This is a genomic window from Paenarthrobacter sp. YAF11_1, assembly GCF_052113445.1.
GTDB lineage: Bacteria > Actinomycetota > Actinomycetes > Actinomycetales > Micrococcaceae > Arthrobacter.
The window spans coordinates 572,406-684,855 of record NZ_JBFRDF010000001.1; the positions used below are offsets into that span (position 1 = coordinate 572,406).

The following is a 112,450-nucleotide window of genomic DNA, read 5'->3' on the forward strand; positions in this document are numbered from 1 at the left end:
GTAGTGCTGCCGGGCATGGACTTCCTGGGGACTGTCACCATCGGCAAAGGTGCCCTCGGCCAAGGGAAAGCGGTGATCGTAGTAGTGCAGTTCACCGTCCACCACGGTGAGTTGTTCCAGGTCCTCGTCGCTGCCCAGGACCGGAATGCGGATTTTCCCGCCACCGAAATCCCAATCGACGTCGAAGGCCTCGGCGTACCTGGACCCGCGTCCCTCCTTCAGGAGTTGCCACCACCAGGCGTTCTGCCCGGGAGTAGCGACGCCCATGTGGTTGGGCACGATGTCGGCAAGAATGCCCAGGCCCTGCTCACGGGCCGCCTCCGAAAGCGCAGCGAGCCCCTCGGGACCACCCCGGGCGGGATCCACGGTGGACGGGTCCGTGACGTCGTATCCGTGGTCCGAGCCCTCTTCCGCGGTGAGGATCGGTGACACGTAGACCCAGTCGATTCCGAGGGAGCGCAGATAGCCCGTGAGCTCCGCCGCGTCTTGGAGTGTCAGTTCCGGCCGGATCTGGAGTCGGTAGGTCGAGACGGGCGTTTTCATGAGTCCGCCTTCTTCGCTGCTCCGGACTCCTCGTCTGCCGGGGCGTCTCCCTTGTAGTCGAACGGCAGCGATGTCACGGCCGGTGCCGTAATGGATGCCGTCTCCGGGGTGCTCGTCTGCGTCAGAGCAGCCAGGGAGGCCGCCACCGAGTGATCGGGCTCTACCTCGGGAGTGCTGTGCGCACGAAGCACCACCAGGGACTTTGCCCCGACCATGAGGATCTGATCCGGCTTGACGACGCCTGCTTCAGCGCCTTCACCAGCGGTATCGATCATGATGTCCCACGCCGGCGCGTACTCATCGGAGGGGATTCTGAAGCCTACCTCGTCCTGGTCCGCGTTGAAGTAGAGCAGGAAGTTGACGTCCGTGATACGCCGGCCTTGGTTGTCGCGGCCGTGGATACCATCGCCGTTGAGGAACACTCCAACCGAGCGGCCCAATGCCTCATCCCAGTCCGAGGGACTCATGGTGCTCGCGTCGGCGTCCAACCATACGATGTCCGGCAGGCGTTCACCCTCGCCTCGGAGCACCGGGCGTCCGTCAAAGAACCGGCTTCGCCGAAGGCTGGGGTGCTTGGCCCGCAGGGCGCACACGGCAGCGGTGAACTCGATGAGCGGCTGGTCCACGTTCTCCCAGTTGATCCACGTCAGTTCGGAGTCCTGGCAGTAACCGTTGTTGTTGCCGCGCTGGGTCCTGCCGAGTTCGTCGCCGTGCAGGAGCATGGGGACGCCTTGGGAGAGGAACAAGGTGGCGATGAAGTTGCGCTGTTGGCGTGCCCTCAGGCCAAGGACCGTGGGATCGTCGGTGGGCCCCTCCGCCCCACAGTTCCATGATCGGTTGTGGGACTCGCCGTCGTTGTTGTCTTCGCCGTTCGCCTCGTTGTGTTTTTCGTTGTAGGAAACGAGGTCGGCCAGGGTGAAGCCATCGTGGGCAGTAACGAAGTTGATCGATGCCACCGGACGGCGGCCCGAGTGCTCATAAAGATCTGCAGAGCCGGTCAACCGGGATGCGAATTCACCCAAGGTGGAGGGCTCCCCGCGCCAGAAGTCGCGGACGGTATCGCGGTACTGGCCGTTCCATTCAGTCCACTGCGGCGGGAAGTTACCCACCTGGTAACCGCCGGGACCGACGTCCCACGGCTCGGCAATGAGCTTCACCTGGGAAACCACCGGGTCCTGCTGGATGAGTTCAAAGAACGTTGAGAGTTTGTCGACGTCGTAGAACTCGCGGGCCAGCGTGGAAGCGAGGTCGAAGCGGAAACCGTCCACGTGCATTTCGGTCACCCAGTAGCGCAGGGAGTCCATCAGCAACTGGAGGGAGTGCGGGCTGCGGACGTTCAGCGAGTTTCCGGTGCCGGTGTAGTCCATGTAGTACTTCTGGTCGTCTTCCACCAGGCGGTAGTACGCGGAGTTGTCGATGCCCTTGAAGGACAACGTGGGTCCCAGGTGATTGCCCTCCGCAGTGTGGTTGTAGACCACGTCCAGGATGACTTCGATGCCCGCAGTGTGCAGGGCACGCACCATGGCCTTGAAGTCCTGGACCTGCTGACCGGTATCGCCCTTGGAGCTGTAGCTGTTGTGGGGCGCAAAGAAACCAATGGTGTTGTAGCCCCAGTAGTTATTCAGGCCTTTGTCCTGCAGGATGCCGTCGTTGACGAACTGGTGCACAGGCATCAGTTCAATGGCGGTGATGCCCAGTTTCTGCAGGTGCGAGATGACCGCGGGGTGGGCCACGCCTGCATACGTACCACGTTGCTCTTCCGGCACCTCCGGGTGCATCTGCGTCAGGCCCTTGACGTGGGCCTCGTAGATGACCGATTTGTGGTACGGAATCCGCAGAAGCTTGTCTCCGTCCCAGTCGAAGAACGGGTTGATGACCACGCCCAGCATCATGTGCGGTGCGGAGTCCTCATCATTGCGGGAATCCGGGTCCCCCAGATTGTAGGAGAACAAGGCCGGGTCCCAGTCGATCTGACGGTGGATGGCCTTGGCGTAAGGGTCCAACAGCAACTTGTTGGGGTTGAAGCGTTGGCCGGAATCCGGGTCGTAGGGCCCGTGCACACGGTAACCGTACTTTTGGCCGGGTTGAACCTGCGGAAGGTAGCAGTGCCATACATAACCATCAACCTCGGTGACATCCACGCGGACTTCGCCGCCGTCGTCGTCGAAGAGGCACAACTCAACTTTTTCGGCATTCCCGCTGAACAGCGCGAAGTTGGTGCCGGTGCCGTCAAAAGTGGCTCCCAGCGGATAAGCCGATCCAGGCCAGACTTCCATGCGTTCTCCTCTTGATGATGCGAACAACTGCTGCAAGCCTACTCATGACCCATGACACGGACAGTAACCTTAGGGTCTTGTACGGTCGCATTCCGCGTTGAGCGAACCAATGACCCCCGGAACCGCAGCCATGATCGCCGACGCTGTAATGGGGCCGCCAGCCAATTCCGCGGACGCCGCTGACCCTGCCCGTCCATGGACGCTCGCCGCCAAAGCAGCCAAAGCAGCCCAGCGGTCGGCGACGTCCAGTCCCAAGCCTGCGTAAGCGCCGTCGTCGTCCTTGATCGTTTCCGCACTCTGCGCCAGCAAGGCCCCCAACACTCCGCCCAGGACATCGCCGCTACCCGCGGTCGCCATCCACGCTGTGCCTTCGGCTTGGCTGAAAACAACGCCCGACGGCGACGCCACCAGTGTGGTTGCACCCTTCAGGAGCACGGTGGCGCCCGTTTGTTCGGCGGCCTGCCGAACGAAATGCAGCGGACGGGACTCCACATCATCGCGGGTCAAAGCAACCTCACCCGTGGAGGGAAGGGAGTCCAGCAGGGTGGCCAGTTCTCCAGCGTGTGGCGTCAGGATCCAATGGGGCGGGCAGCGTTCCGGAAGGAGGCTCAGCGCACCGGCGTCCACCACCACCGGTACATCAGCGGCCAGGGCAGCCGCAGCAGCGTCCTTGGCGCGCTCCAACTGTTCTTCCCCATCCACGCCCGATCCCAGCAACCATGCCTGGACCCGGCCGGGTTCATCGGGTTCCCAGAGTGCTTCCGGGGTTTGGGCGAGCACCAACTGTCCCACCGTTTGAGGGCCGGCGTACCGCACCATCCCTGCTCCGGCGAGGGCTGCGGCATGAACACCCAGGACAGCAGCACCGGCAAATCGAACCGAACCGGCAACAACGCCCAGGACACCCCGGGAATATTTATGTGCTCTGCGCCCAGGATGAGGCAGCACGGATCCTGCATCCTGGGAGGTGAGACGGCGGAGCTCCGGTTGCTGGGACTCCAGCGATCCTTCGATGCCGATCTCCACCAAGCGCACCCGCCCGGCACAGCCCTCGCCCGGATCGGTCATGAGCCCCGCTTTGACGCCGCCAAAAGTGACCGTGACGTCTGCTTCGAGCACCGGCCAGTGGACTTCACCGGTGTTGGCGTCCAGGCCGCTGGGGAGATCACAAGCCACGACCAACCGTGGACGCAGTTCCTGGAGGGATGCGACCAGTTCAGCTGACGGGCCACGCAGGCCCCCACGCGCACCCGTACCGAGCAGGGCATCGATGATGACATCGTCGCCGGCGCACAGGACCGCGAGTTCTTCAGCGTTCCCGGGTTCGAGGTACAAGGTCCTCCCGCCGGCCGTTGAAAAAGCAGCCAGCGCCTCCGGGTGGACTTCTGCCGCGGCGAGTACCGCCGTCGTGCGCATTCCCCGGCGGGCCAGCAGGGCCGCAGCGAAGAGACCGTCGCCGCCATTGTTGCCCTTGCCTGCCAAGATAGTCACGCTGGCGCCGGCCAGCTTGCGCCGTGTTTTGACCTCATGCACTACGGCTTGGGCCAGCCCGTAGGCTGCCCGGTGCATAAGAACAGCGCCCTCACCGGCGTCAAGGAGCGGTTGTTCCGCATCCCTGATCTGTTGTCCGGTGAAGGCGCTGATCATTGCTGTTGAGAGTCCGTCTAGCCCTCGGCGAGGACAGTCGCCGTAGCGATGCCGCCGTCGTGGCTCATGGACAGGTGCCAGCGTTTGACGCCCTTGGCCTCGGCCACTGCCAGCACGGTTCCCTTGACCTGGACTGTAGGGCCGTTCTCATCGAGACCGATCCAGCAGTCCTGCCAGTTCATTCCCGCGGGAGCACCCAAGACCTTGGCCACGGCTTCCTTGGCCGCAAAACGAGCAGCCAAGGAACGGGTGTTGAGCTCCCGTTCGGCAGGAACAAACAAGCGGTCCCGGAGTCCGGGCGTCCGTTCCAGTTGCCGTCCGAACCGTTCGATGTCTACGACGTCTACGCCAATGCCAACAATCATGGCGTTATTCTACGGTCACGCTCTTGGCGAGGTTACGCGGTTGATCCACGTCATAGCCCTTGGCTCCGGCCAGTTCAGCAGCAAAGATCTGCAGCGGAACCGTCGTGAGCAGCGGCATCAGCAGCGTAGGCGTCTCAGGTACGTAGAACACGTGCTCTGCGTAGTCCTTGACCGACTCGTCTCCTTCTTCAGCGATCACCAAGGTACGGGCACCACGTGCACGGACTTCCTGGATGTTGCTGACCACCTTGGAGTGCAGGGAGTCACGGCCGCGCGGGGACGGCACCACAACGAAGACCGGCTGGCCGTCGTCGATCAGGGCGATCGGACCGTGCTTGAGCTCACCAGCGGCGAAGCCTTCAGCGTGGATGTACGCGATTTCCTTGAGCTTCAAGGCGCCTTCGAGGGCAACCGGGTAGCCAACGTGGCGGCCCAGGAACAGCACGGACTTTTCGTCCTTCATGCTGCGGGCGAGCTCGCGCAGGGGCCCAGCGTTGTCCAGGATTTTCTGGATCTTGGCCGGGATCTTGTTGAGGTCCGCGAGGACGTCCTTGATCTGGCCGGAGAAGATGTTGCCGCGCAGCTGTGCCAGGTACAGGCCCAGCAGGTAGGCGGCAGTGATCTGCGCCAGGAATGCCTTGGTGGAGGCCACCGCGATTTCCGGGCCGGCGTGCGTGTAGAGCACGGCGTCGGATTCGCGCGGGATGGTTGAACCGTTGGTGTTGCAGATGGAGATCGTCTTGGCGCCCTGTTCACGGGCGTAGCGGACGGCCATCAGCGTGTCCATGGTCTCACCGGACTGGCTGATGGAAACCACCAGCGTGTTGGAGTCGACGATCGGATCGCGGTAGCGGAACTCGTGGGCGAGCTCCACCTCCGTGGGGATGCGGCACCAGTTCTCGATTGCGTACTTGGCAACCAGGCCGGCGTAGGCCGCAGTTCCGCAGGCGAGCACGATGATCTTGTCAACCTGCTTGAGGAGCTCGGGATCGATGCGGACCTCGTCCAGGGTCAGCTTGCCATCGAGGTCCGAGCGGCCCAGGAGGGTCTGCGCAACGGCGTCAGGCTGGTCGTGGATTTCCTTCTCCATGAAGGAGCTGAAGCCACCCTTTTCGGCAGATGCCGGGTCCCAGTCAACGTGGTATTCCTTGCCTTCGGCGGGAGCGCCGAAGAAGTCGGTGATTTCCACGGAGTCCGCGGTGATGGTGACGATCTGGTCCTGGCCCAGTTCCACGGCACGACGGGTGTAGTCGATGAAGCCGGAGACGTCGGATCCGAGGAAGTTCTCGCCGTCGCCCAGGCCAACCACCAGCGGGGAGTTGCGGCGGGCAGCAACGACGACGTCGGGCTGGTCTGCGTGGACTGCGAGAAGGGTGAAAGCGCCTTCGAGTCGCTGGCAGGCCAGGCGCATCGCTTCGGTGAGGTTTCCGCCGTCGCCATTGAGTTGGGTGCGGAAGATGTCGCCAACCAGCGCGGCGGCAACTTCGGTGTCGGTTTCGGACTCGAAGGTAACGCCCTTGGCCAGCAGTTCCTGCTTGAGCTCAGCGAAGTTTTCAATGATGCCGTTGTGAATAAGTGCAAGGCGGCCGCCGTCAGAGAGGTGCGGGTGCGCGTTGCGGTCGGTCGGTCCGCCGTGGGTGGCCCAACGGGTATGGCCGATGCCGGTCAGGGATTCAGGTACTGGATTTGCTTCCAGTTCGCTGATCAGGTTGCTCAGTTTGCCGGACTTTTTACGGGACGAGATTGCCCCGTCAGCCACCACTGCGACGCCTGCGGAGTCATAGCCGCGGTATTCAAGACGACGCAGCCCTTCCACGACGACGTCAAGGGCGCTGTGACCAGCTGCCTTGCGAGACGAATTGCCAACATAGCCTACGATTCCACACATGGGTACAAGCCTAACGGCTAGCGCAAACAACTGACGTGGGACATCCCAGCTCCTCCCCTTGCCAGTATGATGTCCGACCCTCACAATTCACCCTCCCGTCGTCGCGCATTTCCTGATCCGCCGTGCGGAGGGCAGAATCATGAGCGTGACTTTGCAACGCACCGAAGCTAATGGCGACGGCGCTTCCCCGTTTGTAGAGCTGGACCGTCAAACGTGGTCCAGGCTCGCAGCGCAGATGGAGCAGCCCCTCAACGAAGAGGACATCTTCCGTCTCCGCGGCCTCGGCGACCCCCTGGACATGAAGGAAGTCAGAGAGGTTTACCTCCCACTTTCACGGCTTCTGCACCTCTATGTAGAGGCTTCCCACCAGCTTCACGCGGCAACAACGACGTTCCTGGGCGAACAGACCCAGCGCACTCCGTTCGTGATCGGCGTTGCCGGTTCGGTGGCTGTCGGCAAGTCCACCATCGCCCGCGTGCTCCGGGAAATGCTCCGGCGGTGGCCCGGAACCCCCAACGTGGAACTCATCACGACGGATGGCTTCCTCTATCCCTTGGCCGAACTGAAGCGCCGGCACCTTCTTGAACGCAAGGGTTTTCCTGAGTCCTATGACCGGCGGGGGCTCCTCCGCTTTGTGTCGGAAGTCAAAGGTGGCGCCGAAGAAGTCCGCGCACCGTGGTATTCCCACGTAACGTACGACATCGTGCCGGGCAAGGAAGTGGTGGTCCGGCGTCCCGACGTCCTGATCGTGGAAGGGCTCAACGTCCTCGCCCCCGCCAGGCCCCGCATGGACGGCAAACAAGGACTGGCTGTCAGCGACTTCTTCGACTTCTCCATCTACGTGGACGCCAAAACCTCCTATATCGAGGAGTGGTACGTGGACCGTTTCCGGAAACTGCGCACTACAGCCTTCGCACAGCCGGAGTCCTACTTCCACCGCTATGCCACGCTGTCCGATGACGACGCCGAATCCACCGCGCGCGGCATTTGGAAGCGCATCAACGAACCCAACCTTGAAGAAAACGTGCTGCCCACCCGCGGCCGCGCCCAGCTGGTTCTCACCAAGGACGCCGACCACTCCATCCGCCGCATGCTGCTGAGGAAGGTCTAGGGTGGCCGATCCCCAACCGCTGCCCAGCAGGCGCGTTTTTGCGGGCCTGATTGCTGCTGGCGCCGGAATGGCAGCCATGTCCGCGTGCACGCCGGATACTGCCGTTCCCTCCCCCGCAGCCGCCAACGCCGCCAGTGGGGCTGTTACGCCTTCTGTTGCCCCTTCCAGCGCCGCCACCACGGATCCGGCAACGGCAGCGCCTGAGACTGCTGCGCCGTCGCCCAGTGCCGCGCCATCCAGTGCGGTTGCTCCGCAGCATTCGCTGACGGACCCCACCAGCCCCTGGGTGATCGTCAACAAACACCGCCCCCTCAACCCCCAGGACTTTGTCCCGGCCGATCTGGTTCAACCAAACATCCGCCTCGCCGTCAGCGGCGAAGCCTCCTTGCTTAACAGCACGACGGCGGCTGCCGCAGAAAAGCTGTTCGCGGCCGCTGCAACCGAGGGCGTCGTCATGACGTTGGCTTCGGGCTACCGCTCCTACTCAACCCAGGTAGCCACCTACGGCGGCTATGTTGCCAGCACTGGCCAGGCTGCGGCGGACCATGCCTCAGCACGCCCTGGACACTCCGAACACCAGACAGGCTGGTCCTTCGACATTGCCGACGGCGGAGGGGCCTGCAGCTTCCAGCCGTGCTTTGCTGAACAACCTGCAGCGTTGTGGGCGAAGGCCAACGCCCATAAGTTCGGTTTCGTGGTCCGCTATCCATGGATGTTCCATGACATCACCGGGTACTTCTACGAGTCATGGCACCTGCGTTACATTGGCGTGGAGGCGGCAACTGACATGACCGCGCACGGCATCGCGACCCTCGAAGAGTATTTCGGCCTCGAAGCGGCCCCGGATTACCTTTAGCCCTTAAATGGCTTCGGCCCGCTCCCCTGCCAGGCAGAGGTGCGGGCCGAAGTTGGTTGGGGCTTCTTAGACAGCCATTTCGCTGGAAGCGCCCAGACGTTCCTTGACCACAGCGGCAAGACTGTTGCAGATGCGCTCGGCTGTTTCCATGTCAGCGGCTTCCACCATGACACGGACCAGAGCCTCAGTACCCGACGGGCGGAGCAGCACACGGCCGGTCTCGCCCAGTTCACGTTCGGCTGCAGCGACAGCAGCCGCCACGCCTTCGTCGGTACCTGCGCGGGCCTTGTCCACACCCTTGACGTTGATCATCAGCTGCGGGAGCTTGGTCATCGCGGTGGCGAGTTCCTTGAGGCTGCGGCCTGTCAGGGCAACCTGGGCTGCCAGCTGCAGACCGGTCAGGACACCATCACCGGTGGTGGCGTAGTCGGAGAAGATCACGTGGCCGGACTGTTCGCCGCCCAGGTTGTAGCCGCCCTCGCGCATTTCCTCAAGGACGTAACGGTCCCCGACTCCGGTTTCGCGGATGGTGATTCCGGCATTCTTGAGGGCGATCTTGAGGCCGAGGTTGCTCATGACGGTCGCCACAAGGATGCTGTCCTTGAGTTTTCCGGCCTCGTTGAGGGCCAGTGCCAGGATGGCCATGATCTGGTCGCCATCCACTTCGTTGCCTTCGTGGTCCACGGCGAGGCAACGGTCGGCGTCGCCGTCGTGGGCTACGCCAAGGTCTGCGCCGTGCTGGAGAACCGCTTCCTTCAGCGGGCCCAGGTGGGTGGAGCCTACGCCCTCGTTGATGTTCAGTCCGTCCGGCTCTGCGCCGATCACTACGACGTCCGCGCCGGCATCCTTGAACACCTGGGGTGAACAACCGCTCGCTGCGCCGTGGGCGCAGTCCAGGACGACCTTCAGGCCTTCCAGTCGCTTGGGCAGGGTGCCAAGCAGGTGCACGATGTAGCGGTCTTCGGCGTCGGAGAAGCGCTGGATGCGTCCGACGTCGGCACCCACAGGGCGCTGCGGCTCTTTGCCGAGCTGTGCCTCGATGGCGTCTTCGACGTGGTCCGGGAGTTTCTGGCCGCCGCGGGCAAAGAACTTGATGCCGTTGTCCGGCGCGGGGTTGTGGGAGGCCGACAGCATGACGCCGAAATCGGCGTCGAGATCTGCCACCAGGTAAGCGGCCGCAGGGGTGGGAAGCACACCGGCGTCGTAGACGTCGATTCCGGAGCTGGAAAGCCCGGCTTCCACGGCGGCGGCGAGGAACTCGCCGCTCGCTCTGGGGTCCCTGGCGACGACGGCGCGTGGCCGCTTGCCGTTGGTTGTGCGGTCATGGCCGAGTACGACGGCGGCGGCCTGGGCGAGCTGCATAGCCAGCTCGGCGGTGAGCAATCCGTTCGCGAGACCGCGCACGCCATCTGTTCCAAATAATCTAGACATCGGCTCAAGTTTAGACGACGCCGGGACACCATCAGTTCAGGGGCGTGTCGGAGCGTCACATGCGCGACGTGCAACGCCCGTGTTTAACGGCGAAAGCCCGCTCCGCCGAAGTGGCGGAACGGGCTTTCGATACCCCAGCGAAGGGGCGAAGCGAATTAACGCTTGGAGTACTGCTGAGCCTTGCGTGCCTTCTTGAGACCAGCCTTCTTACGCTCGATGACGCGGGCGTCACGGCGCAGGTAACCGGCCTTCTTGAGGGTGGCGCGGTTGTTGTCGACGTCGATCTCGTTCAACGAGCGGGCAACACCGAGACGCAGTGCGCCGGCCTGGCCGGAGATGCCACCGCCGTGGATACGGGCGATGACGTCGTAAGCGCCTTCGAGATCAAGGATCTTGAAGGGCTCGTTGACATCCTGCTGGTGCAGCTTGTTCGGGAAGTAGTTGTCCAGCGTGCGGCCGTTGATGGTCCACTTGCCGGAACCCGGAACAACGCGAACGCGTGCAACGGCTTCCTTGCGGCGGCCAACAGCTGCGCCGGCAACGGTCAGTGCCGGGCGCTCCTTCTTGGGCGCATCTTCAGCAGATGTGCTTTCAGAGGTGTAGCTGGTGAGTGTTTCCTCAGCCTCGACGGCTTCGGCGGTCAGTTCTTCGTTCTGAGCCACGGTTCTCCTTGTAATAAAAAGTTTAGTTGGTGGCCAGGACTACTGGGCGACCTGGGTGATTTCGAAAGTCTTCGGCTGCTGAGCGGCGTGGGGGTGCTCGGGGCCTGCGTAGACCTTGAGCTTGCCCAGCTGCTGAGCGGCGAGGGAGTTCTTGGGGAGCATGCCCTTGATGGCCTTCTCAACAGCGCGAACCGGGTTGGATTCCAACAGCTCGGCGTAGTTGACGGAGGTCAGGCCGCCCGGGTAACCGGAGTGGCGGTATGCGCGCTTCTGCTCCAGCTTGGCGCCGGTGAGGGCAACCTTTTCAGCGTTGATGATGATGACGAAGTCGCCCATGTCCATGTGGGACGCAAAGGTCGGCTTGTGCTTTCCGCGCAGCAGTGTTGCGGTCTGGCTGGCAAGACGACCAAGGACAACGTCGGTGGCGTCAATGACGTGCCACTGGCGGTTGATATCGCCGGGCTTCGGGGTGTACGTACGCACGGTTTTGCCTCGTTCTTGTTCTGGCGTTCATGTTTTAGGCGACACGCAATAAGGCGTGTACCTACTATGTATGCGCTACCGGAGCAGAGGTGAGGGCTCTATGTACCAGTCATCCCAGGATCTCGAAATGCCTCAGGAGTTAGCGATCCTGCAACTGGATCCCCCATAAGGCATGTGTCATCGAGATAGGACACGCACAACGACTCTAAACAATACCTTCAACGGGGCGTCCGGGTCAAAATGGGGTAACCGCCCCTGGGGGCCGCGCACTGATTGAGGGAGAGCACATGACCGACGGGGCCGCCTTTCCACTCATTATCGCCCTCACCGGCTTCCTCCTGAGCCCAGCGGCCGAGTGGCTCATCTCGCTGCGCCTGCCGCGCCTCGGTGGACTCCCGTCCCTCAAGGTCCGGATCACGACGGCGGCTGTCACCTCGCTGCTGTTTGGCTTGCTCGCGTGGCGGTTCGGCGTGTCATGGGAATTGCCGGCATTTCTTTTGTTGGCATTACTTGGCGTGCAGCTTTCGCGGATCGACTTCGCCCTTCACCTGTTGCCCAACACCCTCATTGTGATCCTCCTGGGAGGCGGCCTGCTGCTCCTGGCGGCATCCGCAGCGCTTGCTCCGGGATGGCCGGAGCTGTTGCGCGCCCTCGCCGGCGGTGCCATTTTGTTCGCGGGCTACCTCATTCTTGGACTTATTTCGCCGGGAAGCATCGGAATGGGCGATGTGAAGCTCGCAGCACCCCTGGGACTGTACTTGGGGTACTTGGGTTGGAAGCAAGTACTCTTCGGGGGACTACTGGGATTTGTGGTGGGCGGGGTGCTCACGGTGCTGATGTTGCGCCTGCGACGCGCGGAAAAACCCACAGAATCAGCCCATGGCCCGGCAATGGTCATCGCCGCCCTCAGCGTTGCCCTGTTCACGAATTAGCCGGGCTTAGTACGCCCTTACCTCCCCGGCAACGGGTCACCCAATTAATAAGGCGGCTTTCGAAACCAAGTAGTTTCGACCCCTTTTCCATCGGAAACTGAGTACTTCCTGCCCTCGGCTCGCACCGGCGAGTAGCGCCCACTCCCCCAAGTCGAGTACGGCTACGCATTGTCGCAGCTGCTTCCCAGGGTGAATTCTTATCTCATCGAATTCCGGACCGCTAAAGGAAACATGGGGGTAGTCCGGGAGTCGAAGCAAATTCCGATAATTTGCTGGACCTATAACCCAATTCGCAAATATTTTTTCTGGGAAGGAAATTCCAATGTCTGCTTTTATGTTCACCATTACCTCGTACATTGCCGGCGTCAAGGACCGCTTCACCAAGGATGAGAAGGGAGCGACGATGGTTGAATACGGCCTCATGGTCTCCTTGATCGCAATTGTCGTGATCGCCGGCCTTCTGATTTTGGGCCCCGCCATCCGCGATCTCTTCATCGGCGTTGCCGGCCAACTCTAGGTTGAGCTTTGGCTGCGCTGGCGATCCAGTCGCCGGCGCAGTCAATCCTCCTCTTTAATGCCACATTTGCTTCCGCGATTCTGGGCCTGGGAGACGCTCGTGAAAACGAAAGAGAAAGAACGCGGCGCAGTAGCCGTGGAAATGGCAATCATCTTGCCGCTCCTACTGCTGATCTTGATCGGGGTCATCGAGTTCGGTCGGGCATTGAACGTCCAGGTTTCACTCACTCAAGCTGCTCGTGAGGGTGCCCGCTTCGCAGCCGTTCATTACCAGGACGGAGCATTGGACGTCGCAGGAACGGCCCTCTCGTCCGCACCTTCCCTCGATGGTCTGGGCGTGTCGGTCAGCGACAACGCATCAAGCTGCGCTCCTGGCTCCACGGTCACGGTGACTACCAGTGTCTCGTTGCCCTCCATGTCAGGATTCCTCGACTCAGGTTTCTTTGGCGCTCCAGGTATCTTTCCGCTCAACATGACAGGGGTAGGGGTGATGAGATGCGGTGGTTAGCAGGAATGAGTCGCCGGATCCGGGCAATAACAGCAGCGGAAGATTCAGAGCGTGGCGCAGCCACAATAATGGTCGCCGGCATGATGGTGGTCCTGCTTGGCTTTGCCGCTCTGGCCGTCGACGTCGGAGCCCTCTATGCGGAGAAGGCACAGCTCCAGAACGGGGCTGACGCTGCCGCCCTGGCCATCGCCACTGACTGCGCCGGCGGCAGCTGTGGAAGCAGCACATCTACGGGAAACCAGTTCGCCAACGACAACTCCAACGACAACACCAGCGGTGCTGTCGTAACTTTTCCAGCCGCGGCCACCGTGCGGGTGGTCACCAACGCCCGCGACACAGCGGGGGAAAACAGCTTCTCGTTGTTCTTCGCACGGGCCATGGGCTTCAACACCGCAAATGTTGATGCCGCAGCCGAAGCATCCTGGGGCGCTCCATCCTCTGCGAGTACTCTTCCGTGGACGGTCAGCGAGTGTGTTTTCAAGAAATACCTCTCACCAACACAACTGGCATCGCTGAATTCCACCGGCACTTTCACCGGCGATCCTGTGCCTACTCATATCCTCCTCCGCTATGACGAGAACGCTCCGACCGTGCCGGGGTGCGCGGCCCAAAATGGGTACCAGCCCGGCGGCTTTGGTTGGTTGGTGACCACTTCCGGATGTTCCACAGACATCGATCTTGATATGACAGTCAATGGTCAAACAGGAAACCATTTCCCGAATGCGGCAGGCTGCAATGCAGCCTTGTCCAACATCATGGATGAGCCCGCCCTCATCCCCCTTTTCAACACAGCAACCGGCAATGGAAGCAATGCGAAGTACACCTTGATCGGGTTCGCGGCATTCCAGGTGACCGGTTACAAGTTCAGCGGCTCTGGGGCCGTTGTCGATCCCCTTGCTCCAAGCTGCAACGGAAATTGCCGAGGACTCCAAGGGTATTTCTCCCGCTTCGTCTCGCTCGAAGAGGGCATGCAGGCTACCGAGGGAACCCCGAATTACGGGGCCTCTGTTGTCACGCTCACTGAATAGCCGGCTGAAATGCCGCTGTTCTGGAATCCGAAAGAATCAGAGGAGTAGAAGTGAAAACACGCCTACTGGGAGGCATTGCAGCACTGCTTTTGGCAGTCATAGGCACCGTTTTGCTGGTTACCTATGTACAGGGAGCCGACAAGCGAGCGCAGCAAGGGCTTGATCCCGTCACCGTACTTGTAGTCAAAGAACGCATCCCTGCCGGCACCAAGGCAGAGGAACTGCAGGCCAAGGTCAAGACCGAGACCTTGCCGCAGTCGGCAGTCGCACCCGGCACCATCAGCGCCCTCAATGATCAGAAGGGCAAAGTAACCTCCGCGGATCTACAGCCCGGGGAACAACTACTGGGCGTCAAACTGGTGGATCCCAAAGAGCTCGCGCCAGGCACAGTACCAGTCCCCGAAGGCTTGCAGGAAGCAACATTTGTTCTTGCACCCGAACGAATCCTGGGTGGCCGGATTGAGGCTGGCGACGCCGTCACCGTGTTTGCCTCTTTCAAATTGGATGAAGCTGTTCCTGCAGGAGCAAACCTTCCTGCAGGCTTGACCGGTTGGAAAGATTTCACAGAACTGCTTTATCACGACGTTTTGGTCACTGCCGTCCAGCAAGCGGCACCTGATGCAGAGAAATCAGCAGGAACCGACAAGGGTGTGGCACTTCCCAACGGCTCCGCCTACGTCACTGTCGCCCTCAGCGATGCCGACGCCACAAAGATGGTGTTTGGCGCCGAATTTGGCACCCTATGGCTCTCCAAGCAGACTGACAAGACTGTCAAGAGCGATCCTCCCACCACCACCTTTGGAGGGCTGGTCCAATGAGCCGCTTCGTAGCCATCACCGCCGTCCGTGATTTTGAAGGACGCGTACGGCAAGCCATCAGTGGCGCACTGCACGGAGAGCTGCAAACGCTGTCTCCGACGGTCCTCCAATCCGGCACCGACGAGATCTTCAAGCAGCTCACAGGTGCTCCTCCTGAAGTCATGATCCTTGGCCCAGGCGTCAACCCTGACGATGCTTTCAAGCTGGCCACAGTGATCGACCTCCAATACCCGGAGATCAGCCTCCTGATGGTGGCCGAACCCAGTGCCGACATTGTGCTTAAGGCCATGCACGCCGGGGTCAGGGACGTGGTTGCGCCGGAAGCTGAGGTCAATGAACTCCGCGTCCTCATGGAGCGCGCTTGCTTGGCATCCGCGAGCCGGAGACGAGGGATGCAGCCTGCCGCCGAATCCGGACAGGAACGAGGAAGGGTCATTGCCGTCATGTCACCGAAAGGTGGCGTCGGAAAGACGACGGTGGCCACCAATCTCGCAATTGGGTTGGGAACACTCGCGCCGATGAGCGTAGTGATCGTAGATCTCGATTTGCAGTTCGGCGACGTCGCCTCGGGTCTGCTGTTGGAACCGGAGCATTCAATCACCGAGGCAGTCCACGGGGCTGCAGCTCAGGACTCCATGGTGCTCAAAGCATTCCTAACAGTCCACCCGGCTGGAATCTATGCCCTCTGCGCCCCGCAAAAGCCGTCCGATTCGGACTACATCACCGCCGAACATGTAACCCGGCTCATCAACCAGCTTGCCACCGAGTTCAAGTACGTCGTGGTGGACACTGCACCAGGCCTTGGCGAGCATTGCCTCGCCACCCTGGAGTTGGCCACCGACGGAGTATGGGTGTGTGGGATGGACGTGCCCAGCATAAGGGGTCTGAGAAAGTGCTTCAGCGTTCTGAAGGAACTTCAGCTATTGCCACAAGGCCGGCATACCGTCTTGAATTTCGCGGACCGGAAGAGCGGTCTTTCCGTTCAGGATGTCGAAGCTACCATCGGGGTTCCCATTGACACGGTGATTCCCAGGTCCCGCACGCTCCCCTATTCCACGAACCGGGGAATTCCTGTACTTCAAGGGACTGCCAGGGACGCGGCCATCAAGGGACTACGGAAGCTGGTTCAGCGTTTTGACCCGCGCCTGGAATCCACACCTCAGAACAAACTGCACCGGAGAGTGGTGGTGTCATGAAACTCTCGGAGCGGCTTTCGAAGAACAATCCTTTTGCTGTCAACGAGACCATCGAAGCATCGTCCGGACAAGCGGTGGCGGGTAATTATGAGGCTGCATCGGGTCCTGCAGTGCCAGGGCCCTCCGTTCCGATGCTGGGCGGCGCTCCCTCAGTTCCCGTTGTCGACGCCCTTTCGGGGCTGAAGCAACGCGCTGCTTCGGCACTTTTTACTCGAATGGGGTCAAGGATCGGGGATACGTCTTCCTCCGAAGAGGACCTCCGGTCTTTCGCAGTGGATGAACTGTCAGCGGTCATTGATGATGAACAAGTCCCGCTGTCTCCCGAGGAACGCCGTAGGTTGATCCGTGAGATTTCGGACGAAGTGATGGGCTATGGGCCGCTCCAACGCCTGCTGGAGGACCCCTCAGTCACTGAAGTCATGGTGAATCGCTTTGATCAGATTTATGTGGAGCGTCACGGTCATCTTGCCCTGACCGAACTGCAGTTCAGTTCGGATGATCACCTGAGGAAAGTCATTGAACGGATCGTTTCCAAGGTGGGACGCCGCATCGATGAATCATCTCCCTTGGTGGATGCCCGGCTGGAAGACGGATCCCGTGTCAATGCCATTATTCCTCCCCTGGCAGTCAACGGCCCCTCGCTGACCATTAGGAAATTCAGCCATGTTCCTCTCACTGTGGCGAACCTGATCGAGTGGGGGTCCATGAGCCAGGAAATGGCGGAGTTACTGAGCGCCTGTGTTCGGGCCCGGCTCAACGTCATTGTGTCCGGCGGAACCGGCACAGGCAAAACGACCCTCCTCAACGTTTTGTCCTCCTTCATCCCCGCCTCTGACCGCATCGTCACCATTGAAGATGCGGTAGAACTTCAACTACAGCAAGACCACGTGGTGCGCTTGGAAAGCCGTCCCCCCAATATCGAGGGCAAGGGTGCCATCACCATCCGCGATCTCGTTCGAAACTCACTCCGCATGAGGCCTGACCGGATCATCGTAGGTGAGGTGCGCGGGGGTGAGTCATTGGACATGTTGCAGGCCATGAATACCGGCCATGACGGGTCGCTTTCCACGGTGCACGCCAATTCTCCCCGCGATGCGATCGCTCGTCTGGAGACCCTGGTGCTGATGGCTGGTATGGACCTACCTCTCAGGGCCATTCGCGAGCAGGTTTCCTCTGCTGTGGATCTGATCGTCCAAATCACCCGGCTGCGCGACGGAACACGTCGTGTCACGCATGTTACCGAGGTGCAAGGCATGGAGGGCGACGTCGTGACCCTGCAGGATGCTTTTCTGTTCGACTACTCTGCAGGAATTGATGCTCAAGGCCGTTTTCTGGGTCGCGCTCTTCCGACCGGCATCCGACCACGATTCCTCGACCGCTTCACTGAGTTGGGAATTGCAGTTCCCCCATCAGTTTTCGGCGTAGCTCCTGCACCCCTGGGAAGGCGGTAACCATGGACTCCCCCGTGCTCTTCGTGGTCGCCATAGGGCTGTGTTTTGCCGCTATTGCGGTCTTGGTCTTGATTGTCTTGAAACCGAAAAATGGAGCCATTCCCCTTGAACGCCGCAGGCTTGGTGCCTCAACCGATGACTCTGCAGTCGGAAAAGTCTCGCAATCCGCCGTCCACTTTGTCGACACGGCAATTGGTCGCTCGGGCGGCCCCTTCAACCGGGAGATCCTCTACCAAGCAGGCGTGAAGCAGGCACCAGCTGACTTTACGGTCATGGTGGCCATCGCAACGATCGCAGTAGGTGTCCTCGGATCGCTGCTCGTCTCGGTGATCATCGGAATCCTGATGGCGCTGTCTACTCCGTTCGTGGCAAAACTCGTATTGGTAGTCAAGACAGACAAGCGCCGATCGAAGTTCGATGCACAACTGACGGACACCATCCAGATGCTCATCGGCGGCCTCCGCGTGGGCCACAGTATCATGCGCTCCCTTGAGGCGGCTGCCCAAGAAGCAGAGGCACCCACCTCCGAAGAACTGTCCCGAATTGTCAATGAAGTGAGAATCGGAAAGGATCCACGACAAGCCTTGGAAGAATGTGCCACCCGGATGGATTCCGAGGACTTTCGCTGGATTGGACAGGCCATTCAGATCAACCGGGAAGTGGGTGGCGACCTTGCTGAGGTCCTGGAGCAAGTTGCAGGTACTATCCGGGAACGCAGTGAAATCAAGGCCCACGTCAAGGCACTGAGTGCCGAGGGAAAGATGTCTGCTTACATCCTCATGGCTTTGCCAGTTGGTGTCGGTCTACTCCTGACTTTGATGAACCCCAAGTACATGTCAGTCTTCGTCACCCATCCTGTGGGGATCGCCATGCTGGTTGCCAGCGCAATCCTCTTCGTCATCGGCGGTTTCTGGATGAGCCGCACTGTAAAGATCAGGTTCTAGGAGGACTGTCATGACGCTTATCCCGTGGTTGATCATTGCAGCAATTATCCTTCCCGTCGGCTACTTCGCCTGGTCCCTCGCATCGATCGACCGGAAAGGCATCGTAGCCATTCAAAGCAATTTGGGTTCCGGCTTTGCGCAAGGAACTGGAGTCGACGTCCGACGTCCGCCCCTGCTTCTGGGAGTCGCCCGGAAACTGACCCCTGGAAGCTACGAAGCCAAGCTTGATCACTGGCTCGCTTTGGCCGGTCGCCCCAAATCCATGCCGCTGACAAAACTCATCGCACTGAAGCCAATCCTCGCGGTGTCAGGAGCCGGCGCGGGTGTGCTGCTTATTCTTGCGAATCCCAGCCCGCTCAGCATCGGATTGTGCATTTTCCTCACAGTCTTTCTCTATTTCATCTGCGACCTTCTTGTGTACAACACCGGACTCAAACGTCAGGAGGCCATACAAGTAGAGTTCCCCAACACCTTGGACCAGATGCTGATCTCGGTTGAGGCAGGACTCGGTTTCGAATCTGCCATGGAGCGCGCGTCAGCGCATGGGGACGGCCCGCTGGCGCATGAGCTGATGAGGACGCTTCAAGATATCCAAGTAGGACGCCCTCGGCAGGAAGCCTACGAAGCACTTGCAGAGCGTTCTACTGTTTCCGACGTTCGCAGCTTTGTCCTTGCCGTCATCCAGGCTGACAAGTACGGCATTGGCATAGCCAATGTGCTCCGGGCCCAGGCCAAGCAGGCAAGAGTCAAGCGACGTCAAAACGCTGAAGAGAAAGCGATGAAGTTGCCTGTCAAGGTGCTTTTCCCACTGCTGTTTTCAATCTTCCCAGTGTTGTTCATAGTCCTTCTGGGTCCCGCAGTAATCAAGATAGCCGAGGCGTTCAGCTGATCTTGATCCGCGGGAAATAGACCGGCACTTCGCGGATCCCAGACCACGGAGTGCCACAACGGCCCCCTTCCGGTACCCAGAGCCGGGAGGGGGTCCTCCAACGTTCCGGGAAAGCGCCAAAGCAAGAAAGGATGCTACGCCCGCCGCGCCCGCGTCAGCTCAGCCCGGGCCAGCATCTCGGCATCCGACGGATAGGCAACTTCCTCCAGCACCAAAGGATGCGGTGCAGCGAGCACGGACTTGGCATCCCGCTTTCGTTCCAGGAGGCGTGAGTGCAACCAGCCCGGGGACTCCAACTCCTCCCCCACCCGCAGCGCAGATCCCACCAAGGACCGCACCATGTTGTGGCAGAAGGCATCAGCCTGAACGGTGGCAACAATGACACCGTCGCTTCCCCGGGAAAAGGAGAACTTCTGCAGCTCACGAATGGTGGTGGCACCCTCGCGCGGCTTGCAGTAAGAACGGAAATCCTGCAGCCCCAGCAAGGCCAGGACACCGTGGTTCATGAGCGACACATCCAGGGGCGCTTTGTGCCACAGGGTGATGCCCCGCAGAAGGGGATCCCACCGTTCGGGACCGTCGGCAATGCGGTAGCTGTACCTGCGCCACAACGCTGAAAAGCGGGCGTCGAATCCTTCCGGCGCCAGACCGGCGTCGTGCACTTCCACGGCACCGGTGAGGTCACCGAGGATCCGGCTCAAAGCACCGCGGAGACGTCGCAACAGCGCGACGGCGGGATCGAGTTCGTGTCCGCGCGGCAGTGACAGCCACTCGGCTTCGGTGAGGTCCAGGTGAACAACCTGGCCGCGGGCGTGGACACCGGCGTCAGTCCTGCCGGCCACCGTGACACGCACCGGCCGTTGGAGCAGGAGAGCCAGCGCTTCCTCAAGAGAGCCCTGGACAGTACGAAGCCCGGGCTGCAGCGCCCACCCGTTGAAGGGTCCGCCGTCGTATGAGAGATCAAGCCGCACACGCAAAAACCCGCCGCCCCCCAAAACGGGGGCAGCGGGTTTTCGTTCGTTCATAGACTTAAGTCTACTGCGAAGAATTCAGTGAATTACTTCTTGTCCTCAGCGGCCGGAGCCTCTTCGGTTTCAGCAGCTTCAGCTTCAGCAGCGTCGGCTTCAGCGGCCGGAGCCTCTTCCGTCTCAGCAGCTTCTGCTTCTACAGCTTCGGTCTCAACGACCTCTTCCTCGGCAGCCGGAGCAGCCTTGGCAGCGGCAGAAGTTGCTTCAGCAACAACGGCCTGCTTCGCGGAAACCGGCTCGAGAACGAGCTCGATGACAGCCATGGGAGCGTTGTCGCCCTTGCGGTTGCCGATCTTGGTGATGCGGGTGTAGCCACCATCGCGGTTGGCAACGGCGCCGGCGATGTCGGTGAACAGCTCGTGGACAACGCCCTTGTCGCTGATCAGGCCGAGAACGCGGCGACGGGAAGCGAGGTCGCCACGCTTGGCGAAGGTGACCAGACGCTCTGCGTACGGCTTAAGGCGCTTGGCCTTGGTGACCGTGGTGGTGATGCGCTTGTGCTCAAACAGAGCAGCTGCCAGGTTCGCGAGCATCAGGCGCTCGTGAGCCGGGCCGCCTCCGAGGCGCGGACCCTTAGTGGGGGTAGGCATAGTTATTTCTCCTGTTGTGTAAGCCGGTCAGGTCCATCGCTGGACCCGGCGGCCAAGATCTGCTGTTTAGAGCTCGTCGTCGCTGAACGCGGCGTCGTCCTCTTCGATGGCTGCGGCGCGGGCTGCGAGATCGAAACCGGGAGGGGAGTCCTTGAGGGACAGACCCAGTTCGACGAGCTTTGCCTTGACCTCGTCAATGGACTTCGCACCGAAGTTACGAATGTCCATCAGGTCAGCCTCGGAGCGGGCAACGAGTTCACCCACGGTGTGGATGCCCTCACGCTTGAGGCAGTTGTAGGAACGGACGGTGAGGTCCAGATCCTCGATCGGCAGAGCCATGTCAGCTGCCAGGGCAGCGTCCGTCGGCGACGGGCCAATCTCGATACCTTCAGCTGCGGTGTTCAGCTCACGAGCCAGACCGAACAGTTCCACCAAGGTGGTGCCTGCGGAAGCAACAGCATCGCGCGGGGCGATAGCCTGCTTGGTCTCGACGTCGACAATGAGCTTGTCGAAGTCGGTGCGCTGCTCAACACGGGTAGCTTCCACGCGGAAAGTTACCTTCAAGACCGGCGAGTAGATCGAGTCAACCGGAATACGGCCGATCTCGGAGTCGCCGGACTTGTTCTGAGCTGCCGAAACGTAGCCACGGCCGCGCTCGATGGTCAGTTCGAGTTCGAACTTGCCCTTCGAGTTCAGTGTGGCAATGTGCAGATCCGGGTTGTGGAATTCGACGCCGGCCGGCGGAGCGATGTCCGCGGCCGTGACGACTCCGGGGCCCTGCTTGCGCAGGTAAGCAACAACCGGCTCATCGTGCTCGGAGGAAACCGAAAGGCTCTTGATGTTCAGGATGATCTCGGTGACATCTTCCTTGACACCCGGAACCGTGGTGAACTCGTGCAGCACGCCATCGATCCGGATGCTGGTTACAGCGGCACCGGGGATGGAGGAGAGCAGGGTACGGCGGAGGGAGTTTCCGAGGGTGTAGCCGAAGCCCGGCTCCAGCGGTTCAATGATGAAACGGGAGCGGTTCTCGGATACAACTTCTTCAGACAGGGTGGGGCGCTGTGCAATGAGCACTTAGGTTTCCTTTCGGCGAGCATCCGCTATATGACGCAACACAGGTGGTGGAAATCGGCTTCGGTTTCCAGCCTGACCAGCCGGGCCATGCTTATGGAGGGTCGAAACTCTCCACAGCAGGCCCGGCCAGTCAGGCAGGGAAGACCTAATTAGACGCGGCGGCGCTTCGGCGGGCGGCAACCGTTGTGGGCGCTGGGGGTGACGTCCTGGATGGAGCCAACCTCGAGGCCAGCGGCCTGAAGCGAACGGATTGCGGTTTCGCGTCCGGATCCCGGGCCCTTGACGAATACGTCAACCTTGCGCAGACCGTGCTCCTGAGCGCGCTTTGCAGCGGCTTCAGCAGCCATCTGGGCGGCGAAGGGAGTGGACTTACGGGAGCCCTTGAAGCCAACCTCACCGGCGGAAGCCCATGAGATGACAGCACCGTTCGGGTCCGTGATGGACACGATGGTGTTGTTAAAGGTGCTCTTGATGTGCGCCTGGCCAAGCGCAATATTCTTCTTATCCTTGCGACGCGGCTTACGAACCGCTCCACGAGTCTTCGGGGGCATTGTTTCTCCTACAGAAAGTTATCGGGGGAAAACCGGATCAATCCCGAGGGATTAACGTCCGGCCTTCTTCTTGCCGGCGACGGTGCGCTTCGGGCCCTTACGGGTACGAGCGTTGGTCTTCGTACGCTGTCCGCGTACGGGCAGGCCCTTGCGGTGGCGCAGGCCTTCGTAGCTGCCGATCTCTACCTTGCGGCGGATGTCAGCGGCTACCTCGCGGCGAAGGTCACCCTCAACCTTGTAGTTGCCTTCAATGTAGTCACGCAGCTGAACCAGTTCGGCGTCAGTCAGGTCCTTGACGCGAACGTCGGCGCTGATGCCAGTGGCAGCCAGGGTTTCGTGTGCACGGGTCTTGCCCACGCCGTAGATGTAAGTAAGCGCAATTTCCAACCGCTTTTCGCGGGGAATGTCTACGCCAGCGAGACGAGCCATAGTGGCGGTACTCCTTGAATAAACCGGAGGTCGTAGGCAGTACACCCACACGTTCCGTGTGGCCCCAGCCTCCGACCGGGGGTTCGCTGACCAGGCTCTGTAATGCAGTCCTGGCACAGCTTGTGCTGCCTTTATTTACTTGCGTGGGCTAGCAACCCAGGTTTGCCCTTGCGGGCGCTGATTCCCGGAAGGGGAATTAGCCCTGGCGCTGCTTGTGGCGCGGGTTCTCGCAGATCACCATGACCCGGCCGTTACGGCGGATCACTTTGCACTTGTCGCAGATCTGCTTGACGCTCGGCTTGACCTTCATGGCGTTCCTTTGCGTGTTTTGCAGTTGATCTGCTGGAGCGGCTTAGGCACTGTTGCCAGGCCGCCCAGCAATTTACTTGTAGCGGTAGACGATACGACCACGTGTGAGGTCGTATGGGCTCAGCTCAACCACTACCCGGTCCTCGGGGAGGATTCGAATGTAGTGCTGTCGCATCTTCCCAGAGATGTGTGCGAGAACGACGTGCTTATTGGTGAGCTCAACACGAAACATCGCATTGGGCAGCGCCTCAGTCACAACGCCCTCGATCTCAATGACCCCGTCCTTCTTGGCCATATCCTCCGCTAACTGTTGTTTGCCGCCGTCCTTCAGTTAGGCACCGAAGATCCAGCGGACGTTTTTTGTTTGCTTGGCTCTCTTGAACCACGACACTAAAAAGGGCGTGGCTGCACAGACAACCAACAAATAACTCTACGCCAATCAGGCCGGAAAGTTAAATCCGTCCATGGTAGCGCAAGGGTCCCCCGCCGTCACTCCCCTGCAGGCCCGAAAGCCGGGAATTCACCTGCCGCCGTCGAGACACTTTCCGCAGCCCGTACGCCGTCGAGTATTGCGAGCCGCACCGCTTCTGCCGCGGCACTTTGGAGCGATATCAGCGAGACTTGCCGCGCCTGTTCAGTACTGCGATCAAGCACGACGGCGCCAGTCGCCAAAGAAAACACGGTATCGCCGTCCGCAAGCGTGTGGGACGGATCCAAAGCCCGGGCCAACCCGGCATGCCCGGCACTGGCAGTCCGCTTGCACTCGGCCACATCCAGGGCAGCATTCGTAGCGACCACCACCAACGTCGTGTTGAGTCCCTGCGGCGGTACCAGCGGGTCTGCAGAGGGTCGCGGCCCCGTCGCGCTGAGCACCGGCACACCAAGCGCATTCACCACAGCAATGGCCCCCACCATCACCCCGCCGTCGAGAGGGATGGACGACGTCCCTATCCCACCTTTGTACTGCCCCCGCGCTATGAGCGCACCCGTGCCCGCACCCACGTTTCCACGTTCGACGGCGGCATGGTCACCTGAGGCGAAGGCTGCGGCGGCTGCCTGGTAGCCCATGCCGGCGTCGGGCCGCGCTTTCACGTCACCGCCCCGCCCGAGGTCGAAGATGGCGGCCGCAGGCACAATCGGCACCACGGTCCCGGGAACAGCAAAGCCCCTCCCCTGTTCCTCGCACCACAACTGGGCACCACCCGCCGAGGCCAACCCAAAAGCGCTGCCCCCAGTCAGCACCACTGCATCCACAGTGGATACCAGCGTGGTGGGATCCAGCGCGTCGGTCTCATGAGTCCCGGGCCCCCCACCGCGAACATCCACAGACCCCACAGTCCCCACGGGAGGAAGTACAACAGTCACCCCGGACAGCCATCCACCCCCCACCCTCTGCACATGCCCAACCCGTATGCCGGCAACATCGGTGATCGAATTCATGGCTCCATTCTCCACCTGCCCGCCCCGCGCTTTAAAGGCCAGCCGGGGTGCGACCCGGCAGCGCGCGTCTAAGGTGGGCCCACGACGGCCGGGTTCCCTGGCCGAGCTTGCGAGGTAAGGGGGCCGTTGGGGAGGAACGACCGAGCGCGCCGAGGGTTGGACCCCGGCTGGCCTCGCCAGCCGGGGACGGTGCGGCTTCAAGTGGGAGCCCTGCCTCGAATACGAACAAGCGAGTAACCCCGAGTAAACGGCTTGGGAAGTGTAAGACAACTATCGGTACGCACCACGGATTCGGCCCATTCAGCCGCTGTGCATGTGGTGAGCTAGGCCTGTCTTCGCCGCCCCGGTCCGGGAGCTGGCGCCCCACGTTCGCCCGAAAACGACAGTGACCCATGACTACCCGACAGATTCACAGCAGCACCGCGCCGGCAGGCAGGCCGGACTCCAAGCCACCGTCCCCACCGATTGAGGCAGCCCATCACCCTCCGGTGAGAAGGCGCTGGTCAGGCCGCAGCCGTAAAGATTTCCTGGTTTTCCTTGCCATGGCATTGCCGAACCTGGTGCTGATCGGCACCTTCACGTACTGGCCCCTGATCAACAACATCTATTACTCCACCTTGGATTGGACGCTGGGTTCAGCGTCGGCCACGGTGGTGGGGCTGCAGAACTATGTCACGTTTTTCACCAGCGAGGATGCGTCAAAGGTTCTGGGAACCACGGTTGTCTTTACGTTGGTGACCGTTGGTGGCTCGATGGTTCTGGGGTTGCTGGTTGCCCTGGCCTTGAACTCGAAGGTTCGTGGAACCACGTTTGCAAGGTCCGCGGTGTTTGCCCCTTACGTGCTGTCCGGGGTGGGCGTTGGCTTGGTGTGGCTGTTCATCTTCGATCCCGGCTACGGCGTGCTGGCGTGGATTCTTCGGGGAATGGGCCAGCAGAGCCCCCAGTGGATCAACGATCCCCAGTTGTCGTTGGTGATGGTCATCATCGTCTACGTGTGGAAGAACCTGGGCTATTGCGCCGTGGTGTACCTCGCCGGTTTGCAGTCCCTTCCCCGCGACGTGATGGAAGCTGCAGCGCTTGATGGGGCCAACAGCGTGCGGAGGTTCTTCAACATCTCCATGCCGCTTCTTTCTCCCACGACGTTCTTCCTGCTGATCACCACCATGCTCAGTTCTTTGCAGGCCTTCGATCTCATCCGCATCATGACTCCGCTGGGCAATGGCACCAGCACGTTGATCTACGAGGCGTATTTGCAGGCGTTCGGCGCCTATAACCGGGCCGGCTATTCGGCCGCGATCTCGGTGATCCTCTTCGCCATCCTGCTGATCATCACGGTCCTCCAACTGCGGTTCGTTGAGCGAAAGGTCCACTACTCATGAGCGCACCGTCACCAGCCGCCGTCGTGCCTTCCCCACAAGACGCACGGCAGGACGCCAAGCAGGAGCCGCAGCAAGCTGAGCGGCCGCGGCCCTTCTCCAGCGCCAACCTGCTCCAGACTGTGGCAACGGGGTACGTCCCCTTGATCATTGCCACGCTGGTGGTGTTCCTGCCCTTGCTGTGGATGCTGTTGAGCTCCTTCAAACAGCCGGGCGAGATTGTCACCATGGATCTGAAGATTCTGCCGGAGTCCCTGAACCTGGAGAATTACGCCACGGCGATGACCACCGTCCCGTTTGCGCAGTTCTTCGCCAACAGCCTGATCGTGACTGTGATCGGTTCATCCATCAAGGTCATCCTGGCCATCCTGACCGCCTACGCCTTGGTGTTCGTGCGATTCCCGTTCAAGAACGTGATCTTCGTGCTGATCCTGGTAGCCCTGATGGTCCCGGCCCAAGTGTCCATCCTGCCCAATTACATCCTCATTGCAGGAATGGGCGGAAAGAACACGTTGTGGGGCATCATCCTCCCCGGCCTGGGCACGGCATTTGGCACGTTCCTGCTGCGCCAGCACTTCCTGACGCTGCCGCCGTCCATCCTGGAGGCCGCGGAAATTGACGGAGCCGGACACTGGCGGAGGCTCTGGCAAATCATTGTGCCGGTCTCGGTACCGTCCATCGCCACTGTGGCGTTGGTGACCGTGGTCAGTGAATGGAACGACTACATCTGGCCGCTCATCATCACCGACCGCCCCGAGACCATGACGCTGCCCGTGGGCCTGACGTTGCTGCAGAACTCAGAAGGCAACGGGGCAGGCTGGGGAATCCTCATGGCCGGCGCCGTGCTGGTGATCGTCCCCATCCTGCTGGTGTTCGCAGCACTCCAGCGCTACATCGTGGCCGGCCTGACCCAAGGAAGCGTCACCGGCTGATTTTTCCCTCCGCACCATTCGCATCGAAATACCTAGTGAAGTTATTGAGAGGAAGCACCATGCGTACCAACCTTGACCGCCGACATTTCCTGGGCCTGGCCGGACTTGGCGCCGGAGCAGCGGCACTGGCCGCCTGTGGCGGGCCTTCGACGGCGGGCACGGCAGACGCCGTCGACACCGCAGCGATCGATTTCAGCGGCGTGAAGCCGGCCGCCTCCATCGACTTCTGGACCAACCACCCCGGCAAGTCGCAGGACGTGGAGAAGGCGATCATTGAGAAGTTCCACGCCAAGTTCCCCGACATCAAGGTCAACCTCGTCACGGCCGGGGCCAACTATGAGGAGATCGCCCAGAAGTTCCAGACCTCGCAGGCCGCCAAGACGGGCCTCCCGGCGCTGGTTGTCCTCTCTGATGTGTGGTGGTTCCGCTACTTCTCCAATGGCAGCATCATCCCCATCGATGGACTGGTGAAGCAGCTGGACATCAAGATCGACGACTTCCAGAAGTCGCTGGTGGACGACTACAAGTACGACGACAAGCAATGGGCGCTCCCCTACGGCCGGTCCACGCCGCTGTTCTACTACAACAAGGACCATTTCAAGGCTGCGGGCCTCCCCGATCGCGCACCGGCCACGTGGCAGGAGTTCGCGGAGTGGGCCCCGAAGCTCAAGGCCACGTCCGGGGCACAGTACGCCTACATTTACCCGGCCCTTGCCGGTTACGCGGGCTGGACCTTGCAAAACAACCTGTGGGGTTGGGGCGGCAGCTGGTCCAAGGACTGGGACATCACCTGCGATTCGGCCGAGTCAGTTGCGGCCTTGCAGTGGGCGCAGGATTCCATCTACAAGGACGCGTGGGCTGGCGTTTCCTCCAAGGAAGCCGCAGACGACTTTGCAGCGGGCATCACCTCGTCCACCATTTCCTCCACTGGTTCCTTGCTGGGCGTCCTGAAGGCAGCCAAGTTCAACGTTGGCGTCGGCTTTCTTCCGGGCGGCCCGGAGGTGCCCAGCGGGGTCTGCCCCACCGGCGGTGCGGGCCTCGGCATCCCGAGCGGCATCACCAAGGAGGAGCAGCTTGCTGCGGCCACGTTCCTGAAGTTCATGACCGAACCCGAGAACACCGCCGCTTTCTCCGCCGCAACCGGGTACATGCCCACCCGCCTTTCGGCCGATATGTCCGCTGTTCTCGCCGCGACACCGCAGATCAAGACCGCCATGGACCAGCTCCCCGTGACCAAGGTCCAGGACAACGCACGTGTGTTCCTGCCGGGCGCGGACCAGGAGATGGCCAAGGCCGCTGCAAAGATCCTCACGCAGCAGGGCGACGTCCAGGCAACCATGACCGAACTGAAAAAGACGCTCGAGGGCATCTACACCAAGGACGTGAAGCCAAAGCTGAAGGCTTAATGCCCGGCTCGCATGACAAGAGCCGGGCTGCTTCTGCAGCCCGGCTCTTGTGCTTCGGGGTGTAAGGCCCCAGGTCTTACGGGATGGGTACAGGTATTACGGGATCGGTACAGGCACGACGCCGAGCGGCGCCAACTGCTCGGCGCCTCCATCCGGGGCGGACAGGACCCAGATGCCCTTTTCGTGGACGGCTACAGAATGCTCCCACTGGCAGGAACGCTTGCCGTCAGTGGTGACAACGGTCCAGTCGTCGTCGAGGGTGGCGGTTTCGATGCCACCGCGCACCAGCATGGGTTCGATGGCCAGGCACAGGCCGGGGCGGATCTTCGGGCCGCGGTGGCTGGTCCGGTAGTTCAGCACATCCGGAGCCATGTGCATTTCGGAACCAATGCCGTGCCCAACGTAGTCTTCCAGGATGCCCAAGGGCTTGCCCTGGACCGAGGATACATAGTCATCGATCGCGTTGCCGATGTCTCCAACGAACTTTCCGTTGGCGAGGGCGGCGATGCCACGCCACATGGCAGCCTCAGTAACGTCGGAGAGCCGCTGGTCTTCGGGATCGGCGGTACCCACGATGACCGTACGCGCAGAGTCTGAATGCCAGTCGTCCACGATGCAGCCGCCGTCGATGGAAATGATGTCGCCATCGTTGAGGACCTTGGTCCCAGGGATGCCATGGACCACTTCCTCGTTGACGGAGGTGCAAATTGTGGCCGGGAAGCCGTGATAGCCGAGGAAGTTGGACTTGGCTCCTGCGTCGTTGAGGACTGCGGCAAAAACATCGTCCAGGTCTTTGGTGGTGACGCCCGGCTTGGCCGCCGCAACTGCAGCGTCAAGTGCACGGCTCAGGACCAGCCCGGCTTCCTGCATCTTGCGCATCTGCTCGTTGGTCTTGTATTCAATGCGGGGCTGACCGAACGCCATGTTCTCCTCTGGAAGGTTTGCGGATGGAGCCGATCAGGCTCCGTGCTTGAACCATTTTCCCGCATCCGAGACTGTGGTCGAAATTGGCTCGATTCCCAGCTCGCGCCGGAGGCGTTCCAAGCAGTAGGTTCGCTCCCGCCCGAGTTGGCTGACCGCATAGCGTGTAAGCCGTGGGCTCCGGCCGCCCGCCCGGGAAACCGCCTCCGAAATACCCGCCAAAGCCATGGCCGCGGGCTCGGGAAGGTACCTGATGTCCACGTCGTGAAGTTCAGAGGCGTCAAGAACCTGGCGCAGCACTCCACCCAATTCCACAGGCTCCGCGTCTCCCACGTTGATGGCACCCCGGATTTCCGATCGGCAGGAAGCCAGGACGGCTTGTGCCAGATTATCCACGTGCGTCAATTGATGTTTCACCTGGGCATGTCCGACGCTCAGCAAATGGCCTCGCCTGATGTTGCTGATCAGACGTGGCAGAAGCGTTCGGTCCCCCGGCCCGTAGACACCGTGCGGCCGCAATGCCACGGCATTGCCATGGCGACGCGCTTCGACGTCGGCGAGCGCCTTGCTGCGTCCGTAGGCATTCAGGTGGTGCGTGGCTACCTCGTCCTCAGCCCGGTTGACGCATGCTTCCCACCATGGGTAGACGCTGGAGCTGGAGATGTGGACCAGGCGGGTTCCGGCGAAAGCCTCGGATACGGCCCGGGTGCCCAGGACGTTGGCCCGGTGGAAGAGGGAAGAAGCACCCCAGTCGGCAACGTGTGCTGCCGCGTGCACCACCGCGTCAACGGCGGGAAGCCGCGCTGGGGGCAGTCCGGTCAGGTCCCAGTAAGTCAGGCCGGGTCCGTGCTGCCTTGCGAAGCGGACCACCTCCCATCCTTGGGCCTCCGCGGCGCTGGCCACGGCTCCGCCGATGAATCCCGTGGCTCCCGTGACTGCGATCCTCACTGCGCTCCCGCTGCTTCTGCGTCTGCCTCTGTGCGTGACGCGAACTCCCGCCGCAATGCTGCACGGTCAGGTTTCCGGTGCCGGCCACTGGACGGGATGGACTCCAGGACTTCAATGTGGTCCGGGAGCGCGGATTCGTCGATGAGCCTGGGGAGCTCACGGGCAAGCCGCGACTTCACCAGGGCTGCACTTTCGCCAGCCACAGAGACGACGGCGAGCCACACTGCCTCGTCTCCGACGGCATCCGGGACGCCTATCATCACTGCTTGCCGGACCCCGGGGATCCCGGCAATGACGGGCTCGTAGAGTGCCGGGTAGATGTTGGTTTTGCCTCGGATGATCATGTCCTTCTTACGCCCGATCATCACCAGCCTCGGCGCCCCGTCGCTGCCGTGGTCCACCCGGACCAGATCTCCCGTGGCGTGTTCCACCATAGGGTCTTCGCCCAAATAGCCATGGCACACATTGGGACCGCGGACCAACAGTTCGTGGTCTTCAGCCACCCGGATTTCGACGGCGGGCAGCGGCTCCCCCAGGAAGTCACCTTCGCCTGTACCGTCGGGAGCCTTTACCTCAGCTTCTGCACCTGACGCGAACGCCAATTTCTCGTGTCCGTCGGCAATGGCGATCGGAAGCGCTTCCGTCATGCCGTAAATCAGTTTGAACTCGATGCCCGAGAGCAGCTGCATGGCCCGTTTCAAAAATGGAGCCAGAATCGGCGCCGCTCCAAGCATGACTGTCCTTAGCGAAGGTGGCAGCTTGACCGTTCCTTCCTCGATCGAATCCAGGATGGGCGCCAACTGTGACGGCACCAGGAAAAGGTGAGTGGCGCCGTCGTACGCTGTCTTTTTGCCGGCCACAGGCCCAAGTTCGCCCACAAGCCGGAGAGGATCGATGTGGGCGGAGAATCCGTACGCGGGCATGGTCCAGTGCGCACCGGCGATGAGTGCAGGCAGGCCCATCATGAGTTGCTCCGAGTGGACCCTGTCGCCTTCCCTGAAAGTGCAGCGCGTGGTGAGTTGTTCAAAGCCCGCGGCGAGCGATCCCCGGGTGTGGATCACGCCTTTGGGAGCGCCGGTAGTCCCTGATGTGAAGATAATGACGGCTTCCTGTGAGGATGCGTTCTCCGAGTCGACGGCCTTGTGGCTATCCCACGTTGCCGTCCTTGTCGTCGCCAGGGCCTTCACCGGAGAGGCGCCCCGTGGCACACCAGGCAGCCACGGTCCCGCGTAGTAGTGGCGGACATCCATGGCGCCATAGTCCGGGAGAAGCAGCCCTCGCCGCCGTGCGAGGGGACGGAGCGGGCTCTTGGTGCTGAGCGCATACAGGAGGGACTCGGAAGCCGCCCACTGCGGGGACGCGAGCCCTGCACGGTCCCGAAAGAGTGAAGGACCGATCCCCGGGTCAATAAACACCACCGATCCACCTGCCCGCACGGCCCCCAAGGCCAGGATGAACGCCGCTGGGCTGGGACGTACGGAGAACAACATGCGCTCCCCGAGGCCGAATCCATCCTTCTGGAGGCTGAGCGCCGTCGCCTCAATCCCGTCCACCAGCTCACGGTAGGTAATGGTCTGTCCGGCTTTCACAGCCTCCGCGCCACGCCCGCCCCTGATGCGGCGTGCTTTGCCTGGGGCTGTGATGGCCGGGTGCTCCGGAAACCGCTCCGCTGCCGCGTACACGGCGGCGATGAGGTCGGCAGTGCCCACTGACTGCTCTACTGTCTCCTCAGGCATTCGCAAGCTCCAAACTCTTGTATCCCGGAATGAGAACACCCCTGCTGACGCGGCGGCTCGAGATGGTCCAGGGTTGCTGAAGATACCGGTCCAGCAGTATTTCCAACGCTGCGTTGATCTCGGCCACGGCCAACGGCATGCCGATACAGAAGTGCGCTCCCGCTCCAAACCACAGCTGGCGTGCTTGCGGGGGCATGGCCTCTGCCGGGTCGAAGCCGCGGAGGCTCTTAGCGGCATGGACGGTGGACAGCAGTATCCTGTCGCCGGCCCGGACCGCCGTCCCACCAATGACCCCGGGCGCCACTGTATCCCGCAGCATCATGGACGATGGCACCGTGAAGCGCAGGGCCTCATTGACCGTGGCAGGAAGAGCTGAGCGATCGCTGGCCAGATCCTCAATCCTTCCACTGTCCGAAAGCAGCGCCACCAAGCGCGGAAGGAAAGAGACCAAGGTTTCGGTTCCCACCATCACGAAAGCACTGATGATGCCCATCGCTTCGTCCTCGGTCATTCCGAGTTCCCGGAGCCTGCCGGGAAACGTCCCGGGGTCGCTCTCCCGGTAGGCCACCCTGGCCGGTCCTGCCAGGATTCCGACGGCGGAACGCCCCTTCGCGATCTGCCGCACCGTCAAGGTGGGACGCCCCAACCGGACGAGCGAGGAAATGGAAGAGCCCAGATTGAACAGTTCCTTGTTGGGAAGTCGCCCCGGTGCATCGTCGGGCACTCCCAGCAGCCGGGAAATCACTCCCCCGGCCAGGTCCTTGACGCATTCCACTACGTCCACCGGGCGTCCCGCGTCCAGTTCCCTGGCGATTCGTGTCTCGAAGGCGGATGCCGCTGGCTCCACTATCCCGGCTACCGATCGCGGTGTGAACAGATCACCCAGACGCTGCCTCAATTTCTTGTGCTCTTCGCCATCCATGTTCACCAGGGCCTTGGGACCCACTACAGGAGTCCACAGCGCACCCGAACCCGAGGGGCCATTCTTGATAAACCTCTGCTGATCCATGAGAACCTCACGAACCAGGCCGGCTTCGCTGACCAGCACCCCGAGTCCCGGCAGCTTGACCACTGGACGGAGGCTCCCCAGCCCTCGAATCATGGGATAGAGCAGCGGGTGGGCGCCCAGGTGGATGCGTCGCTCCCAACGCTCAGCTGTGGTCGCGTCCGTCATCAACGGATATCCACGTGCTCAGGACGGTATCGGTGGTCTGCGTACCAAGCCAACGTGTTCTTTAAGCCCCAGGCCTTGACGCGCCGTGAGGAACCGAACACTACAACATCACGCCGCAGGGCATAGTTCCGCGTCAGCTTTCTCACCTGGTTGGACAGGGCCCGGTCCTCATGGAGGTCTTCGATGCTGGAACGGGGGAACCCGCCGGAGCGGTGGTACATATCAGCGGTGATGGCCATGTTGCACCCCGGGAGCATCTGGTACGGACCCAGGTATCCCTCGCCCTTATTGCCTGGACGAATACGGCCAAAGAATGAGGCCACCTCCACCGCGAGCAACATCATCCGCCGTTCGCCGGCGCTGATCCCCTCATCCAGCCTGGGATTAAGCTGACCAGCGATCAGTTCCAGCCCGTCATCGAACGCAGCCATGATCCTGGCAGTCCAGTCCGGGGCTGCGAGGCAATCGGAATCGGTGCGGGCAAGCCATACTGCTCCGTGCTCCACACCGAAGCGCATCCCCGTGTCCGCAGCCGCCCCGGTACCCTTCTGCCCTTCGACCAGCAGCCGGATGTCCATTCCGGGATGTTCCGCGGCGAATTCCGCCACAATGCCACAGCTGTTATCAGTGGAACCGTTGTCCACCACCACCACTGTGAAGTCCTGGTGCTCTTGGGCCGCCAGGGACACCAGTGTCTGACGTACCAGTTTCTCCTCGTTCAGCATCGGAACGGCGATGCACAGCGGCTTGGTGGGAGCGCTGCTCGCCAGCCCTGTGCTGACCGACTCCGGCTGTGTGTTCATGGCCGTCACAGCCGCACCACGGCCATGCCCAGGCTCACGCCGCCGGCCAGGCCCACCAAGGCCACAAGGTCTCCAGGTCCACACCGCCCGCTGTCCATGGCGATTTTCAGTTGCAGAGGAAGGCTGACCGACGCCAGGTTGCCGAAATCCTCCACGGAAGGGACCAGCAATTCGATCGGGACCCCTGCACGCTCAGCGAAGATCCCGCGGTACGGAGCACTGACCTGGTGTACGCACACCACGGCGAAGTCCGTCCATGACAGATCAAGCCGCTCCAGAGTCTGGTCAAGAATCTCAGAACCAAGGTCCAGGAATGCGTCCTTCAGCTTTTCACCGTCCATGCTGAAATAGCTGGCCTCCGGATCACGGGGAAACGCGGAACCGCCAGCTGAGAGCGTACCCACAGACCAGTGGCTGCTCCGCGCGGTGAAAGCCATGGACAGGATCCCGGCCGCCCCTTCGGAACCTGACAGCTCCCGGTCTGCCGCTTCAAGCAGAACTGCGGCACCGCCGTCGCTCATGGTGTATCCGGGAAAACTGGACGCAAAGGTCTCAAAGTCCGGAACCTTCCACCGAACCGCCCTCGACGGCGATTCACCGGTAGCCACCAGGACGCGGGCATAGCGTCCGGTGGCGATCAGGGAGTCCGCTACTTCGACACCATTGAGGAAACTGTTGCAGGCATTCTTGACGTCCATCACCGGACATGCCAGCCCCAACTTTGCCGCAACCATGTGGCCAGTGGCCGGCTCCACCATGTCCTGGCTGGCCGAAGCAAAGATCAAGAGGTCTACTTCCGGAGCCTGCAGTCCACACTCAGCCATAACCTTGGCCGCAGCGTTGGCCGCCAGGTCCGACGCTTGTTCGGTATCAGCCATCACACTGCGGGAACGGATTCCCGTGACGCGCCCGATCAGGCCCTTCGGCACCCGGAACCCAGGACTGCTCTCACCAATTCGGCGCTCGACGGCGGACGTGTCCAGCCGGGCAGGCGGCAAGTAAACTTCAAGCCCCGAAATCCGGCTGTGTCCAGATAAAGCAGTTTGCATGCGGTTCCCCCAAAAGTCTGCCGCGAAACGAAAATGGGTGTGTCCCGCACCAATGGTACGGGACACACCCTTCGCTCCAGAGCCGGTCGAACCGGCTATGTGGAAAACACGCTAGACAGCCTTCGCCGACTCAATCGCAGTGAGGACACGATCGGTAACTTCATCGATACCGCCAATGCCATCAACCTGCGTGAGGATGCCACGCTCGGCATACTTGGCCACAACGGCTTCGGTTTGCTCGTGGTACAGATCAAGACGGTGACGGATCACGGCCTCGTTGTCATCGGAACGTCCGGTTTCCTTGGCACGGCCAAGGAGACGGGTCACCAGTTCTTCGTCATCGGCAGTCAACTGGAGCACGACGTCGAGCTCCTGCTGGCCTTCGGCGAGGATCTGGTCCAGGTAATCAACCTGCGCAGTGGTGCGCGGGTAGCCGTCCAGGAGGAAGCCATTTTCCACATCGCTCTGGCTCAGGCGATCGCGAACCATGTCGTTCGTGACGCTGTCCGGAACGAAGTCGCCCGCGTCCATGTACTTCTTGGCTTCAATGCCCAAGGGTGTTTCGCCCTTGACGTTGGCACGGAAGATATCGCCGGTGGAAATGGCGACTACGCCGAGGCGCTCGGAAATCCGCTCAGCCTGCGTACCCTTGCCCGAACCGGGAGGTCCAATGATCAGCATTCTCGTCATCGCAAAAGCCCTTCGTAGTGACGTTGTTGTAGCTGCGCATCAATCTGCTTGACGGTTTCCAGGCCGACACCCACCATGATCAGGATTGAAGTGCCACCGAACGGGAAGTTCTGGTTGGCGTTGATCAGGACGAGTGCAACCAGCGGAATCAACGCCACGAAGCCCAGGTAGAGGGCTCCAGGCAGGGTGATCCTGGAAAGCACGTACTGCAGGTAGTCCGCGGTCGGTTTACCCGCCCGGATGCCCGGAATGAACCCGCCGTACTTCTTCATGTTGTCCGACACTTCTTCAGGGTTGAAGGTGATGGCCACGTAGAAGTACGTAAAGAACACAATCATGGCGAAGTAGAGCGCCATGTAGATGGGGTGGTCGCCACGGGTGAGGTTGTTGTTGATCCACTCAACCCACGGGGCCATCTGCTCCCCTGGCGCCGGCTGGTTGAACTGCGAAATCAGCCCGGGCAGGTAGAGCATGGAGGATGCGAAGATGACGGGCACGACGCCGGCCATGTTCACCTTGATGGGAATGTAGGTGCTGGTACCGCCCACTGTGCGGCGGCCAATCATGCGCTTCGCATACTGGACCGGAACACGGCGCTGGGACTGCTCCACGAACACAACCAGGGCCACAGTCAGAAGTCCAACAGCCAGCACGGTGAAGAAGGTGCCGGGACCCTTGCTCTCCCAGATGGAACCCAGCGAGCCCGGGAAGCTCGCAGCAATGGAGGTAAAGATGAGCAGCGACATACCGTTGCCCACACCCTTCTCCGTAACCAGCTCGCCCATCCACATGATGAGGCCGGTACCGGCCGTCAAAGTGATGATGATGAGGATCGTGGTCATGATGCTCTCATCAGGGATGATGGGCAGGTTGCAGCCCGGAAGCAGCTGACCGGAACGGGCCAGCGACACCAGGGTGGTGGCGTTCAGAAGGCCGAGGGCGATCGTGAGGTACCGGGTGTACTGGGTCAACTTTGACTGTCCCGAGGAACCCTCTTCGTAGAGCTGCTGGAACCGGGGAATGACCACCCGGAGCAGCTGCACGATGATGCTCGCCGTGATGTAGGGCATGATGCCCAAGGCAAAGACTGAAACCTGCAGCAACGCGCCGCCGCTGAACAAGTTCACCAGCTGGTAGATGCCCTGCGAGGTGTCACCGGTGTTCAAGCATTGCTGGACATTCTGGTAGTTCACACCAGGCGAGGGGATAAAAGCTCCCAAGCGGAAGATTGTGATGATTCCCAGCGTGAACAACAACTTGCGTCGCAAATCAGGCGTCCGAAACGCCCGGCCGAATGCGCTTAGCAAGCGTCCTCCTGAGTAGAAAGTACAAGGATGTGATCGGGCTCAATGAAACCCAACAACCGAGTCTAACTGCTTGTGACGCCGTCGTAATAATCGAGAGTCCACAACCACCAAAAAATCCCGGTACGCAGGGCCGAAGCCCCGCGTACCGGGATCCTTTATACAACGGGCATCTGCCCCACTGGCTCTTAGAGAGCAGTGGTGCTTCCGCCTGCTGCAGCAATCTTTTCCGTAGCACTGGCGGAGAATGCGTGCACCGTAACATCGACCTTGACGGTGATGTCGCCGGTGCCAAGCACCTTCACGGGCTGGTTCTTGCGAACGGCACCCTTTTCAACCAGGGACTCAACGGTGACAGCGCCACCTTCCGGGAACAGCTCGTTGAGCTTCTCCAGGTTAACAACCTGGAACTCAACCCGGAACGGGTTCTTGAAGCCGCGCAGCTTCGGCAGGCGCATGTGCAGCGGCAGCTGGCCGCCGGCAAAGCCAGCCTTTACCTGGTAGCGGGCCTTCGTACCCTTGGTACCGCGACCAGCGGTCTTACCCTTGGAGCCTTCACCACGACCAACACGGGTCTTGGCGGTCTTGGCACCCGGGGCGGGACGCAGGTGGTGGACCTTCAGAGCGTTCTGCTTCTCAGCAGTCTCTGCGGCGGTCTTGTTCTCTGCCATTACTTCGCCTCCTCTACATTCACGAGGTGCGGAACCGTGTTCAGCATTCCGACGGTCACGGCATCAGCGGAGCGGACAACAGTGTGTCCGATGCGCTTGAGTCCGAGGGACCGAAGGGTGGCGATCTGGTTCTGCTTGGCGCCAATGACGCCCTTGATCTGGGTGATTTCCAACTTGGCGTCGGAAGGAGTCAGGTTCTTAGCCATGACTAAACACCTGCCTTCTGGTTCTGGAGCGCGCGCACCAGAGCAGCAGGAGCAACCTCGTCCAGCGGCAGGCCACGGCGGGCAGCCACGGAAGCGGGCTCTTCGAGCTGCTTCAGAGCGGCAACGGTCGCGTGAACGATGTTGATCGCGTTGGAAGAACCGAGCGACTTGGAGAGGATGTCGTGGATACCCACGCACTCCAATACCGCGCGGACCGGACCACCGGCGATAACACCGGTACCGGCGGAAGCCGGACGCAGCAGGACTACGCCTGCAGCAGCCTCACCCTGCACACGGTGCGGGATGGTGTTGCCAACGCGGGGAACGCGGAAGAAGGACTTCTTGGCCTCTTCAACGCCCTTGGCGATAGCAGCGGGAACTTCCTTGGCCTTGCCGTAGCCGACGCCGACCATACCGTTGCCGTCACCGACGACGACGAGAGCGGTGAAGCTGAAGCGACGACCACCCTTGACGACCTTGGCAACGCGGTTGATGGTGACAACGCGCTCTACGAACTGGCTCTTCTCAGCCTCACGACCGCCGTCGCGGCCACCACGGCCACCACGGTCGCCGCGGCCTTGGCCACGGTCGCCGCGCTCGCCACGACGTCCGCCGCGGCGGTCATCGGTAGCGGGTGCGGTCTCAGTTGCTTCAGCAGCTACAGCTTCAGTCACCTGAACGTCCTTTTCGTTATTTTCAACGGTCACAGTGCCAGCCCACCTTCGCGAGCACCGTCAGCGACGGCGGCGATACGGCCGTGGTACTTGTTACCGCCACGGTCGAAGACAACAGCTTCGACGCCTGCAGCCTTGGCACGCTCGGCAACGAGCTCGCCGACGCGCTTGGCCTTGGCAGTCTTGTCACCGTCGAATGCACGAAGGTCCGCTTCCAAAGTGGAAGCGAAAGCCACGGTTACACCCTTGCTGTCATCGACAACCTGGACGAACATGTGACGTGCAGAGCGGTTAACAACCATACGAGGACGTACAGCCGTACCAGTGATGCGCTTGCGGATACGAAGCTGGCGACGGCTGCGTGCAGCCGACTTGCTCTTGTTCGTACGCTTCTTGTTAATTGCGATGGCCATGGTTTACTTACCAGCCTTTCCGACCTTGCGGCGGATGACTTCGCCGGCGTAACGGACACCCTTGCCCTTGTAGGGGTCAGGCTTGCGCAGCTTGCGAATGTTGGCAGCAACCTCGCCGACCTGCTGCTTGTTGATACCCGCAACAGAGAGCTTGGTCGGACCCTCCACTACGAAGGTGATGCCTTCGGGTGCAGAGACGTTAACCGGGTGGCTGTAGCCCAGAGCGAACTCCAGGTCAGAACCCTTTGCCTGAACGCGGTAACCAGTACCAACGATTTCAAGCTTCTTCTCGTAGCCCTCGGTAACGCCCTGGATCATGTTGGCGATCAGGGTGCGGGTCAGGCCGTGCAGCGAACGCGAGTTGCGCTCGTCGTTCGGGCGGGTGACCGTGAGAGTGTTCTCTTCCTGGGTAACCTCGATCGGGCTGGCCACAGTGTGGCTCAGCTCGCCTTTGGCACCTTTGACGCTGATGACGGAGCCATCGAGCTTGACCTCAACTCCGGCAGGAACGGTGATGGGGAGACGTCCAATACGTGACATTATTCTCTTCCTTTCCCGTTACCAGACGTACGCGAGGACTTCGCCGCCCACGCCCTTCTTGCCGGCCTGCTTGTCAGTCAGGAGGCCGGAAGAGGTGGACAGGATTGCGATACCCAGGCCACCCAGCACGTGCGGCAGGTTGGTGGACTTCGCGTAAACGCGGAGGCCCGGCTTGGAGATGCGGCGGACGCCAGCGATGGAACGCTCGCGGTTCGGACCGAACTTCAGGTCGAGAGTCAGCTTCTTGCCAACCTCGGCGTCTTCTTCCTTCCAGCCGGCAATGTAGCCTTCTGCCTTCAGGATGTCAGCAACGCGTGCCTTCAGTTTGCTGTACGGCATGGACACGGTGTCGTGGTATGCCGAGTTTGCATTGCGCAGACGCGTGAGCATGTCTGCGACAGGATCTGTCATAGTCATTTGGGCTATAGCCCTTCCTCGTGCCGGTTTCCGCTGCGCTCGCTCCTAGGAGCCTGCGAAGACGGACCTGTCACGTAGTTAGTTTTCGGTCTTGAACGGGAAGCCAAGCGCCTTGAGCAGCGCGCGGCCTTCGTCATCGGTCTTGGCGGTGGTGACGACCGTGATGTCCATACCGCGAACGCGGTCGATGGAGTCCTGGTCGATTTCGTGGAACATAACCTGCTCGGTCAGACCGAAGGTGTAGTTGCCGTTGCCGTCAAACTGCTTGCCGTTGAGGCCGCGGAAGTCGCGGATACGCGGCAGGGCCAGCGAAACCAGACGGTCCACGAATTCCCACATGCGGTCTCCACGCAGAGTTGCGTGTGCACCGATGGGCATGCCTTCGCGCAGCTTGAACTGTGCGATCGACTTGCGGGCCTTGGTTACCTGCGGCTTCTGGCCTGTGATCAGGGTGAGGTCGCGGACAGCGCCGTCGATCAACTTGGAGTCCTTTGCGGCATCTCCAACACCCATGTTCACTACAACCTTCACCAGGCGGGGAACCTGGTTCACGTTTGCGTAGCTGAATTCGTCCTGCAGGGACTTCTTGATGGTCTCTGCATACTTCGTCTTCAGACGCGGAACGATCTTTACCGGAGTCTCGAGAGTCTCAGTCATTAGATGTCCTTCCCGGTGGCCTTGGACACGCGGATACGGACGGTCTTGGTAGCGCCATCCTTCTCAACGGTGTCGAGACGGAAACCAACACGGGTCGGCTTCTTGGTGGACGGGTCAACCAAAGCAACGTTGGAAACGTGGATCGGGGCTTCAACAACCTCGATGCCACCGGTCTTGGTGCCGCGCTGCGACTGACCGACCTTGCTGTGCTTGGTGACGCGGTTGATTCCCTCTACCAGCACGCGGTTGGTGTCGGTGAATACGCGCAGGACCTTGCCCTGCTTGCCGCGGTCGCCGCCACGTTCCTGCTTGGCGCCGGTGATGACCTGAACGAGGTCACCCTTCTTGATTTTCTTAGCCATGGACTAAAGCACCTCCGGGGCCAGCGAAACGATCTTCATGAACTTCTTGTCGCGAAGTTCACGACCAACCGGGCCGAAGATACGGGTACCGCGGGGGTCACCGTCGTTCTTCAAGATCACAGCTGCGTTTTCGTCAAACTTGATATAGGAACCATCCGCGCGGCGGCGTTCCTTCTTGGTACGGACGATGACCGCCTTAACGACGTCGCCCTTCTTTACGTTACCGCCGGGAATAGCGTCCTTGACGGTAGCGACGATCACGTCGCCAATGCCTGCGTAGCGACGACCAGATCCACCGAGAACGCGAATGGTAAGGATTTCCTTAGCACCCGTGTTGTCGGCGATCTTGAGTCGCGACTCCTGCTGAATCAATTTTTACTCCTTGCGTCGCGCTGGTTCTCAGACCGAAATCATGCATACGGAATGAGCCTTGCGGAACGGTTGATCGGGGTGTCTCTTGACCTGCCTGGATTTTGCCAGTACAGGCCTAAACGCCCGTGCCACAAGCATCAGCTTCCCTTGCAGAAAACTCTGCGCGGGGCAGTATGCAGCGGCACGATTGTTTACGAGGTAGTTGATGACGCACAAGTGGCGCCATACAAACTCAATATCCTAGCACGTTTACGGCCTGAAGCCGAAACGGCCGGAATGCGGAAAGGCCCGCATTCCCTAGGGAACACGGACCTTTCCAGTGAATCACTGCCAGGCATGCCTGGCGTCGGATTTACTTGGCCTTTTCGAGGATCTCCACCAGACGCCACCGCTTGGTAGCGGAGAGCGGGCGGGTCTCAGAGATGAGAACGAGGTCGCCGATGCCGGCGGTGTTCTCTTCGTCGTGAGCCTTGATCTTCGAGGTGCGGCGAATAACCTTGCCGTACAGAGCGTGCTTCACGCGGTCTTCAACCTGAACAACGATGGTCTTTTCCATCTTGTCAGAGACAACGTAGCCGCGACGCGTCTTACGGTAACCGCGCTGTTCAGCGCTGGCTGCTGCTTCCGTCACAGTTTCCTTCTCGCTCACTTGGCGTCCTCTCCAGCTTCAACCTCGGCCTTTTCAGCCTTGGCAGCCTTTTTGGACTTCTTTTCTTCCTTGGCTTCCACAACCGGTGCGGCAACCTCGGCACGAATGCCCAGCTCGCGCTCACGGAGAACGGTGTAGATGCGTGCGATGTCCTTCTTTACCGCGCGCAGGCGACCGTGGTTCTCCAGCTGTCCGGTGGCGGACTGGAAACGCAGGTTGAACAGCTCTTCCTTGGACTTGCGGAGTTCTTCAACGAGACGCTCGTTGTCGAAACCGTCCAGCTGTGCGGGTGCGAGATCCTTCGACCCTACTGCCATTTCTATTCACCACCTTCGCGACGCACAATGCGTGCCTTCAACGGGAGCTTGTGGATTGCCAGGCGCAGGGCCTCGCGAGCTACCTCTTCATTGACACCGGAGAGTTCGAAGAGAACCCGGCCCGGCTTGACGTTTGCGACCCACCATTCCGGAGAACCCTTACCGGAACCCATACGGGTTTCAGCAGGCTTCTTCGTCAGCGGACGGTCCGGGTAGATGTTGATCCAGACCTTGCCGCCACGCTTGATGTGGCGGGTCATCGCGATACGAGCGGACTCGATCTGACGGTTGGTGACGTATGCCGGGCTCAGGGCCTGGATGCCGTACTCACCGAAGCTGACCTTGGTGCCGCCCGTAGCAGCGCCGGAACGACCCGGGTGGTGCTGCTTACGGTGCTTGACTCGACGTGGGATAAGCATTTAAGCCTGTCCTCCTTCTGCTGCCGGAGCAGCAGCTTCAGCGGCCGGTGCTTCAACGGCAGCGGGTGCTGCCTCAGCTGCCGGACGGTCGTTACGACGACGGCGGTCGCCACCCGGGCGGCCCGGACGGTCTCCTGCACGGCCACGGGACGGAGCAGCAGCTGCCTGCTGAGCCAGTTCCTTGGCAGTTACGTCACCCTTGTAGATCCAAACCTTCACACCGATACGGCCGAAGGTGGTCTTGGCTTCGTAGAAGCCGTAGTCGATGTTCGCGCGGAGGGTGTGCAGGGGCACACGGCCTTCGCGGTAGAACTCCGAGCGGGACATTTCTGCGCCACCCAGACGGCCCGAGCAAGCAACACGGATGCCCTTGGCACCCGCACGCTGTGCGGACTGCATTGCCTTCTTCATCGCACGGCGGAAAGCCACGCGGGAAGTGAGCTGCTCAGCGATGCCCTGGGCAACAAGCTGTGCTTCCATCTCGGGGTTCTTGACCTCGAGGATGTTCAGCTGAACCTGCTTGCCGGTGAGCTTTTCGAGCTCGCCGCGGATGCGGTCTGCTTCAGCGCCGCGGCGGCCGATAACGATACCCGGGCGTGCCGTGTGGATGTCCACGCGGACACGGTCACGGGTGCGCTCGATCTCGACCTTGGCGATGCCGGCGCGCTCCATGCCGGTGGACATGAGCTGACGGATCTTGATGTCCTCGCGGACGAAATCCTTGTAGCGCTGTCCGGGCTTGGTGCTGTCAGCGAACCAGTGCGAAACGTGGTCGGTGGTGATGCCGAGTCGGAACCCGTGCGGGTTTACTTTCTGTCCCACTTAGCGAGCCTCCTCTTTCTCCGGGGTTGCGACAACCAGCGTGATGTGGCTGGTCCGCTTCCTAATGCGGTAGGCGCGGCCCTGGGCACGCGGCTGGAACCGCTTCATGGTCGGGCCTTCATCAACAAATGCTTCGGTGATGAAGAGGTCGCTGTCGTCGAATGCAACGCCGTCACGGTCCGCGAGGACACGTGCGTTGGCCATTGCCGACTGAAGTACCTTGAATACCGGCTCCGAAGCTGCCTGGGGGGCAAACTTCAGAATTGCCAGAGCCTCATTCGCTTGCTTACCACGAACAAGGTTGACGACGCGCCGGGCCTTCATAGGCGTTACGCGGATGTGACGCGCAATAGCCTTGGCTTCCATTGCTTTCCTTCTCTCGTCTAAGACGTAAAGTCAGGCGCCTAGCGGCGCTTGCCCTTACGGTCGTCCTTAACATGGCCGCGGAATGTCCGCGTGGGAGCGAATTCGCCGAGCTTGTGCCCGACCATCGACTCTGTGACAAACACCGGAATGTGCTTGCGTCCGTCGTGTACGGCGATCGTGTGCCCGAGCATGTCGGGGATGATCATCGAACGGCGGGACCAGGTCTTGATGACGTTCTTGGTGCCCTTATCGTTTTCCCGTGCGACCTTCACAAAGAGGTGCTGGTCAACGAAAGGACCTTTTTTCAGGCTGCGTGGCATGTGTCCAGGCTCCTATCGCTTGTTCTTGCCAGTACGGCGGCGACGAACAATAAGCTTGTCGCTCTCTTTGTTCGGACGGCGGGTACGGCCCTCGGGCTTGCCGTTCGGGTTAACCGGGTGACGTCCACCGGAAGTCTTACCTTCACCACCACCGTGCGGGTGGTCAACCGGGTTCATGGCTACACCACGGACGGTCGGGCGAACGCCCTTCCAGCGCATGCGGCCGGCCTTGCCCCAGTTGATGTTCGACTGCTCGGCGTTGCCGACCTCGCCGACAGTTGCGCGGCAGCGCACGTCAACGTTGCGGATTTCACCGGAGGGCAGACGCAGCTGGGCGAAACGGCCTTCCTTGGCGACGAGCTGTACCGAAGCACCTGCGGAACGAGCCATCTTGGCGCCGCCACCCGGACGCAGTTCAACTGCGTGGATTACGGTACCAACCGGGATGTTGCGCAGCGGCAGGTTGTTGCCCGGCTTGATGTCAGCGTCGGGACCAGCCTCGACGAAGTCACCCTGGGACAGCTTGTTAGGAGCGATGATGTAACGCTTGGTGCCATCAACGTAGTGCAGGAGTGCGATGCGAGCCGTGCGGTTCGGGTCGTACTCGATTTCGGCAACGCGGGCGTTGATGCCGTCCTTGTCGTGACGACGGAAGTCGATCAGACGGTACTGGCGCTTGTGCCCACCACCCTTGTGACGGGTGGTGATCTTACCGGAGTTGTTACGGCCGCCAGTCTTGTGCAGCGGACGCAGCAACGACTTTTCCGGAGTCGATCGCGTGATTTCAGCAAAGTCGGCTACGCTCGAGCCACGACGGCCCGGGGTAGTCGGCTTGTATTTACGGATTCCCATAATTTATTTCCTCGTTAAAGTGGTCTCCGCTACGCGAGCGGACCGCCGAAGATGTCGATTGTGCCTTCTTTGAGGGTGACAATTGCACGCTTGGTGCTCTTGCGCTGACCCCAGCCGAATTTGGTGCGCTTGCGCTTACCGGCACGGTTGATGGTGTTGATCGAGTCAACCTTGACCGAGAAGATCTTCTCAACGGCCAATTTGATCTCGGTCTTGTTCGAGCGAGGGTCCACCAGGAAGGTGTACTTGCCTTCGTCGATCAGACCGTAGCTCTTTTCCGAAACGACGGGTGCAAGCACGACGTCGCGCGGGTCCTTGATGGTGGTTACGCTCACTTGGAGGCCTCCTCGTTCTTTGCCTTGTCAGCGACGAACGCCTCGAAAGCAGCCTTGGTGAAGACCACGTCGTCGGAGACAAGCACGTCGTAGGTGTTCAGCTGGTCTGCGTACAGAACGTGAACATCCTGGAGGTTGCGCACGGAAAGTGCTGCAACATCGTTGGCGCGCTCGATTACGACGAGCAGGTTCTTGCGCTCAGTGACGGAGCGCAGCGAAGCCAGTGCGTCCTTGGCGGACGGCTTGGTGCCGGCTACCAGTTCAGCGATGACGTGGATGCGGCCGTTGCGGGCGCGGTCAGACAGGGCGCCGCGGAGTGCAGCAGCCTTCATCTTCTTGGGGGTGCGCTGGCTGTAGTCACGAGGGGTCGGACCGTGGACAACGCCACCGCCGGTCATGTGAGGAGCACGGATTGAACCCTGACGGGCGCGGCCGGTGCCCTTCTGCTTGAACGGCTTGCGACCTGCACCGGAAACCTCGGCGCGGGTCTTCGTCTTGTGGGTACCCTGGCGTGCAGCAGCGAGCTGTGCGACGACGACCTGGTGCAGCAGCGGCACGTTGGTCTGGACGTCGAAGATCTCTGCAGGCAGGTCTACCTTGACAGTGCTAGTCATTGAACTAGGCTCCCTTCACGGCGGTGCGTACGAGTACGACCTGGCCGCGGGCGCCGGGAACGGCACCCTTGATAAGGAGCAGCGACTTCTCAACGTCAACAGCGTGAACCGTGAGGTTCAGCGTGGTGTGACGCTCGGCGCCCATGCGGCCGGCCATTTTCAGGCCCTTGAAGACGCGGCTCGGGGTGGATGCGCCACCGATGGAGCCAGGCTTACGGTGGTTCTTGTGGGCACCGTGGGAAGCGCCAACGCCGTGGAAGCCGTGACGCTTCATAACACCGGCGAAGCCCTTACCCTTTGAGGTGCCGACGACGTCGATCTTCTGGCCGGCTTCGAAGATCTCAACAGAGAGCTCCTGGCCCAGCTCGTAGGATGCGGCGTCTGCGGTACGCAGTTCGACGACGTGGCGGCGAGGGGTGACGCCAGCCTTTTCAAAGTGACCAGCCAGCGGCTTGGTGACCTTGCGGGGGTCGATCTGGCCGTAGCCGATCTGTACGGCGACGTAGCCATCTACCTCTGCGTTGCGCAGCTGGGTGATGACGTTGGAGTCAGCCTGGACAACAGTTACCGGGATGAGCTTGTTGTTCTCGTCCCAGACCTGGGTCATGCCGAGCTTCGTGCCCAGCAGGCCCTTTACGTTACGGGTTGCGGTCATAGTCTCTCAGCACCTCCCTAGAGCTTGATTTCGATGTTCACGTCTGCAGGCAGATCGAGACGCATAAGCGAGTCGACGGCCTTCGGCGTGGGGTCGATGATGTCGATCAGACGCTTGTGAGTACGCATTTCGAAGTGCTCACGGCTGTCCTTGTACTTGTGAGGAGAGCGAATTACGCAGTAAACGTTCTTCTCTGTGGGCAGCGGCACCGGGCCGACTACCGTTGCGCCTGCGCGCGTGACCGTCTCAACGATCTTCCGCGCTGAAACATCAATGACCTCGTGGTCATATGACTTCAGCCGGATGCGGATTTTTTGTCCCGCCATGTCGCCTGACTCTCTTTCAGCTAGTGCTGCTCTAGTTAGGGCTGCTCTGTTTACTTACCTGTTGATGTGGCCGCCGAAGCGTTTGAGGATTTACCACCACACGCCGCACAAGCTGAATCCGGATATTCCGGGTTCCTCAACCTGCCGGCGCACCGACCCCCGCGGTCGGGCGTGTCGCGATTTCCACGCAGACTCGACCGCATTCCATGGGGTTCAGGGTTATGTTTGGGCTTCCACCTGGACCCTGACATCCGGCATTATCCGGATCGGGACACGAAGAAGCGCTTGAACAACTCATCCAGTATGGCGGAAATATGAGGCAAAGGCCAATCGACGGTATAAGGGCCCCGCAGGACCATTGCCCGGGCGCCTGCGCCTGAGGAAGATGGGTGGCATGACCGTCCAGGATTCAGGCTCCGTGGAAGATCTTGCCGCGCGCCTGCGTCCAGGTTTCACTCTGGGGGTGGCGTCGGCAGCTTTCCAGATTGAAGGATCCCTGACCGCTGATGGCCGCGGTCCTTCGGGCTGGGATGCCTTCGCGGAAAAGCCAGGAGCAATAGTCGACGGCGACTCCCCCACCGTTGCGTGCGACCATTACAACCGCTCCGATGAAGATATCGCATTGATGCAGGAGCTTGGCGTGGACTCCTACCGCTTCTCGTTGTCCTGGCCGCGGATCCAACCCGGCGGCAAGGGCTCCATCAACCAACGCGGCCTGGACTTCTACGATCGCCTCATCGACAAACTCCTGGCCGCCGGCATCTCCCCCATGGCCACGCTGTTCCACTGGGACACACCATTGGAACTGGAGCATGCCGGAGGGTGGATGAACCGGGACACTGCCGAGCGCTTCGCCGTCTACTGCGCCGCAGCGGCAGACCGCTTCGGTGACCGCGTTGACCACTGGGTCACTATGAACGAGCCCGTGTCAGTCACCGTGCAGGGGTACTCCTTGGGTGTGCACGCCCCGGGCCGGCAGCTGCTGTTTGATTCGCTGCCTGCCGCACATCATCAATTACTCGGACACGGAATGGCCGTTCGGGCCCTCCGGGACGCCGGCGTCAAAGGGCAGATCGGGGTGTCCAACATGCACTGCCCCGTCGAGTCCGCCAGCAACAGTCTTGGCGACCGGCTGATGACGCAGGCGCTGGACCTGATCCTCAACCGCATCTATGCCGATGCGATACTGCTTGGCCAATACCCCAAGCCACCCTGGCCCATGAAGCCGTGGTTCCGTTCACTCGGCACCATTCACGACGGCGATCTTGACTTGATCAGCCAACCCTTGGACTTCTACGGGCTCAACTACTACTACCCCGTGAAGGTGGCAGCAGGCCCTGGGCCGGCGGAGATCCCCACCGGAAGGTCGCCGGAAATGAGCGAAGTTCCTTTCCACTTGGCCGCCTACCAGGAGTATGAAACCACAGGGTTCGGCTGGCCCGTTGCACCGGATTACCTGGCGCTGCTGCTGCGCCAAATGAAGGACCGGTACGGAGACGCCCTTCCCCCGGTGTACATCACCGAAGGCGGGGCAAGTTTTCCGGAACCGGCCCACGTTGACGGCCCCCTTCAGGACACCAACCGCATTTCCTACCTGGCTGAGCACCTCGGCCACGCCCTGACAGCAACAGGCCCCGGCGGTATTGCCGAGGATGTGGATCTGCGCGGCTACTACGTCTGGACGCTGCTGGACAATTTCGAATGGGCAGCCGGCTACTCACAGCGTTTCGGTTTGGTCCATGTAGACTTCCACACCCAGGAACGGACTCCCAAGGAGTCCTACTACTGGCTACGTGCGTTGGAGCGGGCCCGCTCCCACGAACCCTAAAGCCCCTGAATAGCCCAGTCCCGCTAAAACGTCGGGTTACTTGTTCTTGTTGGCACGCCTGATGCGCTTTGCGCGTTCAATCTCGCTCCGGAAGTTCTTGCGGCCCCACAGCACGCCGCCACCGATGGCGGCAATAACTGCCAGGAAAATCAGGAATTCCATACTGCGCTCCTCTTCGTAGACTGCCAGATTATCTGATTCCGTCCCTGCCCTGTCCCCACGGGACATTGCCGGTCGCCGCATTGCCAGGGTTGAGGCCGTCGGGTTGTGCATTGTCCGGTGAAGCATTGCTCCGGTTGAAGCTGTCGGGGCTTGCGTTGCCCGGCGCGAAGTCCTGCGGGGGCACAACACCCGGGGTAAAATTCTGCGGCGGCACACCACCCGGGGCAAAGTTCTGCGGCGGCACACCACCCGGGGCAAAGTTCTGCGGCGGCACACCCCCCGGCGCCTGCGGCTTTCGGTTCAAGCGCCACACTGCCAGGACAATCAACGCCAGGGCAACCAGCGCGAGCATGGCGAACGCGTACGAGCGCAGGGCCCACATGACGCTGAGGGCAACGCCCACGGCACCCCACCACACCATGACTCTTTCGGCCAGCAGCAATCCGGCGACCAGAAGCACCGCATGGCCCACCAGCACGTACAACTGCTGGGGGGCAGTTCCTCCAAAGATGGTCCCCAAGGATGTCGAAGACAGGACGCCCGCGGCAATGGCGAGCCGAAGCAGGCCTTCGCTCCGCTGCCTTCTTATGTAGCGCAGCCCTGCTAAAACGGCCCCAGCCAGGACGTACCACTGCACAGTCCAGAACCAGTCCGGCCCGGAGTCGCCCACAAACAACGCCGCCCGCTGGAGGGCGGCCAAAGAAGCCAGCGCCGCAATTTCTGCAGCAAGCCACTTGCTGTACGGCATCTCAACGACTACCAGCGCACCGGTCGCGACTACCAGGACAAAACCGACCCATGATGTCTCATCGCGGATCAATCCAACGGCGGCCGACGACCCCAGCGCCACGGCTGCCGTTCCCGTCAGGGCGTTTCGCCTCAAGGGCTGCCCACCGATTGCCGCTCCTCCGAGCCGCTTCACCGCGTAAAGAAGGACCGCGGTTCCAACGCCACCCACCAGCCAAGGCGCGTAGTGGCTCCACACTCCAGGCGCCATGCCCCTGAGTAAACCTTCGACGGCGGGAACGGCACCTACCAGCACGGACGGGGCGGCGCCGAGGTAGAGGGCAGGCAAGTGTTCAACGTGCGAGGCAGCGAAAAGCACTGACGCGAGGACCAGCACCGTCAACCCAGTCAGGGGGTATGACACGCCAAGGGTCAACAAACCACCACTAACTACGAACGCAAGCGCTGCAATGAACCAGAACCAGCGCTCCGCAACGTGACCGGCGGCACCTTGTCCGGGACGGACCGTGGCACGCGCAACCCGGATAACCACGAGCACGGCGGCGAGCCCCAAAAGCACCACCGGTACCTGGGCCCTATCCAGCAGTGGTTGGTACAACCAAGTGCCCGACGGGAACGTCAAGGACGGACCGGCAGCTATCACACCGCCGGCTAGGGCAGGGATGCCGAAGTATTGGGTTCCATGGATACCCAGAAGACGCCAAGCGATCAGCGCAGAGGCTGCGGAGAGTCCCAGCTCGACAAGGACCACCCAACGGCCGCCGCCGTCGTAGCTCCCTGCCACGAGGTAAGCCACGGGTAGCAGGAGCTGGGCAGCCAGAGTAGCCCACACCACGGCCTGCTGGAAGGCGATGTCCACGCCCCGGCTTCTCTGGATCCAGGTCACAGCATGCTGCAGCACAAGGACCACAGCCATGGTCATGGAGACGGTGGTGGTCGACTCTGAGAGGTCCCCCACCAGCACACCGATGAAGGCCAAAGACAAAACACGGAGTCCCAGCATGTAGGCGCCGCGTACCAAACGGCCCTTCGCCACGGCCACCATGAAACCGCTGTAGGCTGCGAAAAGTCCCAACAGGATTTCCACATCCCGCACACTTCCAAGCCGCAAAGCCAGAAGCAGCACCAAGGCTGCCGGCGCAAATAGCCACGCTGCCGGATGCCGGCGCAGGACAACCCCGCAGAGAATTGCCGCAAGTGCCGTCGCAATCGCCGCAAACCCAGGCTGCCAGCTTCCACGCAGGAACTGCTCCCCTGCTGCCATGGAAATCGTCAGGACCGCGGCCGCTCCTGCCATCACTGCTACCACAGCTCCGGCGTCCACCACCGAAGCGTGGGGGAAGCGCCTGCGGCCGCTTTGCTGCAGGGGAAGGACCAATTGCAGGGCCCCCGCCGCAACTATGACCAGTGCCACCGAGGGAAGCTCGCCAGCCACGCTGACGCTCCAACCATTCCGTATCGCGTCGAAATAGGCCGAACCGGCCAAGACGGTACCTGCAGCCCGTGCCAGCCACCAATAGGACTGGCGGTGGAAGGAAACAGGAATTCGCAAAGCAGTCGCCGTAAAGTAGGCGACCGCTGCCAGCAGGACCACGTTGCCCAATGCCATCGACACCGTGGCCGATGCCACCACGCCGGCAACGACGGCAGTGGCGGGGGCAAGTACCTCACCCAAGGTAGGACGCCAGGACTCGACGCCGGCCTCGCTTTGCCGGGTGGGCGGGTAAATCAGAGCACCCGAGGCTACGCCGGAGAACAACACCAACAGCACTGCGGCTGCTACGAGTGGATGCCCCGCAGCGTGGTCCGCGATCGGCAGGACGAGCAAGCCCGCCACTGCGAGCCCGCCGAATCCAGCAGTAGTCGCCAGTGGAACAAGCAGGTGGATGCCTGAACGTTGAAGCCAGGCGCTGACCAATTGCTGCACTCCAGCCGCAGCCACGAGCGCCACCAAAGATATGGCGATCCTGTCCGGGCTGTCCACAAAGACGCCAGCAGCCGCAGTAGGCACGGCCGCCGTCACGGCAATTCGTGCTGCAAGCATCAAGGGCTGACGGAACGCAACCGGATGAGCAGCCGCGCGCACTGACCAGTACAGGGCGGCGGACGCCAGGAGCCCCGACACCGGCCACGCGCCCAGCAGGCCCATGAACGGCAGGGAAACCGCGAGAACGACGCCGGGCGCGAACTCCGTGCCGTGGCCCAACTTCCAGCCCACCACCATGGCGGTCACCATGGTCACGGTGAGTGGAACGTAGGAGGGCAACTCGTAAGCCCCGAGGGCCACAACCACTGTCAGGATGGCTGACGTCGCCAATTGAAGGCCCAGGCAGGAGAGGGCGTCGTTCCACCAATAACGCAGCTTCAGCCCCTCTCCCCCGAGCGCAACTCCCAGGGACTGGACTCCACAGCAAATGACTGCTGCAAGAATCACTGCACTGACATCCGAGGTGGCGTCCCAGACCACTCCCAGCAGCGCCAGCGTCAGCGTTGCCCGCGCTCCGTAGGCGTGCTGCAGCCTGTATCTGGCGCGTGGAATGAAGGCCACTACGGCGAAGTACATGCCGCACATCAGCATGACAAGCGGGTATTCACCCTTGGCAAGGAGGTGCGGCGTGAACGTGACCGCAAGCGCTACCAAGGGGACCACATAGGGATGGAGCAGCATCAGCGGACGAACATAAAGTGGCGGCAACCACCGCGGACGAATCAGCGCACCCAGGGTCAGGACAATGGCTACTCCGATCAGCGCCGTGAAATACCAGACCAATGCGCCACCCAGCACGGATACTCCGGACCACGCGGTAGAGACCACAAAGCTGAGGGAAAGAAAAGCCAGGACCTTGTTGTCCAGGCGAACCGCGGTATAGGCATACACAGCTGTTCCCAGCAGTGAGGTGACCAGCCACGCGGCAGGACCGTTGGGCAGGACGAAGTTGTACATGGCAAGGCCCGTCACGGGAATGAGCGCCAAACCCGTGCCGACGAAGGCAACTGCGGCTGGACGCAACCGTGGCATTTTGGCATGGATGACCAAACCGGCAACGTAGAACAGGGTGGTGATGAAGCAGATACCTGCAAAGCGGAAGAGCTCAGGGAGGCTTGTCCCCACAAAGAGGGCACCCGCGGCGACCAAAAGAAGACTGGCCACGTAGAGCGTGACGTTGATGTTCTGTTGGTCGCGCTTAGCCTTGCGCGCTGCGGTTGCCTCGGGAGTTTCCCGCAGTATCGGCGCCTGCTGGCTCGCTGCCGACTGCTGCTGTGCCGCCGCGACGGGGCGCTGCGGAGATACGGGACGTTGAACGCCCGACGGCGGCATGCGGGCCTGCGTGGGGAACGGCGCGGGGGCCTGCGTGGCGAACGGCGCGGGGGCCTGCGCGGGGAACGGCGCGCCCACGTGCGTTGGTGGATGCATCGTGGGCGGCATGGGCGCCTGCGTGGGGAACGGCGCGGCCACGTGCGTTGGCGGATGCTGTGGTGCTGATGCAGGTGACACGGTCGGGCCTGCACCGGAGGTCTCGGGAACCGGAGCGGCGGGTGACTGGGGCGTCGATACCTCCGCAACCCGCATCTTGGCCTCGGCGTCGCGCCAGCCGGCCATGTGACCTGCCAGATAACCTGCCTGAAAGGCGCGCTGCTCAGATATTCCTGTGATGGCTGCGGCATCTTTTCGGCCACTGCGTCGACCGATGGCACCGCTCACCGCCCCTGTCACAGCAAGGAGTATCAGTACTAGCAGGACTTCCATGGCTACTCCTTGATGTCACGGGAATCTGGCATTTCGCCCGCGTTTATCCAATCGATAGAGTAACTATACCAAAAAGAACCCCACCGCCGAAACGGTGGGGTTCTTCTTGAATGACTACCGGCTGGGCCGGAAGGTCACCGATCTACAAGTAGTGACTACTTGATGATGCTGGTGACACGTCCCGAACCAACGGTGCGGCCGCCTTCGCGGATAGCGAAGCCGAGGCCCTCTTCCATAGCGATCGGCTGGATGAGCGCAACGGTCATCTCAGTGTTGTCGCCAGGCATAACCATTTCCGTGCCTTCCGGCAGGGTGATAACGCCGGTTACGTCCGTGGTACGGAAGTAGAACTGCGGGCGGTAGTTGGAGTAGAACGGGTTGTGACGTCCGCCTTCGTCCTTGGAAAGGATGTAGACGTTAGCCTCGAAGTCGGTGTGCGGGGTGATGGAACCCGGCTTGACGACAACCTGGCCACGCTCGACATCGTCGCGCTTCAGACCGCGGAGCAGGAGGCCACAGTTCTCGCCGGCCCATGCTTCGTCGAGCTGCTTGTGGAACATCTCGATACCGGTAACCGTGGTCTTCTGGATCGGGCGGATGCCAACGATCTCGACCTCGGAGTTGATGGCGAGGGTTCCACGCTCGGCGCGGCCCGTAACAACGGTGCCACGACCGGTGATCGTGAAGACGTCTTCGATCGGCATCAGGAACGGCTTGTCGCGGTCACGTACGGGGTCCGGAACGGACTCGTCGACAGCTGCCATCAGGTCCTGGACGGACTTGACCCAAACCGGGTCGCCTTCCAGAGCCTTGAGGCCGGAAACGCGAACAACCGGAGCCTCATCGCCATCGAAGCCCTGCGAGCTCAAGAGCTCACGAACTTCCATTTCGACGAGGTCGAGGAGTTCTTCGTCATCAACCATGTCGGACTTGTTCAGTGCGACCAGCAGGTAGGGAACACCAACCTGGCGGGCGAGCAGAACGTGCTCACGGGTCTGAGCCATCGGACCATCGGTTGCAGCAACCACGAGGATTGCGCCGTCCATCTGGGCAGCACCGGTGATCATGTTCTTGATGTAGTCAGCGTGACCCGGGGCGTCTACGTGTGCGTAGTGGCGCTTCTCGGTCTGGTACTCCACGTGGGAGATGTTGATCGTAATACCGCGCTGGCGCTCTTCCGGAGCAGAGTCAATCGACGCGAAGTCGCGCTGCTCGTTGAGATCCGGGTACTGGTCGTACAGCACCTTGGAAATGGCGGCAGTCAGCGTCGTCTTACCGTGGTCAACGTGACCAATGGTGCCGATGTTGACGTGCGGCTTAGTCCGCTCGAACTTTGCCTTTGCCACAGGTTCCTCCTAGAACGATTTCAAGTGAAGTGCTCCTCGGCCGCGCTTTTCGCGGCAGAAACTTTAGCAAGTCTACTTGGGGGCTTGGTTTTGGTGAAATTGCAGATTCAGGAACCAATAGTAGTTCCTCGAGCCTGTTTGCGCAGGGGCCGGGCCGCGGCTGTCGCCGCAGCCCCGCCTCACGCGCTTAGATGCCTTCCCGATACCGGAATTGCATCCGTTACCGGGAGATTACTCGCCGCGGGTTTTCTGGATGATCTCGTCGGCAACTGCCTTCGGGACCTCCGCGTAGCTGTTGAACGTCATGGAGTACACAGCGCGACCCTGGGTCTTGGACCGGAGGTCACCGATGTAGCCGAACATGCCGGACAGCGGAACGTGTGCACGGATAACCTTCACACCTGCTGCGTCTTCCATGGACTGCATCTGGCCACGGCGGGCGTTCAGGTCACCAATAACATCACCCATGTATTCCTCAGGTGTGCGGACCTCAACATCCATCAGCGGTTCAAGCAGAACAGGGTTCGCCTTACGTGCAGCTTCCTTGAAAGCCATACGTCCGGCGATCTTGAACGCCATTTCCGAAGAGTCAACATCGTGGGACGCGCCATCAATCAGCGTGGCCTTGATGCCGACAACCGGGTACCCGGCCAGGACGCCGTCGTTCAGTGCATCCTGGATACCAGCGTCAACGGACGGGATGTATTCGCGCGGAACGCGGCCACCAGTGACCTTGTTCACGAACTCGTACAGCTCGCCGGAAGCGGTGTCCATGGGCTCGATCGCGATCTGGATCTTTGCGAACTGACCCGAACCACCGGTCTGCTTCTTGTGCGTGTAGTCATGACGCTCGACTGCGCGCTTGATGGTTTCGCGGTAAGCAACCTGCGGCTTGCCGACGTTTGCCTCGACCTTGAATTCGCGGCGCATGCGGTCCACCAGGATGTCCAGGTGGAGCTCGCCCATGCCGGCGATGATGGTCTGGCCCGTGTCTTCGTTGAGGGAGACCTGGAAGGTCGGGTCCTCAGCGGAGAGCTTCTGGATAGCCGTGGAGAGCTTCTCCTGGTCACCCTTGGTGTTGGGCTCGATGGCAACCGAGATCACGGGCTCCGGGAAGCTCATGGACTCGAGGACGATCTGGTTGTTGGAATCACACAGGGTGTCACCCGTGGTGGTGTCCTTCAGACCGATAGCTGCGTAGATGTGGCCGGCGGTAGCGCCCTCAACGGGCATTTCCTTGTTGGCGTGCATCTGGAACAGCTTGCCGATGCGTTCCTTCTTGCCCTTGGTGGAGTTAACCACCTGGGCGCCTGCCTCAACGTGACCTGAGTACACGCGGACGAAGGTCAGCTGGCCGAAGAACGGGTGCGCAGCAATCTTGAAGGCGAGGGCCGAGAACGGCTCGTCTGCAGACGGCTTGCGGGTGAGTTCCTTCTCTTCGTCGCGAGGATCGTGACCGATCATCGGCGGGACGTCGAGCGGGTTCGGCAGGAAGTCAACAACAGCGTCAAGCATCGGCTGGACACCGCGGTTCTTGAAGGCAGAACCACAGAACACCGGGTAGAGCTCGGAGTTGATGGTCATCTTGCGGATGCCGGCCTTCAGTTCCTCAAGGGTGAGTTCTTCACCTTCGAGGTACTTCTCCATGAGCTCTTCGGAAGCCTCGGCCACAGTCTCTACGAGCTGTGCACGGTACTCTTCAGCCTTGGCCTGGAGGTCCGCCGGGATTTCCTGCACTTCGTAGGAAGCGCCCATGGTGACGTCACCCTTTGCGTCGCCAGGCCAAACCAGGGCGCGCATTTCGAGGAGGTCAACGACACCGATGAAGTCGTTCTCAGCGCCGATGGGCAGCTGCATAACCAGCGGCTTGGCACCAAGGCGGGAGATGATGGTGTCTACGGTGAAGTAGAAGTCAGCGCCCAGCTTGTCCATCTTGTTGACGAAGCAGATACGCGGAACGTTGTACTTGTCAGCCTGGCGCCAAACAGTCTCGGACTGCGGCTCCACGCCTTCCTTGCCGTCGAACACTGCAACTGCACCGTCGAGGACGCGCAGGGAGCGCTCAACCTCAACCGTGAAGTCCACGTGGCCCGGGGTATCGATGATGTTGATCTGGTTCTTGTCCCAGAAGCAAGTCACGGCGGCAGACGTGATGGTGATGCCGCGTTCCTTTTCCTGTTCCATCCAGTCAGTCGTCGAAGCGCCGTCGTGCGTCTCGCCGATCTTGTGGTTCACACCCGTGTAGAACAGGATGCGCTCGGTAGTGGTGGTCTTGCCGGCATCGATGTGGGCCATGATGCCGATATTGCGGACCTTATTAAGGTCGGTAAGCACGTCCTGTGCCACGGGGTCTCCCTTTCGGATGGACTACACGTTCGCCGCCGGCTCAGTGAGCCGGCGGCGTCCGGAAAGTTTTTACCAGCGGTAGTGTGCGAAGGCCTTGTTGGACTCGGCCATCTTGTGGGTATCTTCGCGACGCTTCACAGCGGCACCAAGACCATTGGAGGCATCCAGGATTTCGTTCTGGAGGCGCTCGGTCATGGTCTTCTCGCGGCGGGCCTTGGAGTAGCCCACGAGCCAACGCAGAGCGAGGGCGGTGGAGCGACCCGGCTTGACCTCAACCGGAACCTGGTAGGTAGCGCCACCAACACGGCGTGAACGTACCTCGAGGGAAGGCTTGACGTTGTCCATGGCCTTCTTGAGAGCGGCAACGGGGTCGCCGCCGGACTTGGCACGTGCACCTTCAAGTGCACCGTAAACGATGCGCTCTGCGGTGGACTTCTTGCCGTCGACAAGAACCTTGTTGATCAGCTGCGTGACCAACGGGGAGCCGTAAACGGGATCGGAAACTAGCGGCCGCTTCGGGGCCGGACCCTTGCGAGGCATATTACTTCTTCTCCATCTTTGCGCCGTAACGGCTGCGAGCCTGCTTGCGGTTCTTGACACCCTGGGTGTCGAGTGCGCCGCGGACGATCTTGTAGCGGACACCCGGAAGGTCCTTCACACGACCACCACGGACGAGCACGATGGAGTGCTCCTGGAGGTTGTGGCCAACACCGGGGATGTAGGCGGTTACTTCTACGCCACCGTTGAGACGCACACGTGCCACCTTACGGAGAGCCGAGTTCGGCTTCTTGGGGGTGGTGGTGTAAACGCGGGTGCAAACACCGCGGCGCATCGGGCTGCCCTTCAGCGCGGGAGCCTTGGTCTTGGAGACCTTCGGCGTGCGGCCCTTGCGGACCAGCTGGTTAATCGTAGGCACTTTCGTGTTCTCCGTTGTTTGATCTCTGCCCCCACACACCGGCGCCAGCCGGTGTAAACGTGGGAACTTTGGCGTTGCTCGTGCAGCCGGCCGAAACTCCGGTAGGCGTGCAAAAGTGCGGCATTCGTTGCGCATGTTGCCCGCAACCCGGAAACAGGCTCCACCCAGCACCATGAGAACAAAACCAAAATGATGCTGCGGCGGCCTTCATCCACTGCCACACAGAACAATTACCAAAAGTCTAGCACGGCTTGATCTAAGGCCTTAATCGGGTGTATGGAGGACGACGGCGCAACCCGGCTGCCGCCGTCGTCCTCCACTCCCCCGCCTGACTGCGCGAAAAGCTGCCGCCGTTAACGGGTCCGGCCCCGCACTCATGGAGTACGGGGCCGGACCTTTACGGCGTCAACTCAGCCATGACGGCGGGAGGACAACGGATCAGCGGAAGTCGTTACCGAGGTCGTAGTCATCCAGCGGGATGGCGTGGAACTCGGGAGCTCCGTCGCCGCCCAGGGCGTCATAGGAGAAGTCGGTGAAAGCGCTGGGGCCCGTGAACAGGCTTGCCTTTGCTTCTTCCGTCGGCTCCACAGTGACCTCTGTGTAGCGGGGCAGACCCGTACCAGCCGGGATGAGCTTACCGATGATGACGTTTTCCTTGAGGCCGAGCAGAGGATCGCTCTTGCCTTCCATGGCCGCCTGCGTCAGGACGCGGGTGGTTTCCTGGAAGGAAGCAGCCGACAGCCAGGACTCAGTAGCCAAGGAAGCCTTGGTGATACCCATGAGTTCCGGACGACCCGAAGCCGGGGACTTGCCCTCGGACACGACGCGGCGGTTCTCGTCCTCGAAGCGGGCGCGCTCTGCAAGCTCACCGGGGAGCAGGTCGGAGTCGCCGGATTCGATGACGGTCACGCGACGCAGCATCTGGCGGACGATAACCTCGACGTGCTTGTCGTGGATACCAATACCCTGGCTGCGGTAAACGCCCTGTACTTCGTCCACAAGGAACTTCTGTGCAGCGCGCGGACCCATGATGCGCAGAACCTGCTTCGGGTCCACCGGACCGTTGATCAGCTTCTGGCCGACGCTGACGTGCTCGCCATCTTCGATGAGGAGACGTGAACGGCGCAGTACCGGGTAGGCAATCTCTTCGGAACCATCGTCCGGAGTGATGACAAGACGCATCTGGCGCTCGGACTCTTCAATGGTGATGCGGCCGGCTGCTTCAGCAATCGGTGCGACACCCTTCGGAGTACGGGCTTCGAAGAGCTCCTGGATACGGGGCAGACCCTGGGTGATGTCGTCGCCACCGCCGGCCGAAACAGCACCACCGGTGTGGAACGTACGCATGGTCAGCTGGGTACCGGGCTCACCGATGGACTGCGCGGCAATAATGCCCACGGCCTCGCCGATGTCAACGGTCTTGCCAGTGGCCAGCGAACGACCGTAGCAGAGTGCACAGGTACCGACCTTGGACTCACAGGTGAGTACAGAGCGGACCTTGACCTCGGTGATGCCTGCAGCCAGCAGCTGGTCGATGACGACGTCGCCGCAGTCGGTGCCGCCGGCAGCCAGGACGTTGCCCTGGGCATCGACGACGTCGACAGCCAGCGTACGTGCGTAGGCGCTGTTCTCGACGTTCTCGTCCAGGACGAGCTCACCGTTGGAATCCGGCACGGCGATCGGCGTGAGCAGACCGCGCTCGGTGCCGCAGTCCTCTTCGCGGACGATGACGTCCTGCGATACGTCCACCAGACGACGGGTCAGGTAACCCGAGTTGGCGGTACGGAGAGCGGTATCGGCCAGACCCTTACGGGCACCGTGCGTGGCGATGAAGTATTCCAGCACCGACAGGCCCTCGCGGTAGGAGGACTTGATCGGGCGAGGAATGATCTCACCCTTCGGGTTGGCCACAAGACCACGGATACCCGCGATCTGGCGGACCTGCATCCAGTTACCACGTGCACCGGAGGACACCATGCGGTTGATGGTGTTCATCGGGGACAGGCTGTCACGCATCGCCTGGGCGATTTCGTTGGTGGCCTTGTTCCAGATTTCGATCAGTTCCTGGCGACGCTCGTCGTCGTCGATCAGGCCCTTGTCGTACTGGCCCTGGATCTTGGCAGCCATGGCCTCGTAGCCGGCCAGGATGGCAGGCTTGGAGGTAGGCACCTCGATGTCGGAGATGGCAACCGTGACGCCCGAACGGGTGGCCCAGTAGAAGCCGGCGTCCTTCAGGTTGTCCAGCGTTGCCGCCGTAACTACCTTCGGGTAGCGCTCTGCGAGGTCGTTGACGATCCGGGACAGTTCGCCCTTATCAGCAACAGCCTCAACCCAGGGGTAGTCCTCAGGCAGCGTCTGGTTGAAGATGACCTGGCCCAGGGAGGTTTCAACGAGAGCCGGCTGACCGGCCTCCCAACCTTCCGGAGCTTCCCAGCCTGCGTAAGGCACAAAGTCATCCAAGCGGATCTTGACCTGGGAGTTCAGGTGCAGATCACGGGCGTCGTACGCCATGATGGCTTCCGAAACCGAGGAGAAGATGCGGCCTTCGCCGGCAGAACCGACGCGCTTGGTGGTCAGGTGGTACAGACCGATGATCATATCCTGCGAAGGCAGGGTCACCGGACGGCCATCGGACGGCTTCAGGATGTTGTTCGAGGACAGCATCAGGATGCGGGCTTCGGCCTGGGCTTCCGGGCTCAGCGGCAGGTGGACTGCCATCTGGTCGCCGTCGAAGTCAGCGTTGAAGGCGCCACAAACCAGCGGGTGAAGCTGGATTGCCTTGCCTTCCACAAGCTGTGGTTCGAAGGCCTGGATGCCGAGGCGGTGCAGGGTAGGTGCACGGTTGAGCAGCACCGGGTGTTCGGTGATGATCTCTTCCAGTACGTCCCAGACCTGCGGACGGTAACGCTCAACCATGCGCTTTGCCGACTTGATGTTCTGGGCGTGGTTGAGGTCAACCAGGCGCTTCATCACGAACGGCTTGAAGAGCTCCAGGGCCATCTGCTTGGGCAGACCACACTGGTGCAGCTTCAGCTGCGGGCCAACAACGATGACCGAACGGCCGGAGTAGTCAACGCGCTTGCCGAGGAGGTTCTGGCGGAAACGACCCTGCTTGCCCTTGAGCATGTCGCTCAGGGACTTCAGCGGACGGTTGCCCGGACCCGTGACGGGACGGCCACGACGACCGTTGTCGAAGAGGCTGTCAACAGCTTCCTGAAGCATGCGCTTCTCGTTGTTGACGATGATCTCCGGAGCGCCGAGGTCAAGCAGGCGCTTGAGTCGGTTGTTGCGGTTGATCACACGACGGTAGAGGTCGTTGAGGTCGGAGGTCGCGAAGCGGCCACCGTCCAGCTGGACCATCGGGCGCAGTTCCGGCGGGATCACCGGTACGGCGTCGAGAACCATGCCAAGCGGGCTGTTGTTGGTGGTCAGGAATGCGTTGACAACCTTCAGGCGCTTCAGGGCACGCGTCTTGCGCTGGCCCTTGCCGTTCTGGATGGTGTCGCGCAGTGACTCAGCCTCAGCCTGCATGTCGAAGGTTTCGAGACGCTTCTTGATCGCTTCGGCACCCATGGAGCCCTCGAAGTACAGACCGTAACGGTCGCGCAGTTCGCGGTACAGGCCCTCGTCGCCTTCAAGGTCAGCGACCTTGAGGTTCTTGAAGCGGTCCCAGACCTGCTCAAGGCGCTCGATGTCGGCGTCGGCACGCTTGCGGACGTTCGCCATCTGGCGGTCTGCAGAGTCGCGGGCCTTCTTCTTGTCGGCAGCCTTGGCGCCTTCACCCTCAAGACGGGCAAGCTCGTCTTCGAGGTCGCGGGCGATCGTGGCGATGTCGCTGTCGCGGTTGTCCACCATCTGCTTCTTCTCGAGGTCGTGCTCAACCTGGAGGTTCGGCAGTTCGGCGTGACGGCTTTCGGTGTCAACGCTGGTGATCATGTAGGCAGCGAAGTAAATGACCTTCTCAAGGTCCTTCGGCGCCAGGTCCAGAAGGTAGCCCAAGCGCGAGGGAACGCCCTTGAAGTACCAGATGTGCGTTACAGGCGCGGCCAGCTCGATGTGGCCCATGCGCTCACGACGCACCTTGGCGCGGGTGACTTCAACGCCACAACGCTCGCAAATGATGCCCTTGAAGCGGACGCGCTTGTACTTGCCGCAGTAGCATTCCCAGTCGCGGGAAGGGCCGAAGATCTTCTCGCAGAAGAGGCCGTCCTTCTCGGGCTTGAGCGTGCGGTAGTTAATGGTTTCCGGCTTCTTGACCTCACCGTAAGACCATCCGCGGATGTCTTCCGCGGTGGCGAGGCCGATCTGCATGAGGCCGAAGGAGGATTCGCTGGACATAGGGTCCCTGTTCTCTCTTGTTCTCTAAATTCTGAAGTCTTGGTTACGGGAAGAGGGAGCTGTTCCGACGGACAGGTGTTGAGGCTGCCCGCCGGAACAGCTGCTAGACCTCTTCTACGGAACTGGGCTCTGCACGAGACAGATCGATGCCCAGTTCTTCCGCAGCCGTGAAGACTGCGTCATCAGAGTCACGCATTTCGATCGTGGTTCCGTCCGTGGAAAGAACTTCCACGTTCAGGCACAACGACTGCATTTCCTTGATCAAGACCTTGAAGGACTCGGGAACGCCAGGCTCAGGGATGTTCTCGCCCTTGACGATGGCTTCGTAGACCTTCACACGACCATGGATGTCATCCGACTTGATCGTGAGGAGTTCCTGAAGCGTGTAGGCGGCACCGTAAGCTTCGAGCGCCCACACTTCCATTTCACCGAAGCGCTGGCCACCGAACTGAGCCTTACCACCCAGCGGCTGCTGCGTGATCATGGAGTACGGGCCGGTGGAACGCGCGTGGATCTTGTCGTCCACCAGGTGGTGGAGCTTCAGGATGTACATGTAACCGACGGAGATCGGGTCCGGGAACGGCTCGCCGGAGCGGCCGTCAAACAGACGGGTCTTGCCGGAGGAATCGATCAGGCGGTCGCCGTCGCGGGTCACGTTGGTGGAGTCAAGCAGACCAGTGATTTCTTCTTCACGGGCGCCATCGAACACCGGGGTGGCAACGGTGGTCTGGCCGGTTTCACGGGGCAGGTTGGGCAGGTTCTTGACCCACTCCGGCTCGCCTTCGATCTTCCAACCGGTCTTGGCAACCCAACCAAGGTGGGTTTCCAGGACCTGTCCAACGTTCATTCGACCCGGAACACCAAGCGGGTTCAGGACGATGTCCACCGGGGTACCGTCTGCAAGGAAGGGCATGTCCTCGATCGGGAGGATCTTGGAGATAACACCCTTGTTGCCGTGACGGCCGGCGAGCTTGTCGCCGTCGGTGATCTTACGCTTGGCTGCAACGTAGACGCGGACCAACTGGTTCACGCCCGGGGGCAGTTCGTCGTCGTTGTCGCGGTCGAAGACGCGCACGCCGATGACCGTACCGGACTCGCCGTGGGGCACCTTCAGGGACGTGTCGCGGACTTCGCGGGACTTCTCACCGAAGATGGCGCGGAGAAGGCGCTCTTCCGGGGTCAGTTCGGTTTCACCCTTAGGGGTGACCTTTCCGACCAGGATGTCGCCGGCTTCAACCTCAGCACCAATGTGGATGATGCCACGCTCGTCCAGGCCTGCAAGGACTTCCTCGGACACGTTGGGGATGTCACGCGTGATTTCCTCGGCACCAAGCTTGGTGTCGCGGGCATCAATTTCGTGCTCCTCGATGTGGATGGAGGAAAGAACATCCTCAGCAACAATGCGCTGCGACAGGATGATGGCGTCCTCGAAGTTGTGGCCTTCCCATGACATGAATGCCACGAGCAGGTTCTTACCGAGGGCCAGTTCACCCTGGTCCGTTGCGGGACCGTCAGCGATGATGCCGCCAACTTCCAGGCGCTGGCCTTCGTTGACCAGGACACGGTGGTTGTAGCAGTTGCCCTGGTTGGAACGGGCGAACTTGTTGATGCGGTAGTTGGTCTCAGTACCGTCGTCGTTGATCATGACAACCAGCTCGGCGGAAACCTCGGTGACCACACCTGCCTTCTTCGCGATGACAACATCACCGGCGTCAACGGCTGCTGCTCGCTCCATGCCGGTGCCCACGAACGGAGCCTCGGAACGGACCAGCGGCACGGCCTGGCGCTGCATGTTGGCACCCATGAGTGCACGGTTTGCATCGTCATGCTCAAGGAACGGAATCAGGGCTGTTGCCACGGACACCATCTGGCGCGGGGAAACGTCCATGAACTGAACCTCGGCAGCGGGAACCAGAACGGGCTCGCCTCCACCACCACGTGCACGGACAAGGACGGTCTCTTCAGAGAACTTCTTGTCAGCATCCAGCGGAGCGTTGGCCTGTGCAATCAGGACCTCAGCTTCGTCGTCGGCCGTCAGGTACTGGACCTCGTCGGAAACGACGCCTTCCGCGACCAACCGGTACGGCGTCTCGATGAAGCCGAACGGGTTGATGCGGCCGTAGGACGCCAGCGAACCGATCAGACCAATGTTCGGGCCTTCAGGGGTTTCGATGGGGCACATACGTCCGTAGTGGGACGGGTGAACGTCTCGAACTTCCATGCCTGCACGGTCACGGGACAGACCACCCGGGCCAAGTGCCGACAGGCGGCGCTTGTGGGTCAGACCCGACAGCGGGTTGTTCTGGTCCATGAACTGCGACAGCTGGGACGTTCCGAAGAACTCCTTGATGGCTGCAACAACGGGACGGATGTTGATCAGGGTCTGCGGCGTAATGGCCTCGACGTCCTGCGTGGTCATGCGTTCGCGGACGACGCGTTCCATACGGGACAGGCCGGTGCGGACCTGGTTCTCGATCAGTTCGCCGACGGCGCGGATGCGACGGTTGCCGAAGTGGTCGATGTCGTCGACGTCGACGCGGAGCTCGTGGTCTTCGCCGTCGCGCTTGCCCATGAGGGTCTTCTCGCCGGCGTGGAGCGCAACGAGGAACTTGATCATGGCAACGATGTCTTCAACGTGCAGGACCGAGGCTTCCTTGTCACCAAGGGAGCGGTCGATGCCGAGCTTGCGGTTGATCTTGTAACGGCCAACCTTGGCAAGATCGTAGCGCTTGGCGTTGAAGTACAGGTTGTCCAGGAGGGACTGGGCAGCCTCGACTGTGGGCGGCTCGCCCGGACGCAGCTTGCGGTAGATGTCCAGAAGCGCGTCTTCGCGGGTCTCGGTGGCGTCCTTCTCCAGCGTTGCACGCATGGAGTCGTACTGGCCGAATTCTTCCAGGATCTGGCCTTCGGTCCAGCCAAGGGCCTTCAGGAGAACCGTGACAGACTGCTTGCGCTTGCGGTCGAGGCGAACGCCGACCTGGTCGCGCTTGTCGATTTCGAGTTCGAACCATGCACCACGGGACGGGATGATCTTCGCAGTGAAGATGTCCTTGTCACTGGTCTTGTCAGCGGTGCGCTCAAAGTAGGCGCCCGGCGAACGGACCAACTGGGAGACAACGACACGCTCGGTGCCGTTGACGACGAACGTTCCCTTTTCAGTCATGAGGGGGAAGTCGCCCATGAACACGGTTTGCTGCTTGATTTCGCCCGTGTTGTTGTTCATGAACTCGGCCTTGACATACAGCGGTGCCGAGTAAGTGGCGTCACGGTCTTTGCATTCGGCCATGGTGTACTTCGGGTCAGCGAACTCCGGCTCGGAGAAGCTCAGGGACATGGTGCCCTGGAAGTCCTCGATGGGGGAGATCTCTTCGAAGATGTCGGCAAGTCCGGAGGTGGTGGCGACGCTGAGGTCGCCCTCCTCGACAGCCTTCGCTACCCGCGCCTGCCAGCGTTCGTTTCCGACCAGCCAGTCAAAGCTGTCTGTCTGCAGGGCGAGAAGATTCGGAACATCAAGCGGTTCGTGAATCTTTGCGAATGAGAGGCGGCGGGTGGCACCATCGGTGCTTGCCGTGTTAGCGGTTTCGTTATTAGAGGTGCTCGAGGCGACCAAGAGGGATCCTTCCACAGACCTTCAGGCGTTTTCAGATCTCCCCCGTTTGCATCCCGCAGAGTGCTCCGCAGGATACTTATTCCGGTTCCGCTATATGACCCGGACCCAGTCCACTCATTGGCTATGCACGTTAAGGAACGGCACGTCAATGGTGCAGCTGAGAGGTAAAGCCCACCGCTATATGAAGGCTGAAGGTTAACAGGGAAGACGCAAATATCTACAATACGGCAAAGCAGCCTTCCTGTCTACCCCAGATCGTCCGTGATTGCAAGCACCGTTGCTGCAGGCACCTAAGCAAAGGCCTCCACAGCATCCCGATGGAATGCCACGACAGGCACAGCCGTTGAAAGGGTAGGCTGGCGCACGCCCCGCGATAGCCTTGCACCACCACTCCCGGATCGGAAGAGAGACCATGACCAACTCCGCTGACGACAATGACGTTGTCATCCTTGCCGCTTCCCGCACCCCACAGGGTCGGCTCAACGGGCAATTGGCGGGGTTCACCGCCGTCGACCTTGGTGCACATGCCATCACCGCAGCCCTGGCGGCCAGCGGCGTGAAAGCCGAACAGGTGGACGCCGTGATCATGGGGCAGGTCCTCCAGGCCGGAGCGGGTCAGAACCCGGCCCGCCAGAGCGCTATTGCGGCCGGCGTTGGGTGGAACATCCCTGCCGTCACCATCAACAAGGTCTGCCTCTCCGGACTCACTGCCGTCATTGATGCCGCCCGCATGATCCGCAGCGGCGACGCCACCGTAGTGGTGGCCGGCGGCCAGGAATCCATGACGCGCGCACCGCACCTCCTGCCCGGCTCCCGGCAGGGCTGGACCTACGGTGCCATCCAGGCCCTGGACGTCGCGGCCCACGACGGACTCACTGACGCCTTCGACGGACAGTCCATGGGCCTGTCCACAGAAACCAAGAACGTCACCCTCGGCATTGACCGCAAGTCCCAGGACGAAGTTGCCGCTGCTTCCCACCAGCGTGCCGCTGCCGCCATCGCGGACGGAACATTCGACGTCGAAATTGCTCCGGTGAGGGTCAAGCAGCGCAAGGGCGATCCGCTGGTCCTCAGTACGGATGAAGGCGTCCGCCCCAACACGACAGTGGAAACCCTGGCACCGCTCAAGGCCGCGTTCGCTACGGACGGCACCATCACGGCCGGCAATTCCTCTCCCTTGTCCGACGGCGCCTCCGCACTGGTGCTGACCAGTCGCCGGTTCGCCAAGGACAACGGCCTGGATTACCTGGCTGTTGTAGGAAAGCCGGGCCAGGTTGCCGGCCCGGATAACTCTCTGCATTCCCAACCATCCAACGCCATTGCCCAAGCGCTGAAGCGGGCCGGATGGGAAGCGGAGGACCTGGACTTCATTGAGATCAACGAGGCCTTCGGCTCGGTGGCGGTCCAATCCTTGAAGGACCTGCGTTATCCGCTGGAGAAGTGCAATATCCATGGCGGCGCCATTGCGCTGGGCCACCCCATCGGGGCATCCGGCGCACGGCTCGCGCTGCATGCAGCGCACGAACTCAAGCGCCGGGGAACAGGCAAGGCCGCAGTGTCGCTGTGTGGCGGTGGCGGCCAGGGTGAAGCCCTCCTCCTGTACCGCGACTGACGACGGAACCTGGACTGACTTTCGAACGAGGACTGGTGGAGCCGACGTGAATGAACCTGTGACGGACGGTGCTGAGAGGTTCCTGTCCGATGCTGCCGCCCGCGGTCTGGACGTTGACGTCGTCGAGCGTCCCGCAGCGCGCAGCCTCGAAGAAGCTGCCGGCATCCTGGGCATCAGCCCGGCGGACATTGTGAAGTCGTTGGTGGTCAAGCACCGCGATGGCAGCTTCCTGTTCGCGCTGATTCCCGGGGACCGCCAGATCTCGTGGCCGAAGCTGCGCGCGCTGGTGGGTGTCAACAAGCTCTCGCTCCCCCACGCCGACGTCGCCTTGGCTGCCACAGGATACGAGCGGGGAACCATCACGCCCTTGGGCAGCACCACGCCCTGGCCCGTCTACGCGGACGCCACCATCACAGGGCGTCGCATCTCCATGGGCGCAGGTGCCCACGGCCGCAGTGCCTTCGTGGACGCCGACGCCCTCACCGCCGCTCTGGGCGCGATAGTAGCGGACATCAGCGAACCCAACTAAGTAGCAGTTAATGCCGTTCTGACCGCTCAGAACGGCATCTTCTGCTACTTACTTGGGTTCGTTAAACGCAGGAAGCCCCGCCCGCTCCTTAGTCGGAGCGGGCGGGGCTTCCCCAAGCAAAACGAGTTACTTGAGGGTAACCGTTGCGCCAGCTTCTTCGAGCTGAGCCTTGGCCTTCTCGGCAGCTTCCTTGGTGGCGCCTTCGAGAACAGCCTTCGGTGCGCTGTCAACAACATCCTTGGCTTCCTTGAGGCCGAGGGAGGTGATGGCGCGAACTTCCTTGATCACTGCGATCTTCTTGTCGCCAGCAGCTTCCAGGATGACGTCAAATTCCGTCTTCTCTTCAGCAGCTTCAGCAGCACCGCCGGCAGCGGGGCCGGCAACTGCAACTGCAGCAGCCGTAACTTCGAAGGTCTCTTCGAAGAGCTTGACGAACTCGGAGAGCTCGATGATGGTCAGTTCCTTGAAAGCTTCAATGAGCTCTTCGTTGCTGAGCTTCGCCATGGTGGCGTCCTTCCATTAGTTGGTGCAGATCCGGGCTAAACCGGTCCATGCACCAGAGTTTGATTGAGGGGAGAACTTAGTTCTCTTCGGTTGCAGCTTCAGCGGCTTCGGCCGGGGCCGCAACCTCTTCAGCAGCAGCCTCTTCAGCGGCCGGAGCTTCTTCAGCGGCCGGTGCAGATGCGCCGCCCTCTTCTTCAAGCTTGAGGCGCAGGGCGTCGATGATGCGAGCAGCAGCGGATGCGGGAGCCTTGAGGACACCAGCAACGCGTGCAAGCTGCAGTTCGCGGGACTCGAGGGCTGCCAGTGCGGCAACTCCTGCTGCGTCCAATGCCTTGCCTTCGAAGACGCCGGTCTTGATAACCAGCTGCTTGTTGGCCTTGGCAAAGTCCGTCAGGCTCTTGGCAGCAGCAACAGCGTCACCCTTGATGAAGGCGATTGCAGTAGGGCCGGCGAGCTGATCGTTGAATGCTTCAACTCCAGCTTCCTTGGCTGCAATGGCACTCAGGGTGTTCTTGACGACCGAGAACTTGGTGTCCTGGCCGAGCGCAACACGCAGTTCCTTGAGCTGTGCAACAGTGAGCCCGCGGTATTCGGTCAGGACAGCCGCGTTCGATTCCTTGAAATCGTTGGTGATCTCTGCAACTGCGGAGATCTTGCTAGGCGTTGTCATAACCCTCCTTCCGGGGAATAAAGCCGGTCTTCCGGGTCCCCGCTCACGAGAGCTAAAACGAAAAAACGCCCCGCGCAGATGCACGGGGCTTGGCTCAACACAGACTGAATCCGTGGAGACTTGCTTCGTTCACCTGCGCCGGCCGCCCTATGTTCAGGGTCCTTCGTCAAGGAATTCACTTTAGCCTCAAGGGCGTAGCTGCAGAATTGAGCTTCGCTCGAAAGAGTGGATTCCCATCAACCGACGGTCTTTGGTAATTCAAGGTTACGGGAGAGTGTTCCCCAAACCAAATCGACGGCGGACTAGTCCGACGACGTCGTGTCCTTACCCCGACCGGGAAGTTCCTTCTGCCAGAGTCCGGTGACGCCCGCCGTCGTAAATCCCAACTGCTTGTTCACCGTGAGGAGGTAGCGGTTCTCGGGCGCGTTCCACGTGTAGATCACCCGGGCATCAGGGAACTGCTCGCTGAGCCTTTCCATGTTGGCCACCTTGATCAGCAAGCCCAGCTTGTTGCCCCGGTGTTCCTGGAGGACCAAGGTGTCGTCCTGGAAAACCACGTCCTGGCGGTGCGCAAGGACGCTGATGGTGGTCAGGCCCACCAAGCGTCCGCTCTCGGTGTGCTCGACGGCGGTCACCACCGTGCGCCGGCCCTGCGCCATTGCGGCATCCTCGGTTTCGCGCAGTACCGTTACGTCGAAAACCATCCCGCTCGCTTCGACTTCAGGCGCGTCTTCATCTCCCTCGTCGCGGACTACCTCGCCAGCGGCGTTCTCCAGGGCGGCCACGGCTTCCAGCCAGGGTTCGGGGCAACGGTCAGTCCAGTGGTGCAGCGTGTACCGTCCGCCGTTGGCTTCTTCGGCCTCGAGCTGAAGATCACCCACGAGTTTGGAATCCAGCGGCAGCACGCATGAGCTGAACTGCTCAATGTGCTGCAGCGTGTAGCCGGCACGTTTGGCGAAATCCACCTCCCTGCTGCTCACGGGAACAAAACCAGCACCGCTGCCCGGGATCAACTGGTCCTCGGGGACCTCAGTCAGTGACGTTGCCGGATGGTTGGTATCCACCAACGCCATGCTGCGTCCCTCGGCGCGGGCGAGCTGCTCCGCGGCTTCCAAAAGCTGACGTCCGACGCCCTGGCTCTGATACTCGGGAAGGATGTCCAAGGTGAATTCAGCCAGGTCCAGGTTGTCCGCCAAGGGCAGGGCAACATCCACCGTGCCCACAATGACGCCCTCTACTTTTGCCACCAGAATGACTTGGCGCTCGTAGGGATCAGAAAGCTCCAACAGCTTTTCCAAGGGCGTATAGGCGAGGTCGTCACTCCCCCAGGTCTCCATGCGTACCCGGCGCCCTACCTCTACGGCATCCAGGAAATCAGCAGCGTCCGGGCTGTCCAAGGTGTCAGGCACCCACAGCTGCTCGACTTGAACGGTCTTCGTCTCGTCTACAGTCATTCCAGCCGTTTCTGCCATTCGCCGTCAAAGCCGGAAGGCTTGAACCCCAAGGCGATATTTATGGCCAGCATATGCCGGTTTTCATTGGCGTTCCATGTCATCACGGACGTGGCGGCCGGCCAGATCCCTTGAATACGGCGAAGATTGGCGATCTTGACCAGCATCCCAAGGCCATGGCCCCGGTGCCCCGGAGCAACAAGCGTGTCCTCTTGGTAGACCATGCCCGGGGTGGCCTCGCGGTGGGTGAGGATGGTGTACGCCGCCAACTCCGCCGTGGCGTCATGGCGGGCAACAGCCGCCATGGAAGCGACCCCACCCGCAAGCCAGGTTGATTCCTCGACACGGACGCGGTTGCCATCCCACTCTTCGCCTTCCCAGCCCAGTCCTGCGATGGGGACCTCGGTGCTCATGAGGCTCTTGAGCTTGGCGAATACGTCCACGAGCTCATCAGGGCAGCGGTCCTGCCACCCGATGAGGCTATAGCCAGCCGCCCGCTTGCTTGCCTGCTCTTCAAGGTCCTGCAAGAGCGCTTCCCCGACCGGAAGGTCCAGCGTGCTGTTGGTTTCGACCTGCTCCAGGGAATACCCGTGATGGAGGGCGAAACCGGTGGAGGCCGAATCCAGCGGGACGCCACCTGTGCCGGACTCTGCCTCCAGCAACTCGCCACCCGGGATGAGGAGCCTCATTGGCTCCGAGCAAAACGCGTCAAAGGACACGCGCTCCCGCTCGCGGGCCAGCTGCTCCAGCACCGACAGGATCCTCGTCCCGATGCCGCGCCGACGATAACCGGCGTCCACCAGGACGTCCACACCCGCCGTCGTCGTGTTTTCGCTCAGCGGCAAGGTCAGCGTGCCCCTGCCCACGACGGTTCCATGAAGGCGGGCAAGGAAGACGTGCCGCTCTTCGTATTCATTGCCCTGCCAGTAGAGGACAGCCTCGGCCAGCGTGGAGCAACGGTCCAGGTTGCCCCAGAGATCCATGTGATGGGCGACGTCCAGGTCATGGAAGGCGCGGAAATCGGGCGCCCCCATGGCGTCGGGGCTTTTCGGGACCGGAATCCGTTCTACGGACAACCCGGCAAGGGCGGGAACGTTCGACGACGACACGCACCACAGCCTACGGCTCACCACTGCCGGTGAACAGGGAACAAGGCAAGAAAAAGGACCGCCCGGCGTAGCCGGACGGTCCTTTATCAGAGCCAGTGCTCGCGAAGCTTACGCGTCGGTGAGAACCTTGGTGACGTTCGGGTCAACGGTGATGCCCGGACCGAACGTGGTGGCAACGGTAGCCTTCTGGATGTAGCGGCCCTTGGAAGCGGACGGCTTCAAACGAAGCACCTCTTCCAGTGCAGCTGCGTAGTTCTCGGCCAGCTTGTTGGCGTCGAAGGAAACCTTGCCGATGATGAAGTGCAGGTTCGAGTGCTTGTCGACGCGGAAGTCGATCTTGCCACCCTTGATGTCGTTGACAGCCTTGGTGACGTCCGGGGTAACCGTACCGGTCTTCGGGTTCGGCATGAGGTTACGCGGGCCGAGGACCTTACCGAGGCGGCCAACCTTGCCCATGAGGTCAGGGGTTGCCACTGCGGCGTCGAAGTCGGTCCAGCCGGCTGCGATCTTTTCGATCAGGTCATCGGAACCAACGAAGTCGGCGCCGGCAGCGATTGCTGCTTCAGCCTTGTCACCGGTTGCGAAAACGAGGACGCGGGCGGTCTTACCGGTGCCGTGCGGCAGGTTGACGGTGCCACGAACCATCTGGTCGGCCTTACGCGGGTCAACGCCCAGACGGAAAGCTACCTCAATGGTGGCGTCGAACTTGGAAGGGTTGGTGTCCTTCGCGAGGGTGATGGCTTCGATCGGGGCGTAGACCTTGTCTGCCTCGATCTTGGCTACGGCTGCCTCATATGCTTTGCTGCGCTTTGCCATGCTGCTGTTTCTCCTTGTGCAGTTGTGGTCTGCGGACCGCGCTGGGCCCTGCCACAGTCGTGGATCCGGCAAGGATCCTGCGACATTTCAAATGTTTCAGATGCCGGTTGCCCGGCGGGTGAAGGCCACAAGGGCCTTCGAAGACTACTAGCCTTCTACGGTGATGCCCATGGAGCGGGCGGTGCCGGCGATGATCAGGGCAGCAGCCTTGATGTCGTTGGCGTTGAGGTCTTCCATCTTGGTGGAAGCAATTTCCTCGACCTGTGCCTGGGTCAGCTTGGCAACCTTGACGGTGTGCGGGGTAGCTGAACCCTTGGCGACGCCTGCAGCCTTCTTGATGAGCTCTGCAGCCGGCGGGGTCTTGGTGATGAAGGTGAAGGAACGGTCTTCGTAGACCGTGATTTCCACCGGGATAACGTTTCCGCGCTGGGATTCCGTTGCAGCGTTGTACGCCTTGCAGAATTCCATGATGTTGACACCGTGCTGGCCAAGCGCAGGACCGATCGGCGGGGCCGGGTTAGCGGCACCTGCCTGGATCTGCAGCTTGATGAGGCCGGTGACCTTCTTCTTGGGAGCCAATGTAGGGTCCTTCTCTCAATAGCTTCCTGGGGCACAGGAGCGCGTCCCAGGTTTTTGGCCGCCATGGCGAGGCGGCCGGCCGCTCCCGAACTGCTAAGCAGGCAGGACCGGAGCGAAATTTTGGAATCAGCTAGATCTTGGTGACCTGGTTGAATGCGAGCGTCACCGGGGTTTCGCGCTCGAAGATCGAGACCAGGACCACCAGGGTCTGGGACTCGGGCTTGATCTCGGAGATCGTTGCCGGAAGGGTCTCGAACGGGCCCTCCTTGACGATGACCGACTCGCCGACCTCGAAGTCGACGGCCACGGGAGCCTGGTTCTGCTTGTTGACCGGCTTGCCCTGCTCTGCCTGCTCTTCTTCGAAGACCGGGGCAAGCATGGAGAAGACCTCGTCAAGGCGCAGCGGCACGGGGTTGTGGGCGTTGCCCACGAAGCCGGTGACACCCGGCGTGTGGCGAACGGCGCCCCACGAGGCGTCGGTCAGATCCATGCGGACCAGGACGTAGCCGGGAATGCGAACGCGGTTGATGACCTTGCGCTGCGCGTTCTTGATCTCGACGACCTCTTCCATGGGGACCTGGATTTCGAAGATGTAATCTTCCATGTCCAGGGTCTGGATGCGGGTCTCAAGGTTTGCCTTCACGCGGTTCTCGTAGCCTGCGTAGGAGTGGATGACGTACCAGTCACCTTCCTGGCGGCGCAGCTTGCCCTTGAATTCTTCGGCCGGATCGGCCGGAGCTGCAGCAGCAGCGGCTGCCAGGTCGTCGCCGTCGGACTCTTCCGAAGCATCGTCGTCTGCAACATCGCCGGACGCCTCATCGGACTCGGCGTCCACGTCAGCTTCGAAGTCCTCTTCGGAATCGTCGGCGTCGGCAGATTCGGGCGCAGCAGAATCAACCTCGGACTCTTCCGCAGCCTCAACTGCAGCGCCCTCAGTTTCTTCCAGCTCAGTCTCGTTTACCTCGAGCTCCTGCTCAGACACTTGGTCTCCTGCTTCCTCATTGCCTAACATGCCTATTTAAATGGCTCAATTCCGCAAACCCCGCAAAATCCCTGAACTACCAAGGAATTTCACACAGTTTGCGGACAGATCCGCTTAGCGGTCCGTAGCGCCTGACCCACCGAAGACCCAGCTGACTCCTGTGCCGAAGGCCAGGTCCAGAAGGGTGACGATGAGCATCATGATGGCCACGAACACCAGCACCACGAGCGTGTAATTGATCAGTTCCTTGCGGGTGGGAGCAACGACCTTCTTCAGTTCACCGATGACCTGGCGGACAAAAAGAGCAATACGGGCGAAGAAGCCACGATCGGCTTTCTTGGCGGGACGGCCCTTCGAGCTGCTGGCAGCTGTTTCGGTCACCTGATCCTCACTCACCTTGCAAAGTCGTTGACCCGACTCTGATCAGAGCCATGGTTGCTGCGCTTGCCCCGGCGTTTCCGCCGGGACAGCTTGCGCAGGGCAGACAGGACTCGAACCTGCAACCTGCGGTTTTGGAGACCGCTGCGCTACCAATTGCGCCACTACCCTATGGATCAAATCCATGTTTCAGGCCGCACTTCAGCCTGTGGTGCTTTTCAACACCGGTGAACCAGTCTACGCAAGAATTTCGCGATAGTCGAACCGGCCCATTTCCGGTCCTCCCAGCCCCAAAAACCTGTGACCAGCATTATCAGTCACAAAGTCCGGCGGGCACCCGGGAGGTCCGCAGAACAGCATAAGGTAGTTTACGTCGAATCCCATCATCCAGCCCACGAGCTGCCTGCGAAGAACGGTACATAGATGTCTGCCGGAACAACTACCGCCCGCATTTCACAGCGAATCTCCGCCATTGCCGAGTCCGCCACCCTTGCCGTTGACGCCAAGGCCAAGGCACTGAAGGCCGCGGGCCGTCCCGTGATCGGTTTCGGTGCCGGGGAACCCGATTTCCCCACCCCGGATTACATCGTCCAGGCTGCCATAGAAGCTGCGAGCCAGCCGAAGTACCACCGCTACTCCCCCGCCGGTGGCCTCCCTGAGCTGAAGAAGGCCATCGCAGAGAAGACCCTGCGGGACTCCGGCTACCAGGTTGACCCCTCCCAGGTCCTGGTGACCAACGGCGGCAAGCAGGCGGTCTACAACACCTTCGCTACGTTGGTGGATCCGGGCGACGAGGTCATCATCCCCACCCCGTTCTGGACCACCTACCCGGAAGCCATCCGGCTCGCCGGCGGCGTGCCCGTTGAGGTCTTCGCCGGTCCGGAACAGGGTTACCTGGTGACTGTCGAGCAGCTGGAAGCAGCCGTGACGGACCGCACCAAGATCCTGCTGTTCGTTTCCCCGTCGAACCCCACCGGCGCCGTGTACAGCCCGGAGCAGGTTGCGGAGATCGGCAAATGGGCCGCGTCCAAGGGCCTCTGGGTTGTCACGGACGAAATCTACGAGCACCTGACCTATGACGGCGTGGAGTTCACCTCCATCGCCACTGCCGCACCGGAACTGGGCGACAAAGTTGTCATCCTCAATGGTGTGGCCAAGACCTATGCCATGACGGGATGGCGTGTGGGCTGGATGATTGGCCCGGCCGACGTCATCAAGGCAGCCACCAACCTGCAGTCACACGCGACGTCCAACGTCTCCAACATCATGCAGGTCGCCGCCGCCGCTGCCCTCACGGGTCCGCTGACCGCCGTCGACGAAATGAAGGTAGCCTTCGACCGCCGCCGCAAAGCGATCGTGGCCGGCCTCAACGCCATTGAAGGCGTTGAATGCCCGACGCCGACCGGCGCCTTCTACGTGTACGCGGACGTCCGCGGGCTGCTGGGTAAGGAATTTGAGACCTCTAACGGTCCTGTCCGTCCTTCCACCTCTGCTGAACTCGCCACCCTGATCCTCGACGAGGTTGAGGTAGCCGTGGTTCCGGGCGAAGCGTTCGGTCCCTCCGGCTACGTCCGCCTGTCCTACGCATTGGGCGACGAAGACCTCGCCGAAGGTGTCCGCCGTATCCAGGAATTCCTGGGCAAGGCCAAGTAGCAACCAGCCAACGCAAACGCTCTTCCACCACGGCCGGTGGGAGAGCGTTTGCGTTTAAGGCGCGGGAGGTGCGAGAGCGATCGGGAAAACCCAACGGGAAGTGAGTGAGCGTTAGAGGAGGCGGCGCTCGGCCGCCCATTTGGTGAGCTCGTGCCGGCTGGAGAGTTGGAGCTTCCTCAAGACGGCGGAAACGTGGGTCTCCACGGTCTTGATGGAAATGAAGAGTTCCTTGGCGACTTCCTTATAGCTGTATCCCCGCGCGATGAGCCTCATGACTTCGAGTTCGCGTGCAGAAAGCTTGTCCAGTTCATCGTCCGCGATATCTGCCGGAGCAGTGCCGAACGCATCCAGCACGAAGCCCGCAAGCCGCGGCGAAAAGACGGCGTCGCCATCGGCCACCCTGATCACAGCATCGGAAATCTCCTTGCCGGAGATGGTCTTGGTGACATAGCCCCGGGCACCGGCACGGATGACGGAGACCACGTCCTCGGCCGCGTCCGAAACACTGAGCGCCAGGAAACTTGTGGTCCCCAGCAACGCGGCCGATCCAGCAATAACCTCACGGCCGCCACCACCCAGTCCGCCGGGAAGGTGAACGTCCAGGAGCACTACCTCCGGGCGGGTTTCGGCAATGACGGCGATGGCCTGCTCCACCGTTCCGGCTTCTCCTACGACGTCCATGCGGGCATCGAGATCGGCTTTCAGCCCGGACCGGAAGATGGTGTGGTCATCCACGATCACCACCCGCACCGTGCGTTCTGGACCACTCTGGGGATTGGTGCTCATTGCTTCGCTTCTCCATTCCGGGCTTCACTGTTCCGGGCTTCATTGTTCCGCTGTTCGCCCGCGTCGCCGTTGGCGGACGGCAGGGTCAGTCGGACTTCCGTCCCGTCGCTGCTGCTGCTGATTGTTGCTGTGCCACCGTGCCGCTTCATCCGGCCAATAATCGATTCTTTGACGCCCAGCCTGTCGTCCGGAACAGCATCAGGATCGAAGCCGGGACCGCGGTCCTTGATGAAGATTTCCGTGGTGCCCGCAGTACTTTCCACATACACGGACACCGTTCCGCCGCCATGCCGTGCGGCGTTGAGCATCGCTTCCCGGGCTGCCTGCACCATGGCCTCGTGCCGTTCCGTCATGTCCGTGTCGCCCACGGCCACCACCTCCACTGCGTGGCCCTGGGAGTCTTCGACCTCCGCTGCGACCGCTTTGATGCGCTCGGCCAGGAGCCCTGATTCCTTGGCTGCATCGCTGAAAAGCCAGGCCCGGAGTTCGCGTTCCTGTGCCCTGGCAAGCCGCACGACGTCCTGTTCCGACCCCGCCCTGCGTTGGATCAGCGCCAAGGTCTGCAGTACGGAGTCGTGCAGATGGGCGGCAATCTCGGCGCGCTCCGTCTCGCGGATGCGTCCTGCCCGCTCAGTTTCCAGGTCCTTCCAAAACTTGAGGCCCCAGGGCAGCAGGACCAACGCAACGCCGCCCAGGACGGCCACGGACGCCAACAACGCCAGCCAGGTCTGTTCCCACGATCCCGAGCCGGACACCATGACCAGGACGCCAGCCACCACCAGCGCCAGGCCGGCCGCCAGCCGGACCCACCCGCCCGCTTGATCGGCCTTCGTCTTGTCCACCAGGCCGGCCCTGCGGGTTTCGTCGAGCTGCATCCAGGCGATCGCCGCACCGCCCAGGATGGCCGCGGCCGGTATGAGGGTCCCCAGGGGAACGTCGACGCCGAACTGGCGTGCGACCAAGATGGCGGCCACCAGGAGCAGAGCCGCGCCAAGCAGGATTTCCTTGCCATACTGGATGCGCCGTGAGGAGAACCAGGATGCCAAGCCTCCCCCAGCGCCGCTGCCCGCCCAGTCCCACGCGGCAGACGGACTGCCGAATCCTGCAGGTCCAGCAGCGGGAACCGAACCACGGCCCTGGACGTCGCCGCTGCCGGAGACCTGGCGCTCAGCAGCTGCCCCCGAAAACGGCCCGCCGACCGGGACAGAACCTAGGACAGGAGGTGCGCCGGCCGCCGATGGTGAGGATCCGGCGTCGTACGTTTTCGATGCCTGGTGACCACCAGCGCCTGTCGTGAAGCCGGCAGGCGTGCTTTCACCACTGGGCCCTGGTACGGGCGGCAGGCTCACGGCAGGAGCAATGGGCGACGCCGGACGGCGGGCATTGCGCTTGGCGTTCTCGTCCGCGGTGGGAACCATGGTCCACAGCCACGCATAGAAGGCCACACCTGCGCCGCCGGCGAAACACGCCAGGATCATGCCAAGCCGGACGAACTTGACCGGCCAGCCCAAGTGATCGGCCAGTCCACTGCAGACGCCCGCAATCATGCGGTCGCTGCTGCGGACCAGCACGGGGCGTTGTACAGCGGTAGTCATGTACCAATCCAAACACGGATAAGGGTTACCCGGACCGGAAACCAGCGTTGTTCGGGGGTCTCTCAGGGATCATTCAGGGTATCCCCCAGTAGAGGGAAGGACGGGTGGGGCGGCAGGATCGAAGTATGAACGCGAACAGCATGAATCCAGAGGAACCCGGAACGCCAGGCACTGCCGGCACCTCCGGCTCACAGCAAGAGCCCACCGCCGGCGCTTCCGCGGGAACTGGTCCGGACAACGGCACCTACCCGCCGGCCGGCGCCGCTCCGGCCACGTCCCAGGAGAACTTCTTCGACTGGATCCGCAACCAAGGCATCCGCCGCGGACCGGACCGCTGGATTGGCGGCGTCGCAAGCGGTGTGGCCCACCGCTTCGGCATCGACCCGCTGATTGTGAGGGGCATCTTCATTGTCCTGGCAGTCTTCGCCGGCGTAGGGGTGCTGCTGTACGGCATTGCCTGGGCCCTCCTGCCTGAGCCCGATGGACGCATCCACGTCCAGGAAGCAGCTGCAGGCCGCTGGTCCGGAGGCATGACCGGCGCGTTGATCACCACGATCATCGGCCTCCCGAGCCTGGGCCGCGGATTCTGGGGATGGGGCTGGGATGGATTGCCCGGCCTGTTCTGGACGCTGTTCTGGATGGGTGGCGTCTTCTACCTCATCTACTTCCTGGTTCAACGCAACAAGGCCCCGAAGGGAGTTCCGCCCATGAGCCGGCAGAACTACGCCGCAGCACCCGGCAAGGCCACCGCGTACGGAACCCCAACCTCCTACGGGCCGCCTGCCGCCTACGGGGCTTCGGCTGCGACCAACACGGGCGTCCCTGTCTATGGCGCCGGCCAGCCCGGCACGAAACCGCATGGTCATGGTGCAAGCGCCGCGCCGCCGTCGGGTCCTTACACGCCGTCGGGTGCGTACACGCCGTCGGGTCCTTACAGCCCGTCCAATCCGTCCGGCCCCCGTCCGCCGCAGGGCCCCACTCCCCCGCAGGACTGGCAGCCCAAGCCCGCCGCCCCCAAGCGCAAGGGACCCGGGGCAGCGATCGTGGCAGTCTCTGCCGGTGCTGCGTTGCTGGCCGGCGGTACGTTGAAAGCGCTCGACGCCGGGAACGTCATTGATTTGGGCAACTCCGCCAACGCCGTGGTGTGGGCCACCGGCGCCGCAGTCCTGGGCCTGGGCATCCTGGTCGCAGGGCTCCGGGGCAGGACCTCAGGGTTCCTTGGCTTCCTCGCAGTAGCTGCCCTCATCATTGGCGGGATCTTCAACGTGGTCCCCAGGGACGGCGACCGGTTTACTTTCCACGACGTCAACTGGGCACCCACAACCCTGGAGCAAGCACGGCAAGGGATCGACGTCACCGGCGCCCAAGGCGTGGTGGACCTGAGCGACATCACCATGAATCCTCCCCTGATCTCCGAAGTCCTGATCCCCGTGGACGCGACCGCCAGCAACGTCACGGTCATCATTCCCGACGACGTGCCCGTGGAAGTCAGGGCGGACATGACGTTCGGCAACCTCAATGAACGCGGCTCTGACCGCGGCGGCCGGCTCCAGGACGAGCGGACCCTGTACAACACCGGGAAGCCCGGAGCCAACCTCGTGGTGGAAATCGACGGCACGTTCAGCAACGTGACCATCCAGGAAGGAAACTGACATGAGCACCAACGAGCCCGGCAAGGCCAACGAAACCCAGCCCACGGCACCTCTGCCCAAGGGAACAAACCCCACCGAGGCCCTCCCGAAGGAAACCCGTCCCACCGAGGCCCTCCCGAAGCCACGGCTCCAGGAAATCCCGCTGACGCCACCGCTGGAGCGCAGCTTCCAGGTGGAGCACGCGGACGACGACGAACCCCGGCAAGCCCGGATCGGCACCGTGGTGTGGGGGTTGATCGTGATAGCCCTGGCTGCCTTGATTGTCATCTCAACGCTCGGTTGGGTGACGCTGAACGGCACGTACGTGCTGATAGGCCTGATGATCGGCGCAGGAGCGGCCTTGGTGGTGGGTGGACTCCTCTCCGCCCGCAAGGGTTCCAAAAAAGTAACCACTACGAAGTGACAAAGCAACCACAACAGGGAAGTCTGTAGCCATGGACAAGTTCTTCAGCATCGTCAGGGGCTTCGGCCTGAAGCGTGGACCGCAACGCTGGCTGGGCGGCATCTGCGGAGGAATCGCGGCAAAGCTCAGGGTGGACGTGGCCTACGTCCGGGTAGCATTCCTGCTCTTCTGCCTGCTCCCGGGGCCTGCATTCGTGGTCTACATCCTGGGCTGGCTGCTCCTGCCGGACCAGAACAACAAGATCGCCCTCGAATCGTTCATCAGCCAGCGCTCCCGGTAAATCCCGGTCACAAAGCACGCGAAGCGTCCCGCCACCAGGCGGGGCGCTTCCTTTGTTTTCGGCCAGATTTCCAATACCGCACTGCCGGGTTCAAAAGTAACCGTTTGTGTCCCACCCCACATGCGCGTCTACAATCATGGGGAGCTCAGCGTGGCGCTCTGCACGTATTCCTCCAAGCCATGAGTGAGCAAACATGAAAATTGGCATTCTTACCAGCGGTGGCGACTGCCCCGGCCTCAACGCAGTGATCCGGGGTGCTGTCCTCAAGGGCATCGCCATCCACGGCCAGGAATTTGTGGGCTTCCATGACGGCTGGCGTGGTGTTGTGGAAGGTGATGTCATAGACATCCCCCGCACCATGGTCCGCGGTATCGCCAAGCAGGGTGGCACCATCCTGGGCACGTCACGCACCAACCCGTTCGAAAACGGCGGTGGCCCGGACGTCATCAAAGCCCATATGGAACGCCTGGGCATTGACGCGATCATCGCCATCGGCGGCGAAGGCACCCTGGCGGCGGCGAAGCGCCTCACTGACGCCGGCCTGAAAATCGTCGGCGTCCCCAAGACCGTGGACAACGACCTCGATGCCACCGACTACACCTTCGGTTTCGATACTGCAGTCCAGATCGCCACGGAGGCCATCGATCGCCTCCGGACCACCGGCGAGTCCCACCACCGGTGCATGATCGCCGAAGTCATGGGCCGCCATGTCGGCTGGATCGCCTTGCACGCGGGCATGGCCGCCGGCGCCCACGCCATCCTGATCCCCGAGCAGAAGGCAAGCATCGAGGAGATCACTGAGTGGGTCCAGGAAGCCCACGATCGTGGCCGTGCACCGCTGGTAGTGGTGGCCGAGGGCTTCGTTCCGGACCACATGGAGTCCCCGCACTCCGAGCGCGGCCTGGACACCTTTGGCCGTCCCCGCCTGGGCGGCATCGCTGACCAGCTGGCCCCCGAGATCGAGGCCCGCACGGGCATTGAAACCCGCGCCACGATCCTGGGACACATCCAACGCGGCGGCGTCCCCACCGCCTACGACCGCGTCCTGGCTACCCGGCTGGGCATGGCGGCCATCGATTCGGTGGTCGAAGGCCGCTGGGGCACCATGGTGGCCCTGAAGGGAACGGACATCTCCCACGTCGGCTTCGAGGAAGCCCTGGGCAAGCTCAAGACCGTGCCGCAGCACCGCTACGACGAAGCGTCGGTGCTGTTCGGCTAGTCGGCTAGGCTGAATCCATGACTCTTGAGCCCACGTCCGCTGCCATTATCCAGCTGGCGTGGGCTCGCCATTTGGGGCTCGACGACGACGCTTTCGCCACCGCAGCAGCCCGGCTCGCCAACTCGACGGTCGACCCCGGCGATCCCGCACACCGCATCACCCGCGTGGACGAATCAGCCGGGACGGTGGTCTTCCTCAGGCTCTTCGGAGTTTCGGCACTGGTGGGACCGCAGTGGGCCTTGGACGCCGCCGTCGGACTTCCTGATACAGAGCTCGCCCAACACGTGACGCTGTTGACCTTGACCCGGTCCCACGGAGGGCACGGGCGGGGATCAACGGCCTTGTTCTTCGCCGACGATTTGCCCCTTCAACAACCTTCCGAAGACCTCACAGTCTCCAGGGGCAACCCGGAAGCCATCAGCCTCGAAGCGCTGTGTCCTCCGGACGACGTCAATGAGGTGGGGCTGCAGGGGCTCGAACACCGGTTCACCATCATGCACCCTGACGAGGCACCACCCACCCCTGTAGCCTGCGGCGCCTACTCCGAATGGGAAGGCATCCTGGCCAACATGGGCGTTCTGGTGGCACCTCCGTGGCGTCGCCGCGGCCTGGGGACCCTGGCCGCGTCCATCGCTGCCCATGAAGCCCTGGCCGCGGGCCTGACCCTGCAATGGAAGGCCGACGTCAGCAATACCGGGGCACTCGCGATGGCCCGCAGCCTTGGCTTTGCCACGGGCGGGCTCCACGCGAGCGTGCTGCTCGGCTGACTCCCCCCGGAGTTTTTGTACAGATAACGCCCTCTAGGAGCCTTCTTAAGGGCATCAGGTGTACAAAAACTCTAGGTGTTGAGATCAGCCTTGGCGGTTTCCGGTGCAGTTTCGGACCTGCCGCCCCAGCCCTGCACCGACTTCGCCTTGCCAAAGAACAGTGCCACAAGAGCACCCAGCAGAACCGCGCAGGCGGGCAACAGGATGGACTGGCTCATGGCGGTCGAGAATCCTGCATGAAGGGCTTCCGGCAGTACGCCGCTCATGGAAGCTTCGCCCACCGGAGCACCGGCGGGGGCTGCGGGCAATTCCGCCGAGAGCCGCGACTGGATCAGGGCAGCGATGGCCGCTGACCCCAGGACAGCACCAATTTGGCGGGTGGTGTTGAAGACACCGGACCCCGCACCGGCCTGGCGTGGTTCCAGGTTGCGGGTGGTGGCGTTGGACACCGGTCCCCAGATAAAGGCGTTGGCAACACCCTGCAGCGCGCTGGGCAGCAGGAACATCCAGATGGGAGTGTCCGGTCCCAGCAGGGCAGCAGTCCAGAACAGGGCTCCTGCCATGCACAGCAAGCCAAACGAGGCAAAGTATCTCGGGTTGGCACGGTCGATGAGCTTGCCTACGAACGGCGCCAGGGCACCGGAAATAACTGCCATGGGGATCATCAGCAGAGCCGACTGCGTTGGCGTCAGCCCGCGGACCGTCTGGTAGTAGAAGATGGTGGGCAGCGGGAACGCGGTCACCGTGAAACCGACAGCCATGATGGTGGTGTTGCCCAGGGAGAAGTTGCGGTCCTTGAAGAGGCCAAGGGGCAGCAAGGGTTCCCCGCCCCGGCGTTCGAGGAGCCATTGCCAGAACACAAAGAGAACCAGGACCACCAGACCGGCGATGATCAGGCCCCAGACGCTGACGAAGCCGGTGACTGTTCCCCACTTGTACGTCTGGCCTTCCTGGATGCCAAAGACCAGCAGGAACATGCCGACGGCGGACAGCACCACGCCGAGGATGTCGAAGGAGTGCGTGTGGGTGGTCAGTTTCGGTACAAAACGCATCACCAGGATAAAGGCCACGATCCCGATGGGGACGTTGACGAAGAAGATCCATTCCCAGCCCAGGCTGTCCACCAGCACGCCGCCCAGGATAGGGCCAACCAGCACGGCCATGCCGGCGGTTGCACCCCACAGCCCCATGGCCGCACCGCGACGGTCCGGAGGGAAGATACGGGTGATGACGGCCATCGTCTGGGGCGTCATCATGGCTGCCCCCAGGCCCTGCAGGACACGGGCGGCGATCAACATGGTGACGTCACCGGACAAGCCGCACCACAACGACGCCAGGGTGAAGACCACCAGTCCGATCAGGTACAGGTTCTTTGGTCCGAACCGGTCCCCCAACCTTCCGGTGATGAGCAGGGGCACTGCGTACGCCAGCAAATAGGCGCTGGTGACCCAAATGACGGCATTGATGTCCGTGTTGAGGCCCTCCATGATCCGCGGATTGGCGACCGACACGATGGTGGTGTCGATGAGGATCATGAAGAAGCCCACCACGAGTGACCAGAGCGCCGGCCACGGCTTAGCTACGTTTTCCAAGGGATTCCTTTGGCTTGTGTGAAATGTCTGATGGAGCCGGCAGGGGTTCGTCCCAGGGCAGGTGCCCGTTGCCCAACTCCTCAAGGAGGCCGCGGATCCACGCGATCTCCGTTCGGCGCATTGCTTGTTGATACGTGATGTCGATCCAGTACTTGCGGGCCAATCCCTTGGCCGTCACCGTGGCCTCCGCCCGGACCAGGAAGTCGAGATCGGCGTTGAGCGCCACGACCCGTTCCTCGAGGAGTTCCGTCACCACGGCTGAGGGGAGGTGATGCGCTTCGGCAATGGCGTGCGGAAACAGGGGATATTCGTTGACGGGGGTGGAGAGCATGGCCTGGAGCCGGGCGTCGAGGGCTTGGTGTCCGGCATCCGTGATCCGGTAGGTGGTCCGCTCGGGCCGGTTGCCTTCCCGCCCTGTTCCCGTGGCCTCCACGAGTCCGTTTTCTTCAAGCCTTCCCACTGCGTGGTAGAGGGTTCCCGGACGTACCTTGACCAGCCTGTCTTCGTGGCGGGCCATCAGCACTTGATACATCTCGTACGGATGCATGGGTTCCTCTGCCAACAGGGCCAGGGATGCCACCCCCAAGGGTGTGAGATCGGAAATTCTGGGCAAGGTTGGCCCCCTTCCGCGGCGTATATTCCACCACAACTATTCCATGTGGAATATATGGAGGCAAGTAAGCCCGGCCGCTAAGCGACCGGGCTGCTTGGACGGGGGTGACTCAGCCCAGAAGGGCCAGGATCTCAGCCCGGGCGAACATGGCCGCAGCCTCGCGCGCGGTGGGGGTTCCGGCCTCGGGGTCTGCTCCTGCGTCCAACAGAATGCGTGCCACGCCCGTGTACCCCTTGAAAACCGCGCCTGCAAGGGGCGTTTGGCCGCGATCGTTGGCCTCATTGACTGCAGCGCCGTGATGGAGGATCAGCTGCACAGCTTCCTCGTGCCCGTGGTAGGCGGCCAACATCAGCAAGGAATCCCCCGCCGCGTTGGTCAGCGTGGAAGGAGCGCCGGCGGACAAGTAGCCACGCAACAGTTCGGTATTGCCCTCCCGGGCGGCATCGAACAGAGCGTGGGCAAGCGCCAACGTCTCGTCGTCGGCGGTTGTCTCCGGGCCGGTTGCATCCGGGCTTGCGGGCTCGGAACCTGCGGGCTGGTTCAGGTGGCTCATCGGTGGGGTCCCTTCAGGAATCCGGTCTGGCGCCCGACAACCTGGCCGGCGTCGGGGGCGACGATCACTTCCTGGGCAGCGACGTACGGCTCCTCGCCATCCATCACCGTCAGGGTTTCCTCCGCTGAAACGGACCGCTTCACCACGGCCAAAGCCACGGGTCCCATTTCGAAGTGCTGCGCCACAGATGTCAGAGTACCCACCTTGCGTTCTCCGGCAAATACAACGCTGCCAACAGCAGGGAGAGTGTGCTGGGAGCCATCCAACTGCAGGAAGACGAGGCGACGGGGTGGGTGGCCGAGGTTGTGGACACGGGCGATGGTCTCCTGCCCCTTGTAGCACCCCTTGTTCAGGTGGACCGAGGTCCGCAGCAGGTCCAGTTCGTGGGGGATCGTCTTCTCGTCCGTCTCCGCCCCGAGGCGGGGACGCCACGCAGCGATCCGCAGGGCATCGGCAGCCAAAGCCCCCGCCAACGGAAGGCTTTCAACGGCGCTTTCCAGCTCGGCCGCTGGGACGAGGTACTCGAACCAAGGACGCTCGAGCCCGGGATGGGACTCCTCCGGAACGATGCTGTACGCATAACCGCCCGGGCTGACATGCGGCCACGGATCCTCCCACACCATGCGGGAGGACAGCTGCTCCACCGGTTTGGTGGATCCCAGCACGGCCCACTGCTCCGAGACGTCCACGATCTCGACGCGGAGCATGAATTTCATCTTGTTCAACCACTCGGCCAAAGGCGCGGCTTCTGCGGTCTCCACGATCAGCCACGTGGTTTCACCGTCGTCAATCACCCTGGCATCGAATTCGATGCGGCCCTGGACGCTCAGCATCAAGAGCTCGCTGGCAACGCCGGGCTGCAGGTTGGTGAGTTGCTGGGAGGACAACGTGTTGAGCCAGCTCAGCCGGTCCGGTCCGGACACGGTCACCACCCCGCGGTTCGAAAGATCGACGACGGCGGTGCCGGCTGCCAAGGCACGCTGCTCACGCAGCGGCTCGCCATAGTGGGCAGCGACGCCGGCGTCCAGGCCGGTGTCCTCGACGGCGCCAGGGCGCGACAAGAGAGGGCTCGTGTAAGTCATATGTAGTAGAAGTCCTTGCAGCTCAGCGGTATTCCATGTGTGGCAATATTTCAGTTCAGCGGTATTCCGGATTTTCGAAGTCGAATCGGGTGCCCGCTTTCCACTCCTCCGGCAGGTTGCCGTAAGCCGGAATGCCCCCGGCGTCCCTGAGGATTTTGGCCATATGGAGCAGGTTCCAGGTCATGAAGGTGGTGTTCCTGTTAGTAAAATCACTCTCCGGTCCACCCGATCCTTCGTCCAGGTAGCTGGGTCCCGGCCCTACGGGACCGATCCACCCGGCGTCGGCCTGGGGTGGGATGGTGAAGCCGATGTGCTGGAGGCTGTACAGCACATTCATGGAACAGTGCTTGATGCCGTCCTCGTTGCCCGTGATGAGGCAACCGCCTACCTTGGGATAGAACGCCCATTGGCCGTTGCTGTTCAGCTCGCCCGAATGCGCATACAGCCGCTCGATGAGTTTCTTGGTTTGGGAAGAGTTGTCGCCCAACCAGATGGGGCCGGCCACCACCACGATGTCGGCGTCGCGGACATCAGGGTAGATCCCGGGCCATTCGTCAGTCTTCCAGCCATGCTGGCGCATATCGGGATAGACACCGCTGGCGATGTCGTGGTCGACGGTCCGGACGAGCTTGGTAGTGACGCCCTGCTTCTCCATGATGTCCCGGCTGATCTTGATCAGCCCATCCGTGTTGCTGGATTGCGGCGAAGGCTTCAGTGTGCCATTGAAGAAGACGGCCTTGAGGCCCTCATAGCCCTCCGGCTTGAGGTGGGTGTTCACTTTCTGCTCCTTCCGCTGGCTGCTTGCTGGAACGTACAGTGAGGCCCCGGTCAGGACACCTTGTGCAGGAATGCCGAGGCGTGGGCTTCGAGTGCTTTGCCGCTGGCAGCAACATCCCAGCGCCACAGGAGGTTCCCGTCCACCAGGCCGAAGATCCGGGTGGCTGCGGTGTATTCCTTGGAGTGGCTCCCGCGCATCACCATGTCGGTGCTCAGCTGGATTTGGGGTCCCTTGATCTGGCCGTAGTAGAGCTCGGTGATGCCGCCTGGGTGCGCGATCGACACCGAGATGTCGAAGCCGCCGTCTTCGTTGCGGCGCTCTTCCACGTCATCGGCGGTCTTGAGTACCGGGACGATGTCCGCCGGAATCAGGCCGGGACCGCCGTCGCCTTCCTGGAGCTTCCGCTCCAAGGCCCAGAACCCGGTTTCGACAGTCAACGGACGCAACTTTGCGCCGTCGTCGTCACTGAGCCAGGTCTCGGCCCTGTACTGCAAGTACGGCAAGCCGTTATGGGTGAAGGAAACGTGCTGGACGAAATGCTCCGAATCCTCGTCACCGCTGCCGAGCCGGCCGCGGCCTTCCCACTCACCAATGAGCCAGGAAAGGGGGACGAGTTCAGGCGTCAGATCGGTAGGGATCTCAATAGGCACAACGGCTACCTCTGTTGGAGAGCAGGATCAGAAAGTTTACTTCTGGCCCTTGAAAAGGCGGTATACGACAAACCCTGCAAACCATGCCATGGCGACGCTGGCCAGGCCAAGGAGAACGAGGAAGAAGATTTCAAATGCGAGTACAGACATGATGCCATCCTAACCGTTAGTAGATGAGTAGTTTGTCTATGAAGTACACCAAGGCCCCCACCGCCCAGACGGGGGCGACGCCCATTCCCACTGCTGCCGGAATGTTCAGGCGTCCGCGCCGAAGGGTGGTCATTCGCCGGAAGCACACCAGGACGGAGCCAACCACCACGCCAACCAACGCCGCGGGAAGTACTGCAATATCAGAGAATACAAGACCAGCAAGGGGACCCATGAGTCCGGCCATGACAACGCCCAGCGGAGCGACGATGCGGTCCGGCCAGCGGATGATTCCCACCATCAGGGCCACAGCTGCGCTCAGGCCGGCCACCAAGACCATTTCCTTGACACCATTGAACCGCGCGCCGGCAATCCACCCTGCGCCAAGGCAGTTCAGGAGCACGCCGGCACAGCATCCGAGGGTCGATTCCAGTCGCTGCGCCTGCCCCGTTCCACGCACGAGCTGGACCACGAAGACCGCCATCACTCCTACGGCAACGAATGCCGGTGTTCCGTCCAGGAACCCAGGAGCCGGAAGGTAGGCAGCAGTCACGGCCGATCCCGCGCCTGACAACCCGATCACCGCCGCCAGTGTTTTCTTGGCAGGGACGCCAAGGAAATGCGGCCAGCCAATCCCCACGGCCGCGGAGGCAGCAATACCGACGCCCACCATGGCTTCCCGGGAAACGAAGGTGCTGGCCACGATGGCGATGAGCGCCACGAGTCCAAATACCCCGATGCTCCAAGACTTCACTGTGTGCCGACCTCAATCCGATGCGTCTTACGACCTCTCGACAATCCTGCCTTAACCCGGCCCAATATGTCGTAATTCCGGTGCCCGCCCGTCACGAATCCATGTGTCGCAGGGCACTGATGGGTATACTCAGACTTCAACGGCGCACTGTATTGGCCTGGATCCCGTTACAACGGGCAGAGGCTGCCAATGCGCTGTGACCGGCCGGGAATCTCCGGTTTCGACGCCCGATGATGCGCGTACAGCCCATTGGAGGAACTATGTCGCACATCCTGCTCCTGACGAACAGCACCGGCTCATCGGTGGACATTTTGCCTGCCTTGGAGTTGTTGAACCACCGCGTACACATTCTCCCGGCAGAACCCACGGCCTTGCTTGAAACCGATCCCACGGACATTGTTTTCCTGGATGCCCGCAAGGATCTGGTGGGGGCCCGCTCGTTGACCCAACTGCTGAAGGCCACCGGGCTCAGCGCTCCGCTCATGCTCATCCTCACGGAGGGCGGCATGGCTGCCGTCTCCTCGGCCTGGGCAGTGGATGACATTGTGCTGGACTCCGCCGGACCGGCCGAGGTGGAGGCCCGTATCCGCCTCGCCATGGCACGGGCGGTTCCCGGTGAAGAGGAAGCCCAGACGGAGATCCGCGCTGCCGGCGTCGTCATTGACGAAGCGAGCTATACCGCCCGCGTCAGCGGCCAGCCCCTGAACCTGACGTTCAAGGAATTTGAACTCCTGAAGTACCTGGCGCAGCACCCGGGACGGGTATTCACCCGCCAACAACTGCTGACCGAGGTCTGGGGCTATGACTACTACGGAGGCACCCGCACCGTGGACGTCCATATCCGGCGGCTTCGCGCCAAGCTCGGAGTGGATCACGAGAACCTGATCAGCACGGTCCGCAACGTGGGCTACCGGCTCACACTGGTCCGGCAGCCGGACGATGAACTTTCGGAGGCCTGAGCGGCGCTGGAACCATCCGCAACACCTGAAGACACATGAAAGAGGCCGGAATCCCTGCGGATTCCGGCCTCTTTCATGTTCTTGGTGGAGGACATACGGGTCGAACGTATCGAGGCCACCCCACTGGTGGATCCCCCCTGCGCCGGCTGACGAAACTAACTTACCGTGCCGCAAAGCCGAACGAGATAATGAGACTACCTCCGTTCCATCGGGACTTCAAATCACGGGGCTTGCACCGGACGTATAGCCTTGCATCATGAGTCACGCGCACCCGGAAAACTGGCCCGTCCTGATCATCGCCGGCGCCTTGGACCCCGACCTCCTCAAGGACGTCAAGTCCCTCGCCGCCGCAGCTGAGGAGTCCGACGGGAACCCGCCCTTTTCGGAGCAGACGCTGGTCATGCTGCGCGGCGTCGATTCCGGAGACCACTCGGTCCTGTCCTTGGCCCTTTACGCACCCGACGAAGATTCCGATCCGGCTACCGGTGAAGACCTGGCGGGTATCGCCGTCGTCGTTGAGGCGCCCGACTCAAGCGGCGTGCTGGAGCTGGCCGTCCACCCGAGCTACCGCAACCAGGGTGTGGCTGGAAGGCTGCTGGGGGCCCTGCAGGGCAAGCGGAGCCTCGACGGACTCAGCGCATGGTCGCACGGAAACCACGAGGCCGCCGCCGAGCTCGCCACAGGCTTCGGATACGGGCCGGTCCGTGAGCTGTGGAAGATGCGGCTCATGTCCTCTGCTTCAGCACTGCCCGACGCCGGCCTGCCGGACGGCGTCTCCCTCCGCGCCTTCGTGCCCGGCCAGGACGAGCAAGCATGGCTGGCAGCCAACCGCGCTGCGTTTTCCCACCACCCCGAGCAGGGTTCGATGACCCTGGCGGACCTCGAAGCCCGGAAGGCTGAAGACTGGTTCGATCCCGAGGGGTTCCTCTTGGCCGTCAACACCGACGGGGAGCTCCTGGGCTTCCACTGGACCAAAGTCCATCCCCGGCAAGGCCCACACCCGGCCATCGGCGAGGTGTATGTGGTGGGCGTTGCACCGGCGGCGCAAGGCCTGGGCCTGGGCAAGGCCCTGACAGTCGCTGGTATCAAGCACCTCCAGGACAAGGGCCTCCATGCAGTAATGCTGTACGTGGACGCCGATAATCAGGCGGCGGTAGCCCTATATCAGAAACTGGGCTTCGTTCGTTGGGACACCGATGTGATGTATGGGCCTTTAACCAAAAATTAACCTGACGGGATCACTTGCGGGAAAGCAGGTGACATCTTGGATTCGAGCACCGGAATTGCTTGTAATGTGGGAGGAAACCCCGTCCTGAGCTTAGGAGACACCCATGCAGCCGGACCCCGTCGGCACCGCCGGATCCACCTCGAAGGGTGCAACCTTGCCCCCACGCTTCGGATCCTCGGAAGTGCCGGCCTCGCGAGCCACCCAGGACCGCATCGACATTCCGGAATTCGCGCCGAGCCTTGAGCCTGAAGGCGACATCTCCCCGGACCGTTTCCTGGACCGCGAGCTCAGCTGGCTGGCGTTCAACTCCCGCGTGCTGGAACTCGCCGAAGATCCTGACCTTTTCCTGCTGGAACGCGTCAGCTTCCTCTCGATCTTTGCCTCCAACCTGGACGAGTTCTTCATGGTCCGCGTTGCCGGCCTCAAGCGGCGTATAGCCACAGGACTGGCCGTGCCTTCACCGGCCGGGCTGAGCCCCATTGAGGTGCTGGAACAGATCAGCGAAGAGGCCCACAGGCTTCAGGAGCGTCACGCAAGGGTCTTCGCTGAGCAGATCCGTCCTGCGCTGGCCTACGAGCACATCCACATCATGCACTGGAATGAACTGGACGAGGATGCCCGCCACCGGATCAGCATCATGTTCCAGGAGAAGGTCTTCCCGATCCTGACGCCGTTGGCTGTGGACCCCGCACACCCCTTCCCCTATATCTCCGGCCTTTCCCTCAACCTTGCCGTGATCGTCAGCAACCCGATCAGCGACAAGGAGCTCTTCGCACGCGTCAAGGTTCCGGACCAGCTCCCACGCCTCATTTCCGTGGACGGACCCCGCGCAGGCGCCATCCCGGGCCGCGTGGCCCGGTTCATCGCGTTGGAAGAAGTCATTGCCGTCCACCTGGATAAGCTCTTCCCCGGCATGGAAGTCCTGGAGCACCACACCTTCCGCGTCACCCGCAACGAGGACTTGGAGGTTGAAGAGGATGACGCCGAGAACCTTCTGCAGGCCCTGGAAAAGGAACTGCTGCGCCGCCGCTTCGGTCCTCCGGTGCGCTTGGAAGTCACCACGGATATCAACCCGAACATCAAGGCGCTGCTGATCCGCGAACTGGGGGTTGAAGAGTCGGAGGTCTACTCGGTGCCGGCACCGCTTGACCTGCGCGGCTTGTCGGCGATCAGCAACATCGACCGTGCCGATCTCCACTACCCCAAGCACGTCCCGCACACTTCGCGGTACCTCAACGAATCCGAGACGTCCAAGGCAGCCAACGTTTTTGCTGCCATGCGCCGCCGGGACATCCTGCTACACCACCCGTACGACTCCTTCTCCACCTCCGTTCAGGCCTTCCTGGAGCAAGCCGCCGCGGATCCGAAGGTGCAGGCCATCAAACAGACCTTGTACCGGACGTCAGGCGACTCTCCCATTGTGGATGCGTTGATCGATGCCGCAGAAGCCGGCAAGCAGGTGCTGGCACTGGTGGAAATCAAGGCCCGCTTCGATGAGCAGGCCAATATCTCCTGGGCACGCAAGCTTGAGCAGGCCGGCGTTCACGTGGTGTACGGCATTGTGGGCTTGAAGACCCACTGCAAGCTCTCGCTGGTGGTCCGCCAGGAAGTGGACGGCCTCCGCCGCTACTGCCACATCGGTACCGGCAACTACCACCCACGCACGGCCCGCTACTACGAAGACCTTGGCCTTCTCACAGCCAACGAACAAGTGGGCGAGGACTTGTCCAAGCTGTTCAACCAGCTCTCCGGCTACGCGCCGAAGTCCACGTTCAAAAGGTTGCTCGTGGCGCCGCGTTCGGTGCGGGCCGGCTTGATGGACAGGATTGAAGCCGAAATCCGCCACGCCCAGGCCGGCGCTCCCGGATTGGTGCAGATCAAGGTCAACTCCATGGTGGACGAAGCCATCATCGATGCCCTCTACCGGGCCTCGCAGGCCGGTGTGAAGGTTGACGTCGTGGTGCGCGGCATCTGCTCCCTGCGCCCGGGTGTGCCTGGACTCAGTGAAAACATCAGGGTCCGTTCCGTTCTGGGTCGCTTCCTTGAACACTCACGCGTCTTTGCTTTTGGCAACGGTGGCGAGCCGGTGGTCTACATCGGCTCCGCCGACATGATGCACCGCAACCTGGACCGCCGCGTGGAGGCCCTGGTGCAGTTGGCCAGCAAGGAAGACACTGCCACCGTCATGGACCTCATGCGCCGTTACGTGGACGACGACACTGCCAGCTGGCACTTGGACAACCAGGGCCACTGGACGCGGTTCCACCAGGACGAGGACGGCAAGCCGCTGCTCGACATGCAGTCATGGCTCCTGGACTCCCGTTCGCGCCAGCGGGCATCGGCACGGCGGTAGAGGAACCACTTGAACAGCGATACCCCCGTGGCGGATCAGACTGACCACCCCGGCGAGCCGGTGGCCGTTGTCGCAGCCGGCGCCATTCCGTGGCGGATCAACAAGGGTGCCCTTGAGGTTCTCCTCATCCACCGACCGCGGTACGACGATTGGTCCTGGCCCAAAGGAAAGCTCGACGCCGGCGAAACGGTTCCCGAGTGCGCAGCCCGCGAAGTGTGGGAAGAGATTGGCCTCCAGGCTCCCTTGGGCATACCTCTTCCCGCCATTCATTACCATGTGTCTGCGGGTTTGAAGGTGGTCCGCTATTGGGCTGTCCGCGTCAACGGAGCCCAGCTCAGGCCGGACGGCAAGGAAGTGGACAGTGTCATGTGGTGCAGCCTTGACAGGGCGGCCTCGTTCTTGAGCAACCCCACCGATGTGGAGCCGCTCGAATACCTTGAGAAGGCGCACGTCCGCGGCGAGCTGGACACCTGGCCACTGGTGCTGATCCGCCACGCCAAGGCAAAGCCCCGGTCCTCGTGGACCAAGGCTGAGGGCGACCGCCCGTTGGCAGCCACGGGCCAGCGGCAGGCAGTTGCGGTTCAGCGCCTCCTGGAGGTGTGGAAACCTCAGCGTGTGGTCACCAGCCCCTGGGCACGGTGTGTTGCCACGATCGCCCCTTACGCCAAGGCCAGCGGTGCCAAAGTGAAACTGGTGGAGGCGCTCACCGAGCACAGCCACCAGCGCTCCCCCAAGAAGACGGCGGCAGCGGTGGAGGCCTTGTTCGACAAACAGGTTCCGATCGCCGTCTGCACCCACCGCCCTGCGCTTCCTACTGCCCTGAAACAGCTGGGACAACACATGTCGCAGGGCCTGAAAGCCCTCCTTCCGACATCGGACCCGTATCTGACACCCGGCGAAGTGATCGTCTGCCAGGTAGCGCGTGGATCTGAGCGGAAGATAGTTTCCGTGGAACAGGTCAAGCCGTTCGACGACTGACACCACGCGGTCCCGGAGTTGACCCCCGGTCTTTTGTATCAAATACTTAGTACATTGATAAAAAAGACTTGGGGGTCTTTTCCGTGTATATAAACCTGCCGCCCTTGCTGTTCCTTGGGCCTGCAGTTGGCGCCGTGATCGTTTACCTGTTTCTGCGCATGCAGGTGTGGTCCAAGCCCGACGCCCAATCCATTGCCTCGCATGGACTATGGGTGGGAATCATTGGGTGGATGGCCAGTTCCCTGCAGGGTGCCATGACCGCGGGGATCATCCGTGCGAATCCGATGGGATCGAACGCTCCTGCCACTCCGGACCAAATCGCAGGCGCTCTGGCCTGGCCCATACTCGCCTGCCTTGCCGTCCACGCGTTGGGTCAACTGAGCTACCCCGCGCCCAAAGCGCCACGCAGGTACGCCGAACTGACCGTCCGCAGAATCATGGACTTCCTCCCCCGCAAACTTGCCTGGACTACGGCTGGGATTTTCGCGGGTTCGGCATTGGTCATCGCGTGGATCGCGACGCTTCCGGGCCACACGCCGGTGCTGCCTAAGCCTCCGGGGCAGGCGCCGCCAACGGACAGCGCCTATCCGGACAGTGGCTACATGGGCCAGGGACAGGACGGCCGGATTCCCGGGTGGGAGCTGGCCTCGTGGCTGGGCGGGGCGCTGCTGCTCCTCGCTGTTGGAACGTGGCTGACACTGCTGCTGATCGCGCGCCGGCGTCAACTGGAAACACTCGACGGCGAGGACAACCGCACCATCAGGACCATCGCCACCAACCGTTTACTCCGCACCGTCGCGACCATCGCCGCAGGGCTGGCTGCCATTGCTGGAAACTTTGCAGCGCAGCCGGCCCCGGGTGCCCTGTGGCAGGCATCGTGGTTCAACGTCCTGGGCCTGTTCAACATGGTGGTGCTCCTCATGATGTGGTGGTGGCGGGTTCCCGAACTGCCGTCGCTGCTCAAGGCCACCAAGACCACCAGTGCTGCCACGCTCCGCGCCGATCCCCGAACCCACCGGGCTGCGCGGCTCGGCATTTCGATCGGAGCAGCACTGGGCATACTGGGCGGGCTGGCGCTGGTGGCGGGTTTCGCCGCGATCCTCCTCCCGGGGAACACCCCCGAAACCTGGGCTTTTCCCTCCATGGTCGGCTTGGTGGCAGTGGTTCTCTTGGCCGCCATCGCTGCGGGCGAGCTCCTGACCGCCAAAAACTACGGGTCGGCCAACGCTCCCAAAGAGTGGCCGCGGCAACCCGTTTCCAAGGGCCTGCTCTCCTTTGCGATCGGCAGCAGCCTGGTACTGGCCGTGGCCGTTGCCTTCGCTGTGGCCGGCGAGGTGCAGCCGTTTGGGCCCAAGGTCTGGCCGGCAGCGGTTCTCGTCTCCGTGGTGGTGGCACTGGCCGGTGCCGGAGCAATCCTTGCCGTGCGCCGCCGTCGTGGTATCCACGAAACGGGCGGCAACGCAGGGCTGGACGCCGCACTCCGGGCCATCAGCATGTACAGGATCGTCCGGACCTTGGCAGCGTATTGCCTGGGGCAGGCCGCCGTGCTGCTGATCAGTACCGGCAACGCCTGGTACGGAGTGTTCCCGTCCACATCTGGAGCGGATCCGATCGGCCCCAGCCCACTCCCCATGATCGGCATGGTCCTGGCCGTCATCGCGGTCATCGTCGCCGTGACGCCGGTGCGGAGCCTGTTCCGGACCATCCCCCGTGGCGAGCCGGCGCTGCAAGGAGAGCACGCACAATGACTGCCGGGATCACGGTGGACCTATCGGATCCCGTCCCGCCGTACGAGCAGATCCGGCGACAGCTCAGCTCACTCATCGCGGTCGGAGTGCTGGAGCCTGGAAGCCGCCTGCCGACGGTCCGCAGCCTTGCAGCGGACCTCGGCATCGCAGCGGGAACAGTGGCGCGCGCCTACAAAGAACTCGAGCAGCAGGGATTGATTGAATCACGACGACGGAACGGGACTGTCGTCGTCGGGCCGCCCCGGATGCCGGGAGGCGCTGTGCGGGCAGACGCGGCGGTGATGGCCGCCGTCGACGGTTTGATCCAGACGGCTCGTGACGCCGGAGTTGGTGACGAATCGCTCGTGGACCTGCTTCGGGGACGGCTTGCTCAGACCAGTAAGCTGGACTCGTGAGCATCCCCACCCCTTATGAAGACCTTCTGCGCGACGTCATGGCCAACGGCACGCACAAGTCGGACCGCACCGGAACCGGAACGCGCAGCGTCTTCGGCCGTCAGCTGAGGTTCGACCTCGCCGAAAGCTTCCCGCTCATCACCACCAAGCGGGTCCACTTCAAGTCCGTGGCCGTGGAACTGTTGTGGTTCCTGCGCGGGGACTCCAACGTGAAGTGGATGCAGGACCAAGGCGTCTCCATCTGGGACGAATGGGCTGATGCCGATGGCGAGCTCGGCCCTGTCTATGGCGTGCAGTGGCGCAGCTGGCCGACCCCCGACGGCGGGCACATCGACCAGATGTCCGAGCTCATGACCAACCTCGCCGCCAACCCGGATTCACGGCGGCACATCGTGTCGGCATGGAATGTTTCCGAACTCAAGGACATGGCATTGCCCCCATGCCACGCGTTCTTCCAGTTCTACGTGGCCGACGGCAAATTGTCCTGCCAGCTGTACCAGCGCTCCGCGGACACGTTCCTGGGCGTCCCATTCAACATTGCCTCGTATGCGCTGCTGACCCGCATGGTGGCGCAGCAACTGGATCTTGAGCCCGGCGAATTCGTCTGGACCGGCGGTGACGTCCACGTCTACGACAACCATGTGGACCAGGTTGCCGAGCAGCTCAGCCGTGAGCCCTACGAATACCCGCAGCTCACAATCCTCCGGAAGCCGGACTCGATCTTCGACTACACGCTGGACGACTTTGAGGTTGTGGACTACCGCCACCACCCCACCATCAAGGCGCCGATCGCAGTATGAGCACGCCTTCCTCCGAGACTCCCTCCCAGCTTCCCGGCGTGATTTTCACCCAGGAAACTGCGGCCCGCATGACGGGCATCGGCATGGTCTGGGCCCAAACCACGTCCGGTGTGATCGGCAAGGACGGCGACATGCCATGGCACCTCCCCGAGGACCTGAAACACTTCAGCCAGCTCACCACCGGCCACCCCGTCATCATGGGCCGCAAGACGTGGCTGTCATTCCCCGCCAAGTACCGTCCGCTCCCTGGCCGCACCAATATTGTGGTGACCCGCAACGCAGACTGGGCCTCGACGCCCGAGGCGGAGGGCGCCGTCGTGGTTACATCGCTGGACGCGGCCCTGCTGGAATCGCAGTTCGCACCCGGAGGCCAGAAGGTGTGGATCATCGGCGGCGGCGAAATCTTTGACCAGTCCATGGGCATCGCCAACCTGGCCGTCATCACCATCATCGATGCCGACCTGGAGGGCGACACGTTTGCCCCCGAACTCGGTGATGAGTGGACCTTCGACGCCGTAGCCCCGTCCGAAGGCTGGCTCACCGCCAAGAACGGCACCAACTACCGGTTCACCACGTGGCGCCGGAACGCAACCCAGGAAAGCCAAGAGAGCTGAGCATGCTGAAAAAACCTGAAACCCTGTTTGTGCTGGGCTATATGCTGCTGCCGCTCTTTGCCCTGATCTCCGCCATTGTGGGACTGACCATGATCCTCGGCGGCAACCGGATCGCCGGGATCATCGTGCTGATCGTTGTCACGCAGGTGTTCACGTTTGGCGCATTCTTCGCCCTGCGCAAGCGCAAGGCCCTGTTGCTGCAAGAGCACGACGCCGGCCACTAGCCACTGCGGGCGGCGAGCCAGCGCTCTTGGGCGGGTGCCGGCGTCGCGGAGTACCTGCGTGACGTAACCAACAGCGGCTCTGCGCTGCGAAAGTTTAGACTTGGTCAATGACTACAGCAGCTAATCCGTCCGTTGGACTGGTCGGTTGGCGTGGCATGGTCGGCTCCGTCCTGATGCAGCGCATGCAGGACGAGAACGACTTCGCCAACATCAACCCGGTATTTTTCTCCACCTCGAATGCAGGAGGTGCCGCCCCCTCCTTCCTGAGCTCTGCCGCTGGCGATCCAGGCAAGCTCGAGGACGCGTTCGATATTGAGACGCTGGCCAAGCTGCCGATTATTGTCACCGCCCAAGGTGGGGACTACACCAAGCAGGTCCACGGCGAACTCCGCAACCGTGGCTGGGACGGCCTCTGGATCGACGCTGCTTCCACCTTGCGCATGAATGACGACTCGATCATCGTGCTGGACCCCATCAACCGCGACGTCATCGACGCCGGCCTCTCCGGTGGTGTAAAGGACTTCATCGGCGGCAACTGTACCGTTTCCTGCATGCTCATGGGCCTCGGCGGCCTGTTCAAGAACAACCTGGTGGAGTGGGGAACCTCCATGACCTACCAGGCAGCTTCCGGTGGCGGCGCACGCCACATGCGTGAGCTCCTCAACCAGTTCGGTACCCTCAACAACGAGGTCAGCAGCGAACTGGACGACCCCGCGTCGGCCATCCTCGAAATCGACCACAAGGTCCTCGCGGCCCAGCGCACAGGCGTTGACGCCACACAGTTCGGCGTACCGCTGGCAGGGTCCCTGATTCCCTGGATCGACGCCGACCTCGGCAACGGCCAGTCCAAGGAAGAATGGAAAGCCGGAGTAGAGACCAACAAGATCCTCGGCACCGGAAACGGCACCGCCGGCAAGGACCACATCGCCATGGACGGCCTGTGCATCCGCATTGGCGCCATGCGTTCCCACTCCCAGGCCCTCACGCTTAAGCTCCGCGAAGACCTGTCCGTGACCGAAATCGAGAACCTCCTGGCCAAGGACAACGAATGGGCCAAGGTTGTTCCCAACACCAAGGAAGCCTCCATGGCGGATCTGACCCCCGTGGCCGCATCCGGCACGCTGGACATCCCCGTCGGCCGCATCCGGAAGCTTGAAATGGGCCCGGACTACATCAGCGCCTTCACTGTGGGCGACCAGCTCCTCTGGGGTGCAGCCGAGCCGCTGCGCCGCATGCTCAACATCGTGACGGGCAAGCTCTAGGCTTCCCGCCCCGGTTGGTTGACAACCCGCTGTTCCGTTGCTGCCCAGCAATGGAACAGCGGGTTTTCCACGTCTTAGGGTGTGTTCAGCCGGCGGGATCGGCCACCATCATTCAGCCGGCCATGAACTTCAGGTATGCCCTCCCCTGAGCCTCGAAGGAACGTCCGGCGGTGGTCCCCAACTGCCCGGCGAACGGCTCCGGCGCAACGCCCACAGACTTCCCGCTCACGGCCCTGGCCCACGTTCCCACCACTTCCCCGCCGGAGACGATGATGCGTTTGAAAACACCGTTCTTGCCCGGCACTACCCGTTCGGCGTACTCGGGAGCGAGTACCAGGCTACGGTCCTGGTAACCGAGCAGGTACTCATCGAACCCGGGAAGAGCCAGCAGCGAGCGTGAGCCGGGAACGCCGTCGTCGAGCATTGCCGCTGTCTCGGGCGACAACCAATAACTGGTGCCGCCCAGCGGCACCTCAATCAGCCGGTCATGCAGGGTGGTGAGAGCTGCGCGCGCCTCAGCGAGCGGTACTTGGCTCCACCACGAAAAGTCCTTGATGGTCGCCGGTCCGTGGCTCCTGAGGTAGCGGAACAGCAACTCCGCGATGCCCTCCTCGCGACCAAGCTCCCGGGATTCAGGAATCCACTCATCAAAGGGCACGAACAGTTGCTGCACGCCCGCTTTGCCGCTGGACGCAGCCATCGGCCCCTGAACCAGCCACGCACGCTGGCACAAGCTCCCCAGCAAGTGAATCCCGCGCTGTGCTTTGGTGATCTGACCGGCTTCCTCAAACGCCTGGAACAGCTGCTCCCGTGTTGCGCCGTGTGCGCCCTCCGTTGCCTTCAGCACCTCGGTGGTTTTGACGGCGATGTCCCGGCAATGGCTGATGTCGTCCTGGGTAATGCCAAGTTCACGATGCCGCCCGGCCACCATGGACATGAGTCGGTCGCTGGTGATGCCCAGAATCCAGCGGAGATCCTCGGGGGCCAGGAGGTGCAGCGTCCCGCGCATAGGCCAGGAACGGACCACGGTCCCGGCGTCCAGGGCAGCCCTGACGTCCGAGGCCCTGGTGCCGGGCACGCGCTGCCCCACGGCCCACAGCGCATGGCCAAGGTCCTGGGCCTGCATGGCCGTCATCCAACGAACCGCGTCGGCAACCGAGGGAAAGCCCCCGGCCAACAGGCCTTGGCTGGCGAGCCTCAATCGGCCCATGACGCGCGGACTGGGACTATTGCGGGTTGCAGGCATGCTTCATCCTAAAAGGGCCGGCATGCACAGGGAACCTTGCCGCGCCTCCCAGCCCTCACCCAGCAGCGGATCCTAGGATGGATTCATGCTTTTTGGAGATCTTGCCCCGTTTGTGCGGCCGATGAGCCGGTGGTTGGCTACCGCCGGTTGGTTCTGCACGCTGGTGGGACTTGGCGCCGGGCTGATCGTAGCCGTCGGAACGGGTGTGAGCCTCTCCCCGTCAATGCGGGCCATCCAGACAGCCAGCCTCGTGGCGACTGCGGCAGCCGCGCTCCTCATCGGAACCGCCGCAGCCAGCCAGCCCGTCTCCGATCGCGACGACGACGCCCCGGAACCATGGTTCTACCCGGCAGCCGCCGCACAGGTCCGCAGCTTCCTGTTGGGAGCCATCGTCATGCTCCTGGGCTTGGTGGGCTTCGCCACTGCCGGACTGTTCATGCCCAGCGGACCATCGCCGCAAAGTATCGCGTTCAGCCAGATCTTCCTGCTGGGCTCGGTCAGTTGCGGGCTGACGTTCCTGCTGCTCAACAAGATCCTGCCGATCGCAGAGCGGCGTACACGCTAGGCTTCCCTCCCGGCGCTTCGCCGAGGGGCGAGATCTCACCCCTATCGCACCCCCCATACCCCCGAGAGCTAACCCCTCACGAGCTGTGCTTGGCCTAGAGCGATACGCCGATCAGCAGCGGTTCAGGATGCAGTTCAATGCCAAAACGTTCGACGACGCCGGACCTCACCTCGCGCGCGATGGCCACCATATCCGCGGCCGATGCTGTCCCCCGGTTGGTAATGGCGAGGGTGTGCTTGGTGGACAGGGAAGCCCTGCCGCCTGAGACACTCGATTCCTCAAGTCCAAAGCCCTTACCGAACCCGGCGTGGTCGATCAACCAGGCAGCGGAAAGCTTCACGAGCCCGTCGTCGCCGGCGGGATATTTGGGCGCGTTTTCCGGCAACTCTGCAGCGCGTTCTGCCTCCACGATCGGGTTGGTGAAGAAAGAACCCGTTGAGTAGGTGTCCCGGTCTGCTGCATCCAGGACCATGCCCTTGGATGCGCGGAGCCGGAGGACTTCCCTTCGGACATCGTTGGAGTAGGCGCGCTTGCCTGCCTCAACGCCCAGCACCCGGGCCAACTCGGCGTAGCGGATGGGGGCGCTCATCCGTCCCAGCGGCAACTGGAATTCCACTGTCAGCACCACGTAGCGGGGGGAGCCCTCAACCGTGGTCTGTTTCAGGATGGAGTCGCGGTACCCGAATTTGAGCTCGGAGTTGGTAAACGTCTGAACCGCGTTGCGTTCACGGTCCCAGGTCCGCACGGCGGCAATGGTTTGTGAAACGTCCGAACCATACGCGCCCACGTTTTGCACAGGAGTGGCTCCCGTAGCACCCGGAATACCGGAGAGAGCTTCCAGCCCGGACCAAGCGTGCAGTACGGCGTGTTCCACGAGCGCATCCCAGTTATGTCCGGCCTGAACCACCACCGACACACCGCCACAGCTGTCCTCGGAGTTCACAGTGAAACCCTGCGAGGCAATCTTCAGCACGGTCCCTGGGTAGCCTTCGTCCGAGATCAGAAGGTTGGAACCGCCTCCGATGATCAGGAGCTTCTGGCCTGCAGCGTCAGCCGACCGGACGGCGTCGACGATTTCAGCCTCGGTGCGGGCCTCCACATAGTTTCCTGCGGGGCCGCCGACGGCAGCAGTGGTCAGTTCGGAAAGCAGTGTTTGGGTCACCCATCAAGCCTAACGGGCGTGATCGGACTGATCGGACTTGGCCGTCTGCTGCCCGGAAAGCGGGGCCAGGAAGAAACTGACCACCAGGAGCACCAACGGCGCCAACAATGAGTGCAGGATCCCAAAGTGTTCGGCCAACAGCCCCAGCAATGGAGGCCCGCAAAGGAAGGCCCCGTAGCCGATGGTGGAGACCACCGAAACCCGGGCAGCGGCGTGGACGGGGTCATCGGCAGCGGCGGACATCCCCACCGGGAAGCCAAGCGAGGCTCCAAGGCCCCAGATAGCCAGCGCAACAAACGCCAGCCATGGAACAGGCGAAAAGACAAAGAGCGCAAGACCCACGACGGCGGTCGCCGAGCACCAGCGCATCACCACCACACGGCCAAACCGGTCGAGGATGGACGTGCCGGCGAAACGACCGATGGTCATGAAGGTGACGAACAGTCCGTAACCAACTGCGCCTGCGGCATCGGACTGCCCGTGGCCGTCGGCAAGCGCCAATGCCACCCAGTCCCCCGCAGCTCCCTCGGCCAACGCCAGGCCGAGGACCAGGACGCCGATCAGGAGGGTTCTGCGGTCACGCCAGGCAAGGGCCACGAGCCGCTTGTTGTCGAGTGGGGCAGCGGCCTTGCCTGGTTGGGGCTGCGTCTCCGGGGACCCAGTGATGATGGGCAGTGGACCGGTGGAGGGGTCCTGGAAAGTGTCCGTCTCATCCTGCCGGTAAGTGTGCGTAGCAGCTGCTGTCTTTTCCGCCCGGAACCAGAAGCCGGCAGTCACAACGGACGTGGTGACCACGACGCCGGAGATCAGGAAATGCCAGAAGACCGGCATGTGCACCGCAGCAGCCCAGGCACCAAAACCGGCGGCGGCTACAGTGCCAAGACTGAATGCTCCATGGAGGTGCGGCATGATGTGCCGGTCCAACGCGCGTTCCAGCGCAGCTCCCTCAACGTTGGACGCGGTGTTCCAACTTGCCGTGCCGAGACCGAGCACCACCAGGCCTGCTGCCACCACCAGCGGACTCGCCGCGACGGACGCGCCAAAGCCCACGGTGACCAAGCCGGCACCCACCATGCAACTGCCGATCCTCGTGGTGAGTTTCGGCCCCAGCCTGAGCACGATCAGTCCCGAGGCCGAGATGGAGATGAAGGAGGCCACGGTCATGCACATCAGCAGAAGGCCAATGCCACCCGGCGTGAGGTCCAGTCCATCGCGGATGGCGGGCAAGCGGGACACCCACGTGGCAAAAGCGATGCCGCTGGCCGCGTAAGAAGCAAGAACAGCGGCGCGCCACCGCGACATTTCAGTCGGTGTGGCGCGCCGTTGAGTGGTGTTCAGTTGGTTCAAGAGACCTTCACGACCGCCTGCGATTTCATGAGGACCTTCAGTCCTGCTGCCACAACGGTGAGGTCAATACGGGCGGTGCGGGCATCGGCGTCGAGCGCTCCCACCACACCGGTGACGTCGATGACAGCGCCGGCCTCATCGGTTCCGGTCGTATCGGTGACCAGCACCGGCTTGGTGAAGCGGGTCTGGTAATCGACGACGGCGGCCGGGTCGCCTGCCCAGTCGCTCACCAACTGCACTGCGGCACCCATGGTGAACATGCCGTGGGCGATTACGCCGGGCAACTCTACCGAGGTTGCGAATGCCTCGTTCCAGTGGATGGGGTTGAAGTCGCCGGAGGCACCTGCGTACTTGACCAGGTCCTGGCGGGTTACCTCAATGCTGCGGGTGCCGATTTCCTGGCCAACCGTCAGTTCTTCAAATGTGGGGCTCATGGTTACTGTCCCTCTCCGCGGACCAGGATGGACGAGGTGGTGGTGGCGACTTTTTCGCCTGCCACGGTGGAAATCTCGGAGCGGGTGGTAATCATGGCTCCCCCGCCCATGGCACGGACGCCGTCCACATGAAGTTCGGCTACCAGCTGGTCACCGGCGACGATGGGGCGGTGGTGCGTGAACCGCTGGTCAGCGTGGACCACGCGGGAGAAATCGATGCCCGATTCCGGGTCCTCCACCAGCTGGGCATCAGCACGCTGGGCAACGATGATGGCGAACGTTGGCGGTGCTACGAGGTCGCTGTGTCCCAAGGCCTTGGCGGCCTCCACATCGAAATGTGCCGGGTTGTTGGCTTTCACAGCCTTGGCGAACTCGCGGATCTTTTCGCGGCCGACGTCATATACCTCTGCGGCAGGGTAGCTTCGGCCCTGCAGGTCCGGATTGATACTCATGCTCCAACCCTATCGGGCCGCGAGGGCTTGGAGGCAGCGCCTTCTTTGGGTGGCCTCTACTTCTTGTAGCTCTTACGGATCTTCTGGCCGCGAATGACGAGACCCGTGACGTGGAGGAGCAGCCCCACGCCAATGACGGGCAACGAAGCCATGGCCAGCCCTTGGTTGCCGGACGTGTTCCCCACGATGGACAGGATGAGCCCGACGGCGATCAACCCCATGGCGCCGAAAACCAGCGCTTTGTAGGAGGTGGAGGCGGTGGCCCAGAATTCGTTCAGCACCGTCCAAGTCTACCGGGTGGGTTGGGGCCGGGCCGTTGCGGGGCCCGCTCTGCGCCCCCTTAAGTTGCGGGGCCCGCTCTGCGCCCCCAGAACACGAAATACCCCGCAAAGCGGGCCCCACAACGGGAAGGTGTTGCCGAGGGGGTGGATCTCAACTGAAAGACGGGCGTTAGAAAAGGGAGTCCTGCAGGGCCGGGATGTCCGTGAGGTGCGGGCCGAACTCGATCTTGCGGCCCTTCAACGCGCCCAGGTCTGCCACGAAGCTGCCCTCCACCTCTGCACCCGAAGCGTCGGGAAGACCTGCCAAGGCGATGGCCCCGGACAGTGCGCGGACCCGCAGACCGTGCCCGCCGGCGTCGAACGTTACGGGGTATGGGTGGCGACGCCCGTCGCCGGCAGCATCACAAAGCCGGTCCGCCAGCGCAGGCCGGTCCCACTCTTCCTCCACAACGGAGTAGCCGGTCATCGCGAGCCCGCCCAGCAACCCGCGCACCCGCCCGGCGTGCTGACGGTTCAACGCCGAAAGCTCGACGCCGGCACGCGGCTCCACGAGGCCGGCGGCCTTGGACGCGGAACGGACTTGTTGGACGAGGCCGAGCTCGCGTGTGACCATGTCCTCGAGGATGCGGACAACACGGCCGTCCTCGGCGTGGGCCACGTAGGAAGCGTGCACGGCCCCCTGCTCGGCCAGTCGGTTCCATTTGCGCTGCGCGGAGGCCGTACCCACTTTGGTGGCACCGTTCGCGAAAGTAGCCACGTAGAGCCAGTGCGGCTGCATCAGGTAGGCCCGCAGGCCTGTGGGCACGGAGGTGCCGCGATGGAAGTCGTGCATGAGCCGGGAATCGTCGCGGGCAAGGCAGGCCCCGCATTGCTTGCCACGCTCCGCCGGGGAACTGCTGCGGCAAGGGACGTGTGTACGGTCCCCCGGACCGTGGACCTTGGTATGGCCCAGGCACCACAAACCGGGGATAACGCGCAGGCCCAGGGCTGAGCCCCGGGCCAACGCAATCTCACTGAACTCCCCATCCGGCGCGAACAACTTCAACGCCGGCGACGAGGAGTCCCAAACGACTCCGTGAACCAGCATCCTTACAGGGAAGGCTGGACTCCGAAAGCCACTGCGAGCTTCATGATCTTCTCAGCACGGCCCAAACGCGGGAGGTCCGAACCGTCGCGGATGACGCGGCCGTTGGCTTCGAAGTCGTTCATGAAGTCGGTGGCCCAGGCGACGTCGGACGGCGTAGGGCTGATGACCTCATTGATCACGGTGGTCTGATCGATGGCCAAGCACAGCTTGCCGGTCATGCCCATGGTCACAGTGATGCCGGTCTGCTCGCGCAGGATGGGGTGGTTGGTGCCGACGGTGGGGCCATCGATGGGGCCCGGCAGGTTGCCCACGCGGCTGGCAACAACCAGTTTGGCGCGCGGGTAGGCCATGGCCTCGGGGGTAGCCGCCATGCCGGTGTCGCGGCGGAAGTCGCCGGATCCGAAAGCAAGTCGGAAGGCACCCTGGGCACGGGCAATGTGGTTGGCTTCCTCGATGCCGAGGGCAGACTCAACCAGAGCGATCACGGGAGTCTTGCCGTCCATGCGGTGGTAGGACTCGGTGACCTGGTCAGCGGATTCGGTCTTGGCCAGCATCACGCCGAGCAGGCCAGGGGTGCCGCGGAGACCGGCGAGGTCGTCGGCCCAGAACGGGCTGGTGGCGTCATTGATGCGGACCCATGCCTGGCCACCGGCGGTCAGCCAGTTAACGACGTTCTCGCGCGCCTGGTCCTTCTGGGAAGGATCCACGGCGTCTTCGATGTCCAGGATGATGGCGTCTGCCCGTGAACCCGCAGATTCGTCAAAGAGCTCCGTTTTCATGGCGTTCACAAGGAGCCAGGAACGGGCGATATCAGCGGGAATGTTGCGGGTAGGCCGAATGGACTCGGCGGCGATGCTAGACGTCATGTATCTACCGTATCCGCCCGGCGGCTCACAGGGCGAAGAAATACGGCCGGTTGTGAGGATCAATACGAACTAAACCCCATATGACTGTGGGCTCCAACAGTATGAAGGTCCGACGGCGGTACGGGCCAGTCACACCCTGCCCACCTGTCGCTGTTGTTCACAAGGCTCAACGCGGCGTCTTTGTGTCCTCCGATTGCCGGGAATGGCCCAGGATTTCGCCCTGTTTCGGGCTGTTTCGCAGCGTTTCCAGGCGTTACCCCAGCGCTTCCCACGCACCACCGGGATGGGCTTTCATCGTTCCCAAGCCGTTGCACGGGTTCCCAAGCTCTTGCGTCAGCCGGCTGCCCACCACATCGCAATCCATCGAAAGTAGCTCCCATGAAACTGCATCTGCCCCTCCTGAGCGTCGCGGCCGCCGTCGTACTAGCGCTGACGGTGAGCGGCTGCGGCGGTGCAGCTGAAGCCGGTCAAGGCGGTCAAGCCGGCAACGAGGTCACAGAACTCCGCTACCAGGGCTGGGCCAACCAGGTCACCTTCCCGGAACTGGCCGAGGACCTCGGTTACCTGGGCGACGTCAAGCTGAAGTGGGTGGGCAACACCACCAGCGGGCCGCAGGACATCCAGTCAGCGGCCACCAACCAGACCGACTTCGGCGGGGCGTTCACCGGTGCCGTCACCAAGCTGGTCGAGGCCGGGGCTCCCGTCAAGGGCGTTATCAACTACTACGGCGCCGATGAAAAGAACTTCAGCGGCTACTACGTCAAGGCGGACAGCACCATCAAGGAACCCCGGGACCTGATCGGCAAGAAGATCGCGGTCAACACCCTCGGCGCACACCACGAAGCCGTCATCAACACCTACCTGACCAAGAACGGCCTCAGCCAGGACGAGGTCAAGCAGGTCCAGCTGGTCCCCCTGGCGCCAAATGACACCGAAGAAGCCATCCGCCGCGGTCAGGTGGACGTGGGAACTTTGGGCGGCGTCCTGCAGGACCGGGCCATAGAAGCCGGTGGACTGAGGTCGCTGTTCAACGACTACGAGCTCTTCGGCACGTTCGCCGGCGGGCAGATCGTGCTCCGGAACGACTTCATTGAGAAAAACCCCACCACCACCCGCACCTTCACCACGGCCATCGCCAAAGCACTCAAATGGGCCACCGACACGCCCCGTGATGAGGTCATTGCCCGGTACACCAAGATCATCGAGAGCCGCGGCCGCAATGAGAGCACGGCCAACCTGAAGTTCTGGAAGAGCCCGGGTGTTCCGAACAACGGTGTGATCACAGACGTAGACTTCACCCGCTGGGAGGCCTGGCTCAACGCATCGGGAATCGTCAAGGACAAGCTCACGCCGTCCAAGTACTACACGAACGGGTTCAACGAGCTCGCCGGGAAGAAGGGATGACCATGACCGCGAAAATCAGCCTCCGGAACGTCACCAAAGAGTTCACGGTCCGGGCCACCAAAACAACCAGCGCCACCCGGCTCACCGCCATCGATTCCCTCAGCCTGGAAGTCCGCGACGGCGAGTTCCTCACCCTCGTGGGGCCCAGCGGTTCCGGAAAGACCACCCTCCTGGACCTGCTGGCAGGACTCTCCACGCCGACCTCCGGTGAGGTGCTGGTGGATGGCAAGCCCGTCACCGGGCCGGGCAAGGACCGTGCCGTGGTGTTCCAGCAATACGCGTTGTTCCCGTGGCGGACAGCATCTGCCAACGTCTCGATCGGACTTGAAGGAGTGGGCCCGGACGGCAGGAAGCTGAACCGCCGCGAGCGGGCCGCGAAGGCCAGTGAATATCTGGCACTCGTAGGCCTGGCGGGCTTCGAGGACCGCTATCCGCATGAGCTTTCCGGCGGTATGAAGCAACGCGTGGCCATTGCCCGCAGCCTGGCCTATGAGCCGGACGTGTTGCTGATGGACGAACCGTTCGCCGCCCTGGATGCCCAGACGCGCGAGCAGCTGCAGGATGAGCTTCTCAGGATTTGGAAAGCCACCGGCAAGACCATCGTCTTCATCACCCACGGCATTGACGAGGCCGTGTACCTCGGCGAGCGCGTCGCTGTCCTGAGCGCACGGCCGGGCCGGCTCAAGGAAATTGTGGACATCAGCATTCCGGACCGTGACGGCGAGGAGGACATCCGTTCCAACCCTGCCTTCGTGGAACACCGCCATCAGGTGTGGACGCTCCTGCACGATGAAGTCCGCCGCGCCCAGGACGCCGGCCACCGCAAGATCCTCCCGGACGGCAGCGCGCCGGACGAACCCGCAACTACCATCACGGAAAGGAGCGCGGCCTGATGACCACCACGCTCATTCATACAGAAGCGACGCCCACGGCGGGCAAAGAGTCAAACCCAACTGCCGCCGTCGAGCGTTCACCGCAGGATGCTGCGGACGGCACGACGACGGTACCCGGCAGAGTGCGACGGGTGGCCGCGGCGGCAGGTTCACTTCTCTGGAAGTCCGCAGCCATCCTGGCGTTCCTGGCGCTCTGGGAGCTCGGACCGACGTACTTGGCCAGCCCCTCCACGCGGGTGTTCCTTCCGCCGCTGCACGAAGTACTTTTGGCGTGGGGCAAGCTCTTCGAGGCCGGCACCATCCAAGGCCACATCGCTGCCAGCCTCACCCGTTCGGTGGCAGGCTTCGGCGCCGCACTGGTGGCAGGTGTCTCGCTGGGCCTGCTCATCGCCTGGTACGGGCGGTTGAACTCGGTCCTGAACCCGCTGCTGGAGTTGTTCCGCAACACCGCTGCGCTGGCTTTGCTGCCGGTGTTTACGCTGCTGCTGGGCATTGGCGAGGAGTCAAAGATCAGCATTGTTGCCTACGCCGCGTTCTTCCCGGTCCTCCTGAACACCATTGCCGGTGTGAAGACCGTGGACCCGCTCCTGATCAGGGCGGCGCGCTCGCTGGGGCTCAACAGCTTCCGCCTCTTCCAGAAAGTCATTCTCCCGTCCGCCGTGCCCACCATTTTCACGGGTATCCGTATGGCCGGCACCGCATCGATCCTGGTGCTGATCGCCGCGGAAATGGTAGGAGCAAAGGCCGGTCTGGGGTATCTGATCGTGAACGCGCAGAGCAGCTTCCTGATCCCTGATATGTACGCAGGCATCCTCACTGTGTCCTTGTTGGGGCTGGGCGTGAACTTCCTGCTCGTCGCCCTTGAGCGGCACTTCTCCCGCTGGCGCACCGCTGTTGGTGCCGCCGCTTCCTGACCCACCCACGCGGCATCCGCCGCAATCCATCACTGCTCGATCCATCACAACCAGTAAGGAAACAGATCATGACCGTCATCACCGAAACCAAACTCGAATTCGCCAAGCTGGGCTCCCGCATCGGCGCCGAAATCCGCGGGCTGGACATCAGCGGAGACCTCAGCGAGGACACCGTGGCCCAGATCAGGGCAGCGCTCAACGAGCACAAAGCGTTGGTGTTCCGTGAGGCCAACATTCTCACCGACGAAGCCCAAGTGAAGTTCGCTTCGCACTTTGGGCCACTGACCAAGGCGCACCCCACGGTTGCTTCGGTAGACGGCGAAGAGAACGTCCTTCCCGTTGACAGCGAGAACGGCTCGGCGAACAACTGGCACACGGACGTCACGTTTGTGGTCAACCCGCCGCAGGCTTCCACACTGCGCAGCATTGACCTTCCGGCGTACGGTGGCGAGACGTTGATCGCGTCCTCGGCCGGCGCATATCGGGACCTCCCGGAGGAACTGCGCAGCTTCGCGGACAACCTGTGGGCCATCCACACCAATGACTACGACTACTCCGTGCCCAAGAATCTGGAGCACTCCAACGCCGAAGAGCGTCGCAAGGAGTTCACGCGCCTGAAGTTCGAGACCGCCCACCCCGTGGTACGGGTCCACCCTTTGACCGGCGAGCGCGGATTGTTCATTGGGGGCTTCGCGCAGCGGCTCCGGATTGTGGGGCTGTCCAACACCGAGTCAAAGGACATCATCCGTCTGCTGCAGGCGTATGTAACGCGTCCGGAGAACGTGGTCCGGGTGAACTGGGAGCCCAACCAGGTGGTTCTGTTCGATAACCGCATCACCCAGCACTACGCCCCGGACAACTACGATGGCCAGCCGCGCAAGCTTAACCGCGTGACCATCGCCGGGGACATTCCGGTAAGCATCGACGGAAAGCCCAGCCAGGCAATCCAGGGCGACTCGAGCACTTACTCGGTGGTGGCCCCGATCAGCCACGCATCGTAGGCGCACTCCATGTGTTGCTGTTCGCACCCAACTAAGTCGCAGTAGTGTGCGTTTTGAGAGGTCATAACGCGCACAACTGCGACTCAGTTGGGTTAAAACGGGGGTTAGGGGATGTTGTTTCCGCGCGCTGCCACCCACAGTCCGTACCACTCGGCCCGGGTCATCTCTTTCGCGACAACTGCGGCGTCGGCGCATGCCGCGATCCGGGTGGGATGGGTGGTCCCAACCACCGGCGAGATGCGGGCCGGGTGTTTCATCAGCCAGCCAAGCAGTACTGATTCCGGCGTGGTGTCCTTCTCCCCCGCCAGCTGTTCCAGCATCTCCGCTACAGCCAACTCGGCCGGTGACAGCTCCTCAGACTTCGCACCCGTGTACCGCCCTTGCGCCAGGGACCCGTACGCCTGCAGTTCAATGCCTTTGGCCATGCAGTGCTCAAGAGTCCCGTGGGGGAAGCTGTAGCCCAGCCCCTCCGCATGGTTTACCAGTACCGTGCTCTCCAGCCAGTCCCGGCGCAGCAGGCTCATTTCCAACTGGTTCGCCACCAGGGGTGTCTCCAACTGATCCTGCAGGAGCGCGATCTGCGCACCGGACATGTTGGACACACCCAGTTGCCGTACCTTGCCTTCCGCCATCAACTGGCCGACGGCGTCCCCCACCTCGCGCGGGTCCATCAACGGATCGGGGCGGTGCAGCAGCAGCACGTCCACATAGTCCGTTTGGAGCCGCTTCAGGCTCCCGTTGACCCGCT

The 112,450-nt window shown here is 62.1% G+C and carries 116 protein-coding genes and 1 tRNA gene (2 of these 117 only partly in view); 38 read left to right on the plus strand and 79 right to left on the minus strand.

The features are described from left to right. The 5 genes from treY to glmS form a co-directional block, all read right to left on the minus strand. Window positions 1-543, minus strand: the start of a protein-coding gene (treY, locus tag AB4Y77_RS02790; protein ID WP_442012907.1) for a malto-oligosyltrehalose synthase. The gene continues 1,770 nt to the left of window position 1, outside the view; 543 of the gene's 2,313 nt are visible here — the first part of the coding sequence; the start codon lies at window positions 541-543; its stop codon lies beyond the left edge, outside the window. Continuing rightward, entirely contained in the window at window positions 540-2,819 is a 2,280-nt protein-coding gene (gene glgX, locus AB4Y77_RS02795) for a glycogen debranching protein GlgX (protein WP_442012908.1), read from the minus strand. The genes treY and glgX overlap by 4 nt, the downstream gene beginning before the upstream one ends. 69 nt (window positions 2,820-2,888) lie before the next feature. Beyond that, window positions 2,889-4,466, minus strand: a complete 1,578-nt coding sequence (locus AB4Y77_RS02800) for an NAD(P)H-hydrate epimerase (RefSeq protein WP_442012909.1) — start codon at window positions 4,464-4,466, stop codon at window positions 2,889-2,891. A 17-nt stretch (window positions 4,467-4,483) separates the two neighbouring features. Beyond that, window positions 4,484-4,831 carry a holo-ACP synthase gene (locus AB4Y77_RS02805; protein ID WP_011775548.1) on the minus strand — a complete coding sequence of 116 codons (348 nt, stop codon included), beginning with the start codon at window positions 4,829-4,831 and terminating at the stop codon, window positions 4,484-4,486. A gap of 4 nt (window positions 4,832-4,835) precedes the next feature. Beyond that, entirely contained in the window at window positions 4,836-6,719 is a 1,884-nt protein-coding gene (gene glmS, locus AB4Y77_RS02810) for a glutamine--fructose-6-phosphate transaminase (isomerizing) (protein ID WP_311213659.1), read from the minus strand. Window positions 6,720-6,858: 139 nt separating this feature from the next. Here glmS and coaA point away from each other — a divergent pair, with 139 nt between their 5' ends. After that, window positions 6,859-7,830, plus strand: a complete 972-nt coding sequence (gene coaA, locus AB4Y77_RS02815; RefSeq protein ID WP_011775550.1) for a type I pantothenate kinase — start codon at window positions 6,859-6,861, stop codon at window positions 7,828-7,830. Window positions 7,831-7,897: 67 nt separating this feature from the next. Then, complete coding sequence (locus AB4Y77_RS02820) at window positions 7,898-8,686, plus strand: M15 family metallopeptidase (protein ID WP_442013056.1); 789 nt, start codon at window positions 7,898-7,900, stop codon at window positions 8,684-8,686. Between the two features lie 66 nt (window positions 8,687-8,752). Here the strand turns inward: AB4Y77_RS02820 and glmM are convergent, their stop codons facing one another. The 3 genes from glmM to rplM all read right to left on the minus strand — a co-directional run bounded on the left by glmM (window position 8,753) and on the right by rplM (window position 11,262). Further along, window positions 8,753-10,117, minus strand: a complete 1,365-nt coding sequence (glmM, locus tag AB4Y77_RS02825; protein ID WP_311213660.1) for a phosphoglucosamine mutase — start codon at window positions 10,115-10,117, stop codon at window positions 8,753-8,755. 155 nt (window positions 10,118-10,272) lie between these two features. Beyond that, on the minus strand, window positions 10,273-10,779 hold the full coding sequence (gene rpsI, locus AB4Y77_RS02830) for a 30S ribosomal protein S9 (RefSeq protein ID WP_035760464.1): 507 nt from the start codon (window positions 10,777-10,779) through the stop codon (window positions 10,273-10,275). 39 nt (window positions 10,780-10,818) lie between these two features. Further along, on the minus strand, window positions 10,819-11,262 hold the full coding sequence (rplM, locus tag AB4Y77_RS02835) for a 50S ribosomal protein L13 (RefSeq protein ID WP_011775554.1): 444 nt from the start codon (window positions 11,260-11,262) through the stop codon (window positions 10,819-10,821). Between the two features lie 287 nt (window positions 11,263-11,549). On the opposite strand from rplM, the gene AB4Y77_RS02840 reads away from it, so the two are divergent. The 9 genes from AB4Y77_RS02840 to AB4Y77_RS02880 all read left to right on the plus strand — a co-directional run bounded on the left by AB4Y77_RS02840 (window position 11,550) and on the right by AB4Y77_RS02880 (window position 19,544). Then, window positions 11,550-12,194 carry a prepilin peptidase gene (locus AB4Y77_RS02840; protein WP_442012910.1) on the plus strand — a complete coding sequence of 215 codons (645 nt, stop codon included), beginning with the start codon at window positions 11,550-11,552 and terminating at the stop codon, window positions 12,192-12,194. A gap of 322 nt (window positions 12,195-12,516) precedes the next feature. Further along, window positions 12,517-12,711, plus strand: coding sequence for a Flp family type IVb pilin (locus tag AB4Y77_RS02845; protein ID WP_442012911.1), 195 nt, complete (start codon window positions 12,517-12,519; stop codon window positions 12,709-12,711). 99 nt (window positions 12,712-12,810) lie between these two features. Next, on the plus strand, window positions 12,811-13,218 hold the full coding sequence (locus AB4Y77_RS02850; protein WP_354230545.1) for a TadE/TadG family type IV pilus assembly protein: 408 nt from the start codon (window positions 12,811-12,813) through the stop codon (window positions 13,216-13,218). A 5-nt stretch (window positions 13,219-13,223) separates the two neighbouring features. Beyond that, entirely contained in the window at window positions 13,224-14,246 is a 1,023-nt protein-coding gene (locus tag AB4Y77_RS02855) for a pilus assembly protein TadG-related protein (RefSeq protein WP_442012912.1), read from the plus strand. Between the two features lie 50 nt (window positions 14,247-14,296). Then, window positions 14,297-15,064: a Flp pilus assembly protein CpaB gene (gene cpaB, locus AB4Y77_RS02860; protein ID WP_207594220.1), complete on the plus strand. Its 768-nt coding sequence runs from the start codon at window positions 14,297-14,299 to the stop codon at window positions 15,062-15,064. After that, window positions 15,061-16,260 carry an AAA family ATPase gene (locus AB4Y77_RS02865; RefSeq protein WP_442012913.1) on the plus strand — a complete coding sequence of 400 codons (1,200 nt, stop codon included), beginning with the start codon at window positions 15,061-15,063 and terminating at the stop codon, window positions 16,258-16,260. The genes cpaB and AB4Y77_RS02865 overlap by 4 nt, the downstream gene beginning before the upstream one ends. A gap of 131 nt (window positions 16,261-16,391) precedes the next feature. After that, window positions 16,392-17,711: a CpaF family protein gene (locus AB4Y77_RS02870; RefSeq protein ID WP_442013057.1), complete on the plus strand. Its 1,320-nt coding sequence runs from the start codon at window positions 16,392-16,394 to the stop codon at window positions 17,709-17,711. A 2-nt stretch (window positions 17,712-17,713) separates the two neighbouring features. Then, the gene (locus AB4Y77_RS02875; RefSeq protein ID WP_442012914.1) at window positions 17,714-18,655 is read left to right on the plus strand and encodes a type II secretion system F family protein; all 942 of its coding nucleotides are present in this window, start codon (window positions 17,714-17,716) and stop codon (window positions 18,653-18,655) included. A gap of 10 nt (window positions 18,656-18,665) precedes the next feature. Beyond that, a complete protein-coding gene (locus AB4Y77_RS02880; protein ID WP_207594223.1) occupies window positions 18,666-19,544 on the plus strand; it encodes a type II secretion system F family protein in 879 nt (292 codons plus the stop codon). Window positions 19,545-19,678: 134 nt separating this feature from the next. Here the strand turns inward: AB4Y77_RS02880 and AB4Y77_RS02885 are convergent, their stop codons facing one another. The 8 genes from AB4Y77_RS02885 to AB4Y77_RS02920 all read right to left on the minus strand — a co-directional run bounded on the left by AB4Y77_RS02885 (window position 19,679) and on the right by AB4Y77_RS02920 (window position 24,968). Continuing rightward, the gene (locus AB4Y77_RS02885) at window positions 19,679-20,569 is read right to left on the minus strand and encodes a tRNA pseudouridine synthase A (protein ID WP_442012915.1); all 891 of its coding nucleotides are present in this window, start codon (window positions 20,567-20,569) and stop codon (window positions 19,679-19,681) included. 32 nt (window positions 20,570-20,601) lie between these two features. Then, window positions 20,602-21,162 carry a 50S ribosomal protein L17 gene (gene rplQ, locus AB4Y77_RS02890; protein WP_311213671.1) on the minus strand — a complete coding sequence of 187 codons (561 nt, stop codon included), beginning with the start codon at window positions 21,160-21,162 and terminating at the stop codon, window positions 20,602-20,604. A gap of 66 nt (window positions 21,163-21,228) precedes the next feature. Then, window positions 21,229-22,239: a DNA-directed RNA polymerase subunit alpha gene (locus AB4Y77_RS02895; protein WP_136321891.1), complete on the minus strand. Its 1,011-nt coding sequence runs from the start codon at window positions 22,237-22,239 to the stop codon at window positions 21,229-21,231. A gap of 149 nt (window positions 22,240-22,388) precedes the next feature. Further along, complete coding sequence (rpsK, locus tag AB4Y77_RS02900) at window positions 22,389-22,790, minus strand: 30S ribosomal protein S11 (protein WP_014922380.1); 402 nt, start codon at window positions 22,788-22,790, stop codon at window positions 22,389-22,391. Between the two features lie 51 nt (window positions 22,791-22,841). Further along, entirely contained in the window at window positions 22,842-23,219 is a 378-nt protein-coding gene (gene rpsM, locus AB4Y77_RS02905) for a 30S ribosomal protein S13 (protein WP_011775569.1), read from the minus strand. Between the two features lie 196 nt (window positions 23,220-23,415). Then, window positions 23,416-23,529: a 50S ribosomal protein L36 gene (rpmJ, locus tag AB4Y77_RS02910; RefSeq protein ID WP_011775570.1), complete on the minus strand. Its 114-nt coding sequence runs from the start codon at window positions 23,527-23,529 to the stop codon at window positions 23,416-23,418. 72 nt (window positions 23,530-23,601) lie between these two features. After that, window positions 23,602-23,823, minus strand: coding sequence for a translation initiation factor IF-1 (gene infA, locus AB4Y77_RS02915; protein ID WP_011775571.1), 222 nt, complete (start codon window positions 23,821-23,823; stop codon window positions 23,602-23,604). Window positions 23,824-24,017: 194 nt separating this feature from the next. After that, on the minus strand, window positions 24,018-24,968 hold the full coding sequence (locus AB4Y77_RS02920; protein ID WP_442012916.1) for a P1 family peptidase: 951 nt from the start codon (window positions 24,966-24,968) through the stop codon (window positions 24,018-24,020). A gap of 392 nt (window positions 24,969-25,360) precedes the next feature. Here AB4Y77_RS02920 and AB4Y77_RS02925 point away from each other — a divergent pair, with 392 nt between their 5' ends. From AB4Y77_RS02925 to AB4Y77_RS02935, 3 genes are read left to right on the plus strand one after another with little or no spacing between them, the layout of a single operon-like run. Further along, window positions 25,361-26,347, plus strand: a complete 987-nt coding sequence (locus AB4Y77_RS02925; RefSeq protein WP_442012917.1) for a carbohydrate ABC transporter permease — start codon at window positions 25,361-25,363, stop codon at window positions 26,345-26,347. Next, window positions 26,344-27,276, plus strand: a complete 933-nt coding sequence (locus AB4Y77_RS02930) for a carbohydrate ABC transporter permease (protein ID WP_311213675.1) — start codon at window positions 26,344-26,346, stop codon at window positions 27,274-27,276. Before AB4Y77_RS02925 ends, AB4Y77_RS02930 begins: the two co-directional genes overlap by 4 nt. A gap of 59 nt (window positions 27,277-27,335) precedes the next feature. Then, on the plus strand, window positions 27,336-28,682 hold the full coding sequence (locus AB4Y77_RS02935; protein ID WP_442012918.1) for an ABC transporter substrate-binding protein: 1,347 nt from the start codon (window positions 27,336-27,338) through the stop codon (window positions 28,680-28,682). A gap of 96 nt (window positions 28,683-28,778) precedes the next feature. On the opposite strand, the gene map is transcribed toward AB4Y77_RS02935, so the two are convergent. The 28 genes from map to rpsJ all read right to left on the minus strand — a co-directional run bounded on the left by map (window position 28,779) and on the right by rpsJ (window position 47,294). Then, window positions 28,779-29,606: a type I methionyl aminopeptidase gene (gene map / locus AB4Y77_RS02940; RefSeq protein ID WP_311213677.1), complete on the minus strand. Its 828-nt coding sequence runs from the start codon at window positions 29,604-29,606 to the stop codon at window positions 28,779-28,781. Between the two features lie 33 nt (window positions 29,607-29,639). Beyond that, window positions 29,640-30,551, minus strand: a complete 912-nt coding sequence (locus tag AB4Y77_RS02945) for an NAD-dependent epimerase/dehydratase family protein (RefSeq protein ID WP_442012919.1) — start codon at window positions 30,549-30,551, stop codon at window positions 29,640-29,642. Further along, complete coding sequence (locus AB4Y77_RS02950; protein ID WP_442012920.1) at window positions 30,548-32,287, minus strand: class I adenylate-forming enzyme family protein; 1,740 nt, start codon at window positions 32,285-32,287, stop codon at window positions 30,548-30,550. The genes AB4Y77_RS02945 and AB4Y77_RS02950 overlap by 4 nt, the downstream gene beginning before the upstream one ends. Next, the gene (locus tag AB4Y77_RS02955; protein ID WP_442012921.1) at window positions 32,280-33,461 is read right to left on the minus strand and encodes a cytochrome P450; all 1,182 of its coding nucleotides are present in this window, start codon (window positions 33,459-33,461) and stop codon (window positions 32,280-32,282) included. The genes AB4Y77_RS02950 and AB4Y77_RS02955 overlap by 8 nt, the downstream gene beginning before the upstream one ends. After that, window positions 33,461-34,264, minus strand: a complete 804-nt coding sequence (locus AB4Y77_RS02960; protein ID WP_442012922.1) for a glycosyltransferase — start codon at window positions 34,262-34,264, stop codon at window positions 33,461-33,463. The genes AB4Y77_RS02955 and AB4Y77_RS02960 overlap by 1 nt, the downstream gene beginning before the upstream one ends. 5 nt (window positions 34,265-34,269) lie before the next feature. Next, window positions 34,270-35,313 carry a 3-oxoacyl-ACP synthase III family protein gene (locus AB4Y77_RS02965; protein ID WP_442012923.1) on the minus strand — a complete coding sequence of 348 codons (1,044 nt, stop codon included), beginning with the start codon at window positions 35,311-35,313 and terminating at the stop codon, window positions 34,270-34,272. A 111-nt stretch (window positions 35,314-35,424) separates the two neighbouring features. After that, the gene (locus tag AB4Y77_RS02970) at window positions 35,425-35,994 is read right to left on the minus strand and encodes an adenylate kinase (protein WP_311213752.1); all 570 of its coding nucleotides are present in this window, start codon (window positions 35,992-35,994) and stop codon (window positions 35,425-35,427) included. Between the two features lie 5 nt (window positions 35,995-35,999). Then, window positions 36,000-37,310: a preprotein translocase subunit SecY gene (gene secY / locus AB4Y77_RS02975; RefSeq protein WP_024817581.1), complete on the minus strand. Its 1,311-nt coding sequence runs from the start codon at window positions 37,308-37,310 to the stop codon at window positions 36,000-36,002. A gap of 185 nt (window positions 37,311-37,495) precedes the next feature. After that, on the minus strand, window positions 37,496-37,978 hold the full coding sequence (gene rplO / locus AB4Y77_RS02980; protein WP_089595793.1) for a 50S ribosomal protein L15: 483 nt from the start codon (window positions 37,976-37,978) through the stop codon (window positions 37,496-37,498). Beyond that, a complete protein-coding gene (gene rpmD / locus AB4Y77_RS02985) occupies window positions 37,978-38,184 on the minus strand; it encodes a 50S ribosomal protein L30 (protein ID WP_089595794.1) in 207 nt (68 codons plus the stop codon). Before rpmD ends, rplO begins: the two co-directional genes overlap by 1 nt. A gap of 2 nt (window positions 38,185-38,186) precedes the next feature. Further along, window positions 38,187-38,858, minus strand: coding sequence for a 30S ribosomal protein S5 (gene rpsE / locus AB4Y77_RS02990; RefSeq protein ID WP_179128297.1), 672 nt, complete (start codon window positions 38,856-38,858; stop codon window positions 38,187-38,189). Between the two features lie 29 nt (window positions 38,859-38,887). Beyond that, window positions 38,888-39,271 carry a 50S ribosomal protein L18 gene (gene rplR / locus AB4Y77_RS02995; RefSeq protein ID WP_024817584.1) on the minus strand — a complete coding sequence of 128 codons (384 nt, stop codon included), beginning with the start codon at window positions 39,269-39,271 and terminating at the stop codon, window positions 38,888-38,890. 3 nt (window positions 39,272-39,274) lie between these two features. Further along, window positions 39,275-39,811 carry a 50S ribosomal protein L6 gene (gene rplF, locus AB4Y77_RS03000; protein WP_011775583.1) on the minus strand — a complete coding sequence of 179 codons (537 nt, stop codon included), beginning with the start codon at window positions 39,809-39,811 and terminating at the stop codon, window positions 39,275-39,277. An 18-nt stretch (window positions 39,812-39,829) separates the two neighbouring features. Then, window positions 39,830-40,228 (minus strand): 30S ribosomal protein S8, encoded by a 399-nt coding sequence (rpsH, locus tag AB4Y77_RS03005; RefSeq protein WP_024817585.1) that lies wholly within the window; start codon window positions 40,226-40,228, stop codon window positions 39,830-39,832. A 78-nt stretch (window positions 40,229-40,306) separates the two neighbouring features. Then, a complete protein-coding gene (gene rplE / locus AB4Y77_RS03010) occupies window positions 40,307-40,885 on the minus strand; it encodes a 50S ribosomal protein L5 (RefSeq protein WP_011775585.1) in 579 nt (192 codons plus the stop codon). Further along, complete coding sequence (gene rplX, locus AB4Y77_RS03015; RefSeq protein WP_024817586.1) at window positions 40,885-41,247, minus strand: 50S ribosomal protein L24; 363 nt, start codon at window positions 41,245-41,247, stop codon at window positions 40,885-40,887. The genes rplE and rplX overlap by 1 nt, the downstream gene beginning before the upstream one ends. 3 nt (window positions 41,248-41,250) lie before the next feature. Then, window positions 41,251-41,619 (minus strand): 50S ribosomal protein L14, encoded by a 369-nt coding sequence (rplN, locus tag AB4Y77_RS03020; protein WP_024817587.1) that lies wholly within the window; start codon window positions 41,617-41,619, stop codon window positions 41,251-41,253. A 352-nt stretch (window positions 41,620-41,971) separates the two neighbouring features. Beyond that, a complete protein-coding gene (rpsQ, locus tag AB4Y77_RS03025; RefSeq protein ID WP_011775587.1) occupies window positions 41,972-42,268 on the minus strand; it encodes a 30S ribosomal protein S17 in 297 nt (98 codons plus the stop codon). After that, a complete protein-coding gene (rpmC, locus tag AB4Y77_RS03030) occupies window positions 42,265-42,585 on the minus strand; it encodes a 50S ribosomal protein L29 (protein ID WP_014922387.1) in 321 nt (106 codons plus the stop codon). The genes rpsQ and rpmC overlap by 4 nt, the downstream gene beginning before the upstream one ends. A gap of 2 nt (window positions 42,586-42,587) precedes the next feature. Further along, window positions 42,588-43,004, minus strand: a complete 417-nt coding sequence (gene rplP / locus AB4Y77_RS03035; RefSeq protein ID WP_003803795.1) for a 50S ribosomal protein L16 — start codon at window positions 43,002-43,004, stop codon at window positions 42,588-42,590. After that, window positions 43,005-43,826 (minus strand): 30S ribosomal protein S3, encoded by an 822-nt coding sequence (gene rpsC, locus AB4Y77_RS03040; RefSeq protein WP_011775589.1) that lies wholly within the window; start codon window positions 43,824-43,826, stop codon window positions 43,005-43,007. Then, window positions 43,827-44,192, minus strand: coding sequence for a 50S ribosomal protein L22 (gene rplV, locus AB4Y77_RS03045; protein WP_011775590.1), 366 nt, complete (start codon window positions 44,190-44,192; stop codon window positions 43,827-43,829). A 38-nt stretch (window positions 44,193-44,230) separates the two neighbouring features. After that, window positions 44,231-44,512 carry a 30S ribosomal protein S19 gene (rpsS, locus tag AB4Y77_RS03050; protein WP_011775591.1) on the minus strand — a complete coding sequence of 94 codons (282 nt, stop codon included), beginning with the start codon at window positions 44,510-44,512 and terminating at the stop codon, window positions 44,231-44,233. Between the two features lie 12 nt (window positions 44,513-44,524). Next, the gene (gene rplB / locus AB4Y77_RS03055; protein WP_011775592.1) at window positions 44,525-45,364 is read right to left on the minus strand and encodes a 50S ribosomal protein L2; all 840 of its coding nucleotides are present in this window, start codon (window positions 45,362-45,364) and stop codon (window positions 44,525-44,527) included. Between the two features lie 29 nt (window positions 45,365-45,393). Beyond that, window positions 45,394-45,699, minus strand: a complete 306-nt coding sequence (gene rplW / locus AB4Y77_RS03060) for a 50S ribosomal protein L23 (protein WP_011775593.1) — start codon at window positions 45,697-45,699, stop codon at window positions 45,394-45,396. Continuing rightward, window positions 45,696-46,313 carry a 50S ribosomal protein L4 gene (gene rplD, locus AB4Y77_RS03065; protein WP_089595800.1) on the minus strand — a complete coding sequence of 206 codons (618 nt, stop codon included), beginning with the start codon at window positions 46,311-46,313 and terminating at the stop codon, window positions 45,696-45,698. The genes rplW and rplD overlap by 4 nt, the downstream gene beginning before the upstream one ends. A 4-nt stretch (window positions 46,314-46,317) precedes the next feature. Next, window positions 46,318-46,968: a 50S ribosomal protein L3 gene (gene rplC / locus AB4Y77_RS03070; RefSeq protein WP_026539807.1), complete on the minus strand. Its 651-nt coding sequence runs from the start codon at window positions 46,966-46,968 to the stop codon at window positions 46,318-46,320. A gap of 17 nt (window positions 46,969-46,985) precedes the next feature. Further along, a complete protein-coding gene (gene rpsJ, locus AB4Y77_RS03075; RefSeq protein WP_003803825.1) occupies window positions 46,986-47,294 on the minus strand; it encodes a 30S ribosomal protein S10 in 309 nt (102 codons plus the stop codon). Between the two features lie 394 nt (window positions 47,295-47,688). On the opposite strand from rpsJ, the gene AB4Y77_RS03080 reads away from it, so the two are divergent. Beyond that, on the plus strand, window positions 47,689-49,122 hold the full coding sequence (locus AB4Y77_RS03080; RefSeq protein ID WP_311213683.1) for a GH1 family beta-glucosidase: 1,434 nt from the start codon (window positions 47,689-47,691) through the stop codon (window positions 49,120-49,122). A 36-nt stretch (window positions 49,123-49,158) separates the two neighbouring features. On the opposite strand, the gene AB4Y77_RS03085 is transcribed toward AB4Y77_RS03080, so the two are convergent. From AB4Y77_RS03085 to rpoB, 8 genes are all read right to left on the minus strand, one after another. Then, window positions 49,159-49,284: a hypothetical protein gene (locus AB4Y77_RS03085; protein ID WP_268825391.1), complete on the minus strand. Its 126-nt coding sequence runs from the start codon at window positions 49,282-49,284 to the stop codon at window positions 49,159-49,161. A gap of 28 nt (window positions 49,285-49,312) precedes the next feature. Further along, window positions 49,313-53,779: a hypothetical protein gene (locus tag AB4Y77_RS03090; RefSeq protein ID WP_442012924.1), complete on the minus strand. Its 4,467-nt coding sequence runs from the start codon at window positions 53,777-53,779 to the stop codon at window positions 49,313-49,315. A gap of 155 nt (window positions 53,780-53,934) precedes the next feature. After that, window positions 53,935-55,125, minus strand: coding sequence for an elongation factor Tu (gene tuf / locus AB4Y77_RS03095; RefSeq protein WP_011775598.1), 1,191 nt, complete (start codon window positions 55,123-55,125; stop codon window positions 53,935-53,937). Between the two features lie 231 nt (window positions 55,126-55,356). Further along, window positions 55,357-57,471: an elongation factor G gene (gene fusA / locus AB4Y77_RS03100; protein ID WP_311213685.1), complete on the minus strand. Its 2,115-nt coding sequence runs from the start codon at window positions 57,469-57,471 to the stop codon at window positions 55,357-55,359. Window positions 57,472-57,540: 69 nt separating this feature from the next. Next, window positions 57,541-58,011: a 30S ribosomal protein S7 gene (gene rpsG / locus AB4Y77_RS03105; RefSeq protein WP_003803829.1), complete on the minus strand. Its 471-nt coding sequence runs from the start codon at window positions 58,009-58,011 to the stop codon at window positions 57,541-57,543. A 1-nt stretch (window position 58,012) separates the two neighbouring features. Further along, window positions 58,013-58,387: a 30S ribosomal protein S12 gene (gene rpsL, locus AB4Y77_RS03110; protein ID WP_009358312.1), complete on the minus strand. Its 375-nt coding sequence runs from the start codon at window positions 58,385-58,387 to the stop codon at window positions 58,013-58,015. Between the two features lie 438 nt (window positions 58,388-58,825). Beyond that, the gene (locus AB4Y77_RS03115; protein WP_089595805.1) at window positions 58,826-62,725 is read right to left on the minus strand and encodes a DNA-directed RNA polymerase subunit beta'; all 3,900 of its coding nucleotides are present in this window, start codon (window positions 62,723-62,725) and stop codon (window positions 58,826-58,828) included. 103 nt (window positions 62,726-62,828) lie between these two features. After that, window positions 62,829-66,335: a DNA-directed RNA polymerase subunit beta gene (gene rpoB, locus AB4Y77_RS03120; RefSeq protein ID WP_311213686.1), complete on the minus strand. Its 3,507-nt coding sequence runs from the start codon at window positions 66,333-66,335 to the stop codon at window positions 62,829-62,831. A gap of 412 nt (window positions 66,336-66,747) precedes the next feature. Between rpoB and AB4Y77_RS03125 the strand changes: the two genes are divergently transcribed. Together AB4Y77_RS03125 and AB4Y77_RS03130 are read left to right on the plus strand one after the other, a co-directional pair. After that, window positions 66,748-67,947, plus strand: coding sequence for an acetyl-CoA C-acetyltransferase (locus AB4Y77_RS03125; RefSeq protein WP_311213687.1), 1,200 nt, complete (start codon window positions 66,748-66,750; stop codon window positions 67,945-67,947). 46 nt (window positions 67,948-67,993) lie between these two features. Then, window positions 67,994-68,476: an aminoacyl-tRNA deacylase gene (locus AB4Y77_RS03130; protein WP_311213688.1), complete on the plus strand. Its 483-nt coding sequence runs from the start codon at window positions 67,994-67,996 to the stop codon at window positions 68,474-68,476. A gap of 126 nt (window positions 68,477-68,602) precedes the next feature. Here the strand turns inward: AB4Y77_RS03130 and rplL are convergent, their stop codons facing one another. The 9 genes from rplL to AB4Y77_RS03175 all read right to left on the minus strand — a co-directional run bounded on the left by rplL (window position 68,603) and on the right by AB4Y77_RS03175 (window position 75,136). Further along, complete coding sequence (gene rplL, locus AB4Y77_RS03135; protein ID WP_024817599.1) at window positions 68,603-68,980, minus strand: 50S ribosomal protein L7/L12; 378 nt, start codon at window positions 68,978-68,980, stop codon at window positions 68,603-68,605. A 76-nt stretch (window positions 68,981-69,056) separates the two neighbouring features. Further along, window positions 69,057-69,650 carry a 50S ribosomal protein L10 gene (gene rplJ, locus AB4Y77_RS03140; RefSeq protein ID WP_011775605.1) on the minus strand — a complete coding sequence of 198 codons (594 nt, stop codon included), beginning with the start codon at window positions 69,648-69,650 and terminating at the stop codon, window positions 69,057-69,059. A 302-nt stretch (window positions 69,651-69,952) separates the two neighbouring features. Beyond that, on the minus strand, window positions 69,953-71,122 hold the full coding sequence (locus tag AB4Y77_RS03145) for a GNAT family N-acetyltransferase (protein ID WP_442012925.1): 1,170 nt from the start codon (window positions 71,120-71,122) through the stop codon (window positions 69,953-69,955). After that, window positions 71,101-72,210, minus strand: a complete 1,110-nt coding sequence (locus AB4Y77_RS03150) for a GNAT family N-acetyltransferase (RefSeq protein ID WP_442012926.1) — start codon at window positions 72,208-72,210, stop codon at window positions 71,101-71,103. The genes AB4Y77_RS03145 and AB4Y77_RS03150 overlap by 22 nt, the downstream gene beginning before the upstream one ends. 108 nt (window positions 72,211-72,318) lie before the next feature. Further along, window positions 72,319-73,026 carry a 50S ribosomal protein L1 gene (rplA, locus tag AB4Y77_RS03155; protein ID WP_089595811.1) on the minus strand — a complete coding sequence of 236 codons (708 nt, stop codon included), beginning with the start codon at window positions 73,024-73,026 and terminating at the stop codon, window positions 72,319-72,321. 147 nt (window positions 73,027-73,173) lie between these two features. After that, window positions 73,174-73,605 carry a 50S ribosomal protein L11 gene (rplK, locus tag AB4Y77_RS03160; protein WP_011775609.1) on the minus strand — a complete coding sequence of 144 codons (432 nt, stop codon included), beginning with the start codon at window positions 73,603-73,605 and terminating at the stop codon, window positions 73,174-73,176. Between the two features lie 130 nt (window positions 73,606-73,735). Next, window positions 73,736-74,587, minus strand: coding sequence for a transcription termination/antitermination protein NusG (nusG, locus tag AB4Y77_RS03165; RefSeq protein ID WP_311213691.1), 852 nt, complete (start codon window positions 74,585-74,587; stop codon window positions 73,736-73,738). Between the two features lie 114 nt (window positions 74,588-74,701). Then, complete coding sequence (gene secE, locus AB4Y77_RS03170) at window positions 74,702-74,983, minus strand: preprotein translocase subunit SecE (protein WP_024817604.1); 282 nt, start codon at window positions 74,981-74,983, stop codon at window positions 74,702-74,704. 80 nt (window positions 74,984-75,063) lie between these two features. Continuing rightward, window positions 75,064-75,136: transfer RNA gene (locus AB4Y77_RS03175), tRNA-Trp, on the minus strand. A gap of 252 nt (window positions 75,137-75,388) precedes the next feature. Between AB4Y77_RS03175 and AB4Y77_RS03180 the strand changes: the two genes are divergently transcribed. After that, window positions 75,389-76,618 carry a pyridoxal phosphate-dependent aminotransferase gene (locus AB4Y77_RS03180; protein ID WP_311213692.1) on the plus strand — a complete coding sequence of 410 codons (1,230 nt, stop codon included), beginning with the start codon at window positions 75,389-75,391 and terminating at the stop codon, window positions 76,616-76,618. Between the two features lie 111 nt (window positions 76,619-76,729). Here AB4Y77_RS03180 and AB4Y77_RS03185 read toward each other — a convergent pair whose 3' ends face one another. Then, window positions 76,730-77,404, minus strand: coding sequence for a LuxR C-terminal-related transcriptional regulator (locus AB4Y77_RS03185; RefSeq protein ID WP_442012927.1), 675 nt, complete (start codon window positions 77,402-77,404; stop codon window positions 76,730-76,732). Next, complete coding sequence (locus AB4Y77_RS03190) at window positions 77,401-78,999, minus strand: ATP-binding protein (RefSeq protein WP_442012928.1); 1,599 nt, start codon at window positions 78,997-78,999, stop codon at window positions 77,401-77,403. Before AB4Y77_RS03190 ends, AB4Y77_RS03185 begins: the two co-directional genes overlap by 4 nt. Window positions 79,000-79,124: 125 nt before the next feature. Between AB4Y77_RS03190 and AB4Y77_RS03195 the strand changes: the two genes are divergently transcribed. The 5 genes from AB4Y77_RS03195 (at window position 79,125) to AB4Y77_RS03215 (ending at window position 83,320) form a co-directional block, all read left to right on the plus strand. After that, window positions 79,125-80,651, plus strand: coding sequence for a PspC domain-containing protein (locus tag AB4Y77_RS03195; RefSeq protein ID WP_311213695.1), 1,527 nt, complete (start codon window positions 79,125-79,127; stop codon window positions 80,649-80,651). 1 nt (window position 80,652) lies between these two features. Next, a complete protein-coding gene (locus tag AB4Y77_RS03200) occupies window positions 80,653-81,054 on the plus strand; it encodes a hypothetical protein (RefSeq protein ID WP_311213696.1) in 402 nt (133 codons plus the stop codon). 31 nt (window positions 81,055-81,085) lie between these two features. After that, entirely contained in the window at window positions 81,086-81,334 is a 249-nt protein-coding gene (locus tag AB4Y77_RS03205; protein ID WP_026539791.1) for a PspC domain-containing protein, read from the plus strand. A 193-nt stretch (window positions 81,335-81,527) separates the two neighbouring features. Beyond that, window positions 81,528-82,553 carry an ATP-dependent 6-phosphofructokinase gene (locus AB4Y77_RS03210; protein WP_311213697.1) on the plus strand — a complete coding sequence of 342 codons (1,026 nt, stop codon included), beginning with the start codon at window positions 81,528-81,530 and terminating at the stop codon, window positions 82,551-82,553. A 17-nt stretch (window positions 82,554-82,570) separates the two neighbouring features. Beyond that, window positions 82,571-83,320, plus strand: a complete 750-nt coding sequence (locus tag AB4Y77_RS03215) for a GNAT family N-acetyltransferase (protein ID WP_311213698.1) — start codon at window positions 82,571-82,573, stop codon at window positions 83,318-83,320. Window positions 83,321-83,391: 71 nt separating this feature from the next. Here the strand turns inward: AB4Y77_RS03215 and AB4Y77_RS03220 are convergent, their stop codons facing one another. From AB4Y77_RS03220 to AB4Y77_RS03250, 7 genes are all read right to left on the minus strand, one after another. Continuing rightward, window positions 83,392-84,912: a DHA2 family efflux MFS transporter permease subunit gene (locus tag AB4Y77_RS03220; RefSeq protein WP_442012929.1), complete on the minus strand. Its 1,521-nt coding sequence runs from the start codon at window positions 84,910-84,912 to the stop codon at window positions 83,392-83,394. Next, entirely contained in the window at window positions 84,896-85,525 is a 630-nt protein-coding gene (locus AB4Y77_RS03225) for a PadR family transcriptional regulator (RefSeq protein WP_311213700.1), read from the minus strand. The genes AB4Y77_RS03220 and AB4Y77_RS03225 overlap by 17 nt, the downstream gene beginning before the upstream one ends. Window positions 85,526-85,634: 109 nt before the next feature. Continuing rightward, window positions 85,635-86,078 carry an ankyrin repeat domain-containing protein gene (locus AB4Y77_RS03230; protein ID WP_442012930.1) on the minus strand — a complete coding sequence of 148 codons (444 nt, stop codon included), beginning with the start codon at window positions 86,076-86,078 and terminating at the stop codon, window positions 85,635-85,637. Then, window positions 86,075-87,160: a CAF17-like 4Fe-4S cluster assembly/insertion protein YgfZ gene (ygfZ, locus tag AB4Y77_RS03235; protein WP_442012931.1), complete on the minus strand. Its 1,086-nt coding sequence runs from the start codon at window positions 87,158-87,160 to the stop codon at window positions 86,075-86,077. The genes AB4Y77_RS03230 and ygfZ overlap by 4 nt, the downstream gene beginning before the upstream one ends. A 55-nt stretch (window positions 87,161-87,215) precedes the next feature. Continuing rightward, entirely contained in the window at window positions 87,216-87,938 is a 723-nt protein-coding gene (locus tag AB4Y77_RS03240) for a flavodoxin family protein (protein ID WP_311213703.1), read from the minus strand. Window positions 87,939-87,988: 50 nt separating this feature from the next. Continuing rightward, window positions 87,989-88,588, minus strand: coding sequence for an FABP family protein (locus AB4Y77_RS03245; protein WP_311213704.1), 600 nt, complete (start codon window positions 88,586-88,588; stop codon window positions 87,989-87,991). A gap of 166 nt (window positions 88,589-88,754) precedes the next feature. Next, a complete protein-coding gene (locus tag AB4Y77_RS03250) occupies window positions 88,755-89,489 on the minus strand; it encodes a permease (RefSeq protein WP_311213705.1) in 735 nt (244 codons plus the stop codon). A gap of 260 nt (window positions 89,490-89,749) precedes the next feature. Here AB4Y77_RS03250 and AB4Y77_RS03255 point away from each other — a divergent pair, with 260 nt between their 5' ends. The 10 genes from AB4Y77_RS03255 (at window position 89,750) to asd (ending at window position 100,050) form a co-directional block, all read left to right on the plus strand. Then, entirely contained in the window at window positions 89,750-90,448 is a 699-nt protein-coding gene (locus AB4Y77_RS03255; RefSeq protein ID WP_311213706.1) for a winged helix-turn-helix transcriptional regulator, read from the plus strand. Between the two features lie 256 nt (window positions 90,449-90,704). Next, window positions 90,705-91,676 carry a mycothiol synthase gene (gene mshD / locus AB4Y77_RS03260; protein WP_442012932.1) on the plus strand — a complete coding sequence of 324 codons (972 nt, stop codon included), beginning with the start codon at window positions 90,705-90,707 and terminating at the stop codon, window positions 91,674-91,676. A 103-nt stretch (window positions 91,677-91,779) separates the two neighbouring features. Then, window positions 91,780-94,029, plus strand: a complete 2,250-nt coding sequence (locus AB4Y77_RS03265) for an RNA degradosome polyphosphate kinase (RefSeq protein WP_311213708.1) — start codon at window positions 91,780-91,782, stop codon at window positions 94,027-94,029. 9 nt (window positions 94,030-94,038) lie between these two features. Next, on the plus strand, window positions 94,039-95,007 hold the full coding sequence (locus AB4Y77_RS03270; protein WP_311213709.1) for an NUDIX hydrolase: 969 nt from the start codon (window positions 94,039-94,041) through the stop codon (window positions 95,005-95,007). A gap of 83 nt (window positions 95,008-95,090) precedes the next feature. Further along, complete coding sequence (locus AB4Y77_RS03275) at window positions 95,091-96,755, plus strand: hypothetical protein (protein ID WP_442012933.1); 1,665 nt, start codon at window positions 95,091-95,093, stop codon at window positions 96,753-96,755. Further along, window positions 96,752-97,150, plus strand: a complete 399-nt coding sequence (locus tag AB4Y77_RS03280; RefSeq protein WP_311213711.1) for a GntR family transcriptional regulator — start codon at window positions 96,752-96,754, stop codon at window positions 97,148-97,150. Before AB4Y77_RS03275 ends, AB4Y77_RS03280 begins: the two co-directional genes overlap by 4 nt. Further along, the gene (locus tag AB4Y77_RS03285; RefSeq protein ID WP_311213712.1) at window positions 97,147-97,950 is read left to right on the plus strand and encodes a thymidylate synthase; all 804 of its coding nucleotides are present in this window, start codon (window positions 97,147-97,149) and stop codon (window positions 97,948-97,950) included. Before AB4Y77_RS03280 ends, AB4Y77_RS03285 begins: the two co-directional genes overlap by 4 nt. Continuing rightward, on the plus strand, window positions 97,947-98,564 hold the full coding sequence (locus AB4Y77_RS03290) for a dihydrofolate reductase (protein WP_442012934.1): 618 nt from the start codon (window positions 97,947-97,949) through the stop codon (window positions 98,562-98,564). The genes AB4Y77_RS03285 and AB4Y77_RS03290 overlap by 4 nt, the downstream gene beginning before the upstream one ends. A gap of 2 nt (window positions 98,565-98,566) precedes the next feature. After that, window positions 98,567-98,788, plus strand: coding sequence for an NF038396 family protein (locus AB4Y77_RS03295; RefSeq protein ID WP_442012935.1), 222 nt, complete (start codon window positions 98,567-98,569; stop codon window positions 98,786-98,788). Window positions 98,789-98,895: 107 nt separating this feature from the next. After that, complete coding sequence (gene asd / locus AB4Y77_RS03300; RefSeq protein WP_442012936.1) at window positions 98,896-100,050, plus strand: aspartate-semialdehyde dehydrogenase; 1,155 nt, start codon at window positions 98,896-98,898, stop codon at window positions 100,048-100,050. A 112-nt stretch (window positions 100,051-100,162) separates the two neighbouring features. Here asd and AB4Y77_RS03305 read toward each other — a convergent pair whose 3' ends face one another. After that, on the minus strand, window positions 100,163-101,296 hold the full coding sequence (locus AB4Y77_RS03305) for a winged helix DNA-binding domain-containing protein (protein ID WP_311213716.1): 1,134 nt from the start codon (window positions 101,294-101,296) through the stop codon (window positions 100,163-100,165). A gap of 85 nt (window positions 101,297-101,381) precedes the next feature. Here AB4Y77_RS03305 and AB4Y77_RS03310 point away from each other — a divergent pair, with 85 nt between their 5' ends. Next, window positions 101,382-101,861 (plus strand): hypothetical protein, encoded by a 480-nt coding sequence (locus AB4Y77_RS03310; protein ID WP_311213717.1) that lies wholly within the window; start codon window positions 101,382-101,384, stop codon window positions 101,859-101,861. A gap of 94 nt (window positions 101,862-101,955) precedes the next feature. Here the strand turns inward: AB4Y77_RS03310 and AB4Y77_RS03315 are convergent, their stop codons facing one another. The 7 genes from AB4Y77_RS03315 to AB4Y77_RS03345 form a co-directional block, all read right to left on the minus strand. Continuing rightward, window positions 101,956-103,023 (minus strand): UDP-N-acetylmuramate dehydrogenase, encoded by a 1,068-nt coding sequence (locus tag AB4Y77_RS03315; RefSeq protein ID WP_311213718.1) that lies wholly within the window; start codon window positions 103,021-103,023, stop codon window positions 101,956-101,958. Between the two features lie 9 nt (window positions 103,024-103,032). After that, window positions 103,033-104,370, minus strand: coding sequence for an MFS transporter (locus tag AB4Y77_RS03320; protein ID WP_442012937.1), 1,338 nt, complete (start codon window positions 104,368-104,370; stop codon window positions 103,033-103,035). Continuing rightward, window positions 104,367-104,804: a MaoC family dehydratase gene (locus AB4Y77_RS03325; RefSeq protein WP_442012938.1), complete on the minus strand. Its 438-nt coding sequence runs from the start codon at window positions 104,802-104,804 to the stop codon at window positions 104,367-104,369. The genes AB4Y77_RS03320 and AB4Y77_RS03325 overlap by 4 nt, the downstream gene beginning before the upstream one ends. 2 nt (window positions 104,805-104,806) lie before the next feature. Then, window positions 104,807-105,256 (minus strand): FAS1-like dehydratase domain-containing protein, encoded by a 450-nt coding sequence (locus AB4Y77_RS03330; RefSeq protein ID WP_354512030.1) that lies wholly within the window; start codon window positions 105,254-105,256, stop codon window positions 104,807-104,809. 56 nt (window positions 105,257-105,312) lie between these two features. After that, window positions 105,313-105,537 (minus strand): DUF3188 domain-containing protein, encoded by a 225-nt coding sequence (locus tag AB4Y77_RS03335; RefSeq protein ID WP_261609365.1) that lies wholly within the window; start codon window positions 105,535-105,537, stop codon window positions 105,313-105,315. A 169-nt stretch (window positions 105,538-105,706) separates the two neighbouring features. Further along, on the minus strand, window positions 105,707-106,624 hold the full coding sequence (locus AB4Y77_RS03340; protein WP_442012939.1) for a DUF2797 domain-containing protein: 918 nt from the start codon (window positions 106,622-106,624) through the stop codon (window positions 105,707-105,709). Between the two features lie 2 nt (window positions 106,625-106,626). After that, window positions 106,627-107,490, minus strand: a complete 864-nt coding sequence (locus AB4Y77_RS03345; protein ID WP_311213722.1) for an HpcH/HpaI aldolase/citrate lyase family protein — start codon at window positions 107,488-107,490, stop codon at window positions 106,627-106,629. A gap of 378 nt (window positions 107,491-107,868) precedes the next feature. Between AB4Y77_RS03345 and AB4Y77_RS03350 the strand changes: the two genes are divergently transcribed. The 4 genes from AB4Y77_RS03350 (at window position 107,869) to AB4Y77_RS03365 (ending at window position 111,702) form a co-directional block, all read left to right on the plus strand. Continuing rightward, entirely contained in the window at window positions 107,869-108,894 is a 1,026-nt protein-coding gene (locus tag AB4Y77_RS03350; protein WP_442012940.1) for an ABC transporter substrate-binding protein, read from the plus strand. Between the two features lie 2 nt (window positions 108,895-108,896). Further along, entirely contained in the window at window positions 108,897-109,787 is an 891-nt protein-coding gene (locus AB4Y77_RS03355) for an ABC transporter ATP-binding protein (RefSeq protein ID WP_442012941.1), read from the plus strand. Then, window positions 109,787-110,701: an ABC transporter permease gene (locus AB4Y77_RS03360; protein ID WP_442012942.1), complete on the plus strand. Its 915-nt coding sequence runs from the start codon at window positions 109,787-109,789 to the stop codon at window positions 110,699-110,701. The genes AB4Y77_RS03355 and AB4Y77_RS03360 overlap by 1 nt, the downstream gene beginning before the upstream one ends. Before the next feature lie 68 nt (window positions 110,702-110,769). Beyond that, entirely contained in the window at window positions 110,770-111,702 is a 933-nt protein-coding gene (locus tag AB4Y77_RS03365) for a TauD/TfdA dioxygenase family protein (protein WP_442012943.1), read from the plus strand. 104 nt (window positions 111,703-111,806) lie between these two features. Here AB4Y77_RS03365 and AB4Y77_RS03370 read toward each other — a convergent pair whose 3' ends face one another. Continuing rightward, window positions 111,807-112,450: the 3' portion of an aldo/keto reductase gene (locus tag AB4Y77_RS03370; protein WP_442012944.1), read on the minus strand. Its footprint extends 316 nt past the window's final position; only the last 644 of its 960 coding nucleotides appear in the window; the start codon falls outside the window, past its right edge — the gene reads right to left on this strand; the stop codon is at window positions 111,807-111,809.

What these genes read in the sequence shown, in the direction of transcription:
- AB4Y77_RS02920 (WP_442012916.1), bottom strand. Translation starts at nt 24,968, where the DNA reads ATGAATTCGATCACCGATGTTGCCGGCATACGGGTTGGGCATGTGCAG.
- rplC (WP_026539807.1), bottom strand. Translation starts at nt 46,968, where the DNA reads ATGACCGCAACCCGTAACGTAAAGGGCCTGCTGGGCACGAAGCTCGGC.
- asd (WP_442012936.1), top strand. Translation starts at nt 98,896, where the DNA reads ATGACTACAGCAGCTAATCCGTCCGTTGGACTGGTCGGTTGGCGTGGC.
- AB4Y77_RS02840 (WP_442012910.1), top strand. Translation starts at nt 11,550, where the DNA reads ATGACCGACGGGGCCGCCTTTCCACTCATTATCGCCCTCACCGGCTTC.
- glmM (WP_311213660.1), bottom strand. Translation starts at nt 10,117, where the DNA reads ATGTCTAGATTATTTGGAACAGATGGCGTGCGCGGTCTCGCGAACGGA.
- AB4Y77_RS03145 (WP_442012925.1), bottom strand. Translation starts at nt 71,122, where the DNA reads ATGGCAGAAACGGCTGGAATGACTGTAGACGAGACGAAGACCGTTCAA.
- AB4Y77_RS02965 (WP_442012923.1), bottom strand. Translation starts at nt 35,313, where the DNA reads ATGCAAACTGCTTTATCTGGACACAGCCGGATTTCGGGGCTTGAAGTT.
- ygfZ (WP_442012931.1), bottom strand. Translation starts at nt 87,160, where the DNA reads ATGACTTACACGAGCCCTCTCTTGTCGCGCCCTGGCGCCGTCGAGGAC.
- AB4Y77_RS03230 (WP_442012930.1), bottom strand. Translation starts at nt 86,078, where the DNA reads ATGAGCCACCTGAACCAGCCCGCAGGTTCCGAGCCCGCAAGCCCGGAT.
- rplP (WP_003803795.1), bottom strand. Translation starts at nt 43,004, where the DNA reads ATGCTTATCCCACGTCGAGTCAAGCACCGTAAGCAGCACCACCCGGGT.
- AB4Y77_RS02845 (WP_442012911.1), top strand. Translation starts at nt 12,517, where the DNA reads ATGTCTGCTTTTATGTTCACCATTACCTCGTACATTGCCGGCGTCAAG.
- rpsS (WP_011775591.1), bottom strand. Translation starts at nt 44,512, where the DNA reads ATGCCACGCAGCCTGAAAAAAGGTCCTTTCGTTGACCAGCACCTCTTT.
- rplR (WP_024817584.1), bottom strand. Translation starts at nt 39,271, where the DNA reads ATGGCCATCGCAATTAACAAGAAGCGTACGAACAAGAGCAAGTCGGCT.
- AB4Y77_RS03125 (WP_311213687.1), top strand. Translation starts at nt 66,748, where the DNA reads ATGACCAACTCCGCTGACGACAATGACGTTGTCATCCTTGCCGCTTCC.
- AB4Y77_RS03115 (WP_089595805.1), bottom strand. Translation starts at nt 62,725, where the DNA reads ATGTCCAGCGAATCCTCCTTCGGCCTCATGCAGATCGGCCTCGCCACC.
- AB4Y77_RS03190 (WP_442012928.1), bottom strand. Translation starts at nt 78,999, where the DNA reads ATGACTACCGCTGTACAACGCCCCGTGCTGGTCCGCAGCAGCGACCGC.
- AB4Y77_RS03085 (WP_268825391.1), bottom strand. Translation starts at nt 49,284, where the DNA reads ATGGAATTCCTGATTTTCCTGGCAGTTATTGCCGCCATCGGTGGCGGC.
- AB4Y77_RS03330 (WP_354512030.1), bottom strand. Translation starts at nt 105,256, where the DNA reads ATGAGTATCAATCCGGACCTGCAGGGCCGAAGCTACCCTGCCGCAGAG.
- AB4Y77_RS02805 (WP_011775548.1), bottom strand. Translation starts at nt 4,831, where the DNA reads ATGATTGTTGGCATTGGCGTAGACGTCGTAGACATCGAACGGTTCGGA.
- AB4Y77_RS03365 (WP_442012943.1), top strand. Translation starts at nt 110,770, where the DNA reads ATGACCGTCATCACCGAAACCAAACTCGAATTCGCCAAGCTGGGCTCC.
- rplQ (WP_311213671.1), bottom strand. Translation starts at nt 21,162, where the DNA reads ATGCCTACCCCCACTAAGGGTCCGCGCCTCGGAGGCGGCCCGGCTCAC.
- rplA (WP_089595811.1), bottom strand. Translation starts at nt 73,026, where the DNA reads ATGGCAAAGCGCAGCAAAGCATATGAGGCAGCCGTAGCCAAGATCGAG.
- AB4Y77_RS02885 (WP_442012915.1), bottom strand. Translation starts at nt 20,569, where the DNA reads ATGAACGAACGAAAACCCGCTGCCCCCGTTTTGGGGGGCGGCGGGTTT.
- glmS (WP_311213659.1), bottom strand. Translation starts at nt 6,719, where the DNA reads ATGTGTGGAATCGTAGGCTATGTTGGCAATTCGTCTCGCAAGGCAGCT.
- AB4Y77_RS03305 (WP_311213716.1), bottom strand. Translation starts at nt 101,296, where the DNA reads ATGCCTGCAACCCGCAATAGTCCCAGTCCGCGCGTCATGGGCCGATTG.
- AB4Y77_RS03340 (WP_442012939.1), bottom strand. Translation starts at nt 106,624, where the DNA reads ATGCTGGTTCACGGAGTCGTTTGGGACTCCTCGTCGCCGGCGTTGAAG.
- AB4Y77_RS02970 (WP_311213752.1), bottom strand. Translation starts at nt 35,994, where the DNA reads ATGCTGATCATTGGACCTCCCGGTTCGGGCAAGGGTACGCAGGCTGAG.
- rpmD (WP_089595794.1), bottom strand. Translation starts at nt 38,184, where the DNA reads ATGGCTAAGAACCTGACTCCTTCCGACGCCAAGTTGGAAATCACCCAG.
- AB4Y77_RS02870 (WP_442013057.1), top strand. Translation starts at nt 16,392, where the DNA reads ATGCTGGGCGGCGCTCCCTCAGTTCCCGTTGTCGACGCCCTTTCGGGG.
- rpsH (WP_024817585.1), bottom strand. Translation starts at nt 40,228, where the DNA reads ATGACTATGACAGATCCTGTCGCAGACATGCTCACGCGTCTGCGCAAT.
- rpmJ (WP_011775570.1), bottom strand. Translation starts at nt 23,529, where the DNA reads ATGAAGGTCAAGCCGAGCGTCAAGCAGATCTGCGACAAGTGCAAAGTG.
- rplE (WP_011775585.1), bottom strand. Translation starts at nt 40,885, where the DNA reads ATGACTGAGACTCTCGAGACTCCGGTAAAGATCGTTCCGCGTCTGAAG.
- AB4Y77_RS02855 (WP_442012912.1), top strand. Translation starts at nt 13,224, where the DNA reads ATGAGTCGCCGGATCCGGGCAATAACAGCAGCGGAAGATTCAGAGCGT.
- rplF (WP_011775583.1), bottom strand. Translation starts at nt 39,811, where the DNA reads ATGTCACGTATTGGACGTCTCCCCATCACCGTTCCTGCCGGAGTTGAG.
- AB4Y77_RS03180 (WP_311213692.1), top strand. Translation starts at nt 75,389, where the DNA reads ATGTCTGCCGGAACAACTACCGCCCGCATTTCACAGCGAATCTCCGCC.
- AB4Y77_RS03295 (WP_442012935.1), top strand. Translation starts at nt 98,567, where the DNA reads ATGCTGAAAAAACCTGAAACCCTGTTTGTGCTGGGCTATATGCTGCTG.
- mshD (WP_442012932.1), top strand. Translation starts at nt 90,705, where the DNA reads ATGAGTCACGCGCACCCGGAAAACTGGCCCGTCCTGATCATCGCCGGC.
- AB4Y77_RS02875 (WP_442012914.1), top strand. Translation starts at nt 17,714, where the DNA reads ATGGACTCCCCCGTGCTCTTCGTGGTCGCCATAGGGCTGTGTTTTGCC.
- AB4Y77_RS03195 (WP_311213695.1), top strand. Translation starts at nt 79,125, where the DNA reads ATGAACGCGAACAGCATGAATCCAGAGGAACCCGGAACGCCAGGCACT.
- AB4Y77_RS03185 (WP_442012927.1), bottom strand. Translation starts at nt 77,404, where the DNA reads ATGAGCACCAATCCCCAGAGTGGTCCAGAACGCACGGTGCGGGTGGTG.
- rpsG (WP_003803829.1), bottom strand. Translation starts at nt 58,011, where the DNA reads ATGCCTCGCAAGGGTCCGGCCCCGAAGCGGCCGCTAGTTTCCGATCCC.
- AB4Y77_RS02950 (WP_442012920.1), bottom strand. Translation starts at nt 32,287, where the DNA reads ATGCCTGAGGAGACAGTAGAGCAGTCAGTGGGCACTGCCGACCTCATC.
- AB4Y77_RS02925 (WP_442012917.1), top strand. Translation starts at nt 25,361, where the DNA reads ATGACTACCCGACAGATTCACAGCAGCACCGCGCCGGCAGGCAGGCCG.
- AB4Y77_RS03280 (WP_311213711.1), top strand. Translation starts at nt 96,752, where the DNA reads ATGACTGCCGGGATCACGGTGGACCTATCGGATCCCGTCCCGCCGTAC.
- AB4Y77_RS03360 (WP_442012942.1), top strand. Translation starts at nt 109,787, where the DNA reads ATGACCACCACGCTCATTCATACAGAAGCGACGCCCACGGCGGGCAAA.
- AB4Y77_RS02955 (WP_442012921.1), bottom strand. Translation starts at nt 33,461, where the DNA reads ATGACGGACGCGACCACAGCTGAGCGTTGGGAGCGACGCATCCACCTG.
- AB4Y77_RS02880 (WP_207594223.1), top strand. Translation starts at nt 18,666, where the DNA reads ATGACGCTTATCCCGTGGTTGATCATTGCAGCAATTATCCTTCCCGTC.
- rplD (WP_089595800.1), bottom strand. Translation starts at nt 46,313, where the DNA reads ATGACTAGCACTGTCAAGGTAGACCTGCCTGCAGAGATCTTCGACGTC.
- rplJ (WP_011775605.1), bottom strand. Translation starts at nt 69,650, where the DNA reads ATGACAACGCCTAGCAAGATCTCCGCAGTTGCAGAGATCACCAACGAT.
- AB4Y77_RS02930 (WP_311213675.1), top strand. Translation starts at nt 26,344, where the DNA reads ATGAGCGCACCGTCACCAGCCGCCGTCGTGCCTTCCCCACAAGACGCA.
- AB4Y77_RS03210 (WP_311213697.1), top strand. Translation starts at nt 81,528, where the DNA reads ATGAAAATTGGCATTCTTACCAGCGGTGGCGACTGCCCCGGCCTCAAC.
- rplX (WP_024817586.1), bottom strand. Translation starts at nt 41,247, where the DNA reads ATGGCTAAGAAAATCAAGAAGGGTGACCTCGTTCAGGTCATCACCGGC.
- AB4Y77_RS03310 (WP_311213717.1), top strand. Translation starts at nt 101,382, where the DNA reads ATGCTTTTTGGAGATCTTGCCCCGTTTGTGCGGCCGATGAGCCGGTGG.
- AB4Y77_RS03290 (WP_442012934.1), top strand. Translation starts at nt 97,947, where the DNA reads ATGAGCACGCCTTCCTCCGAGACTCCCTCCCAGCTTCCCGGCGTGATT.
- rpsJ (WP_003803825.1), bottom strand. Translation starts at nt 47,294, where the DNA reads ATGGCGGGACAAAAAATCCGCATCCGGCTGAAGTCATATGACCACGAG.
- rpmC (WP_014922387.1), bottom strand. Translation starts at nt 42,585, where the DNA reads ATGGCAGTAGGGTCGAAGGATCTCGCACCCGCACAGCTGGACGGTTTC.
- glgX (WP_442012908.1), bottom strand. Translation starts at nt 2,819, where the DNA reads ATGGAAGTCTGGCCTGGATCGGCTTATCCGCTGGGAGCCACTTTTGAC.
- AB4Y77_RS03215 (WP_311213698.1), top strand. Translation starts at nt 82,571, where the DNA reads ATGACTCTTGAGCCCACGTCCGCTGCCATTATCCAGCTGGCGTGGGCT.
- AB4Y77_RS03080 (WP_311213683.1), top strand. Translation starts at nt 47,689, where the DNA reads ATGACCGTCCAGGATTCAGGCTCCGTGGAAGATCTTGCCGCGCGCCTG.
- rplB (WP_011775592.1), bottom strand. Translation starts at nt 45,364, where the DNA reads ATGGGAATCCGTAAATACAAGCCGACTACCCCGGGCCGTCGTGGCTCG.
- AB4Y77_RS03265 (WP_311213708.1), top strand. Translation starts at nt 91,780, where the DNA reads ATGCAGCCGGACCCCGTCGGCACCGCCGGATCCACCTCGAAGGGTGCA.
- infA (WP_011775571.1), bottom strand. Translation starts at nt 23,823, where the DNA reads ATGGCCAAGAAGGACGGGGTCATTGAGATCGAGGGCGTTGTGACTGAG.
- AB4Y77_RS02960 (WP_442012922.1), bottom strand. Translation starts at nt 34,264, where the DNA reads ATGAACACACAGCCGGAGTCGGTCAGCACAGGGCTGGCGAGCAGCGCT.
- map (WP_311213677.1), bottom strand. Translation starts at nt 29,606, where the DNA reads ATGGCGTTCGGTCAGCCCCGCATTGAATACAAGACCAACGAGCAGATG.
- rplV (WP_011775590.1), bottom strand. Translation starts at nt 44,192, where the DNA reads ATGGAAGCCAAGGCTATTGCGCGTCACATCCGCGTAACGCCTATGAAG.
- AB4Y77_RS03205 (WP_026539791.1), top strand. Translation starts at nt 81,086, where the DNA reads ATGGACAAGTTCTTCAGCATCGTCAGGGGCTTCGGCCTGAAGCGTGGA.
- AB4Y77_RS03090 (WP_442012924.1), bottom strand. Translation starts at nt 53,779, where the DNA reads ATGGAAGTCCTGCTAGTACTGATACTCCTTGCTGTGACAGGGGCGGTG.
- AB4Y77_RS02800 (WP_442012909.1), bottom strand. Translation starts at nt 4,466, where the DNA reads ATGATCAGCGCCTTCACCGGACAACAGATCAGGGATGCGGAACAACCG.
- AB4Y77_RS03355 (WP_442012941.1), top strand. Translation starts at nt 108,897, where the DNA reads ATGACCGCGAAAATCAGCCTCCGGAACGTCACCAAAGAGTTCACGGTC.
- AB4Y77_RS03350 (WP_442012940.1), top strand. Translation starts at nt 107,869, where the DNA reads ATGAAACTGCATCTGCCCCTCCTGAGCGTCGCGGCCGCCGTCGTACTA.
- AB4Y77_RS03200 (WP_311213696.1), top strand. Translation starts at nt 80,653, where the DNA reads ATGAGCACCAACGAGCCCGGCAAGGCCAACGAAACCCAGCCCACGGCA.
- rplO (WP_089595793.1), bottom strand. Translation starts at nt 37,978, where the DNA reads ATGGCAGAGAACAAGACCGCCGCAGAGACTGCTGAGAAGCAGAACGCT.
- coaA (WP_011775550.1), top strand. Translation starts at nt 6,859, where the DNA reads ATGAGCGTGACTTTGCAACGCACCGAAGCTAATGGCGACGGCGCTTCC.
- AB4Y77_RS02865 (WP_442012913.1), top strand. Translation starts at nt 15,061, where the DNA reads ATGAGCCGCTTCGTAGCCATCACCGCCGTCCGTGATTTTGAAGGACGC.
- rpsK (WP_014922380.1), bottom strand. Translation starts at nt 22,790, where the DNA reads ATGCCCCCGAAGACTCGTGGAGCGGTTCGTAAGCCGCGTCGCAAGGAT.
- AB4Y77_RS02820 (WP_442013056.1), top strand. Translation starts at nt 7,898, where the DNA reads ATGGCAGCCATGTCCGCGTGCACGCCGGATACTGCCGTTCCCTCCCCC.
- AB4Y77_RS03325 (WP_442012938.1), bottom strand. Translation starts at nt 104,804, where the DNA reads ATGAGCCCCACATTTGAAGAACTGACGGTTGGCCAGGAAATCGGCACC.
- rplL (WP_024817599.1), bottom strand. Translation starts at nt 68,980, where the DNA reads ATGGCGAAGCTCAGCAACGAAGAGCTCATTGAAGCTTTCAAGGAACTG.
- AB4Y77_RS03345 (WP_311213722.1), bottom strand. Translation starts at nt 107,490, where the DNA reads ATGACGTCTAGCATCGCCGCCGAGTCCATTCGGCCTACCCGCAACATT.
- AB4Y77_RS02935 (WP_442012918.1), top strand. Translation starts at nt 27,336, where the DNA reads ATGCGTACCAACCTTGACCGCCGACATTTCCTGGGCCTGGCCGGACTT.
- AB4Y77_RS03255 (WP_311213706.1), top strand. Translation starts at nt 89,750, where the DNA reads ATGTCGCACATCCTGCTCCTGACGAACAGCACCGGCTCATCGGTGGAC.
- rpsM (WP_011775569.1), bottom strand. Translation starts at nt 23,219, where the DNA reads ATGGCTCGTCTCGCTGGCGTAGACATTCCCCGCGAAAAGCGGTTGGAA.